The organism is Streptomyces sp. NPDC048825 (genome assembly GCF_043198355.1).
Lineage (GTDB): Bacteria > Actinomycetota > Actinomycetes > Streptomycetales > Streptomycetaceae > Streptomyces > Streptomyces xiangluensis.
This window is the reverse complement of record NZ_JBICUR010000002.1, coordinates 170,144-282,803: the sequence shown is the minus strand read 5'-3', so window position 1 is coordinate 282,803 and position 112,660 is coordinate 170,144. Positions and strand designations below refer to the sequence as shown.

Sequence of the window (112,660 nt, the reverse complement as noted above, 5' to 3'; positions counted from 1 at the left end):
TCAGCACGGCGAGATCGCGGCCCTTACGGCTGGTCAGCAGCCGGACGTTGGCCGCGGCGACGGCACGCGCGAGGGCCACGCAGATGAGCAGCGCGAGGACGGTCGCGACGACCCCGGTGACGAACGCGGCCACGCCGTGCGCCATCGCGATCACGGAACCGGCGAACATGCACAGCGTGAACAGCGGCCCGATACCGACCAGCGAGGCCACCAGCAGGGCACGCACGAGCGGGCGCGGGCGCAGCGGCAGCATCACCAGGCGGGTGGGGTCGAGCGTCTCGTCGCCGCTGGGGAAGAACAGGGGCATCACGGCCCAGCCGAGCGCCAGGATGGCGGTGAGCAGCACGGTGACGCTCGCCGCGTGCGTGTTGCCGCGCAGCGCGATCAGGCCGATGAGCTGGAGCGCGGCGAAAAGCAGAGTGAAGACGATCGACGCGACGTACGCGGCCCGCCGTCCGGCCGACTGCCGCAGACCGTTGCGCAGCAGGGACAGCTTCAGGCGTACGAAGACGGGGGTGACCGATTCGACGAAAGTGGCCGTGGTCATCGGGCGCCGCCGCCCAGCCAGTCGAGGTCGGAACCGGTGTCGCGGCCGTTCGCCCCGACGAGTTCGAGGAACGCCTGCTGGAGCGAGCGCTCCGTGCCGCGCACCTCGGCGAGCGTGCCGTGGGCGCGGATGCGGCCCGCGGCCATCACGGCGACCCAGTCGCACAGCGACTCGACCAGCTCCATGACGTGGGAGGAGAAAACGACGGTGGCGCCGGAGGCGGTGTAACGCTCCAGGACGCCACGGATGGTCTGCGCGGAGACGGGGTCGACGCCCTCGAACGGCTCGTCCAGGAAGAGGACTTCGGGGTTGTGGAGGAGTGCGGAGGCGAGGGCGATCTTCTTCCGCATCCCGGTCGAGTAGTCGACGACGAGCTTGTGTTGGGCACCGGCCAGGTCGAGTACGTCCAAGAGCTGGGTGGCCCGCTTGTCGACCTCGGCACCGGGCAGCCCCCGCAACCGCCCGGTGTACGCGAGGAGTTCCCGCCCCGACAGCCGCTCGAACAGCCGCAGCCCTTCGGGCAGAACCCCGATACGGGCCTTGACCTGAGCCGGATCCCGCCACACGTCGTGCCCGACCACCTCGACGGACCCCTGGTCGGGCCGCAACAGTCCGGTCACCATCGACAACGTGGTGGTCTTCCCGGCCCCGTTGGGTCCGACCAGCCCGATGAACCGCCCCGCGGGCAACTCCAGATCAACCCCCGCAACAGCAACCTGCTCCCCGAACCGCTTCCACAACCCCTGCACCCGCACGGCGACTTCGCCCACCCTGGTTCCCTCGGTCATGGGGTGCACGATACGGGCCGACCATGGCCCGCAGGCAGGTATGCGAGGGACGGGGCAGCGCCCCTCAAGGGGCGCAGGGCTGTTGTCGATCTGCGGCTCCGCCGTACCACCTAGCCGCGAAGCGAACGCCGTACATCCCGCCCACACGCGTAAGCGATCGGCGAGATCAACTCCTCCGCGTCGGGCAACCATCGGTTGGCGGGCGTGGGCCGGCAGGCCCACTGAACCCGCCCGTGCGCCCCGAACCGCGTAGGCGGCGCAGCCACATACGTCCCCTCCCCGAGCACATCCAGATCGAGCGAGGCGAGCGGCCACCCCAACTTCCGTACAAGATCAGGCATTTTCGCCGTGGCCCCCGGCAGCACGAAGAACTGCACCCGCCGATCCGGAGTACAGGTCACCGGCCCCAGCGACAGCTGCATCCGCTTCATCCGGGCCAGCGCAAGAAACCCCGCGGTCTCCGGAACGGAAATCGCGTCGAACGTACGCCCCGTGGGCAGCAGGATCGAAGCAGTCGGCTGCTTGGCCCACAGCCGCCGCGCAACGGTCGCACTGCCCGTCGCCTGCGTCGGCCAGTCTTCCCGCGCCGGATGCGCGCCGGGTGCGATGCAGGAGGACTCGCCGCACGAGCAGCGCTGCACCCCGTCGACGGCTTCCAGGCAAGTGCCGGGAAACACGTCCCAGTGGCGCTCTTCGGCATAGCGCACGGCGATGTCCTGCAGAGTCTCCCCGCGCTGCTTGGGGATCCGCGCGGTTTCGGTGCTCGTGATCGTCTCTTCCATGCTCAGCTCAACTCCCGCACCCACCTCGCGTTACGGCCCCGACGTGCGCGGTGGGGGAGCACCGTTTTCGCGTGTGGGGCGCATGGATGCATGGGTGGGGGCGCGCACGGGCAACGGCAGCGGGGGCTGGGTAGCCACGTGTGGGGGACGGCACCAGCCATTACCCCGGCAATCCTCATATGTCCCGCATGTTCGGTATGTCGGCGGGGCATTGATCTTCGAGGCCGGAACTTTTCGCTCCTCTCACGGAAGCCCGAAGTTGCGGCCGCTGAGGACACGTCTACTCGGTGCGTGGGCAGGCACCGCAGCCACAGGGGGTACGCCATGGCCGCAAGGCCGCTCGTCGCAAGGCAGCCGAACGAACGACTGCAGGCGCTCATCCAGGAAGCGGGCTGCTCGAACGCCGGGCTGGCCCGCCGGGTCAATATGTGCGGCGCGGAACACGGTCTCGATCTGCGCTACGACAAAACGTCCGTGGCGCGCTGGCTGCGCGGGCAGCAGCCACGCGGGCGGGCGCCGGCCATCATCGCCGAGGCGCTGGGCCGCAAGCTGGGCCGCACGGTCACGATCGACGAGATCGGGATGGCGAACGGCAAGAACCTCGCCTCCGGGGTGGGCCTGCAGTTCTCGCCGACCGTCCTCGGCGCCATAGAGCAGGTCTGTGAGCTGTGGCGCAGCGACGTGGGGCGGCGGGACTTCCTGTCCGGTTCGTCCGTCGCCGCCTCCGCGCTCGTCGAGCCGAGCCGCGACTGGCTGATCTCCTCGCCGGATGCCCAGGTGGCGCGCTCGGCGGGACCGCGGGTCGGGTCGGCGGACGTGGCGGCCGTGAAGGCGATGACACAGGCGCTGGTGGATCTGGACCACCAGCACGGCAGCGGGCACGTACGCCCGGTGGTCGTGCACTACCTGAACAGCGTCGTCTCCGGGCTGCTGGCGGGCTCGTACCGGGAAGCCGTCGGGCGTGAACTGTTCGCGGCGGTCGCGCGGTTGACGGAGCTGGCGGGCTATATGGCCGTCGACACCGGGCAGCCGGGGCTCGCGCAGCGCTACTACATCCAGGCGCTGCGGCTCGCGCAGGCGGCGGGCGACCGCGGGTACGGCGGGTACGTACTGGCCGCGTCCATGAGCCACCTGGCCGCGCAGCTCGGCAATCCGCGGGAGATCGCGCAGTTGGCGCGGGCGGCGCAGGAGGGCGCGCGCGGGCGTGTGACGCCGCGTGCGGAGGCGATGTTCCACGCCGCCGAGGCGCGTGGGCACGCGCTGATGGGCGACGCACGGGCGGCCCAGGTGGCGTCGGGGCGTGCGGTCAACGCCATGGAGGCGGCCGACGACGCGTCCGGGGACGATCCGCGGTGGATCGCGCACTTCGACGAGGCATATCTGGCCGATGAGTTGGCGCATTGTCATCGTGATCTCGGGCAGGCCCAAGCGGCCGCTCGGTGTGCGGAGGAGTCCCTCGCCGGGCATCCGGAGTCGCGCGCGCGGCGGCGCGCGATCGGCTTCGTCCTGCTGGCCACCGCGCAGTTGCAGCAGCGTGAGGTGGAACAGGCCTGCCATACGGGGATGAAGGCCGTCGAACTACTCGACACGCTCCGGTCCAACCGTGGCGCCGAGTACCTGGAGGACTTCCAGCAGCGGCTGGAGCCGTACCAGGACGAGCCTGCGGTACGGGAGTTCGGGGCGCGGATGGATCTGCAGGCGGCAGCGTGACGGGGGCATTATCGGCGTTCCGCGCGGAGATTCCGTTACGCGTGCGTGGTGGGGCGAGGGTCACGTTCTGAGCTGCGTGGCATCGGGTTGTGGGGACCCGGTAGCGTGAACCGACGATTCCGTAGATCCCCCATTCGTAGGAGTCCCGGTGACGCAGATCGGACAGGGCGAGGAGCCCTCGCCGCGCCCCGCGCGCGAAGGCATCGTGCTGCCGTCCGACGGCAGCGCCCCCCTGCTGCCAGGCGCCCCACCGGACCACACGACGCCGGCGGGCGGCCAGTCCTGGGACCAGCCCTGGGGCCCCGGCCGGCCACCACAGGCTCCGCCGGGTCAGGGCGCGGGGGAGGACCAGGGCCAGCGTCAGGGCGAGGGCCAGGGTTGGCCGGGCCCGGCACAGGACGGGCGTGCACCGGCTCCGGCCTGGGGTGCACCGTCCGACTCCGCGTCAGGCTGGGGTGGCGACCAGGGGCCGGGTTACGGAGCCCAGGGCCCCGACCAGACGTCGCAGTACGGAGCGCAGGGCTCCGCCCCGGCGCCGCAGTACGGGACGCAGGGCGCCGACGCCCCGCCCCAGTGGGGCGCCCCGGCGGCGCCGAGCGGAGGGGGGCACCAGCCTCCTCAGGCCAACGCACCGGTTCCCCTGACACAACAGTCGGCTGACACGAGAGGGCTCTCTCCGGAGAGTCCGACCCCGCCGCCACAGGGGGCGGAGGGGTACGGAGCACCCCAGCAGACGGACGGATTCGGGGCACCGGCGCCGGGCGGCTACGCCCACTCGTCCGACTTCTCCGGCCAATCGGGACCGCAGGGCGCCGGCAGGCACGGGGCCCCGAAGGGGTCCGCCGAGCCAGCCGCCGCGCAGACGCCTGGTGGCTACGGCGCCTCGCAGGCCCAGTCGGGCCAGGCGGCGCCGCTTCCCTCGGCTCAGCACCCGGCACCGCAGGGGCCCGGCGGCCCCACCGCTCAACAGGCGAACGGCGGTTATGGGGGCGCGCAGACGCCGGCTGCGTACGGCACGCCGCAGGCTCCCCATGGCCAGGCGGCGCCCCTGCCGCCTGCCGAGCACTCGGCACCGCAGATGCCGGGTGGGCCACAGGTTCAAAGCGGCCACGCCGCCCCGCAGGGGGCCGGTCCTCCCGCCGAGCACGCGGCGCAGCCGCAGTCGCAGGCCACCGGGCCGGGCAGGCACTCGGCGCCGCTGCCGCCCGCATCCGGTGCGGACGAAGGCGCCACCCAGTACCTGCCGCCCGTCGCGTCCGGGGCAGCGGGGGCGCCCGGCGATGAGGGTGCCACCCAGTACATCCCTCCCGTGAGCCCGGGTGCTCTGCCGCCGGAGGCCCCGGCACCCTCCGATGCCGAGGCGACGCGGTTCCTCGGCCGGGTTCGACAGGACGGCCCTGGGCCGATGCCCCCCGCGGGAGCCACGGCCGCAGGGGCGGGTGTCGGACCCATGCCGCCCGCCGCCGACCCGGACGCCCAGGCCACGCAGTACATCCCGCCGGTTCCCGCGCAGCCCGGAGGGGCAGACGCGGCGTATGGGATACGGCCGGGTGCGCCCGGCGACCGGCAGCCGCCGGCCGAGTTCGACAACCTCTTCCGGGAGTCGTCCGGCGGCCCGGACGCCACGCAGCAGCTGCCGCAGTTCGACCCGCAGGCGGCGCCCGGCGGACGCGCCGCCCGGCGCGAGCGCGGCTCGGCGGGCAGCGGCCGTGGCAACGGCAACGGTGGCAGCAGCCGCGGCCGCATACCCCTCATCGCCGCCATAGGCGTGGGCATCGCCTTGCTCGGTATCGGCGCGGGCGCCATGCTCAGCGGCGGAGGCGACGACGGCGGCGACGAGAACAAGACCGCGGCCGCCACGGCCCCCACCGAGAAGGAGTCCCCGTCCGTCTCCGCCGACCCGGCGAAGGCTCAGGCCGTGGCACTCGACAAGCTCCTGGCGGACAGCAACGATAGCCGTGACGCGGTGATCAAGGCCGTAGCCAACGTACGGGTGTGCACCAACCTCGGCCAGGCCGCCACCGATCTGCGTAACGCCGCCGAGCAGCGCAACGGACTGGTCACCCGTCTCGCGGGCCTCTCCGTCGACAAGCTGCCGAACCACGCCCAGCTGACCGCCGCGCTCAACAGCGCCTGGAAGGCCTCCGCCTCGGCGGACACCCACTACGCGGCCTGGGCCGACCAGGTAGCCGCCAAGAAGGGCTGCCCCAAGGGCAAGGCGCGCACCACACCCCAGACCCGGGCAGGCAACCGCGAAAGCGGCACGGCGACCACCCAGAAGGCCAAAGCCGCTCCGCTGTGGAACTCCATCGCCCAGACCTACGGCCTGACAGAACGCCAGCCCACCCAGCTTTGACCTCCGGCGGTTGGGCGGGGGCGCCTACGGGGGTGGTGGATTCGGTTCATGGGCGACTGCGGGTCCGTCGTGGCTTGTCGCGCAGTTCCCCGCGCCCCTAAAAGCAAAAGCCTGCGGCTCCCGGCGCCCAGGGCCAGCCCGCACCCCCAACTACCCGCAACTTCCCACCGGCGGGAGGGGACGTGGGCCGGTGCGTCGTATGCCCGTCGCGTAGGTTCTGTCTCAGGCCGCCTGCGCCCTGTGGAAGCCGGAGGGCCGTATGCCCACCCTGCGACGGGCTGACGCACCGGCCCACGGCCCCGACCCCCAACGAACCCAGGGGCGCGGGGCTGTGACATCAGCGGCTCCGCCGCGGGGCGCGACCAGCCACAACGCACCCGCACCCGAAAACGAACCCACCCGCACAACCAGCGGAGCTAACTCGCGTTCTCCAGAATCCCGGACACGTTGGTGAACCCCTTCCGAGCCGCCACCAGCCGACCCTCCCGCACCACCTGGAAGGTCACGTTCGAGTTGATGACCCGCGGAAACCCACTTGCCGCGATCAGATCCGAGAAGGCCCAGCTCAGCGTCGGCGTCAGCCCGCCCGTCTCGATCTTCAGTCCGTCGTCGAGTGCCCGCCGTACCGCGTGCGCGGTCACCTCACCGTCGCCCAGCGACTCGATGGTCCTCCTCAGGACCTCGTACGCGATCCAGGTGGTCTGCACGCCCGCGTCCGAGGCGTCGATCCGGTTGTCGCCGAAGGCTTCCTTCTGGATCACATCGCGCATCGCGTCCCAGCGCGCGTCGCTCGACGCGGGGTACCAGCCGGTGACGTACGACCCCTCGTACGTACGGCCCGTGGCGTTGATCACCGACTGGTCGACGCTGCCGAGCACGGTCGCGGTCCGCACCGACGGGTACTCGTCGGCGATGCGCCGGAAGGAGTCCATGAAGGTGTTGGTGCGGTCGCCGAGCGCGGGCACCACGCACCCCTTCTTGCCCGTGGGGTCGGACGTGGCCCGCTGGATGGCCCGCTCGGCGTGCCGCGAGTACTCCGTGGCGTCCTCGGCAGCCCGCTGATCGCCGGCCTCCGCGTGCCTTCCGGCGGAGAGCCCGGAGTCGAGCAGCACCGGCAGCTCGTCACCGGCGATCGTGTCCGGGCGTACGAGGGTGACGGGGCCGCAGTTCCTGGCGAGCTCCCGGCCGAGGCCGGCCAGCAGCGCGGGCTGGCCGCCGTTGACGGGATAGGAGAGCGGGCTGGTGAACTCGTCGTCGGTGAGGCCGTACCCGCCTATGTACGGGATGCCGGCCGCCTCCAGCGGGGAGAGGAAGGAACGGCCGTACTGGCTGTACGAGCCCACGACCGCGACGACGTCCTCCTTGACCGCGCGCCGGGCGCACTCGGCGGCGCTCACCGAGTCGTTGCGCTCGTTGCAGGTGATCACGTTCAGCTGGTGGCCGTTGATGCCGCCGCCCTTGTTGACCCAGCGCGCATAGGTCTTCGCCATGGCGGGCATGCCAGGCTTGTTCGTCGCCTTGGTGTTCTCCGGCGCCATGGTCATGACGGTCACGGTGTCGTCTCCGGAGCCCCCCGTGACCCCGGAGACCACCCCGCAACCAGCGGCGAGTGACGCACACGCCACCAAGGCGCCCGCGGACAGCACGCTGGCCCTGATGCGTCGGGGGCGGAGAGAGGTGGGGGTGCTGCGCCTGCCGGTCATGAACACGCACGATTCCGCCACATTCCAAATCCTCGCGTGATCTTGGCTCAACATTCGGTAACGCGAAGGTGAATAGCGGGGGTCCATGAGGACGGATTCGGGCAGGAACGTACGATCGGTGACCGTGCAAGGTTCGGAGAAGTCTTCCCGTCATGGCCGCCGCTCATCCACCATGGGCGGCATGCCACTCAACGACATGCCGTGGTGGCGCTGGCGCAGCAATGTGCGCTCCGCGCTGCACATGCTCTCCGACCCCGGCTTCCAGCAGAACGTCTGGCTCGCGGGCGTGGACGGGTACGGCGACGTCACTGACGCCGTGTACCGCCTCGTCGAGGACACCTGGCTGGACAACTGGTCCGCCGAGAAATACGTCGGCACGATCTTCAGGGACTCGCAGGAGGCGGCGCTCGTCGACACCGCCGTGCTGCGCGTGCTGCGGATCATGCACCAGGTGGGCCCGGACGCGCCCGTCTCCGCGTACCTCGACCACCAGGCGTGGCCGGAGGCCGTAAGGGCCGCCCGGGACGCACATGTGCGGATGGCGGCGAGCGACGGGGAGGACCCGGACACACCGCCGCGCACACTCGAGGTGCTCCGGATCATGACGCGGTCGGCCTGACCGTACGTACGACGGCACGTCCGCATGTCCGGCCGCATGTCCAGCTGTACGTCCGTGAAGTGGACCTGTGCTCACCGGGTCGTACCGATATGGGACCCTGGCCTGCATGACCGAGCAGTCCGTCCGCGGGGCCGAGCCCGCCGCCGACCAGTACGTCCTGACCCTTTCCTGCCCGGACAAGAAGGGGATCGTGCACGCCGTGTCGAGCTACCTCTTCATGACCGGGTGCAACATCGAGGACAGCCAGCAGTTCGGCGACCACGACACGGGACTGTTCTTCATGCGGGTCCACTTCTCCGCGGAACCGCCGGTCACCCTGGACAAGCTGCGCGCCAGCTTCGCCGCGATCGGTGACTCTTTCCAGATGGACTGGCAGCTGGGCCGTGCCGAGGACAAGATGCGCATCGTCCTCATGGTCAGCAAGTTCGGCCACTGCCTGAACGATCTGCTCTTCCGCACCCGGATCGGTGCGCTGCCCGTCGAGATCGCCGCTGTGGTGTCCAACCACACCGACTTCGCCGAACTCGTCGCCTCGTACGACATCCCCTTCCACCACATCCCGGTCACCAAGGAAACGAAGCAGCAGGCCGAGGCGCAGCTTGTGGAGCTGGTGCGCGAGGAGAAGGTCGAACTGGTCGTCCTCGCCCGCTATATGCAGGTGCTCTCCGACGATCTGTGCAAGCAGCTGAGCGGCCGGATCATCAACATCCACCACTCCTTCCTGCCGAGCTTCAAGGGCGCGAAGCCGTACCACCAGGCGCACGCGCGGGGCGTGAAGCTCATCGGCGCCACCGCGCACTATGTGACGGCCGAACTCGACGAGGGCCCGATCATCGAGCAGGAGGTCGAGCGCGTGGGCCACGAGGTCACACCGGAACAGCTCGTCGCCGTGGGCCGCGATGTGGAGTGCCAGGCGCTGGCACGGGCGGTCAAGTGGCACGCGGAGCGCCGGATCCTGCTGAACGGACGGCGGACGGTCGTTTTCGCCTGACCCGAACGCGCCCTGAGCCGGCTACATCCGGCTCAGCGAAGCCGCCGCGAACAGTACGTCCCTGATCGCCTCCCGGTCCCCGTTCTGCCCGGCCGCCGCCTCCAGGGGTGAGACATGGCCGGCCGCCAGGCGGCAGAACTCGACGCCGTCGAGCGCCACATGGGCCACTTCGAGGTCGGCGGACGCCAGCGCGCCGGGGGAGTCCAGCGGGATGAGCCACTCGCCGCCGCCGGAGCCCTCGATCTCCAGGCGCAGGCTGCGGCCCGGCGTACCGGCCGGGACGAGATGCCGAGCGCTGCCGGGCCCGGCCAGGCCCGCCTGGCGGCGGGCGGCCAGCGCGTGGGGCAGCTTGCGGGCGCCGAGTTCGATGATCCGGTGCAGCTGCCGCGGGGCGGGCGGCTCGTACGGATAGTCCACGGCGTCCGCGATGTCCCCGGCGTGCACCCAGGACTCGAAGGCCCGGTCCAGCATCGCATCCTGCAACGGCAGCTCGAAGTCGCCGTACGGCACGGACAGTTGCCCGGAACCTCCGGCCGCGAACGACACCGTACGTACGAGGTTGTGGCTCTGCTCGCGCCACGGTCCACGTACGGATCGGGTGTGCGGGAAGTGCGCCGCCTGCCAGAAGGCCTCGGTGCGGCCCGCCGGGGTCTGCGCGTCGGCGCCGATGTCGCCGAGCGGGTCGTCGAGGCCGAGGGCGAGGGCGACGAGGCCGTCGACGGCCAGCAGGTGGGCGATGACCTTGGCGACGGTCGTACGCCGGCTCATGGGTTTGTCGCCCTCGAACCAGTGCAGCCGTACGGGCGCGTGCCACTCGGCGTCGCCGAAGTCCTGGAGCAGCGCGTCGAGCCGGGCGGCCTCCGCGTCGTACGGGACCGCCCACTCGGGCACCGGGATACGGGGCGGGCGCCGCTCGAGGCAGCCCTCGAGGACCCGGGTGCGCAGCCGCGGATCCAGGTCGAGGCTCTCCGGCTTGTGCAGCAGCCCGACGGCCTCGCGCAGCCGCAGCGCCTCGTCCGCGCAGGCTCCGCAGAGGCCGAGGTGGTCCTCCACGGCCGCTGTCTCCTGAGGCGAGCATGCGGCCAGCGCCCAGGCGCCGAGCAGCGACTGGAGCACCCGGTGTTCGAGCAGAAGCGGCGCCGGCGGCGGATCGGGCAGCGGCAGCCCGGTGTCCTCCACGGAGGAACGTGGCATGGGGATACGCGGCGGCCCCTCGGGCTCCGGGCCGCTGCCGGGTCCCTTGGCACCGCCCGGCCCCTGCGGGCCGTCTCCGCCGTCCCGGCCCGGCGGGCCGTCGCCCTGGGCACTCACAGGGCCGTGGTGCTCCTCTTCCGATTTCGCGTGCTCCCCGTGCGGGTCGTGCTCCCCGTGCGCGGCCCGCGCGTCGTTGTCCTTCTCGTCCCCGTCGTACGCCCCGAAGTGGTCCGCGTCGTTCACCGTCCACCCCCGTCTTCGGGCGGTGCCCCGGACGGTCCGCTGTCGTGGGCGGTGGCCAGCAGCTGGAGGCCGAGACGCAGCCGGCGGCGGGCCTCGTCCTCGGTGACGTCCAGGTCGGCGGCGGCCTGGCGGTAGTCGCGGCGCTGTACGTAGGCCAGGTCCAGGGCGGCGCGCAGCGGGGCGGGCATGGCCGTGACGATGTAGTCGGCGCGGGCGGCCACCGAGGCGCGGCGCACCCTGCGCTCCAGCTCCTCCGTGCTGCCCGGGCCGCCCCCGGCGAGCGCGGCGGTCTCGGTCTCCCGCAGACGCTGCACGGCGAGACGGTGGGTCAGCGTGGCGATCCAGGAGCGGAGGGGGCCCTGCCTGGGGTCGTACGCGTCCGGGTTCTCCCAGGCGTGGGCGAACACCTCGCAGGTGATGCTGTCGGCGGCGTGTTCGTCTTTGAGTACGCGATGGGCAAGTGCGTGCACAAGTGAAGAGAAGCGGTCGTAAAGCTCACCGAGCGCGGCAGCCTCCCCCCGTATGAGCCGCTGCTGCATCTTGCGGTCCCAGCGGGGCGGAGCGTCCCTGTCGGCCATGCGGCCCCCTCACCCCCGGTCGTGCCCGGCACTTGTCCCTTGTCCACCGGATTCTCGTCCCCGGCATCTTCCCGAATGTAGTCGGCAGCCCTGACGGCGCACGCCCCTTTGCGGCAATGCGCGCCCCTGAGAGGGCCGCGGATGGTAGTGCCCTCCTCACGCTGTGCATGCGCCTACCCTTTCTCGTTCTGATCAGACAGGATCGAAGTAGACCGTGTACGACCGAAATGGGGTGCCCGGGACGCAATTCGTTTCGGGAACCGGGAGTTTCACGGTGTGAGGGCCGGGCAGCCGCGCACCCAGGGAAGTGTAGGAATCACTTCCGCTTCCGTTCCAGGGTCTTTGAGGACCTGTCGGGATCTACAGGGACCTTTCGAGGCTCGGTTCGGGCCTGATGCGAGGTCAGCAACGTCGAGGGAGAGGCAGGCGCGTGACGCTCAGGGTGACCGACGGCGAGCAGGGCGGCTGGTCCGTGCTCCAGGTGTCGGGCGAGATGGATCTGGTGACGTCACCGATACTGCGCCAGCGGGTGCACGACGCCGTGGCCGACGGGCGCCACAGCCTCGTACTCGACCTCTCCGAGGTGCTGTTCTGCGACTCCAGCGGCGTCGGCGTACTCATAGCCACCCGCCGGCTGATCCGCTCCTGCCAGGGAGAACTCCGCCTCATCCTCCCCGCCCAGGGAGCCGTGGACGGCTCGCACGTCAACCGCGTCCTCGGCGCCCTCGGCGTCCGCCGCCTCTTCGACGTCTACCCGGACGTCGGCGCGGCCGTGGACGAAGAGTCGAGCCCACTGTCGGCGTGATCTCTGTCACGTACACATGCTGATCGCCCTTGAGGCTTCGCGACGCCGTTGTCGCGGAATTCCCCCGGTCTTGGCACAAGCGTCGTTTTCCGCTCCCTGGGTGGCCCCGGCGTCGTACGCTCCCTGCCAGACGCACCCCATCTGATGTGTAAGGCGGCCTGAAAAGACATGGTCAGCACCGAGTACGAGCGACGGATCGCCGCCCGGTTCGCCACCTTCGACCAGGACGGCAACGGCTATATCGACCGCGAGGACTTCAGCGCGGCGGCCAAGGCGCTGCTCGCCGAGTTCGATACGACGGCCCGGTCCGACCGAGGACAGGCCCTCTACATCGGCGCGGAGGCCTTCTGGCAGGGCATGGCCGGGATAGCGGACCGGGACGGTGACCAGCGGATCACCCGCGAGGAGTTCGTGCACGGCGCCGTCAAGCGGCTGCGGGACAACCCGGACCGGTTCGCCGAGATCGCCCGCCCGTTCCTGGACGCGGTACTCGCCGTGGCCGACAGCGACCAGGACGGCGCGGTGACGGTCGATGAGACCGCGCGCGTCCTCAAGGTCCTGGGCGTCCCCGAGGGCATCGCCACCACCGCGGCCGGCGCGCTCGACACGGACGCCGACGGCCGCATCACCGAGCCGGAAGTCGTGACCGCCTTCGCCCGCTACTTCACGGTGCCGGAGTAGTCGACCCCGAAAAACGCTCCCTCAGCTTGTACTTGAGGACCTTCCGCAGCGTCTCGTTGCGCGGAAGGGCGTCCACCACCTCCAGCTGCTCCGGCAGCTTGTGCACGGACAGCCCTTCCGCGCGGAGATACGAAGTCACCGTCTCCAGCGTCAACGCCGAAGCCCCCGGCGGCTGTTCGACCACCGCGCAGACCCGCTCCCCGCGCTCGGCGTCCGGCAGCCCGATCACCGCGGCGTCGCCGACGTCCGGATGCCGGTGCAGCAGATCCTCGATCTCCTTGGCCGAGATGTTCTCGCCCTTGCGGATGATGACGTCCTTCAGGCGTCCGGTGAGGCACAGATGGCCGCTCTCCGTGAGATGCCCGAGGTCCCCGGTGATGAGAAAACCGTCCTCGTCGAAGGCCTCGGCGGTCTGCGCCGCGTCCAGATAGCCCTTGCAGACGGCTTCTCCGCGCAGCCGCACCTCGCCGTCCACGATCCGTATCTCCATGCCCTCCGGAGGCCGCCCCTCGGTCGTCGCGAGGTTCTCGGGAGTGTCGTCCGGCGACCCCATCGTGACCATCGGCACCTCGGTCATGCCGTACCCGTGCGTGAGCTGGACCCCCAACTCGCGTACGACGGCGTGGTGCACCTCGGGCGGCTTCGGCGCCCCGCCGCCCGCGAGCAGCCGCAGCGTCGGGATGATGGGAGTGCCGGGCTGCTTTCGCTGCTCGGCGAGGAACATCGAGTAGAACGCCGTCGACCCGCCCGCCACCGTCACCCCGTGCTTGCGATACCCCTCCAGAGACTCCGGCAGCGCGAATTTCTCGAAGAGCACCGCGGGGAACCCGTACAGCAGCAGCATCACCAGATAGTCCGGGCCGCCGATGTGCGCGAAGGGGAACGCGATCGAGCCGACGTCCTCGGCCGACAGATGCAGAGCGTGCGCGAGACACGACCCGCCCCCGATCAGTGACCGGTCCGTGTGCAGCACACCCTTGGGGTCGGAGGTCGTGCCCGAGGTCCAGTAGATCCAGCGCACGTCGGTGCCCGTGGAGGGCGGCGGGGGCAGTACGCCCGGATCGCCGTCGGGCAGAGAGTCGTACGCCTCGAAGACGCCCCGCGCCCCGAGGCGGTGTGCCATCGCCGTGTAGTCGAAGCCGCGCCACTCGCCCGGCACGGCGAAGTAAGCGGCCTCGGACTCACGCAGCGCGAAGGCGACTTCTCGGTCCCGGTAAAAGGGGATGACCGGAGACTGCACGGCCCCGAGCCGCGCCAGGGCCATGGTCAGCAGCACCGTCTCGATCCGCGTGGGCAGCTGCCAGGCGACGACCGTGCCGGGGCGCACACCCATGCCGTACAGGCCCGCAGCCGCCCGCTCCGCCCCCGAACGCAGCTCCTCGAAAGTGAGGGTGCGGTCGTCCTGGAGGACGACGGGACGGTCGGGCGTGAGCGCGGCACGACGTTCGACGAGCTCCCAGAAGGTGCGCGAGGTACCGAGGGCGTGCGCGGTATCAGTCACGACGGCTCCCCCAAGAGGCCTAAAACTGACGGCTAGTCAGATCGTAGGCAGGAGCGTAGGCCGCGCCGCCTTGTCGGTCCAGGGGTGCGGAGCTAGCCTATTTTCTGACGGCCCATCAGATACGGGCCTCGCACCCGCCCGCCGGAGGGGACTCAACCCATGACCGAACTGCCTCGGATCATCAGCGTCGACGACCACGTCATCGAGCCCGCGCACCTCTTCGAGACCTGGCTGCCAAAGAAGTACCAGGACCGCGGGCCGAAGCCGCTGACGGCGGGCATCGGGGAACTCGCGTACGTGGGTGGCAAGTACCAGATCACGATGGACCCGGACGGACCGCCGACCGACTGGTGGATCTACGAGGACCTGAAGTTCCCGTACAAGCGCAATATCGCCGCCGTCGGCTTCGACCGCGACGAGATGACGCTGGAGGGCATCACGCGCGCGGAGATGCGGCCGGGCTGCTGGGACCCGGTCGAGCGCCTCAAGGACATGGAGGCCAACCACGTCGAGGCCAGCCTGTGCTTCCCGACCTTCCCGCGCTTCTGCGGGCAGACCTTCGCCGAGGCGCACGACAAGGAAGTGGCTCTGGCCTGTGTGCGGGCGTACAACGACTTCATGGTCGAGGAGTGGTGCGGCGACAGCGGCGGCCGGCTCATCCCGCTGTGCATCATCCCCCTGTGGGACATCGACCTCGCGGTCGCCGAGATCAAGCGGAACGCGGCGCGTGGCGTCAAGGCGGTGACCTTCTCCGAGATCCCCACCCACCTGGGGCTGCCGTCCATCCACTCCGGCTACTGGGATCCCTTCTTCGCGATCTGCCAGGAGACCGGAACGGTCGTCAACATGCACATCGGCTCCAGCTCCCAGATGCCCGCCGCCTCCCCGGACGCGCCCCCCGCCGTCCAGGCCTCGCTCAGCTTCAACAATGCGATGGCCTCGATGATGGACTTCCTGTTCAGCGGCGTCCTGGTGAAGTTCCCGCAGCTCAAACTCGCCTACTCCGAAGGGCAGATGGGCTGGATTCCGTACGCCCTGGAACGAGCCGACGACGTCTGGGAGGAGCACCGCGCCTGGGGCGGCGTCCGGGACCTGATCCCCGAGCCCCCGTCGACGTACTACTACCGGCAGATCTTCTGCTGCTTCTTCCGCGACAAGCACGGCGTCGCCTCGCTGGACGTGGTCGGCCGCGACAACGCGACCTTCGAGACGGACTACCCGCACGTCGACTCGACCTTCCCGCACACCAAGGAGGTCGCCCTCGATCATGTGAAGGGCCTCGACGACGAGACGGTCTACAAGCTGATGCGCGGCAACGCGATCCGCATGCTGGACCTGGACTTCGACAAGTAGACGAGCGGACGCGTCATGGACCTCGCGTACACGCCCGAAGAGGAGGAGTTCCGCGCGCGGCTGCGTGAGTGGCTGGGCAAGGTGCTCCCCACACTGCCCCCGAAGCCGTCCCCCGACGACTGGCCGGCCCGGCGCGCGTACGACCTCGGCTGGCAGCGCATGCTCTACGACGCCGGGTACGCGGGCCTGCACTGGCCCGTCGACGCGGGCGGGCGCGGGGCGACTCCCACGCAGCATCTGATCTTCCTGGAGGAGACGGAGAAGGCGGGCGCCCCCTACGTAGGGGCCAATTTCGTCGGCCTGCTGCACGCCGGGCCGACGATCGCGGCCGAGGGCACCGAGGAGCAGCGGGCGCGCTGGCTGCCGCCCGTGCTGCGCGGCGAGGAGGTGTGGTGCCAGGGGTTCAGCGAGCCGGACGCCGGCTCGGACCTCGCGGCGTTGCGCACGCGCGCGTGGCGGGACGGCGACGACTACGTTGTGAGTGGGTCCAAGATCTGGACCTCCCACGCGGAAGTCGCCGACTGGTGCGAGCTGTTGGTGCGTACGGATCCGCAGGCGCCCAAACACCGCGGCATCTCCTGGCTCGCGATGCCGATGGATGCCCCGGGGGTCACGGTCCGCCCCTTGCGTACGCTCGCAGGCTCCACCGAGTTCGCGGAGGTCTTCCTCGACGAGGTGCGGGTGCCGGTGGCCAACCGGGTCGGCCCCGAGAACGACGGCTGGCGGGTGACCATGGTGACCCTCTCCTTCGAACGCGGCACCGCCTTCGTCGGCGAGGTCGTGGCCTGTCGTCGCGTACTCGGCGAACTGGCCCGCGAGGCGCGGAAGAACGGCCGTTGGCACGACCCTGTGCTGCGACGCCGGCTAGGCAGGCTGAACGCCGAGTTCCGCGCCCTGTGGCGGCTGACGCAGTGGAACGTCGCTGAGTCCGAACGGACCGGTGGCGTCCCGGGCATCGGAGGTTCGGTTTTCAAACTGAGGTACTCGCATGCGCGGCAGGCTCTGTACGACACCGCCGCCGACGTCCTCGGCCCCGAGTCCCTTGACCTGTCCGGAGAGTGGACCCTCGACCGACTGTCGTCCCTCTCGTACACCATCGCGGCCGGCACCTCACAGATCCAGCGGAACATCGTGGCCGAGCGAATCCTGGGCCTTCCGAAGGGGCGGTGACCTCCCGACATGCGCTTCCAGCTCACGGAGGACCAGCGGGCGTTGCAAGCAGGCGTACGCGAACTCCTCACCCGCCGCTTCGGACGCGAACAGCTCCGGGCCGCGCTGGACACCCCGGCCCTCGACCGCGAACTGTGGCGCGAACTGGGCGAGGCGGGCTTCTTCGCACTGCGGCTCCCCGAGGCGGACGGCGGTGTCGGACTCGGGCTGCCGGAGGCGGTCCTGGCCTTCGAGGAGGCGGGCCGCGCCCTGCTGCCCGGCCCTCTGGCGGCCACGTACCTGGCGGCCGGCGCGGTCCCCGGAGCAGCCACCGGCGAGCGTGTCGTCGCGGCCGTGGACGGCGCCCTCGTGGAGTGGCTGGACGAGGCCGACGTCGTACGCGGGGACGTGACGGGAGCGGTCGCGATGCGCTCGGCGGACCCGCTGACACCCCTCCACAGGCTGCCGCGGGCCGCCCCCGCCGACCCCGTGGCCGCCCTGCTCACCGCCGCCGAGCAACTCGGCTCGGCGGCCCGCACCTGCGAACTGGCCGTGCAACACGCCCGGACGCGCGAGCAGTTCGGGCAGCCGATCGGGGCCTTCCAGGCGGTCAAGCACGTGTGCGCGGAGATGCTGGTACGCGTGGAGGTGGCCCGCGTCGCGGTGTACGCGGCGGCCGTCACCGCCGACCCACTCGACATCGCGACGGCCGGACTGCTCGCCGACGAGGCGGCCGAGCAGGGCGCCCGCGACTGCCTCCAGGTGCACGGCGGCATGGGCTTCACATGGGAGTCCGACGTGCACCTTCATCTGAAACGGGCCTGGGTGCGGGCCCGCCGGGGCCGCAGCGCGGCGGATGCCGAGGAGGCACTCGCGGAGGAACTGCTGTCCCCGCCGGCACGGTAGGCGAGCCCCTTGAACGGCCCCCGCACGAACCTTTGTCACCGATCGTGGCACCCCGAAACGGACTGATGCCGCGGAATGTGGCATACCAGAATTACCGTGCGTCGATATGGGGTTGTGTCCGAGGTGTGACTCGTCACGGGCTGGAGTCGGCGGTGTGCTCCGGTACCTTGTGTGGGATGCGAGTGGTTCTGAGGCCGAGCCGTCCCGGTGTTGCCCCTGAGGCGGCTCCGGACCCGGCGATGCGCCGCCCTCGCAGGGCGGGATCAAGCCCCGGTCCAGCCCGTTCGACTCCCCGTGACGAGCGTCGCACAGTATGCCGTACGCATACTCCTTCGCGCTGGAATATGCCCGAAGCGCTTGTTGGGGTGACTGTACGTCAACCATGCTGTCACGCAAGGGAATCACGGTCCGTGATCCTTGTTTTGCCCATGATCGTGGCCCTCGGTCACGAGGCGATGTGTCCGCCGGTTCGGATGGTGTGAACGGTGCAGGTGCTTCAAGTGCAGCTGGAGATCCGGCCCGACCCCGCAGAGGTGGGGCGAGCCCGGAGATGGGTCCGGTCGCGGATTGCCGGGTCGGCCATAGGAATCGATGAGCCGCTGGCCGAGACGCTGGTCCTGCTCGTCTCCGAACTGGTCACCAACGCCGTGGTGCACACGGGCAGTCCGGCCGTACTGCGTCTGTCCCTGCCGGGTGCGGCGACCGACGCGGGGGCGGGGGGCGGCACTTCGGCGGAGGCCGCCAAAGCCGCCACCGTCCGCCTGGAGGTGGCCGACACCAGTGCCCGCCCGCCGCGCCCCCGCTGCGCGGACGGCGACGAGACCAACGGCCGCGGCCTGGCACTCGTCGACGGCCTCGCCGACCGCTGGGGCTGGAGCCCCGAGGGTGCGGGCAAGCGCATCTGGTGCGAGGTGGACCGCAGTTCCGCCTGTAGCGCGAACGCGGCGGCGTCCGACGCGACTCCAGCGGCGTACGAGGGCGGCACAGCCACGTACCGGGGTGGCGCGACGGCGTACGAGGACTTGGCGTACGAGGCGGTATGAGGGGCTTGTCGAGGTCTGCTGCGGTACCGCGACCCTGAGGAGGCCGCAGGCCTCTTAGGGTCGCGGGGCTGTGACAGATGCGGCTCCGCCGCGGGGCGCGACCAGCCACAACGAACCCGCAGCTTCGAAACGCGCACCAAGCGGAGCGCTAGCGCACGCGATCCGGAAACCGGAGGAACGGCCCAGCAGAGTGCGCCGGTCGATGCTTCCGTACGTGCGCTCACAAATCGGTGATAAGTGATGAATCCCCGAACAGGTGTTGACGTGGCGTGTCCGTTTGATCACGCTTGTGGTCAGCGATTCGCCGTGAGGGGACGACGAGGGGTTCGGTGACGGGGAGCCCTCGACGAGTGCGGGTCGCGATTCGGCGTCGGCCCCACAGGGCCACGGGGTGTCCTCGCTCGAGCGGGGTCGTCCGAAGGGCAGGGCGGGTACGCCGGAGCCGGATGGCGGCGCGCAGTGCCGTGCTCGGGGCAGCAGAGCGCGCCGCCAACCGATCAGTGCGACAGCGGATCGGTGCGAACTCAGAGAATGGCGACCGGCGCCACGGGGGTTCCCGTGCCGCCGACGAACGGTTCGGGCATCGCCGACAGCAGGAACGTATAGCGTGATTCTTGTCCACAGGCTGTGGACAACTCTTCGAGATTCCAGTTCTGACCTTGGAGCATGCCCATCTCGACGAGGTCGAGGGCATGGACGGGCAGCCACAACCCCTCTATTTCCGGCGGAAACATCTCAAAGGTGAGGGTGTCGTTCGCGACCGCCGCGACGTCGCGCGCGTGAAACCACTCCGGGGCACGGACGGACAGCCCGGGCGAGGGGTACGCGTACGCGTGCTTGTCGCCCGCCAGATAGAGCTGAATCTGTCCGGTGCGTACGAGAACGATGTCACCGGAGCGCACGCGGATGCCCGCGAACTCCTCGGCCGCCTCCAGGTCCTCCGGCGTCACCGCGTGATCGCCCGCCAGGCGATCCGCCCCGCGCGCACGAGCCACGTCCAGCAGGACACCCCGCGAGACGATGTGCCGGGGCTTGTCGATGCCGCTGAACTCCGCGCCGGCGTGCGCCGTGACGGTGTCGGCAGGACGGCCGTTGTAGATCATCCCCGAGTGCGAGACATGGGTGAGCGCATCCCAGTGGGTCGCCGCCTGCAACCCCATCGTCACGGCATCGTCGCTGCAGGCGACCGTGCCGGGACCGAAGATCTCCTGGTTGATCTGCACCATGGCGTGCAGGGGATTGACGCGCCCCGGGATCATTCCCGTCTGCACGCCGTCCTGCTGGAGCGGGAGCGCGAGCGGGATACGACGGCCGGTGCGGACGGTCGCGGCGGCCTCGCGTACGACCTCGTCGGTGATCAGGTTCAGCGTGCCGATCTCGTCGTCGGTGCCCCAACGCCCCCAGTTGTTCACGCGCTTGGCGATCTCATGGAACTCGGCCGGCAGTGACATCGGGCCTCCCCGGGGCTTGTCTCCAGGTATCTGACGGGTCGTAGAATCTCATTGAATCTAACGGTCCGTCAGAAACTGCGGGACGGGAAGGGGCCGGTGTGGGGAACTTCTTGGCAGACAAGGTCGTCGCCGTGACCGGAGCGGGGCGGGGCATCGGACGCGCCGTCGCGCTCGCGGCAGCCGCCGAGGGAGCGCGGGTCGTCGTCAACGACTACGGAGTCTCCGTGGACGGCGGTTCGCCGACGAGCGACGTCGCCGACGCCGTCGTGAAGGAGATCCTGGCGGCCGGAGGTGAGGCGGTCGCCGTCGCCGACGACATCTCGACGATGGCGGGCGGACAGCGCGTCGTCGACACCGCGCTGTCGTCGTACGGCCGGCTCGACGGAGTCGTCTGCGTGGCCGGGATCCTGCGCGAACGCATGCTGTTCAACATGTCCGAGGAGGAGTGGGACCCCGTCCTCGCCACCCACCTGAAGGGCACGTTCACGGTCTTCCGAGCGGCCTCGGCGGTGATGCGGAAACAGGGCTCGGGCGCGCTGATCGGCTTCACCAGCGGCAATCACCAGGGATCCGTGTCCCAGGCCAACTACAGCGCCGCGAAGGGCGGGATCATCTCGCTGGTCCGGAGCGCCGCACTCGGCCTGCACAAGTACGGGGTCACCGCCAACGCGGTGGCACCCGTCGCCCGTACGCGGATGTCGGCGAACGTACCCATGGAGCTCAAGGAGATCGGCGAACCGGAGGACGTGGCCGCACTGGTCGTCTACCTGCTGTCGGCCCGTGCCCGCGACGAGGGAATCACCGGGCAGGTCTACACGATCGCCGGACCCAAGATCGCGGTGTGGGCGCAGCCGAGGGAGCTACGGGCGGCGTATGCGGAGGGCGCGGGCTGGACTCCGGAGCGGATCGCGGACTTCCTGCCGGGGACGGTGGGGGTGGATCCGATGCCGATGCTGGAGCAGTTGGAGGCGATGGCCCGGGCGGCTTCGGAGAAGACACGGCCGAACGCGTAGGACGGCCGGGGTGGGAGGGAAGCATGGAGTTCGGGTTCGGCGCTGAGGACGAGGCCTTCCGGAGTGAGGTACGAGCCTGGCTGCGTACGCACCTTGCCGGCGACCCGCCCCGGCGGGAATGGGAGCGGGAGCTCGGACGGGCCGGCTGGATCGGGCTCGGATGGAGTGCCGACGGCTATGGCAACCGCACGGCGAGTCTCGTCCGACAGGTCGTCTGGGCCGAGGAGTACGCCCGCTCCGGCGCCCCCGCCCGGTCTGGTCACATAGGTGAGAACCTGCTGGCCCCGACGCTCCTCGCGCATGGCTCCGAGGAACAGAAGAGCCGCTTCCTGCCGCCGATCGCCCGCGGCGAGGAGCTGTGGTGCCAGGGGTACAGCGAGCCGGGGGCGGGGTCGGATCTCGCCGGGGTGCGCACCGCGGCCGTACGCGACGGGACTTCGTACCGGGTGACCGGCCAGAAGATCTGGACCTCTCTCGCCCATGAGGCGGACTGGTGCTTCGTGCTGGCCCGTACCGAGCCGGGGTCGCGGCGGCACCACGGGCTGAGCTTTCTGCTGGTTCCGATGGATCAGCCGGGGCGGATCGACGTGCGGCCGATCCGGCAGATGACGGGGACCAGTGAGTTCAACGAGGTCTTCTTCGACGGGGCGCACGCCCGCGTGGAGCATGTTGTCGGGGGCGAGGGGCAGGGCTGGCGGGTCGCGATGGGGCTGCTCGGCTTCGAGCGGGGGGTCTCGACGCTGGCCCAGCAGGTGGGCTTCGCACGGGAGCTGGGGCGGGTTCTGGAGACGGCCGTCGCCACGGGGGCGGCGGACGATCCCGTCGTACGTGATCGTCTGGTGCGGCAGTGGGCCGAGCTGCGGACCATGCGGTGGAACGCGCTTCGGACACTGGGCAGTTGGGGCAGTTCAGGGCCGGAGGCACCCGGGGACTCGGGGGCTCCCAGTGTCGCCAAGTTGCTGTGGGGTCGCTGGCATCAGCGGCTCGGGGAGCTGGCGATGCAGGTACGGGGCGCTCAGGCGACGGTCGGGCCGGTGGACTGGGCGCCTTCAGCACCGTACGAACTGGATGCCCTGCAACACCTGTTCCTGTTCAGCCGGGCCGACACCATCTACGGCGGCTCGGACGAGATCCAGCGCACCATCATCGCCGAGCGGGTGCTCGGTCTGCCGAGGGAACCGAAGGGCTGAGGTGGCCACATGCGGGGCGTGATCTTCGACGGGAAGCAGACCCAGGTCGCGGACGACCTGGAGATACGGGACGTGGGGCCGGGCGAGGTGCTGGTGGCGATCTCGGCGGCGGGGCTGTGCCACAGCGACCTCTCGGTGGTGGACGGGACCATTCCGTTTCCCGTTCCCGTGGTGCTCGGGCATGAGGGCGCTGGTGTGGTCGAGGCGGTGGGCGCGGGCGTCACGCATGTCCGGCCCGGCGACCATGTGTCGCTCTCCACGCTCGCGAACTGCGGTGCCTGCGCGGAGTGCGACCGGGGGCGGCCGACGATGTGCCGCAAGGCGATCGGGCGGCCGGGGCAGCCGTTCACGCGGGACGGCCGGCCGGTGTACCAGTTCGCGTCCAACTCGGCCTTCGCGGAACGCACGTTGGTGAAGGCCGTCCAGGCGGTCCGCATCCCCGAGGACATCCCGCTGTCCTCCGCCGCACTGATCGGCTGCGGGGTGCTCACGGGCGTGGGCGCGGTGCTGAACCGCGCGCGGGTGGACCACGGGGACAGCGTGGTGGTGATCGGTACGGGCGGGATCGGGCTGAACGTCATCCAGGGGGCCCGTATCGCGGGCGCGTCCACGATCGTCGCCGTGGACGCGAACCCGGCGAAGGAGGCGGCGGCGAGGCAGTTCGGCGCGACGCACTTCCTGACGTCGACGGAGGGCGTCCGGGACATCCTCCCGACCGGCGCGAACCACGCCTTCGAGTGCGTGGGCCGAGTCGAACTCATCCGCCAGGCCATCGACCTGCTCGACCGCCACGGCCAGGCAGTCCTGCTGGGCGTCCCCCCGGCCACCGCGGAGGCGTCCTTCCTCGTCTCCTCGATGTACCTGGACAAGTCGATCCTGGGCTGCCGCTACGGCTCCTCGCGCCCGCAGCGGGACATCGCCCTGTACGCCCAGCTGTACCGCGAAGGCCGCCTGCTGCTGGACGAGTTGGTGACGGCGACGTACCCGGTCGAGGACTTCGAGAAGGCGAAGGCGGACGCGGAGGCGGGGCGGGTGGCGCGGGGGGTGCTGATGTTCTGAGGGCCGAGCTGCGCGGTCTGGAGGCGCTTCGCCTGTGCGCCTCCTCTCATTCCGTGACGATGCGTCGCAGGGCCCCTGGTGGTCGTCCGGTTTCCTCTTTCATGACCCGGCTCAGATGTGCTTGATCTGCGAATCCCAGGTCTGCGGCGACTGCAGCGAGACCGTCGCCTGCCTCCAGCCGGTCGAGCGCGCGCGCCACCCGTACCCGGTTCCGGAAACGGCCGATCGTCATGCCCATGTGGTGGTGGAAGGTCCGGCTGAGGTGGGCGGGAGAAACCTTGAGGGACCGGGCCATCTCGACCAGGTGGACGGAAGCATCGGCGAGGAGGGCGTCGCGAGCGCGGTCGGCGAGTGCCTTGCGGCCCGGCCCGGCCGTCACCGGCAGAGGGTGGCTGCTGAGGGCCCGCCCGAGCAGGGAGGCGAGTTCGTCCACTCCGGTGAACTGGTCGCCGGCCCGAAGGAGCCGTCGATGGGCGACATCGAGCCGGCCATCGATATGGATCGCCGGAGGCAACGGATGCTCGTCGACCAGCTCTTGCCACAGCCCGCCCTGGATCGTGATCGCTGTACAGACGTCACCGCCTGTGGGGTGGGCGAACGATCGCTCCTGACCAGGCATCTCGATATACCCGGTGAAGCGATCAAGTGTGAAGCGGTGGCCTTGGCAGGAGATCCGGAACATCCCCTGGCGTACCAGCACGACCTGCACGTCATCGGAGACTTCCGGCTTCGACCATCCCGCGTGGTCGTCGGCGCACGTCACCTCGTGGACGGCCAGATGAGGGCCGGCCAGCACCTCTCTCGCCGAGCGCACGGATTCATCCTATGCGCAAGGATGTTCAAGATTTCCCGCCTGGCCCGCGACGACGCTCGGGGGATGACAACGACGACCGGCCGGCGTGCCGTCCTGCGCGGCAGCGGACTCGCGGTGCTGTTGACCGGCCAGACGATGGCGAGCATGGACGGTTCCATCGTGACCGTTGCCCTGCAGACCATCCGCGTCGAGCTCGGTGCGAACGACGCGGCGCTCCAACTGATCGTCTCCGGATACATCCTGACGATGGGGGTGCTGATCGTGACCTGTGCGCGCATCGGCGACCTCATCGGGCATCGGCGTGCGTTTCTGGCCGGCCTCGCCGGGTTTACCGTCGCCTCCCTGCTGTGCGGGCTGGCGCCCACACCCGCCGCTCTTGTCGGGGCCCGGATCCTCCAGGCGACCGGCGCCGCGGCCATGATCCCCCAGGTGTTCTCGCTCATCCAGCTCGGTTACGACGGCGAGGCCCGCAAGCGGGCGATCGGCGTCTACTCGATGGTGCTCGCCCTCGGCGTGGCACTCGGCCAGGTCATCGGCGGCCTGATCATCAGCGCCGACATCCTCGGGCTCGGCTGGCGTCCCGCGTTCTTGGTGAACGTCCCCGTCGGAGCAGTCCTCCTCGCCGCCGGAACCCGTCTGCTGCCCGCCGCAACTCGCAGCTCGGCGGCACGCCTGGATTTTCCGGGGGTGACCATCCTGACGCTCTCCATGAGCGCTCTCATCGCTCCGCTGATCTTCGGGCGCGAGTACGGATGGCAACCATGGATCTGGTTCAGCCTCCTCGCCGGACTGGCCGGCATCGCCCTCTTCGTCCCGGTCGAACGCCGCGTTCACAACCCCGTGCTCGACCTGGGCTCCCTACGCACCCCCGGCGTCAAACCCGGCCTCCTCGCCTGCTTTCTCATCATGGGCTGCTATACCGCCTTCCTCTTCGCCCTCACCCTGCATCTCCAGGACGCCCTTGGCTTCTCACCCCTCCAGGCAGGACTCGCCTTCGCCCCGTTCGCCCTCGGGTTCGGCGCACTCAGCCTGACCTGGTCACGGCTACCGCCACGGTTCCAGGCCATGTTGCCGACCATCGGCCCGCTGACCTTCGCGACCTGCGCCGTGCTCCTCGTCCATCTGTCCGCAGACCGCTGGCCGGCCCTCACCTCCATCCCCCTTCTGATGCTCGCCGGTGCCGGGCACGCCTCCGGCTACAGCCCCTTGATCGCACGACTGTCGAGCATCGTCGGGCCTTCGTACGCCTCCGCCCTCTCGGCGTTCAACTCAACCGGGACGATGCTGGCGAGCGTCATCGGGGTGGCGGCACTGGGCGGTCTGTTCGTCGCGGCCTCCACCACCTCCGCAGGGCTTTGGCTGACCATGCGCCTCACGGCTGGGCTACTGGTCGTCACCGCCGTCTGCGCCCGTAGAGTGCGGGTGCTCGCACCAGAGGCGTAGAACTCGGGATCTGTCACATCCGCGCGAGTCACCCCCGGGCGCCGGAGTGTTCTGGTGATTCCCGGTGGGCTCCGCCGAGGCGACGGTCTCCCCCGCACGCTCAACTGCCGCTGCCGACAGGGGCGTTACCGCTGCCGACGGCCCGGTCGTGGCCGCTCCAGGAACGGAACGTCCGCCGATACGCGGTCGGAGTGACTCCTAGTGCCACCTGAAGGTGCTGCCGCATCGACTGGGCCGTGCCGAAGCCGGCGTCGCGGGCCACCTGGTCGATGGAGAGGTCGGTGGACTCCAGGAGGTGGCGGGCGCGTTCGACGCGCTGCTGGGTGAGCCACTGGCCGGGGCTGATGCCGGCCTCCTCGCGGAAACGGCGCGTGAAGGTGCGTACGGACATGGACTCCTGCTCCGCCATGTCGCGCAACTGGATGGGTTCGTGGAGGCGGGCCAGCGCCCAGGCGCGGGCGGCGGTCGTGGTCGCCACCTGAGGCTCGGGCACCGGCCGCTGGATGTACTGCGCCTGCCCGCCGTCACGGAAGGGTGGGACGACGGTGCGGCGGGCCACGTCGTTGGCGACGGCGGTGCCGTGATCGCGGCGTACGAGATGGATGCACAGGTCGATCCCGGACGCGACACCGGCGGAGGTGAGGACGTCCCCGTCGTCGACGAAGAGCACGTCCGCGTCGACCTTGATCCTCGGGAAGAGCCGCTGGAAGTGCTCGGCGTGGGACCAGTGCGTGGTCGCCGGGCGGCCGTCGAGGTAGCCGGCGGCGGCCAGGACGTAACCACCGGTGCAGATGGAGACGAGGCGGGTGCCGGGCCGGATGCGGCCGAGGGCGGCGGCCAGTTCGTCGGTGAGTCGGCCTTCCTCGAAGACCGGGCCGAGCTCGTACGAGGCGGGGATCACGACGGTGTCGGCCGTGGCCAGCGCGTCGGGACCGTTCTCGACGAGCACGGCGAAGTCGGCGTCCGTCTCGACCCGGCCGGGCGGCCGGATCGAGCAGGTGACCACCTCGTACAAAGGCCGCCCCTCGGCGGTCCTGGCACGGCCGAAGATCCGCTGCGGGATGCCCAGTTCGAAGGGGAGGAGCCCGTCCAGGGCGAGGACGACGACGCGGTGCCGAGCCCGATAACCACTCATGGCCAGATCCTAACGAACACTGTCCTTCGGGCCACTCGATCGTGGTCATCGCAGCACAGAAGCTCTTTGACGTGACTCAGACGCCCCAAGCTTCAAAAGTCCAGGACCAGGTCCCCGAGAGCGAGAGAAGGCGGCGCCGCACGCGCCTGCATCGTGCGTGGTTCGTCGCCGCCGTCACCTTCGTGACGATCCTCGGCGCCGCGGCCTTCCGCTCCCTGCCGGGCCTGCTCATCGATCCGCTGCACCAGGAGTTCCACTGGTCGCGCGGCACGATCGGGCTCGCGGTGTCCGTCAATCTCGCGCTGTACGGGCTCACCGCGCCGTTCGCCGCCGCGCTGATGGACCGCTTCGGGATCCGCCGGGTGGTCGCGATCGCGCTGCTCGTGATCGCGATCGGCTCGGGCACGACCGTGTGGATGACGGCGGCGTGGCAGCTGATCCTGTGCTGGGGGCTGCTGGTCGGGCTGGGGTCTGGTTCCATGGCGTTGGCGTTCGCGGCGACGGTCACCAACCGGTGGTTCACCGAGCGGCGCGGACTGGTGACGGGGATCCTCACGGCGGCCTCGGCGTCAGGTCAGTTGATCTTCCTGCCGCTGCTGTCCTGGATCGTCTCGGAGCACAACTGGCGCCCCGCGGCCGTGACGGTGGCGCTGGCGGCCCTCGCCGTTGTCCCCTTCGTATGGCTGCTGCTGCGGGACCATCCGGCGGACGTGGGCCTGAAGCCGTACGGATCACCGGAGTTCGTGGAGAAGCCGCCTCCCGTGGCCGGCGCCGCCCGCCGCACGGTGAACGTCCTCTTCTCGGCGGCCCGCACCGGCCCCTTCTGGCTGCTGGCCGGTACCTTCGCGATCTGCGGCGCCTCGACGAACGGCCTGATCCAGACGCACTTCGTGCCCGCCGCCCACGACCATGGCATGCCGATCACGGCTGCGGCTTCGCTGCTCGCGGTCATCGGGGTCTTCGACGTCGTCGGCACGATCGCCTCCGGCTGGTTCACGGACCGCTTCGAGCCGCGGCGGCTGCTGGCCGTCTACTACGCCCTGCGCGGCGTATCGCTCTTGTTCCTGCCGATGCTGCTGGCGCCCTCGGTGCAGCTCCCGATGCTCTTCTTCATCGTCTTCTACGGCCTCGACTGGGTGGCCACCGTCCCGCCGACCCTCGCCCTGTGCCGCGAGCAGTACGGCGACGACAGCGCGATCGTCTTCGGCTGGGTCCTGGCCTCCCACCAGGTGGGCGCGGCCCTCGTCGCCTTCCTCGGCGGCGTCGCCCGCGACACCTTCGGCTCGTACGACGTGGTCTGGTACGCGTCTGGGGCGCTGTGCGCGGCGGCGGCGCTGATGGCGCTGGTGATACGGAGGAGGCCGGGGGTGAAGGTGGCTCTCGCCTGAGCCGGGAGGGCGGTTCAGCCTGAGGACAGGATTCAGCTCGCGCGGTCGAGCGGCTCGAAACCGACGCGCAGGCGCAGGCCGAGCGCCATGGCGAGGCGTTCGAGCAAAGGCAGCGTCGGCATGGTGCCTCCCGCCTCGAACCGGGCGACCGCAGGCTGCTGCAGCCCTGCCCGCTGCGCGAGCTGCGCCTGCGTCATTGCCAGGGCCTCACGGCGCTCCCGCACAGCTGCGCCCAGCTCGAAACGGATTCCGGCGGCGTCGTAAGCCTCCCGGGCCTCCGGCGAGGCAAGGGTTTCGTCTCGCAGCTCGTTCCAGCTTCTGCGTTCGCTCATGGTCTCACTCCTCGTCCGCGCTGTGCTGGCCGTCGGCGCACCGGGCGCGGGCCCTCCGGGCACGATCGACCTCGCCGAGCTCCCGCATTCGCTGCTTGCGGAATACGGTCAGCAGGATGATCCGGCGTCCTGACGCGATCCAGCAGGTGATCCGGACCGAGTCCGTGTTCCAGTGGAAACGCAGCTCCCGGAGCTTGCCGTCCAGCTGCCGCGTGTACGGTTCGCCGAGCAGCGGTCCGCGATTGGCCAGAAGGTCGGCGTAGAACGCGGCCGTACCGCGATGGTTGTCTGTCAGCCCGAGGAACCATCGCTCCACCTCCGGCTCGAGTTCTACTTCACCTCACGTCATAACAGCGACGTTATGAACAGCCTGGCCTGCGTGCTCGAAGATCACGAGAGGTGCACTCGATCGGGTGGCGGACGATGCTCGGTGTCAGAGCCTGAACTGCCCGAACTTCCCCCGATGGAACAGCAGCGGAGCGTCATCGCCCCCGGTCGCCCCCAGCGCCTCCACCCGCCCCACCACGATCAGATGGTCCCCGCCGGTGTGCACGGCGTGGATCGTGCAGTCGATCCACGCGAGCGCCCCCTCCAGTCGCGGCGACCCGGACGCCGGCGCGGCGTCGTAGGCGACCCCCGCGAACTTATCCGCCCCGCTCACCGCGAACCCGCGGCACAACTCGCCCTGGTGCGCCCCCAGTACGTTCACACAGAACACGCCCGCGCGAGCGATCCGCGGCCACGTCGTCGACGTACGACCGGCCATGAACACGACCAGCGGCGGATCGAGCGAGAGGGAGGAGAAGGACTGGCAGGCGAAGCCGGCGGGGCCGTCCTCGCCGTCGGCGGCGGGCGCGGTGACAACGGTCACCCCGGTCGCGAAGTTCCCCAGAACGCGCCGGAATTCGCCCTGGTCGACCGGCGCCCGCTCATCGTCTCCGACAGCCCGCAGATCCGGCCGCGGCAAGGCCTCCACGGGCCCCGCGACGGTGGCGGCCCCGGCCGACCTGAGGTAGCGGACGGCAGCGGCGGCCATCCCTGCGTGTCCCATCACACCCTCCATTGAACCTGACGGACCGTCAGATAGGAACCCTCCCAACCCTCCGGGAACCCTCCAAACCCTCAACGCCCGCTGAACTCGGCCCCTCGCCGCTCCACGAACGCCGCCACTCCTTCCTTCGCGTCCGCCGTCGTCATATTGATCTCCTGCGCGGCGGCCTCGGCGGCGAAAGCGGTGGCACGGTCGGTGTCCAGGGAGGCGTTCACGAGCTGCTTCGTGAGAGCGAGGGCCCGGGTCGGCCCGGCGGCGAGGCGTTCGGCCCACTCACGGGCCGTCTTCTCCAGCTCCTCGGCCGGTACGACGCGATTGACGAGCCCGAGGCGTTGCGCGTCCGCGGCGCTCAGTGCGTCGCCGAAGAACATCAGCTCCTTGGCCCGCTGCGGTCCGATCAGCCGGGGAAGGAGGTACGCGCCACCCCCGTCGGGGACCAGGCCGCGCCGTACGAACACCTCCACGAACCGGGCCGGCTCGGCGGCGATCACCAGGTCGCAGGCGAACGCGAGGTGCGCGCCGATTCCTGCCGCGGTGCCGTTCACCGCGGCGATCACCGGCTTCTCGCAGTCGAGGACCGCGGCGATGAGGCGCTGGGCGCCGAGACGGATGACTCGGGCAACGTCGCCGGCGACCCGTTCCGCGGCGAGCGGCCCGCCGCGCAGGTCGGCGCCCGCACAGAAACCGCGGCCCGTCGCGGTGAGGACGACGGCTCGTACGTGCGGGTCGGCGGAGGCTTCGGAAAAAAGTTGGATCAGGTGTTCTCGTTGGTCAGAGGTGATGGCGTTCATCGCCTCGGGCCGGTTGAGGGTGATCCACGCGACGTGATTGTCAGTGGCGTGCCGTACCAATGACTCGAGGGAAATTTCGGGGCCGGAGCGCTGGTCGGGACCGGCGCTCCGGGATGAGCGGGACGAGCGGGACGCGTCAGGGGATTCGCGGGAAGCACGGGGGGAGTCGGACATGGGGGTACTCCGTTTCGTACGGGGCGTGGAGGGAGCCGTACGCGAAATCGTCGGCGTCGTTCGCGGGGTCTTGGGCCTCGCCCGCGGGACGGTGGGCGCCGTTCGTGCGGTGGCATGGCGGTGGCGAGGGCCGCTTGCCTCAGCGGCACACCGCCATCGCGTCCAGCGCGACGGCCCCTTGCCCCCTGGGCAGCACCATCAGCGGGTTGATGTCGAGCTCCGCCAGTTCGCCGTCGAGTTCGAGCGCCATGCGCTGCACCCGGAGCACGACCTCGATCAGGGCGTCGAGGTCGGACGGGGGACGCCCGCGGACCCCGTCGAGCAGCGCACGCCCACGCAGTTCGCCCAGCATGGCCCGCGCCTGCTCCTCGCCGAAAGGAGGCACGCGTACGGCCGTGTCCCGCAGCACTTCCACGAGTACGCCGCCGAGCCCGACCGTCACGGTCGGGCCGAAGAGATCGTCCTGCGTGACGCCCACGACCATCTCGACTCCGGGATCGACCATCTGGCACACCAGGACCCCGTCGAGCGAGACACCTTCGTAGCGGGCGATGTCGGTCAGCTCCCGGTAGGCGTCGCGGACCTGACTGGCGGAGGTCAACCCGACCTTCACCAGGCCCAGTTCGGTCTTGTGGGCGAGCTGCGCACCGGAGGCCTTCATCACGACGGGGTAGCCGACGAGCCCGGCTGCCCGCACGGCCGCCGCCGCGCTGGTCACCAACTGCTCGCGCGGTACGCGGATTCCGTACGCCCGCAGAAGCTGCTTCGCCGCGTGCTCGCTCAGCTGCTGTCCCGGCCGCATCAGCGCCTGCGCCTTGCGGAAGGAGGGCGAGGGCGTGCGCGGCGCCTCGTCGAAGGGGGAGCGGTACGAAGCGGTGAAGCGGGCGTGGTCGAGGTGGGCGCGGACAGCCGTGATGCAGTTCGCGAAGGTGCGGAAGGTGGCGACGCGGGAGGACCCCAGCAGGGTGTCGCGGTACGCGGACTCGGTGCCGACCGGCGATCCCCACACCACGCACACCAGTTTGTCCGTCTGCTCCGCCGCCTCCACCAGGTCCTGCGCCAGCTGGTCGCTCATCGGCGGGAAGGGCCCGGTGATCGGGCAGATGAGCACGCCCACCGCCGGGTCGTCGAGGATCGCGTCGATGATTTTGCGGCCACGCCAGTCGCCCACGGGGTGGCCGCCGTTGTCGACGGGATTGGCGACGTCGAGGTACTCCGGTATCCACTGGTGCAGCTCGGTCTGCTTGGCGTCCGACAGCCGGGGCAGACGCAGTCCCGCCTCGGTCGCCAGATCCGAGAAGTGCGCGCCCGTGCCGCCCGAGATCGAATACACGACGACGCCGTCGGCGCTCAAGGGCCGGGCGCGGGCCAACAGGGCCGCGGTGTCCTGGAGTTCGTCGAGTCCGTCGACGCGGATCACGCCGTACTGCCGCATCGCCGCGTCCACCACCGTGTCGGCGCCGGTCAGCTTTCCGGTGTGTGAGGCGGCCGTGCGGGCCCCGGTCTCGGTGCGGCCGACCTTGACCGCGACGACGGGGACACCGCGCCGGGCCGCCCGGTCGGCGGCGAGCATGAAGGCGCGGCCGTCCTTCAGCCCCTCGACGTAGCAGGCGATGGCGCCGACCTCCGGCTGCTCGGCGAAGTAGGAGATGAAGTCGGCGGTCTCCAGGTCGGCCTCGTTGCCGGTGGGCGCCCAGTGCGAGAGTCGCACGCCCAGCTCCTGCATCGTGAAGACGGGACGCCCCTGGTGCCCGGACTGGGTGATCAGCGCGATCGCCGGCCCGTCCAGGTCGTCGCGGAACTTCTCGAAGGCGTTGAGGTTGGTGTTCGGCCCGAGCAGCCGCAGCCCGGAGCGCTCCACGGCGGCGGCGAGGCGGGCCTGCGCGGCGGCGCCCTCCGCTCCGGTCTCGGCGAACCCGGAGGCGAAGGCCACCGCGAACTTCACTTTGGCCTCGGCGAGTTCCTCGACCACAGGGAGGGGGTCGGAGACCAACAGCACGGCCAGGTCGACCTGTTCGGGCAGGTCTGCGACAGAAGGGACGCAGGATATGCCGAAGACGGACTGACGGGTGGGGTGCACCGGATGCAGCCGGGCACCGACACGCTCGGCCCAGGAGAGCAACTGCCTGGTGATGCCGGTGTTCGGCCGCCCCTCGGCATCCGAGGCGCCGACGACGGCCACGGACTCGGGGCGGAAGAAGCGGTCGAGGTCGGGTACGCCGGCGTACAGCGGCCGGCCGCTGACGTCGAGGTCGTCGGTGTCGGCGGGCCTGCCGTGCACGGCAGGCGCCGGTTGCTCGCCGCAGGCGATGACCCGGGCCCGGCGGGAGTCGGTGGTGAAGGTGCCGTGGGTTGATCCAAGCATCGGTCCGCCCGCTCCTGTGTGACTGCCAATAACTGACGCAGTGTCAGATTACTTAACTGACGCCGTGTCAGGAACCGGCCTGCATGCAAAGAACTTGTGGCGGACACATGGTTGGTACCCGCCACGGTCGTCAGGGGAACGTGGCTGGACGGCATCCGGGTGCGCCGGACGGCCTCCGCGGCCACACACTCTCCGGAGCGGAGGGCGCCGTCTGTGTAGCCGTTCCGGAAGCCGGAGGTTTCCGTGCAGGACTGGTGGATGCCGTCGGCGGGCTTGCGACGGGCTTGCGGAGGGCGGGGCCGTGGGCGACGGGCCGCCCTGCCCCGAGGCGTGGTGCACCCGGCAGCGCGCCAGGCGCGGGTGGGCGGCGCCGCGCACGGCGATGCCCGACTGGCCGGCCGCCACGACCGCTGCCCGCTCGCCGTGCCCGCGGCAGCTCGCGGTGCGGCTGCCGCCCGCACCGCCGCGCCCTCTGCCGTACGCCTTGGCCGCTGGCCGCTGGCCGCTGGCCGCGCTGCGCCCACGACCGATGTGCCCGGTCACTGCGCCATGAGGCCGTCGGCCGCACCGGCGTGCCCGAGACCACCTGCCGGTGCGGGCCGTCGCCCGCACCGGCGTGCCCAGCGACCGCCCTTCGCGCCCGCGCCCTTGTTCCTGCGACCGCCCGCCGACGTGGGTATCGACCACTGTGCGGCCGACGGCACGCGCCCGCGCGCTGGTGCGGGCCGTCGCCCGCACCGGCGTGCCCAGCGACCGCTTGCCGCGCCCGCGCCCTTCGTTCCCGCGACCGCCCGCCGACGTGGGTATCGACCACTGTGCGGCCGACGGCACGCGCCCGCGCGCTGGTGCGGGCCGCCGCCCGCACCGGCGTGCCCAGCGACCGCTTGCCGCGCCCGCGCCCTTCGTTCCCGCGACCGCCCGCCGGCGCGGGCTATCGACCCCGTGCGCCGGTGCGGGCTGTCGCCCGTGCCGACGGACCCGCTATCCCCGCTCGCCCGCCTTCACCTTCGCCAGCGCCTTCGCGATTCTCTGGGCGTCCAGGGCGAGTTCGCGGAGCATGCCGCTGATGGGGTTGGTGAAGCCGGTGAAGTAGAGGCCGGGGGCGTTCTTCGGGGTGCGGCCGCCGTGGACAACCGGGCGGCCGCGTTCGGACAGGACGCCGAGGTGGCCGACGAGGTCCTCCAGGGCGCGGCGGTAGCCGGTCGCGGCGATGACGACGTCAGGGCCGATCCGGTCGCCGTTCGCGAGGACGACCTTGCCGTCCTCGAAACCGTCGACGGCGGCCACGATCTCGACCTTCCCTTGGCGTACGGCGTCGATCAGGCCGACGTCCTGCACCGGGACCGAGCCTTCGTTGACGCGGGAGTAGAGCCCGGTGTCAGGCCGGGGCAGGCCGTGGGCCGACAGATCCGGCACGCTGATCTTCCCCACCGGCCCGGCCAGCCGGTCCACCCAGGCGACCGGCAGCCGGCGTACGAGAATCCCGGTGCGCTGGGCGGGCCACCCGGCCGTGGACCGGCGCAGGATGTGCGGCGCGGTCCGCACCGAGAGCCGTACGCGCGAGGCCCCGCCCTCGACGAGGTCGACGGCGATCTCGGCACCCGTGTTGCCGATGCCGACGACGAGGACGTCGCGGCCGGCGTAGGGGGCGGCGTTGCGGTACTGGCCGGCATGCAGCAGCTCGCCGCTGTACGCGTCGCGGCCCGGCCAGTCGGGCACGTGGGGCGTGTGGTTGTAGCCGGTGGCGACCACGACCGCGCTACCGGTCAACTCGCGCCCGCCGGTGGCCCGCAACAGCCAGCCGGTGCCGTCCGCGGCGGGCTCCACGCGGGAAACCTCGACGCCGGTTACGACCTCGAGCTCGTGGTGCTCCGCGTACTTCTCCAGATACCGCACCACGTTGTCCCGCGAGACCCAGCGCCCGAACGAGCGCGGCATCGCCAGGCCCGGCAGGGACGACAACCGCCGGGTCGTATGCAGATGCAGCCGGTCGTAATGCCGCCGCCAGGACGCCCCGACGTGCTCGGATCTCTCCAGCACGACGGCTCGTACGCCCTGGGCGCGCAGGGCGTACGCCGCCGAGAGTCCGCCCGGGCCGCCGCCGATGACGTACACGGGTCGGTCTTCGTGGGACGGCACCGCGTGGTGTGTCGGAGGACGCGTCGCGTCGGAAGAGTCGGCCATGGGCCAGAGCGTATTCACCACGTCACTTGATGGGTATCGGTCAAGCCCGGAATCGATTGCGAATCGATCACGGCTGTGTGGAGATTGGGTGGGATTCGTGGCGCGGGCGCCTCGGAGTGGGGGGCCGATGAGGCGCGTGAAGAGTCACGAGGCCGGGTCCGCCACTGCGCGGGCCCTCCCGCTCATGCACTCGAAGCCGTGCGCTCCTCCTGTGGCACGGCATAGCCGGGAACGGACGGCCACCGCACGGTCAGCACCACCGATTCCTCCTCCGCGGCCCAGGAGTGGTCCACTCCGTGGCCCCATACGACGTAATCGCCCTGGCGTTCCAGCAGAACGCTGCGGCCGGGCAGCTCGACCCGGAAGCGACCGCTGATCAGCACCAGCAGGGCCGTGCGTTCCTCGCCCCGCACCCACTGTGCTCGCTTGTCGCCCCTGGGGTGGACGCCCCACTTGATCTCCACCGCGTCGCTCCGACGAGGATCACCCTCGTCCTTGAAGTGCCCGAGCAGCCACCCGCGGTCCAGCGCCGCGTCCCTGCCCGCGTTGCCCACGTACACGCCGTCGCCCATGTGGCCGAACGCTAACACCGGCCGACTCGGCCCCTGCCGCGGCCGCCCCTGGGAAGAGTCTCGCCTCCTCACGGTCTTGCGTGACTGCCGCACATCCGCTGAACTGACGTATCGTCAGATTCCTTCGACCGCAGGGAAGTCCATGGACACGATCTGGCTCACCGGTGCGGAATGGGTCGCCGTGCTGCGTATCGGGCTCGGGCTGTGGTGGCTGGAGAGCTGGCGGCACAAGGACAAGAAGGGGTGGTTCGAGCGGGGGACGGGGATCGCCTGGGCGGCGGATGTCGCGGCGAAGCATCGTTGGACCGCGGTGCGCAGCGGCTTCGACGTCGTCGTCGCGCCGCGTCCGCGGGCCATGGCGTACGTCGTCGTGTACGCGGAACTCGCCCTGGGACTGGGACTGATCGCCGGATTCCTGACCCCGATCGCCCTGGTCGGGGGCCTCCTCCTCAACCTCCTCTACCTCGTTCTCATGATCCACGACTGGGCCGAGCAGGGGCAGAACTCGATGATGGCCCTGATCTCCCTGGTGGCCCTGTTCGGGATGTCGTGGCAGACGTGGTCGCTGGACAGTGTGCTGGGGCTCTTCTGATGGGGGCGCCGCGGTTCGATGTGCCGGAGGTGGATGCCTTCACCCGTGCCTACTGGGAGGCGGCCGGCCGGGGGGAGTTGCTGCTACGGCGGTGCGGTGGGTGCGGGCGGGCCCATCACTACCCGCGCGAGTTCTGCCCGTACTGCTGGAGCGAGGACGTGGCCTGGGAGCGGGCGAGCGGGCGCGCCACGCTCTACACCTGGTCCGTCGTACACCGCAATGATCTCCCGCCCTTCGGGGGTCGTACGCCGTACGTCGCTGCTGTCGTCGATCTCGCCGAAGGGCCGCGGATGATGACCGAGGTGGTGGAGTGCGGGGAGAGCGCGCTGCGGGCCGGGATGGGTCTTGAGGTGACGTTTCGGGAGATGGGAGAGGGCGCGGGGGAGGTCGTCGTGCCGGTGTTCCGACCCCGGGTGTGAGGCGTGGAGACGTACGGGTTTCAATGGAGCGATGGCCCGGTTTCGCACGCGGTTCCTCGTCAATCCGTTCCCCGAACTACGCGGCCACGGACTGCGGTTGTGCTCCTGGGACCCGGAGTCCGACCGTGATGTCGAAGCGTGGCTGCGCGGCAGGACCGACCCGGAGTTCCAGCGCTGGAACTCGCCACTCCAGGAGGTCACCGACATCGACGGCGCCCGGGACGCGCTCCGCTCGCGGACCGAGAGCGCGGCGGACGGCAGCGCCGCCTCCTTCCGCGTCACGGACGCGGACACCGGGGCGACACTCGGCCACATCGGCGTCAACGAGATCGACACCGTCACACGCTGCGCCCGCGTCGGCTACTGGGTCCTGCCCCAGGCCCGCGGACACCGAGTCGCCACCCGGGCGCTGGCGCTCGCCTCCCGCTGGGCCCTCACCGAACTCGGCCTTCATCGCCTGGAGTTGGGCCACGCCCTCGGCCACGACGCCTCCTGTCACATCGCGAACCGCTGCGGCTTCCTTCCCGAGGGCACCCTGCGCGACGCGATGTTCGAAGCGGGCCACCGTGACGCGTTCCGGGACGTGCACCTGCACGCCCGGCTCGCCACAGATCCGGAACCCGGCGCTCCGTGATGAGCCGCCCTCACGGCCACAGCAGCTGTCTGGCCCAATCCCCGTCCGTACGGAGATAGTCGAGGCGTACGTGACGTCGCTGGGCGTCCCCCTGGAAGAACTCCACCTCGTCCGGTTGGACGCGGTACAAGGTCCATGAGGGGGCCTGGGCGTCGGGCTCCCGTTGCGCCCGTGCCCAGGCGGACTCCGATGTGCGGGCCAACTCCCCGACAGAATCCAGTACTTCGCTCTGGTGGCCGACCAGAGCCGCTGCCAGGGCACCGGTCGATCGGGCGTGCAGGTCTGCCTGGGATTCCTCCGGTGGGGCGAGCGTCACCGGGCCGCGTACGCGAACCTGGCGGCCCTGCGCCGGCCAGTAGAAGCCGAGGGCCGCGTAGGGGCGGGTGGCCAGGTGGCGGCCCTTGCGGCTGGTGGCGTGGGTGGCGAAGGACCAGCCGTTCGCGTCGGCGCCGTGCAGCATCACCGTGCGGACGTCGGGCAGACCGTCCTCGTCCGACGTCGCGAGCGACATGGTGTGCGGCTCGGCCTGACCGGCCGCCACGGCTTCCGCGAGCCAGCGCGCGAAGAGAGGCAACGGCTCGTCGGGCGCCTCGGCCGGGTCGAAGACGGGCAACTCGGTGTCCCACACGCGCAGGGAACGCAGCAGCTCGTGAAGATCCGTTTCCATAGGGGGAGTATCGCCCTATGGAGCGTCCCGCCGGTCGGCAACGGCCGCATACCAGGCAAGCGGCGCCGGGCACCCGGCGTAAATCGCGCGCGTCGCGGGGCAGCCCACGGGACCATTGGGTATGGCTTCCGTTGCGCCCGACTGGCACCTCACCCGTGACCTCGAGATCTTCCTCGACCGTGCCGGAAGCTTCCTGAGCTCGCAACCCGCCCTGCACACCGTGCAGTTGACGGTCACCGACGCACTGGGCAGATCGGGCTCGGCCGCCTTCGGGCCGGAGCCGCCACACTTCGCGTGGCTCGCGGACCGGGACGGTGCCGTGCGGGCCACCGCCCTGCGGACACCTCCGTACGACCTGAACATGACCGCCACCACCCCCGAGCTTGCCGACGCGCTCGCCGCGCGGCTGTCGGAGGCAGGTCACGCGCTCCCCGGTGTCCACGGTCCCGCGGACACGGCCGCGGGCTTCGCCGGAGCCTGGGAACGCCGCAGCGGAGCCACCGCCCAGCTCACGACGAACCAGCGGCTCTACCGGCTCGGCACGCTCACACCACCCGACCCGGCCCCGCCCGGCAGGGCGAGGCCCGCCACCCGGGACGACCACGGGCTGGTCGCGCGGTGGTACGCCGAGTTCTGCACGGCGGCCGGCGGGAGAGCCCACCACGACCCGGACCGCTGGGCCGAGGGGCGCCTCGCCCGCGGGGGCATCACGTTCTGGGAGACGCCGGACGGCACGCCCGTCGCGATGGCGGGCGCCATCCCCAAGGTCGCCGGGCAGATCCGCGTCGCGCCCGTCTACACCCCGCCCGCTCTACGGGGCCGCGGTTACGCGAGTGCCGCCACCGCCGCGGTCAGCCGCGCGGCGCTCACCGCGGGCGCCGACGAGGTGCTGCTCTTCACCGACCTCGCCAATCCGACCAGTAACGCGCTGTATCAGCGGATCGGCTATCGGCCGGTACGGGACTTCGCCGTGCACACGTTCCGTGCGTGACGTTCCGTGCGTGACGTCCCGTACGTGGTGCGCCTCAGACCGAACCGAGGTCCGACGACAGCCAGTGCTCGGGGCGCATACGGACGATCACCTGCTCGCCGTGTTCCTTCCAGGCGTAGTCGACATAGCCGTCGACCTTGTCGGCCGGGAGGTAGCGGGCGGCGAGTTCCCGGAGGTGCTCGATGGTGGCGGGGGTCGTGTCGATCACCGGGCCCTCGATCGACACGTACCGGATCGTGGGTTCCAGCCGGTCGACCAGCAGGGAGAACCGGCCCGCCGCACCGAGCAGCCGGTTCTTGCGGGAATCGATCCCGATCAGGATCCATACGGTGCCGTCGGCCGCGTACTGGTACCAGACCGGCACAGTGACCGGACCCCGTCCCTCCCCGGCGTCCACCGCGAACGCGGCGACGTGGGGCTCGGCCAGGAACTGCTCACGCTCTTCTCGACTCAGGGCCATATCGGTCTCCTCCACCCTTCCGGGATGCGGACAGTGCGGACAGTGCTCCTCTGAGTCAGCGTGCCCCGTACTGCCCGGTATTCCGACAGTCCCTCGGTGACGGCCCGAGCCCGCCAGGACCGTGGCTCAGCCCCGGAGTGTGGATCACCGCTGGTTCACCCGAACGAGGAGTTCTCCCGACCTCACCCCCGCCCCAACACCACCGTCCCCGACGAGCAGAACCACCCCCCGGTCCCGGACGCGACGGCCAGCCGGGGCAACTCCCCATCCCTTCGCCGCACTTGTCGCGCACCCGCCTCCCCCCGCAACTGCCGTACCGCCTCCACGAGCAGGAACAGCCCCCGCATGCCCGGGTGCTGGGCCGACAGGCCGCCGCCGTCTGTGTTCACCGGCAGATCCCCGCCCACCAGCAGTCGGCCCTTCTCGGCGAACGCGCCGCCCTCGCCCTTCTTGCAGAAGCCCAGGTCCTCGAGGGTGACGAGCGTCATGTAGGTGAAGGCGTCGTAGAGCTGTGCCACGTCCACCTCCTCGGGGCGGACTCCCGCGCGGGCGAACGCCAGCTTCCCGCTCACCGCCGCCGGGGACACCGTGAAGTCGGGCCACTCGGACATGGTGGTGTGGGAGACGTGTTCGCCGGTGCCGAGGATCCAGACCGGTGGCGTACGGCAGTCGCGTACGTACTCCTCGGCCGCCAGCAGGACCGCCGCGCCGCCGTCGGAACGTATGCAGCAGTGCAGCTTGGTGAAGGGGTCCGCGATCATCGGGCCCGACAGCACGTCCTCGACCGTGATCGGATCGCGGAACATGGCGTCCGGGTTCAGCGCCGCGTTGGCGCGTGCCTGGACGGCGACGGAGGCCAGCTGCTCGATGGTGGTGCCGTATTCGATCATGTGGCGGCGGGCGGCCATGGCGTACTTGGCGATCAGGCTGTGCCCGTACGGGACCTCGAACTGCAGCGGACCCCGTGCGCCGAACGACAGGTTGCCGGTACGGCGGCCTGCCTTGATGTCCGCGCGGGCCGTGGACCCGTACACCAGCAGGACCGCGTTCGCGTGCCCGGCGGCGATCGCGTCCGCCGCGTGGGCCGCCATGACCTCCCAGGTCGAGCCGCCCACCGAGGTCGAGTCGACCCACGTCGGCTGCAGGCCCAGGTACTCCGCCACCTCGATGGGCGCGAGCGTGCCGAGGCCCGCCGACGCGAAACCGTCGACGACCTCGCGGGTCAGGCCCGAGTCGGCCAGGGCCCGGCGTGCCGCCTGCGCGTGCAGGGCGTACGGGGTCGCCTCGTCCACCCGGCCGCAGTCGGAGAGGGAGACGCCGACCACCGCCACCTTCCGCGCCTTCCGCTGAGGCTGAGTCATGAATCTGACGGTACATCAGGTAATGCCGACTCCGGCAGGGCGCCGCGGCTCTGCGCAAGCGCACCTCTGCGCACACCCATGCGGCACACCGTTCCTAAAGACTGAGCGGGAGTGAGTCCTGTTGCCAGAAATCATGCTCAGCCGAACGCCCCGGACGGTGTTGGGCGTTCTGGTTGCCCGCGTTCGCTCCGCGTCCGGCGCCGACGGATCGTGTCCGTGGTCCGGGAATGCGGGGGCGGGTTTCCTCACGCCCAAGGAGGCCCGGTCTGGCCTGGACGGTCCGATGCCCCGCACGATCACTCCGGTCGTGTGGGGGCGGTGCCGTCCGTCGCCGGATCGGGTGTCCCTGGGCGCGCCTTCCGATCGCCACGGCAGCAGCATCATGGCGAGTGGTTGTGCGAGTCGTCGCAGTGAGAGGTTTCTGCCAGTGCTGGGCACCCCACCGGCTGGTGTAGGCCGGATCAACGGCGATGACCGCGATACCCGTCTGATCCGCCATCGACGCCAGCCGGGCACGGAGCTTCCCGGTGGGCATACCGGAAATCAGCTGCCGGAACCGCTTACGTCGTCCGTGTCTCTCGCGGGTCTTCTCGGCGGCGAAGTCCAGGTCCTCCACCGCGATCGCCTTCACACCGCAGGTCTTCGCCCAGTGCAGGAGGCGGGTCAGGGCGTGGCGGACCTGGGCGTCACGATGCTCGGCGGTGCCGGTCAGGTCGCAGGAGAAGCGGCGCGGGCTGCCGGTGGGGTTGCCGTGGGTGTCGAGGCGCCAGGCGGCAAGGTGGTCGGCGTTCATGTCGACACCGATCACACCATGGGCGAGCGCCGCCTCGATGGGCAGGGTGGGGGTGGGCGGAATCTGCCAGGAGGCCGTCACATACCAGCGGTCCCGTCCGGCACCGAGGTGGATGCGGTAGGCGATCGCCCGGTCGGCCGCGACGCGATCCGCCCACTCGCTGCCCCGGTGCGGGAACACGATCCGGCAGGCCAGGATGTACCGGCCGTGCGGGGCGTTCGCCAGATGCGCGAGCGGTGCGGGGAGTTTGATGCTCACCTCGCCCTCGGGGCTGATACGGATGGTCTCGTTGCCGTAGCGCTTGCCGGACTCCCCGTCCGCCTGACAGAACCAGCGCTCCGCCTCCCAACGACCGCGCCATCCGGACTCCGTGAGCTGGGCCGCCTCCAGGTGATGGCGGGTGCGGGCCAGACGTTTGCCGCCGCGCACGACGTGCACGAGTCCGGCCTCGCGGTCGGCCCGCGCGGCAGCCAGCCGGTCCTGAAGCACCCGCAGCCGCCGCGACTTGGCATGCCATTCCCGCTGGGACCGGTAACCCCCCGGCGCCTTCTTCGTCCCTTTCTGACCGACCGGCAGCGACAGGCGGTCCTCGATGGTACGGACGCCCGCTTCCAGGTTCTGGATGTGTGCGAACTGGCAGCGGCGGGCCAGCGCCCACTGGTCATGCGACGCCTTGGTGATACTGCCCGCCCACCGCGACGACGACAGCGGCGTCAACTCCCGCTTACGCACCGCCCACGCCTCACCGGAATGCGAAAGGCCGTCCCGGCAACGCGCCTTGAGATCCTTGGAAGCCAGCGACCCCAGATGCGCCCCCACCAGGCGCAGCACCTTCTCATCGTCCGGCGTCAGGTGCTTGAGGCGGGTCCGGACGGCCACACCACTCGGACCGGACGCGACGAACGGCGCCGCGATGCTCCTCAGCTCACCCACCCCGTCACCCCCGCCCGGCCCCACCCGAAGATCCCGTCGCCCATGAGAAACGAGCGCCGCCCAGGAAGGTCACACATTCGATGCAAGAACGTCAGTCCCCCACCGAGAACCAGCCCCACGGCCGAGGCGCGCGACACGACACGGATCTCGCGCGCTCACTCCCGCTCACCAGAACGCTCTTGAACACACTCCAGCGGCAACAGCTCCGCACCCCTGTGCATCTGGAGACGCCCGCTCTACCATGACGCGCCGTCAGATTCCGAGGAGGAGGGGCCCATGGACGCCCGCTTCACCGCCGAACAGGACGAGATCCGCCGCACCCTGCGCGAGCTGCTCCTCAAACGCTGCGGCCCTGAGGAGGTCAGGGCCGCCGTGGGAACTGCGGACGGCCACGACCCCGCACTCTGGGAAGCCCTGGCCGGGCAGCTCGGACTGCCGGGTCTCGCGCTCCCCGAGGCGTACGGCGGTATCGGCTGCTCGGCCACCGAACTAGCCCTGGCAAGCGAAGAGTTGGGCCGCGCCCTGGCTCCCTCGCCCCTCCTGTCCACCGCCGTACTGAGCGGCCCCCTGCTCCTCGCCCTCGGCACCGACGAGCAGCGGAGCAAGCTTCTCCCGCGCCTCGCCTCCGGCGAACTGACCGCCGCCCTCGCCGTACCCGGCACGTGTCTCGCCACTGCCCTCGGCCTGACCGGTGACAACCGCGGTGACTGGGCGGGCGGTGGCCGAGCGGGAGGCGTACAGGCCAAGCGCCCGGAAGGCGGCGCCTGGCGGCTCTACGGGCAGGTCGATCAGGTGCTGGACGGGCACTGTGCGGGGCTGCTGGTCGTGGCCGCCCACACCGGTGGGTTCTCCCGTTCCCGCACGCTGCTGTTCCTCGTCCGGTCAGGGAGCGACGGGCTCGTACGCATACGGCAGACGTCCCTCGACGAGACCCGCCCGCAGGCGCGTATCCAGCTCCGGAATGTCGAGGCGGTGTTGATCGGCGAGGAGTCCGCCGATGTCACCGGCGCGCTGACCGCCGTCGGAGACGCCGCCGCCGCCACCCTCGCCGCCGAAGCCGTCGGTGCCGCCGATCGCGCACTGGAGCGGACCGTCGAGTACGTCAGGCAGCGGGAGCAGTTCGGGCGGGTGATCGGGTCGTTCCAGGCGGTCAAGCACCGGCTGGCCGATCTGTACGTACAGGTCCAGGCAGCCCGCTCGGCCGCCTATTATGCGGCCTGGGCGACGGCCGCGAGCGACGAGCGCGTGGGGGGGCTGGCGCTCGCGCAGGCACTGGAGGCCTTCCGCGTCACCGCGTCCGAGGGAGTGCAGTTGCACGGCGGGATCGGGTTCACCTGGGAACACGAGGCGCATCTGTACTTCAAGCGGGCGGCCGGCGACGAGCTGCTCTTCGGGCCGGTGCACCGGCTGCGCGCATACGCTGCGGAGCAAGCGCACCTCTTCGACAGTGGCGAGGTGGCGGTCTGATGCCCACTGGAGCACAGCACGGGCCGAACGCCCGGCGCGTACCGAAAGCGGTACAGAAGGCAGTACAGAGCGTGTCTTCGACCCGCGCATTCGCCCGCGTCGCCCCGCGCCTCGTCCCCGCGATGGACCGCGCCGTACACCGGCTCACCCGTGGGAAAGTCCTGCTCAGCGCCCAGCTGCTGCCCGGCGTGATCCTCACGGCGCGCGGGGCGAGGAGCGGGCTCCCCCGGCGTACGCCGCTCGCCTGCATGCCGGAGGAGAGCGGATCCTGGATTCTCATCGGGTCCAACTTCGGGCGTACGGACCACCCCGCCTGGACGGCCAACCTCCTCGCCCACCCCGACGCGGAGATCAATTGGAAGGGCAGGGACATCCCGGTCACCGCCCAGCTTCTGCACGGGGAGGAACGGGACACGGTGTGGAAGGCGCTGCTGGACTTCTGGCCGCCGTACGCGACGTACCAGGCCCGGGTCACTCGTGAGATACGGATCTTCCGGCTCGTACGACGCTGACTCGTGCGATGCCGACCAGCCCCCCAACGCGACAGACGGCAGCTCACCGGAGCGAACTCCGAAGTGAACTGCCGTCTGTCTGACAGGATTTGGGCCTACGAAAGCGTGGGGAGTGTGGGGGGTACCAAACCGTACTGACAACTACCGGGGTGAACTATCTTGTCGGCTTCTTGCCGGTCACGCCCATATGCACCAACAGGGCAAGATTCGGCTTGAGTTCAGCCTGTTTGACGCCCCAGGACTGGAAGCCCTTCTGGTGCGAGGCCACCGCCGCGAGCATCGCGACGAGCGAACCGGCCATCGCCGCCGGGCTCACGTCCTTGTCGACCTTGCCCTTGGCCTGAAGCTCCTTGACCGTGTTCGTAAGGGAGTTGTTCACGGAGTTCAGGATCTTCATACGGATCTTGTAGAACCGTTTGTCCCCCTCCGCGGCACCCAGGTCGACGACGCGCAGGATGGCATCGTTTTTGCGCCAGAAGTCGAGGAACCCGTCGACGAGTTCCTGAGCGGTCTGCCAGCCGGCCTTGCCGACCCAGGATCGCCCCTCGAGCAGTTCGGTCAACCCCGCACCCTCCGCGGCCATTTGCTCGGCGATCTCCAGGACAGCACCCTCGACATCTGGGAAGTACTGGTAGAAGGTCGCCGGTGACGTGCCCGCCTTCCGCGCGACGTCAATGACTTTGACGTCCCGGTAGGGCGACGAGCTGAGCATCTCGCTGAGGCAGTCGAGCAGCTTCTGCCGAGTCGCCTGCCCACGCCGTCCGGCCACTCGGCCGTCGACGGTACGCACTTGTCCTGTCATGCCGTCAGCTTACCGAGGGGTGATCGGGGCGCGATTCGGCCGACTGCAAATGGGGTGCGGCTGCCCTGCGAGATGCCGGGGAGGCGCTTAGCTTGGCAGTATGGCCGAATCGAAGCCTTCTGCCACAGACGCCGGTGACGCCGGTTTCGGGGAGGGCGTCCCGTGCTGGGTCGACGCCCAGCTCCCCGATGTGGAGGCGGGCAAGCGCTTCTACGGCGAGCTCTTCGGGTGGACCTTCGAGGCGGGGCGCGGGTCCTCCACCTGGGTGTACAGCGAGGGGCGGGCCGTCGCCGCGCTCACGCCCAAGCGGGACGGGCGGATGCCCACCGTGTGGACGGTGTACTTCGCGACTCCGGACGCCTTCGCCCTGGCCGGGCGGATCCGGGAAGCGGGCGGTCAGGTGATCACGGATCCGGTGCCGGTGGACACGTACGGCACGATGGCGCTGGCCGCCGACCCGGAGGGTGCCGTGTTCGGGCTGTGGGAGGGCGACGAGCACGCCGGTTTCGAACGGCGGCACGAGCCGGGCAGCTTCGCCTGGGTCGAGCTGTACGCCCGGGACACCAAGGTCGCCGACGACTTCTACGGCGAACTCTTCCACGACACCCTCCTGGGCCCCGATGCCGCGCCCGACTTCGGCCGTGTCGCCATCGGCGAAGTCTTCCCCGCGGAGATGCCGCCGCACTTCCTTGTCCACTTCCAGGTGGTGGACCCCGATGCCGTACTGGGTACGGTGATCCGACTGGGCGGCCGAATCCAGGTGCCTCCCTTCGAAGCGTCGTACGGGAGTGTGGCAGTCGTCACTGACAATCAAGGGGCGTCTTTCGCGGTGCTCCAGCGCTGAAGAGAGCCGAGAAGCGCTGAAAAAGTACTGAAAGGTACTGAGCGGAGAGAAAGACGTGACGTAATTGTCCCGGAACGCCCTGAGACATCCAGGTCCGGCCCCGGGTTCGCAACCGGTGCCCGGGCCAGGAAGAATCGGAGTGCGTGCCGCCGGAGCGGTTCGGTGGTGAGACGCTGCGCAGTGGCTGGAAACACAGCCGCGTACGGGGAGGTGGCAGGCAAGTGGTGGATCAGCTGACGCAGCACGATCCGCGGCGGATCGGGCCGTTCGAGGTGCTGGGACGGCTGGGTGCCGGCGGCATGGGGCTGGTCTATCTGGCGCGCTCGGCTTCGGGCCGGCGGGTGGCGATCAAGACGGTCCGTACGGAACTCGCCGAGGACCAGCTGTTCCGGGTCCGCTTCACCCGCGAGGTCGAGGCGGCCCGTGCCGTGTCGGGCTTCTACACGGCGGCCGTGGTCGACGCCGACCCGCGCGCGGCCGTGCCGTGGCTGGCCACCGCGTACGTCCCCGCGCCCTCCCTCGAAGAGATAGTGACCGAGTGCGGGCCGCTCCCGGCCCAGGCGGTGCGCTGGCTGGCGGCGGGCGTCGCGGAGGCGCTGCAGTCCATCCATGGCGCCGGACTCGTGCACCGGGACCTCAAGCCGTCCAATGTCCTCGTCGTCGAGGACGGACCGCGCGTGATCGACTTCGGTATCGCGTCCGGCGTCTCCAACACCCGGCTGACGATGACCAACGTCGCCGTCGGCACCCCCGCCTATATGTCGCCCGAGCAGGCCAAGGACTCACGCAGCGTGACCGGCGCGAGCGATGTCTTCTCGCTCGGCTCGATGCTTGTGTTCGCCGCCACCGGCCATGCGCCCTTCCACGGCGCGAACCCGGTCGAGACCGTCTTCATGCTGCTCCGGGAAGGCCCGGACCTCGAAGGCCTGCCGGAGGAACTGCGGCCGCTGATCGAGTCCTGTATGCAGATGGAGGCCACGGCCCGCCCCAATCCCGCCGACCTCCAGGCCCAGCTCGCACCGCATCTGTTCGGCTCGGGCTCCGACGACAGTGGTACGGCCTCCGCGTGGCTGCCCGAGCGTGCCGTGAGCCTGATCGAGACGCGGCGCGGGGGGCGTCCGGCGGCGAAGCCGTCGTCGTCCGGCGGCGGCCGCAGCGGCGGGCGGGGCGCTCCCGATGCCGGGGGCGCCGCCGGGCCCGCGGCGCCCGCCCTGCCGCCACCGCCGCCGCATGATCCGCCCGTCCCCGTCGGCGCGGGTACAGGCCGGCACGGTGGCGCCCCCGACAACGGGCCCGTACGTCTCGCAGGGGCCCCCGTGCCCATCGGGCCGGGCCCGCGCGTCTCCGACGCCCGCGCCGCCGCCGTGAAGGCACCTCCTCCGGACGCGGGACTCGCCGCTTCCTGGGCCCGCCCGCGCCCCGGCGTCAACGGCGCCGACCCCGTCGTACCCGCGCCCATGACGGCTCCCGCGCCGGACGGCGGCTCGTCCTGGCGGCCGTGGCGCTTCCGCATGTCGAACGACGTGTGGGGCACGCCCGCCGTCGCCGGCGATCTCGTCTACGTCACCTCCTTCGAAGTCCACGCCCTGGACGTGGCGACCGGCCGCCGCCGCTTCAAGACGCGGGACGTCGCCTGGTCGATGACGGTCTCGGACGGCCGTATCCACGCATCGGACGGGCCCACCCTCTTCGCCCTGGACGCCCGCGAGGGCGGCGACCTGTGGCGGCTGCCGACCGACGCCTGGGTGTACTCCCTCAAGGCCGATCGCGGCACCGTCGTCACCGGCACCCGCGGCGGCGGTGTACAGGCCTGGGAGGCGTCCAACGGCCAGAAGCTCTGGGAGCTCACCGGCGCCCAGGCCGACTTCGAGTCGCCCGAGGCCGGGCCCGTCGTCCACGAGGGAACGGTGTATGTGTGGAAGGACGCCCGTCTGCGCGCCCTCGAAGCGCGCACGGGCGACGAACGCTGGTCCTACCCCATCGGCGACGCGGCCTCCTGCGGTGGCGTCCCTCTCCGCCTCACCCATGGCGACGACGGATACGTGTACGTGTCCGCCGGCACCCGCGTCCTCGCCATCGACGTCGCCGGCGGCCACGTCCGCTGGCACTTCGAGGCGCCCGCCGTCTTCCTGAGCCCGCCCACGTTCGCGCCCGGCCCGGCGGTCACCGGCGGCGGGATCTATCTCGCCGACTACCTCGGCACGGTGTACGCCCTCGACGCCACGGACGGCCGTGACCGCTGGCGTATCGCCACCGAGTCCCGTGCCTCGATCGACCCCGTGCTCGTCGAGGCCGGGCACGTCCACGTGGGCAGCGGCAAGGGCCTCTACACCCTGGACGCCGTCACGGGCACCCCGAAGTGGCGCTTCCAGGCCGGCGGCGACCTCGTCGGCGCCCCCGCGGTCGCGGACGGCCGCATCCACTTCGGCTCCACGGACCATCTCCTCTACACCCTGAAGGCGGACGACGGGCGCCTGCGCTGGAAGCTCGCCACGGGCGGGGAGATCACGGGTGCTCCGGTCGTCAAGGACGGGGTGGTGTACGCGTGCAGCAAGGACCGGTGTGTGTATGCGCTGGATGCGGAGAAGGGGACGGGGACGGCGCGGACGGCTTGACGGGGGTTCGTTCCGCCCCCGCTGCCCCTGCCCGTCCCATCCTCGGGGCCGGCCCCGGAGCCCCGCTGGGCGGCTGCGCCCCCAGACCCTCTTCGGGGCTCCGCCCCGGAGCCCGTTTCGGGGGCCGGCCCCCGGGCCCCCGCTCCTCAATCGCCGGAAGGGCTGGATTTTGCGGGACTGGGCTGAATTCCGGGGGCTCTGCCCCAGGCCCCGCCAGGGGTTGCGCCTGTTGCGCCCCAGCGTTACGCCCCGTACGCGCTCATCACCACCCGGTGACATGTCCGTGACATGCGTTGCATAGAGTGACGCCATGCAACTACGGGGACGCAGGCTCAAGTTCACAGCGGTGGCGGCACTGGTGGTGCTCTCCCTCACCGGGTTCTCGACGGGACGCGGTCACCGCAGCGGCGGGGACGGCGGAGGTGGCGGCGGCTGCAGCAGCTCCAGCCAGTCTCACGACAGTTCGTCGTCGAGCGGCGGGACCTCGGGATCGGGGACGTACCGCGACTACGACGATGACGACGACTACACGGACGACACGTACGACGACAGCGGCTCCTCGGATGCGACCACGACGCTTCAGGACGCCACGGTGAAGCTGATCGACTGCGCGACGCCGACCGATGCGTACGCGACGGTCGAGGTCACCAACCCGAATGCCGAGGGCGCCTACTTCACCGTCACGGTCGACTTCCTCGACGCCGATTCCGACCGGGTGGAACTGGGGAGCGCGGACGAGTTCGTCGCCGCGAACGAGACGGCGACGGTACAGGTGGACCTGTCCAGTCCCGGCGTCGCGACGCAGGTCGACCGCTGCGTGGCCGAACGGGACGCACCCGCGAACTGACTGACACGCGTCTCCTCATCGGACGCGGTACCCACCGGCCCGCCGGGCGGTGAACAGCTCCGCCTGGCGGTCCGCGGGCAGGTTCCCGAGCGCGATGAGGTGCGGCGCGTGCGTGAGCGCCTGAGCGCGCGCCGCTTCCTTCGCCGCCCATACGGCTCGTACCGTGCCCTGCACAGCTTCGGTCGGGTAGGAGGCGATGACCTCGGCGCACCGTACGGCGGCCTGGAGTGCCTCGCCGGGGGCGGTGACCTCGGACACCAGCCCCACCTCGTACGCCCGCCCGGCTGAGATCCGCTCCGCCGTCCCCATCAACGCCATCCGCGCCACCTCCCCGAACGGCATCCTCTGCGCCATGTAGATCGACTCGCACGCGCTGACCATCCCGTAGGTCGTGTGCGGATCGAAGAAGGTGGCGTGCTCGTCGGCCACGATGAACTCGGCCTCGCCGAGCAGGTAGAAGGCGCCTCCGCAGGCCATCCCGTTCACGGCGGCGATCACGGGCTTCCACAGGTCGTTCGCCTTCGGCCCGGTCATGGTGAGCGGCTCGTCCACCGTGTACGGGGAGCCGGGCTGCGGCACCTCGACGTCACGATCGAGCCCCGAGCAGAACGCCCGCTCGCCCGCCCCCGTGACGACGACCGAGCGTACGGACTGGTCGAACCTGAACTCCTGCCAGGCGGCGGTGAGTTCGGCGGCCATGGCCAGGTCGATCGAGTTCAGCCGCTCGGGCCGGTCGAGGGTGACGACGGCGACGCCGGTGTCCTTGTCGGTGGTGAGGCGTACGGTCATGGGCGCTCCAGGATCCACTGGGGCAGGCGGGCCGTCCGCTCGAACACCACCTGCACCTTCGCCCCGATCCGAATCCGTTCCGGCGGGAGGGAGCCCAGGGGGGCGTCGGCGCCGCTGAGCAGATTCCCGACGAGCCGGATGTGCAGAGCCTCCGCGAGCTCGACGACGATCACGTTGTACGGGGCCAGCTCCGCGTATGCCGGAAGGAGCGGCGGATGCGGGACGACGTACGACCAGATCCGCCCCTTCCCGCTCATCAGCCGCCACTCGCTCGCGAAGGACTGGCAGTGGGGGCAGCAGGGCCGGGGCGGGAACCGGAGTTCGCCGCAGTCGGCGCAGGCCTGGACGCGGAGTTCGCCTTGGGCGGCGTACTCCCAGAAGGGGGCGCCGTCGTCGTCGAGGACGGGGGACAGGAGGGACAGGCGCTCTCCCGGCAATGGCATCGTCAACTCCCAACTCCTTAGTTCCGTAGGAGGATCGCGGAGGTGGGGACGCCTTCACCCGCCGTGACCAGGCAGGTCGAGGCGTCCGGGACCTGGGCGGTGCTCGTCCCGCGCAACTGCTTCACGCCCTCGTTGATGAGGTTGAAGCCATGGACGTACGCCTCGGAGAGCCCGCCCCCGCTCGTATTGACCGGCAGCCGTCCGCCGATTTCCAGCGCACCGCCCTCGGTGAAGGCCCCGCCCTCGCCGCGACCGCAGAAGCCGTAGCCCTCCAGGGAGAGCGGGATGAGTGCCGTGAAAGCGTCGTAGATCTGCGCGACGTCAACGTCATGGGGGCCGAAGTCCGCCTGCTTCCACAGGTGTCGGGCTGCGGTCCAGGCCGGCCCGGTGAGCGGGTCGTCGTTCCAGTAGTTGACCATGCCGTGGTGCTGGGCGGGCAGGCCCTGGGCGGCGGAGTGGACGTACACGGGTGTGTTCCGGCAGTCGCGGGCCCGTTCCTTCGACACGATCACGCAGGCCAACGCCCCATCCGTCTCAAGGCAGTTGTCGAAGAGGCAGAGGGGTTCGCTGATCCAGCGGGAGGTCATGTACATCTCGCGGGTCAGCGGGCGTTCGTACATCATCGCGGCGGGGTTCTGGTTGGCGCGGTTGCGGCAGGCGAGGGCGACGTTGAAGAAGTGGTCACGGGTCGCGCCGTACTCGTGCATATAGCGGCGCGCGAGCATGGCGATCTCGTCGGCCGGGCGGAGGAGGCCGAAGGGGCGGGTCCACTGGGCGGGGGTGGGGAGTTGGACGGCGGTGTTCTTCCAGGGCCGCGGCCCGGACCCCCGCTTCCGTGACCGCCAGGCGACCCCGACGGAGGCCTGCCCGGTGGCGATGGCGGCGGCGAGATGGGCGACGGTGGCACAGGAACCGCCCCCGCCGTAGCCCACTTTGCTGAAGAAGGTGAGATCACCGGCGCCGATCGCCTTCGCCAGCTCGACCTCGTCGGTCTCCTCCATCGTGTACGAGGCGAGCGCGTCGACCTCGCTCGGTGGGATCCCGGCGTCGTCGAGGGCGGCGAGAACGGCACGGCAGGCCAAGGTCCTCTCGGACTCCGGGAGTTGCTTGGCGAAGGCGGTCTGACCGATCCCGACGATGGCGGTCGCGTCCTTGAGCCCCGCCATGAGTCCTGTCATGGGCACGCACCTCCGCTGCTGGAGTCCGCACTGGTCCGGACTGCTGACAGTCCGTCAGGCTACAGCTAATCTGACGGGTAGTCAGCTAGTGGTACGTCAGTATGCCGGTACGCCTGTGGGTATTGGGGAGGCTTGCGATGCGCGGGGACTTGGTGCGCGGAGACTTGACGCGTGGGGCGTGGGGCAGCATCCCGGGGCTGGTCCGTGCGGCGGCCGACCGGTACGGCGACGCCGAGGCGGTCGTGGAGGGGCGTACGCGCATCTCGTACGCGGAACTGGGCGCGCGCGTGGAGCGAGCGGCTGCCGCCTGCGTCGCGAACGGTGTCCAGGCCGGCGACCGCGTCGCCATCTGGGCGCCGAACTCGCTGGACTGGATCGTCTCGGCGCTGGGCGCGGTGTCGGCCGGGGCAGTGCTCGTACCGCTGAACACGCGCTTCAAGGGGGCCGAGGCGGCGTATGTGCTGGCGCGCAGCCGGGCGCGGCTGCTCTTTGTGACGGGGACGTTCTTGGGGACGTCGTACGTGGCGTCGTTGCGGCGGGCGGCTTCGGAGGGGCCGGGTTCGGAGGGGCCGGGCAAAGGACCTCTCCCCGGACTGCCGCACCTGGAGCAGGTGGTGGTGCTGTCCGACGACGCACCCGCCGACTTCCGTACGTGGAAGGACTTCCTGGCGAGCGGAGACGGCGTCGGCGAGCCGGAGGTACGGGCACGCTCGGCGGCCCTGGCTCCCGACTCGCCCTCCGACATCATCTTCACCTCGGGTACGACGGGCCGTCCCAAGGGTGCGGTGATCACGCATGCGCAGACGCTGCGGGCGTACGAGGTGTGGAGCGAACTGGCCGGGCTCCGTGCGGGCGACCGCTACCTGATCGTGAACCCCTTCTTCCACACCTTCGGCTACAAGGCGGGCGTCATCGCCTGCCTGATGCGGGGCGCGACGATGATCCCGCAGCCGGTGTTCAACGTGGACACGGCGCTGGCGAACATCGCGTCGGAACGGATCTCGGTCCTCCCCGGCCCGCCGACGCTCCACCAGTCCCTCCTGGACCACCCGTCCCGCGACGCGTACGACCTCTCGGCCCTGCGCCTGGTGGTGACAGGCGCGGCTGTCGTGCCACTACGCCTGGTGGAACGCCTCCGTACGGAACTCGGCGTCGGGACGGTCCTGACCGCGTACGGACTCTCCGAAGCGAGCGGCATCGTCACGATGTGCCGCCGCGGGGACGAGCCGGCGGTGATCGCGTCCACGTCGGGGCGGGCGATCCCGGACACGGAGGTGAAGGTGGTGGGACCGACGGGAGCGGCCTCGCCGCCCGGCTCCCCGGGGGAGGTCCTGGTCCGCGGCTTCAACGTCATGCGGGGCTACTTCGAGGACCCGCAGTCCACGGCCGCCGTGCTGACGCCGGACGGCTGGCTGCGTACGGGGGATGTCGGCGTCCTGGATTCCGCGGGCAACCTCCGTATCACCGACCGCATCAAGGACATGTTCATCGTCGGCGGCTTCAACGCGTACCCGGCGGAGATCGAGCAACTCCTAGGCCTCCACCCGGACGTCGCGGACGTCGCGGTGATCGGCATCCCGGACGGACGGCTGGGCGAGGTGGGCAAGGCGTATGTCGTACGCCGCCCCGGGGCGACCCTGACCTCGGACGACCTGATCGCGTGGGCACGACGCGAGATGGCGAACTACAAGGTGCCGCGGGTGGTGGAGTTCGTGGGGGAGCTGCCTCGGAATGCGAGCGGGAAGGTGGTCAAGGGGGAGTTGCGGGGGCGGTGAGCGGGTTCAGGCAGGCCAGGCGGTGACCTGGGGTATGTACACGCACTCGTGGCGGGAGATGGTCATGCGCGAACGCTGTCGGTGGATTTCGCCAAGTACGGGGTGAGACCGTCGACCGGCGGTCCGGAGACGGAGGTCCCATGACAACGGGCCTGGACGACGAGGAGCTGCTGGGCCGTACGGCACGCGACCCGGCCTCCTTCGAGCCGCTGGTGGAGCGCCATTCGACAGCCCTGCACGGCTACTTCGCGCGCCGCGCGCCCGGAGCCGCCGACGATCTGCTCGCCGAGCTGTGGCTCCAGGCGTACGCGACGCGACGTGGGTTCGACCCGGCCCGCGGTTCCGTACGGGCCTGGCTGTTCGGCGTTGCCAGGAACGTGCTCTCCGCGCACTGGCGGCGAGTCTCGGCGGCCCGCCCGGACATCCCGCGGGCCACCGGCGACGACGACCCCTGGGAGGCCGTGGACGACCGGCTTGTCGCGGCCGCTGTGGCCCCCAGGCTGCGCGAGCTCCTCGCTCAGCTCCCCTCCGACGAACGGGAACTGCTGCTCCTGGTCGCCTGGGAGCAGCTGACGCCCAGCGAGGCTGCAGACGTGGTCGGCATTCCCGCCGCGACGGCCCGCACCCGTCTGCACCGCGCCCGCAACCGTATGCGCTCGGGCGCGCCCTTCGACCTGACCGGAGACCCGACATGACCGGCACGACCGAACGCGACGACTTTCTCGACTTCCCCGGCGCCGACGAACTGATCGCGGCCGGAACCGTGGCCCCGCCGTCGGCGGACAGCATCGCGGCCGTACGTGAGGGGCTGGTGCTCCTCGCGGACCGCGAGACCGAACAGGCACACACCGCCACCGCGCACGACAGTGTGGTACCCCTCGCCGCGGCCCGACGAGGAGTCCCCGCGGCCTCCCTCGCACCCCCGGAGGACCTGTCGGAGGACCCGCTGGTCGTCCTCGACCCCGACGAGCCGGGCACGCCCCCGCGACGGCGCCGCCTCCCGCTTCGTGCACGCGTCCTGGCCACTGCCGCGGCGGTGGCCGCCATCGCCGTGGGCGCGGCCGTCTACCCGGTGCTGGATGTAGGCGGCAAGCCTCCGTCGGCGGCCTCGGCGGCCTCGGAGTTCCTGAACGACATGGCGAAGGTCTCGGCAGAGGAACCGGCGACCCACGGAAAGTACTGGATGGTCCATTACTGGGCGAAGGACGGCCGGAGGACGGCGACGGTGACCGTCTACAGCGACCGGGCGGGCGCCACATGGATTCGGAACCCGAACGGCAAGGTGAGCAGGTCCGGCCACAACATCGCTGATTGGAACGTGGGCGACCGACGCCTGCCCTGGACCGAATTCGACCAGCTGCCCACCGAACCGGAGAAGCTGAAGGCCCGCTTCTCCAAGAACGCCGAGGCACGGTTCGAGCAGATCATGCCGTTGCTGGCGGAGTCACCCGCGAGCCCTGACCTGCGCTCCGCGCTCTTCCAGATCGTCGCGGAGACTCCGGGGGTGACCATGACCCCCGAGGTCAAGGACAGCCGGGGCCGTCCGGGCACTGAGATCGTCCTCCGCGACACCAGGCAGGTGGACAAGGTGGGCAAGCCGGGCGCCAAGCCCGTTTCCTTGCAGTACTCCCTCCGCTACGTCATCGACCCGGATACAAGCCGCGTTCTGGAAAGCGGCGGCGCCGGCGCCAACCCGCTGGTCCGCACGACCTACCTCGAAGTCGGCTGGACGAACCACATCAGCTGAAAAGCGGCTCCTGGCGGCGAGCCACGGTTCATTGGCTCCCGGCCGGGGTTCCGCGGCTGCTGACCGGGGCTTCGTCGCTGAGGAAGTCCAGGTAGCGGCGGCTCAAGTGACGGCGTCAGGGGGGCGATTGTTCGAGCGGGCCGAACGGTTCGCGCCACCGATTGACCTGAACCGGGCCCCGGACACGCCTCGGCCGCGACGGCTCCCCCTCCGCGCCGCCGCGGCCGATCCCCCGTCGGGAGGTGGGCTACTTGGAGTGTCAGCTCGGCGGCGTGTTGTCCTGGGGGGTGGCGTCCCCGTCTGACACCGGCTGGCTGGGCGGGGTGTTGTCCTGGGTGGTGGCGTCCCCGTCCGACACCGGCTCGCTCGGCGGGGTGTTGTCCAGCGTGGTGAAGGTCTCCTTGCCCACCGGCTGGCTGGGCGGGGTGTTGTCGTTGGGCTGGAGGTCCGTGTCCTTGGCCTTCTCGGTCATGTGTTCAATTTCCTCTTCTCTAGTGAGTGCGGAGTGAGGAACGCCCGCCCGGATGCTCCCCCGAGGGCCACCGGACGGGCGTCGCGGAGCCGTATCCCCCGATCGGGCTCCTGGTCAGACCGCCTGCCCCCCGACGCGACGGTGTGACGGATAAGACAGTGCCTTGCGGCGATAAACGAATGCTGAACGCCCGCAACACACTGGAGCGCCTCCTGTTGCTCAGGCATGCTCAGGCCGCCGCGGCAGGCATGAGCAACGCGCGTACCTCGTCGGCTTCCTCGGCGACGCCGTTCTTTTCGTAGAGGTTGAGAGCTTCCCGCCAGCATGCCTGCGCCCGGTCCGCCTGCCCCAGAGCGGAGAGTGCCCGCCCGAGGAGGGTCAGGACATTGCCCCGCATCCAGTCGCCGCCGATGCAGCCCAGCGCGAGCGCCTGTTCAGCCCCTTGGGCCGCTCGTGCGGGGTGACGGAGGGCGAGGTGTACTTCGGCGATCCGGAAGTGGGTGGTTCCCTCCCAGAGCCGCTGGCGATGATCGGCGAAGTTGCTCAGGGCGTCGGAGAACTCGCTCAGCGCCTCGGCGTGACGTCCGGCCCCGGTCAGAGCCATGCCCAGGTTGTAATGCCCGTTGCCGAGGCGCATCGGCCTTCCCAACTCGACGTGGGCCGCGAGCGCGCGCTGTGCGATCTCGACCGCCTTCGCGACATTGCCCATCCCCAGGTTGGCTCGGGAGAGGTTGACCAGGGCGACTGCTTCGTTGAGCCTGTTACCGACCGCCTGGTAGCCCTTTATCGCCTGGTCGAAGGATTTCTTGGCGTCCACGTACCGCTTCTGTCGCAGGAAGATGTAACCCCGGTCGTTGGCCGCCCAGCTCCGCGCGGTGATGTCCTCGGCGGAGGCCGCGAGTTCCATGGCGAGCTCGGCCTGTTCCGCCGCCTGCTCGATACGTCCGGAGACCAGGAGGACTTGGGAAAGGGTCGTACGTGCTCTGCCCTCCGCACGTACGTCTCCCGCGGCCCGAGTGGCCTCGCACGCCGCTCTGGCCGTTGTCTCGTACTGGTGGGAGTTCGCGCCCGACTCGGTCAGATCCTTGGCCATCCACAGGAGGTCGACCGCGCGCCGCAGCCTGTCCGTGCCCGCGGACTGCTGTACGCAGGCCAACAGGGAAGCCGCCTCGGTGTACAGCCAGTCCAGGGCGGCGGCGCCCTCGGTGAACTGCAGCCCCGCGTACTCCGTCGCCTCCAGGTGATCCACCAGCCGGTCCCCCGGCCGCTCGATCGCATAAACCCCCGCCGCCGTGGCCAGGTAGAAGTCCAGCAACCGAGACATCGCCGCCTCCCGCTCACTGGGCGGCTGCTCATCCCTCTCCGCACATGCACGCGCGTAGAGACGCACCAAGTCGTGGTACCGATACCGCCCAGGAGCCGCAGACTCGAGCAGCGACGTATCGACGAGCGACTCCAGCAAGTCCTCCGTCTCCTCGACGGGGAGGTCCAGGACCGCCGCAGCCGCGGCCAGCGAGATGTCCGGCCCGTCCGCCAGCCCCAGCAACCGGAACGCCCGGGCCTGCGCCGGCTCCAACTGCCCGTACCCCAGCTCGAAGGTGGCCGCGACCGCCAGATCTCCGGCCTGCAGCTCATCAAGACGCCGCCGTTCATCGCCCAGCTTCGCCGCCAGCACCGACACCGTCCACGTACGACGGGCAGCCAGTCGCGACGCCGCGATCCGGATGGCGAGAGGCAGGAAACCGCACGCCGCCACCACGTCCAGCGCGGCCTCCCGCTCCGACGCCACCCGTTCCTCGCCCACGATCTTCGTGAAGAGCAGGAGCGCTTCCTCGGGAGACATCACGTCCAGGTCCACCAGGTGCGCGCCCGCCAGGTCCACCATCCGTACGCGCGAAGTGACCAGCGCCGCGCAGCCCTCCGTACCGGGCAGGAGCGGACGCACCTGGGCGGCGTCCCGCGCGTTGTCCAGCAGCACCAGCACTCGCCGCCCGTCCAGGACCGACCGGTACAGAGCCGCACGCTCCTCCAGCGAGTCCGGGATGGCGGAGTCGGCAGTCCCCAAAGCCCGTAGAAAAGCCCCCAGCACCGTCTCCGGCTCGGCCGCCCGCGCCCCCGCCCCCTGGAGGTCCACGTACAACTGACCGTCGGGGAACGAGGACCGCGCCTGGTGCGCCACATGCACGGCGAGGGTCGTCTTCCCCACGCCCCCGATGCCGGCCAGTGCCGACACCGCCATCACCCGGCCCTCGGCCGCGGACGCCGCCGACAGCACCTCGCTCAGCTCGGCCACAAAGGACGCTCGGCCGGTGAAGTCCGAGACGGTGGCAGGCAGTTGCGCCGGCTTCACCGGCGCCGCCGCGGGCTCCTCCACCGGCGCCGACGGTTCCGCCAGGGCCGGGTCCGCCTGCAGGATCCGTTGCTGCAAGTCCTTCAACCCCGGCCGCGGGTCGACGCCCAGCTCGTCCGCCAGCAGGCGCCGCGTGTCCGCGTACACCGCCAGCGCCTCCGCCTGCCGCCCGCTGCGGTACAGCGCCAGCATCAGCAGCTCCCGCAGGCGCTCGCGCAGCGGATGGGCCGCCGTCAGGGCCGTCAACTCGGAGACGGCCTCCGCGTGGCAGCCCTGCTCGAGGTCCATGTCGAGGCGGGTCTCGGCGAGTTGGAGCCGCCATTCCTCCAGCCGAGTCCGCTGCGTGTCCGCGTACGGACCCGGAACGCCCGCCAGGACCTCCCCGTCCCACAGGCTCAGTGCCTTGTTCAGCAGGACGCGCGCATGGCACAGATCCCCGGCGGTACGGGCCTTCTCGGCGTCCGCCGCCAGCTCCTGGGCCAGGGCCAGATCCAGGGCCCCCTCGCCGAGCGAGCGGATCGCGTACCCGCCCGACTCGCTGACCAGGACTCCGGAGCCGAGGACCTTCCGGAGGCGGGAGGCGTACGTACGGACCGCCGCCAGCGCCTGGGAGGGGGGTTCCTCGCCCCAGAGGGCGTCGATCAGTTCGGACGCCGTGGCCGTACGGCCCTCGCGCAGGAGCAGTGCCGCGAGCAGCGCGCGCTGCTGTGGTGAACCGGTGGGCAGGGACTCCGCGCCGTGCCAGGCGCGTACCGGGCCGAGCAGGCTGAAGCGGAGCGGCGCGGCCGATTCCTCGGGGCGCCCCCGCTCCAGCGGCTCTACTCGCGGTACACCGTCCATCGCTGTCCCCCTGCCGAACCCCTGTCGAACTGTCATGACAACCAGGCCAGTTTGCCTTGTGAACGCCGCATACGTCAGCCGTGGGAGACGCCGATCACAGGCCGACGTGCCGTGAACTGAAACGTCTCACACGGCCCTCACATGGTCCTCTCAACCTAGAGACCGCTCACCGCGGACGGATACAGGGGTGGAGACAGGGGCGGCCGTCAAGAGGAGCCGACGAGAGCCCGACCAGAGAGCCCCGATCCGCATAGCTGACGCCCCGTCAGATCAGCGCTACCGTAAGACCTCATGGAGACCATGGAGACCTTCCCGAAGATCATCTCGGTGGACGACCACACAGTGGAGCCCCCCAACGTCTGGCGGGACCGGCTCCCGTCGAAGTACCAGGACCGAGGACCCCGGATCGTCCGCGCACCGCTCAAGGAAATGACCTTTCTGGGCGGCAAGTTCGCCCCCGTCATGGGCAATCCCGGCGACGACGGCCCCATCGGCGACTGGTGGGTCTACGAGGGCCTGCACCGTCCCCTCACCCGTCTCGACACCGCCGTGGGGTACGACAGGGACGAGATCAAGCTGGAGATCATCACGTACGAGCAGATGCGCCCGGGTTCGTACGACGTCCCGCAGCGCCTGGCCGACATGGACGTCAACCACGTCCAGAGCGCCGTCTGCTTCCCCACCTTCCCCCGCTTCTGCGGCCAGACCTTCACGGAGGCGAAGGATCACGAGCTCGGTCTGCTGGGGGTGCGCGCGTACAACGACTGGATGGTCGAGGAGTGGTGTGGCCCCGAGGCACAGGGACGGCTGATACCGCTCACGCTCATCCCCCTCTGGGACGCCGAGCTGGCGGCGCAGGAGGTGCGCCGCAATGCCGCTCGCGGCGTACGCGCCGTCGCCTTCTCCGAGATACCCCCGCACCTGGGACTGCCGTCCGTCCACACGGACGAATGGGACCCGTTCCTCGCCGCCTGCGACGAGACCGGCACCGTCATCGCCATGCACATCGGGTCCAGCAGCAAGATGCCCTCCACCTCCGCGGACGCACCGCCCGCCGTCGGCTCCACCATCACCTTCGCCAACTGCTGCTTCTCGATGGTCGACTGGCTGATGAGCGGAAAGTTCGAACGCTTCCCGAACCTCAAGGTCATGTACGCGGAGGGCCAGATCGGCTGGATCCCGTACATCCTGGAGCGCGCGGACGTCGTCTGGGAGGAGAACCGCGGCTGGGGCGGAGTCGCCGACAAGGTCCACCGCCCGCCCTCCGAACTCTTCGCCGAGCACGTCTACGGCTGCTTCTTCGACGACGCCTTCGGCCTGAAGAACCTCGACGCGATCGGCGTCCCGAACGTGCTCTACGAGACCGACTACCCCCACTCCGACTCCACCTGGCCCAAGTCCCGCGAGGTCGGCGAGGCGCAGATGGGGCACCTGGACGCGGACGTCGTCGACCGGATCGTACGGCGGAACGCGATCGAGCTGCTGGGGCTGACTCAGGACGGGCTCTGGGCCGGACCGGGCGGTGCCCGTTGAGCAGCCCGCTGCTGTACGGGATGCAGCTCCCGGTCCAGTCACAGAGCACGATCTACGCCGAGGCCTGGGAGGCGGCGGCCGGCCCCGACGACCTTCTGGAGATCGCCCGCGCGGCCGACCACTCCGGCTTCGCGTACCTCGCGAGCTGCGACCATGTCGCCATCCCACGCCGCCTCGCGGCCGCGATGAGCACCGTCTGGTACGACCCGGTCGCCACCCTCGCGTTCCTGGCCTCGGCCACCGAGCGCGTACGGCTGCTCAGCCATGTCGCCGTCGTCGGACTCCGCCACCCGCTCATCACCGCCAAGCAGTACGCGACCCTCGACCACCTTTCTGGCGGCCGTCTGATCCTCGGAGTCGGCGCCGGCCACGTACAGGAGGAGTTCGAGGCGCTGGGCGTCGACTTCGAGCGGCGCGGATCCGTGCTCGACGAGACCATCGACGCGCTCCGGTCCGCCCTCGGCCGCGATGAATTCCCCGAGCACCACGGCAAGTTGTACGACTTCGAAGGCCTCGGTCAGCGGCCCCGCCCGACGCAGGCCCACGTACCCCTCTGGGTCGGCGGCTCCTCGCCCGCCGCCGTACGCCGAGCCGCGGTCAAGGGGGACGGCTGGCTGCCGCAGGGCGACCCCCGGGACCGCCTGCCGGACCAGATCGCCCGGCTGAAGCGCATACGGGAGGAGGCGGGCGTCACCGAGCCCGTAGTCGTCGGTGCCATCACCGAGCCGCTGTACGTAGGGGACCCGGCCTGGGACGTGGGCCGCCGCACCCTCTCCGGCCACCCCGAAGCACTGGCCGAGTCACTGCGGGCCTACCAGGCGATGGGCGTACACCAGATCCAGATCCGCTTCCGCTCCCGAAGCCGAAGCGAACTCACGGACCAGATGGGGATGTTCGGGTCGGAGGTAGCTCCGCATCTCCAGCCCTGAAAAGCCTGTACCCCAACTACCCGCGCTCTCCCACCGGCGGGAGGGGACGTGGGCCGGTGCGTCGTATGCCCGTCGCGTAGGTTCTGTCTCAGGTCACCTTCGCTGTGTACCGACACCGGGCCGTATGCCCACCCTGCGACGGGCTGACGCACCGGCCCACGGCCCCGACCCACCACCCACCCAGGGGCGCGGGGCTGTGACATCAGCGGCTCCGCCGCGGGGCGCGACCAGCCACAGACAGCCTGCAGTCAAAGAACCACCTGCAGTCGCCCTGCTCCTCCCAGCGGAAAGCGACCTGTCTGACAGCATGACAGCGATTTCTTTGAATATTTGAACAGGCCCGCCCCGAGTCCCGTACGTAAAGAGGTCATGACTTCGGCGGAAGGATCCGCGAAATGCGATCTTCCAGGCACGTCAGCGCGGCGAATCACGCGTCCTACCCCCCTGCGCCTGCCGATTCGCTCTGGAGGCTGACCGTCGTCCTGGCCTGCGCCGAGGACGCCTGGCCGCATGACGACTGGCCGGCCCCGGACGATCCGTACGTGGGCCGGGTGCTGCACTCCCCGGCCCCCCACCATTTCCTGCGCGACCGTGCCCGTGACGGGGACAACGAGGCCGTGGACGTCGTGGTGCTGCCCTGCGAGGACCCTGCGGAAGCCTTTCCGAGGCTGCTCGGCGCTATGGGTGACATGAACGCGTCAGTAATCGTCATCAGTCCCGAGCGCGACCCCGACGTGATCGTCGACGTCTTCCGCGGCGGAGCCGGCTACCTGGCGGAGGGCGACTACTGCACCTGCATGCTCTCCGCGGCGGTCGTGGCTGCCACGACCGGGCACACCTATCTCTCGCCCGTGGCGTGCGCGGCCCTCAGGGAGTGCGCCCAGCGCATGGCGGTGCCGCGTGACGACGCGTTACAACGGCTGCGGGCCCTGCTCTCGCCCCGTGAGCGACAGATCATGGAGTTGCTGTCGACCGGCCTGGGCGCGCAGGAGATCGGGGTACGGCTGAGGCTGACGGAGAAGACCGTCCGCAACAACCTCAGCAACATCTACGCCAAGCTGGATGCCCGGGGGAGTACGGACGCGGTCCTGCGCTGGCTGGGCGCCAGGAACGGCGACAGCCTGGGGTCCGCGGCCCACTGACGCCGCCGTCGACGTGACGGGCACGGAAGAAGCCCCCGCGCGAGAAGCGGGGGCTTGGTGCCGGACGTGATGCCGGCACCGTCGGCTACGGCCGTCCTCCCGAAGAGTTACGGCGCCGGAATCTCGGACAGCGGGATCTCGACATCCGTGATATTCGCGCCGCCCTGGCCGAATCCGGGCTGCTGCGACTCGGCACGGATCTCGGCGCTCTGCGGGCTGCTGCCGCCCTGGACTTCCTCGGCCTGCGGCGTACCGCACTTCACGTTCCGCAGCCAGAGGCGGCCGTCAGGGGTGCCGTTCTTCAGGATCTGCGGATAGAAGACATGCACGGTCCTGGCGCCCTCGCTGGGGGAGAAGAACACCTTCTGGCCGTCCTGCTCCTCCTTGTACGTGGCCTTGAGGTACCCGCTCACGTCGGTGCGCTTCTCCGACCACATGAAGAAGCCGATGTGGTCGGGCTGCACCTTGTCGGTCCTGGAGAAGTCGAAGCCGGTGCCGGTGTCGTCACGCTCGAGGCTGAATTCCGTCGTGTTGAACTTGGCGCCGATCTCGAAGAACGAGTTGCCCAGCTTGGAATCGGCGGAGGCGACGAACCCGTCTTCGAGTGTGATGGACCTGACCACCGACGTGGCCACTGCGAAGCTCTTCTCGAGAGCAGTCGTGGCTCCGCAGTTGTTGGAGGGGGTGGAAATGCGCTTGTTGGGCCCCAGGTTGTTCCTCTTGAACTGGACGTCGACGAATTCGCAGTTCTCCAGTGTGGCGGCGTCCTCCGCGCAGTCCTTGGACACTTCGGAGGGGGTGGCGGCACCCGCCGAGTACATCAGCGGAACGGCCACCCCGGCTGCCACCACTGGAGCCAGCATGAAGGTGATGCGCTTCTTCCTGCTCCGGTGATTTCCCTTGCGGCTGATGCGTGTCATGGTGCGTCTCCTTGAGGGGGGAAGTGTGAGGGGTTGGGTTACGGGCGTCCGTCAGCAATCGGTCAGGACGTCATCGGGCTCCCCGTCCGCGATTCCGGGAGCGCCGGCGGCTCGGGGCAGGGTGACGGGACCCTCGACGACTTCCTCCACCTCGTAGGTCTGCGCTTGGGTGTCCGGGACGATGCTGCCGTTGTCCTTCGCCTCGATCTTCACCCGCCACACGCCCGTCATGCGCTGCATCTTCGGCGTGAACTCCATGTGGAGAACCTTGCCGACCGGAACTTCCCTCTTTTCCGTGTCGCTGGCGGTCACCGTCTCGAGGGTCAGGTCGGTCGTTCCCTTGTGCTTGAGCCAGGACCCGCTCAGGGCGCCGAAGAGCCCTCCACTGGCGCCCTGTTGAGTCGCGGTGTACTTGCCCTCGCCCTGACCCACGGTCGCCTTCCAAGTGGCGTCGACCTTCGCGGGCTCGGTGGCGTTCGGCTCGCAGTTCGGGAAGTCAACCGTGACCTTCTGCTTGGGGCCGTCGAAGAACTCCATGCTCTTTGTCTCGACGAAATCGCAGGTGTCGGACTCGAAACCGGGGCCGGCGATCCCATGGCCGCCAAAGTCTTCGAGGGACTGCTTCTTGCCGTTGAGGACCTTGGTCCTTTCGCACATCTTGAGGATCTGCTCCGTGGTCTTCTCCTCGGCGGCGTTGGCCGACGGCAGGAGAACGGTGGCAACGGCGGCACCCGTCGTGATCGCCGCGCCGATCGCCACATAGCGGACCTTCTTGTTCTTGAATCGCCTCTTGGCCACGTTCTGGCCTCTCCTTGATGGGGGGTTTATTGGGAGTTCTTTTGCCTTCCCGTTGGGAAATATTGGCGTTCGCTTCGTGGCCCCGACAGAGTCAAATGTCCCTACCGGCCGGTCACTTGGCGTGTCCATTGCCACACGGCCAGAACGCCGCCACCCCTTGCCCTCTATGGGCGCTGTGCTGTCCCCACCGAAGCCGCCAACCCTTGCCTGACGGCCCATCAGCTAAGACCATGAGGGTCACCACGTGTGTGACGAAGCGTCAGGAACGCAGTCAACGCGCGTCCTCCACCGCTGAAGGAGAAACCCATGGGCAAGCTCGACGGACGCGTCGTCCTCATCACCGGTGCCGCACGCGGGCAGGGTGAGCAGGAGGCGCGGCTCTTCGTCGCGGAGGGCGCCGAGGTCGTCATCGGGGACGTACTTGACGATCAAGGGGAGGCGCTGGCCAAGGAGTTGGGCGCGCGGTACGTGCACCTCGACGTGAGCCAGGAAGCCGACTGGCAGTCCGCGGTGGCCGTGACCAAGGAGGCGTACGGGCGGATCGACGGGCTGGTCAACAACGCCGGGATCCTGCGCTTCAACGAGCTGGTCAGTACGCCGCTGGAGGAGTTCCAGCAGATCGTGCAGGTCAACCAGGTCGGGGTCTTCCTCGGCATCAAGACGGTCGCGCCCGAGATGGAGGCGGCGGGCGGCGGCACGATCGTGAACACCGCCTCGTACGCGGGGATGACGGGCATGGCCTGGGTCGGTGCGTACGCGGCGACCAAGCACGCGATCGTCGGGCTGACCCGCGTGGCCGCGCTGGAGCTGGCCGGGAAGGGGATCCGCGTCAATGCCGTCTGCCCGGGCGCGATCGACACCGCCATGAGCAATCCCGCCCAGCTCGATCCCGGCGCGGACACGGAGAAGGCCGCCGAAGGTATCGACCGGCTGTACCGCAAGCTCGTGCCGCTCGGGCGGGTCGGGCAGCCGGAGGAGGTGGCACGGCTGGTGCTCTTCCTCTCCGGTGACGACTCCTCGTACATCACAGGGCAGCCGTTCGTGATCGACGGAGGCTGGCTGGCGGGGGTCAGCGTTCTCTGACGCCCTGACGTCCCGTCAGCTATTGACCCTTCGCGGGTGCGGTGCGACAGTCGGCGAAGCAGATCTGACGTTCCGTCAGATACCGATGTTGGGGACGGTGAACCTCCTTGGAATTCGGGCTCTTTGTACAGGGATACGTGGGCAAGCGGGCCGAGACCGATCCGCTCGCCGAGCACAAGGCGCTGATGGAGGAGACCGAGTACGTCATCCAGGCGGACAAGTCCGGCTTCAAGTACGCCTGGGCGTCCGAGCACCACTTCCTGGAGGAGTACTCGCACCTCTCGGCGAACGACGTCTTCCTCGGGTATCTGGCGCATGCCACCGAGCGGATTCATCTGGGGTCGGGGATCTTCAATCCCCTCGCCCAGGTCAACCACCCCGTGAAGGTCGCCGAGAAGGTCGCGATGCTCGACCATCTCTCCGAGGGCCGCTTCGAGTTCGGCAGCGGGCGGGGCGCGGGTTCGCACGAGATCCTCGGCTTCATCCCCGGCGTCACCGACATGAACTACACCAAGGAGATCTGGGAAGAGACCATCGCCGAGTTCCCGAAGATGTGGCTCCAGGAGGAGTACGTCGGGTTCCAGGGCAAGCACTGGTCGCTGCCGCCGCGCAAGGTCCTGCCCAAGCCGTACGGGAAGGCGCACCCTGCCATGTGGTACGCGGCCGGGTCCCCGCCCTCGTACGCCATGGCCGCCCGTAAGGGCCTGGGCGTGCTCGGCTTCAGCGTGCAGAAGGTCTCCGACATGGAGTGGGTGCTGGAGCAGTACAAGACGGCGATCGTCGAGGCGGAGCCGGTCGGGGGCTTCGTCAACGACAACGTGATGGTGACTTCGACGGCGATCTGCGCGCCGACGCACGAGGAGGCGGTACGGATCGCCGCGGGCGGCAGCCTCCACTACCTGCAGTCGCTCGTCTTCCGCTACCACGACACGTTTCCGCGGCCCGAGGGCTTCCCGGTGTGGCCGGAGACGCTGCCCGAGTTCAACGAGGAGATCATCGAGCACCTCATCGCCGAGGAGCTGTTGATCTGCGGTGATCCGGACGAGGTGCTCACGCAGTGCAAGCGGTGGGAGCAGGCCGGGGCCGATCAGCTGTCCTTCGGCATGCCGATCGGGATCTCTCGTGAGGACACGCTGCAGACGATCCGGCTTGTCGGTGAGCACGTGATTCCGAAGATCGATACGGATCCGGTGCATCGGACGTCACGGTTCCGTCAGGCTTCCTAGGGGGTTTTCCGCGATGCTCGACCATCTGATCAAGGGCGCGACCGTCGTGGACGGGACGGGAGCGCCCGCGTACACCGCAGACGTGGGGATACGCGGCGGCCGTATCGCCGTCATAGCGGAACCCGGCAAGGTTGCCGAGGAAGCCAGGACCAGCGAGGACGCGAGCGGGCTCGTCCTCGCCCCCGGCTTTGTCGATCCCCACACCCACTACGACGCCCAGCTCTTCTGGGACCCGTATGCGACGCCCTCCCTCAACCACGGTGTGACGACCGTCGCGGGCGGCAACTGCGGATTCACCCTCGCCCCCTTGAACCCCTCCCGACCCGAAGACGCCGACTACACACGGCGGATGATGTCCAAGGTCGAGGGCATGTCGCTGGTCGCGCTCGAGGAGGGGGCGCCGTGGAGCTGGCATACGTTCGGGGAGTATCTCGATGCTCTCGAGGGGCGGATCGCCGTCAACGCGGGGTTCATGGTGGGGCATTGCGCGCTGCGGCGGTATGCGATGGGGCCGGACGCGGTGGGCGGGCAGCCTTCCGAGGCGCAACTGGCGGAGATGCTGCGGCTGTTCCATGAGTCGATGGATGCGGGTGCCTGGGGGCTGTCGACCACCCAGTCGTCCACGCACTCCGACGGCGACGGGAAACCCGTCGCCTCGCGGCATGCGCAACCGGCCGAACTGCTTGCTCTGTCCCGTGCCGTCGCGGAACACGAGGGCACACAGATAGAGGCCATCGTGGCCGGCTGCCTCGACCAGTTCAGCGACGACGAGATCGACCTCTTCGTGGAGATGAGCGCGTCGGCGGGGCGCCCCCTGAACTGGAACGTCCTGACCATCGACGCGGCCGTCCCCGACCGCGTACCGAGGCAACTGGCGGCAAGTGAGCGCGCCCGTAAGGCCGGTGGCCGGATCATCGCGCTGACGATGCCGATCCTCACCCCGATGAACATGTCGCTCGGCACCTTCTGCGCGCTCAATCTGATCCCCGGATGGGGCGAGATCCTCGGCCTGCCGGTGCCCGAGCGGATCGCGAAACTCCGCGACCGGGACGTACGGGCCGAGATGCTGCGTCGTGCGGACAGCAAGGAGGCGGGGGTCTTCCGCCGGCTCGCCCACTTCGGGCGGTATGTCATCGGGGACACGTACAGCCCCGAGAACGAGGGGCTGTCCGGCCGCGTCGTACGGGACATCGCGGCCGAACGCGGCCAGGAACCCTTCGAGTGCATCGTCGAGATCTGCGCCAACGACCAGATGCGTACGGTCCTTTGGCCCATGCCGACCGACAACGACCCCGACTCCTGGGCGCTGCGCGCCGAGACCTGGCAGCACGAGGACGTCATGCTGGGCGGGTCCGACGCGGGGGCGCATCTGGACCGGATGTGCGGGGCGCCGTACACGACGCGGTTCATAGGGGACTGTCTGCGCGGGCGGAAGCTCGCGACGCTGGAGCAGGCGGTGAAGATGCTCACCGACGATCCCGCCCAGCTCTTCGGCCTGCGGGAACGCGGGCGGATCGCCGAGGGATGGCATGCCGACCTCGTCCTGTTCGACCCGGAACGCATCGACGCCGGTACGGCCACGCTGGTGCACGACCTGCCGGGAGACAGCCCGCGGCTGGACTCCAAGGCGATCGGCATCACGGCGGTCTGGGTGAACGGGGTCGAGTCGATTCGCGGGGACCAGGTGACGGGTGCGGTGCCGGGGAAGGTGCTGCGCTCCGGGAGGGACACCCGGACGGTGAGCACCAAGTGACCGCGGTGAATACCGCGGTGAGACCGAGGTGAGTACGGAGTGACGGACGAGCAGCGGCTGTTCATCGGGGGCTCGTGGGTCATGCCCGATGACGGTTTCTACGAGGTGATCGACCCGGCGACCGAGGGGGGCGTCGGGTTGGCGCCGGAGGCCTCGCGGGATCAGGTGCACGCGGCGGCAGCCGCGGCTCGCGAGGCCTTCGGGCCCTGGTCGCGTACGTCCCCTTCCGAGCGCGCGACGATCCTGGACCGGGCGGCGGACATCATCCAGCGCAACCTCGTCCCGTACGCCGAACTCGCCCAGGCGGAGAGCGGCGCCACGACCGGGACGGCGCGCGGGATGCAGGTGGGGGTGGGCGCGGCCCGTTTCCGGCGGTACGCGAAGGGCGCGCTGGAGCCGGTCGAGGAGGCGCTGGTCCCGCAGATCAACGAGGCGGGCCCGTTCGGCAAGGCGGCCGTCATGGGCGCACTGGCCGTACGCCAGCCGGTGGGCGTGGTCACCTGCATCACCTCGTACAACAACCCCTGGGCGAACCCGGCCGGCAAGATCGCCCCCGCCCTGGCGATGGGCAACACGGTGGTGGTGAAGCCCGCGCCCCAGGACCCGCTGTCGGTCTACCGGATGGCTCAGGCGCTGGAGGCGGCGGGCGCGCCGCCCGGTGTGGTGAACGTCGTCTCGGGCTCGCGGGCAGAGGCCGGTGAGGCGGCGGTCGACTCGCCCGACGTCGACATGGTGAGCTTCACAGGCTCGACGGGGGTGGGGCAGCGCATCGCCGAGGTGTGCGGACGCGACATGAAACGCCAGCTGATGGAGCTGGGCGGCAAGGGCGCGGCGATCGTCTTCGACGACGCGGACGTGGCGTCGGCGGTACGGGGGATCGGGACGACCTTCTCCTTCTACAGCGGCCAGATCTGTACGGCACCGACGCGGGTCCTGGCGCAGCGGGCGGTGTACGACCGCGTAGTCGACCAACTCGCCGCATACGCGGGCTACTTGAAGGTCGGTGACCCGCGCGCCGAGGGCACGGTCGTGGGCCCGGTGATCTCGGCGGCGCACCGGGACAGGGTCGAGTCGTACGTCGAGCTGGGCCGCAAGGAGGGCGCGCGGGTCGTCGCGGGCGGCGAGCGCCCCGCGTACGACACGGGCTTCTACGTCGCCCCGACCCTCCTCGCGGACTGCACGAACGACATGCGGGTCGCCCGCGAGGAGATCTTCGGCCCGGTCGTGGTCGTCATCCCCTTCGACGAGGAGGAAGAGGGCGTCGCCCTCGCCAACGACTCCGACTACGGCCTGATCGACTACGTCTGGTCGGGGGACGTGGCGCGAGCGTTCCGCGTGGCCCGTCGCCTGCGCGCGGGCGGCGTCGGCGTCAACACGGTCGGCCGGAACATGGAGGCCCCATTCGGGGGCTTCAAGAAGAGCGGGGTGGGCAGGGACGTGGGGTCGTACGCGTTGCATGCGTACAGCGAGGTGCAGGCGATCGTGTGGCCGGGGTGAGACGCCGCATACGGGGCCGGGTCACCGCGCCGCACCCACCAGCCAGTCGCGCAGTTCCGCATCGTCGCTCAGGGCGATCAGCTGCACCAGGCCCCAGTTCTCCTCGTGGTTGGGTGCGGTGCGCAGCCGGTCCTGCCAGTCCTTGGCGTACTCGCGCAGGGCCTGGACCATCTCCTCCATGGCTTCGTCGAAGGTCCCCCCGTCGGCGGCCAGAGGAAGGCCGGGCAGGAAAACCGACCAGCCGGCCGCCTCGGCGACCACCTCTGCCTTCGAGGGGCACCCCAGCGACAGGTGGCGGCGCAGCCGCTCCACATCCACGACCGCGGCGCGGCCCGAATTGCGGCGTACGGTCGCCCCCCGTCCCTCATCGGCCGCGTCGAGGAGATCCTTCAGGTGCGCACGCGCCTGGGTGTAGCTCTCGTAGTGCACCGCCGACACGATCCGCCCTACTCCTTTCGCCCCGTCGCGGCGACCGTGACGCCGAGGCCCACCATGGTGAGCCCGCCCACCCCGCCGACCAGGGACAGCCGCCGCGGTGACCGGGCGAACCAGCCCCGGGCGGTGGCGGCGACCAGCCCCCACACGCTGTCGGACGCCAGCGCGATGACATTGAAGACCAGGCCGAGCAGCAGCATCTGGGCCACGACGTTCCCTTGGGCGCGGTCGACGAACTGTGGCAGTACGGCGGCGAAGAACACGATGGTCTTGGGGTTGGCGATCCCCACCGCGAACCCCTCCCACAGCGTGCGCCGACCGCCGGCCGTGGCCGCGTCACCGCCGAACGCGGCCTGCAACGAACCCCGTTGCCGCCACGCCTTCACCCCCAGGTACACGAGGTAGGCGCCACCCGCCAGTTTCAGCGCGGTGAAGACCAGGACGGAGCGCTCCACGAGGGAACCGATACCCAGCGCCACGGCCACGACGAGCACGTACGCGCCAATCGTGTTCCCCACGACGGTGGTCAACGCGGCGCGACGCCCCTGCGCCAGCGCCCGCCCGATCACGAACAGCACGCTCGGACCGGGGACCACGATCAGCAGGAAGGACATGGCCGCGAAGGCGAGCAGTCGGTCGGTGGACACCATGGGGCCATGCAACACAGGGAGGGCGTACCGGTGCATCCCCTTTTCTCAGGGGACAGAGCCACGGCCGACGCGGCTGGCGCCGTTCGTCATACTGCGCGCATGCACTTCGGGGTGGTCGTAGCGGTCCTTTACTGCGTGCAGTTCAGCCGGGAACTGGGCGAGAGCGAAGTCGAGCGCATCGCTCGCATGATCCTGGAGCAGCCGTTTTACGACCTCACCACGGAGGAGGAGTACGCCTCGATCGAGGCGGCGCTCGTCGAGGACTCCTGGGAGCGGGACCTGTCCTGGCAGCCGCACGACGAGCCGTCCGTACGGGACTTCCTGCGGCGCCTGCTGGAACATCTGGACGCGCTGAGGCCGTGGCAGGAGCCGCCGTTCCGCGCTCTCGGGCTGGACCGCTGGGAGGAGTACAAACGCGGAACCCTGCTGGCTCACGTACGGCTGGACCTGCCGGGGAGGGACCCGATGCACGGGCGCCTGCGCTCTGTGCCCGGGGATGAGCACGAGCTGCGGGCGCTGGTGCTGCGTCTGAGGTCCGGGGACGAAGTCGCCTTGGTGGCACCGCCGTTGCCGGGCGGATACGACGCGGTACTGATGGCGGTGCGGCCGCACCGGCCCGCGGCGACGGTGATCGAGGCGTTCCTGACCCATACGGCATACCCGCGCGAGCGGGTGTCCCCGGCAGCCCGGCGCTGGTGGGAGGGACGGAGCGGCGGAACGCTGCCTCCGGGGGTGCACCCGCTGCGGGACTGAACGGGAGCGGCCCCTGGTGGGCCCTCCAGGGGCGGCCGTCCAGGCGTGCTTCAGCCGTGGTTCGGGCTCGCCTTCAGAGCGCGGAGGAGGGCGCTGAAGGCGGTGGGGGTGGCGGAGAGGATGGCTTGGGTGGGGTCGGCGCTTTCGGTTAGGTGGATGGTCTCGGGGGCGGCGGATATGTGGACGCAGGCTTCGCCCTGTGCGCAGTGGGACGACTTCTGCCAGGTGCTGGCTACGTGCAGGCAGGCTTCGCCTTCCTGACAGTAGGACGACTTCTGCCATTCGGATGCGGGCATGGGGTCCTTTCAAAGTTGTTGGACGAGATGGTGGATGAAGTCCCGTGACTTCTCCGGGGGCAAGGCGGCTGCCTCCACGACGTCGAGCAGCCGCCGGTATTTGTCCAGATGCGCTTCGGCGTCCAGGAGCACGGGTCCGTGGAACTGGTCCAGTTGCACGGTGTCCAACTGAGGGACCAGCCCATACGCGTAGTTGATCGACTGGCCTGAGCCGGGGAAGGCGCCGACATCGAATGGAAGGGCGCGGATCGTGATGTGGTCTCGTTCGCTCATGTCGAGTAGGTGCCGGAGCTGGGCGCCAGTCACCTCGGGGCCGCCGATCTTCATGCGCAGGGCTGCCTCGTGGATCACGGTCCGGTACGGGACGGGATTTGCCCGGTACAGGACGTCCTGCCGCTTGATCCGATACGAGACACGGTGCTCGACCTCGGGAGGAGTCGGCGCGGGGATCACATGGCGGAAGATCTCCCGCGCGTGATCGCTGGTCTGGAGCAACCCGGGGACGTGTGAGGTGAACGCAGTGCGCAAAGCTGTCGCATGATGCTCCAACTCGGCGAGGTCCAATAGTCCGGACGGGAGGATTCCGCGGTACTGCTCCCACCAGCCGCGTGTTCGGTCGCTCGCCAGGCTGACCAGAGCGTCAACGAAGGCCTGGTCGGAGCAGTCATACGTAGAGGCCATGGCGCGGATGCGCTCGGCGCTCACCCCGAACCGGGCTGTCTCGACGTTACTGAGCTGTCCAGAGCTGGTGCCCAACTGACGTGCGGCCTCGGTTGACGTCATCCCCGCGCGCTCGCGGAGCTTGCGCAACTCGGTGGCGACGCGAATGCGGCGAGCCGTCGGTGCCGGCCTGTCCGCCATGCAACTCCTCCTGAAACGAACCACGTTGGCGGGTGTCACCCACATGAGGGATTCTGCACTGATTCTCTTGGATTCTCGCAAGGGTGCTTTGCGGCTGCCCTATTGTCTAGGTAGGCGCCCCGCCCAGAAGTGCCCCGCTCGACGGAGCGGCGAGGTCACTGGGCAACCCATGCACGCAGACAACGCAGACCAACCGTCCAACTCCCCTCTGTAACCGGAGACTTCCATGGCAACCGTATCCCCGTCCGTGAACTACACCCTGCACCTTCCCCGAGACCCAAGAGCTCCCGGCATCGCCCGAGGAACCCTCAGGCTCGTTCTTGCCGCGCATGGCCTGTCCGAACTCACGCCCACCGCCGAGCTGTTGGCCTCGGAGCTGCTCACCAACGCCCACACCCACACCACCGGCCCGTACGCCCTGCGCATCCGCTCCATGGAGCCCGACCGCCTCATGGTCGCCGTGTGGGACACCGACCCGAGGGTGCCGGACGCCTTCAAGGAGGGTGCCCCCGTCGTCGTACCGCCGGAAGACGGCGAGCACGGGCGCGGGCTGCATCTCGTACGGGCGTGTGCGGACTCGTTGGGAGTTTCCGTGCTGCGGGAGTGGGGTGCCTCGAAGGGCGGGAAGCTGTTGTGGGCCGAGTGCGGGGAGGCGCGGTGAGTGGGACGGTGGGGGTCGAAGGCAACGGTGTGCCATGCCGGTCGTGGGCGCACGGCGCGATACTGAGAGGTGGAGTCATGCCCGTCCACCAGGAGCACGGGCTTGGGACTGGTGAGGTCGCATGTTGAGGGGTCGCGTATTCGCGGCTGAAGCCCGCAGCTCGATGACGCTGAGTGAGCGGTCAGGGGGGTGACCTGATCATCCCCGTCGAATGGCGCAAGGGCCAGGCGCCCAATGTCGCCAGCATCTACCGCGCACTAGGCCGCACCCCTGGCCGTGGGACCGCCGGCCTCCCCACCAGGCCGACGTCACTGGTCGCCGGAGCGGCGCGGTGCTGTCATGAATAGGGAAGACGGCGTGGACGAGCCGGCAGGGGCGCGGAGGCCGGCGCGCCGCGCGTGGTCTGCCCGGGCGGTCCGGCCGCGGCCGCCCCGTCGCATAGCGGAGGAGGCCGATGCCATGCTGTACCGCCGCACGGTCGGTGACGTGATGACCGAGGAAGTCGTCACCTTCCGCCCCAGCACACCGTTCCAGGAGGTCGCCGCCCTGCTGGACGCGAACGACATCGTCGCGGCCCCGGTCGTCGACGACGACGGCGCTCCCGTCGGCGTCGTGTCCGCGTCCGACGTGCTGCGGCACGAGACCGGCATGCCCGATCCGCAGGGTCAGGACGGGAACGACGAGCGCTCCTGGGGCAAGGCCCGGGCCCGAACCGCGGGCGCGCTCATGAGCAGCCCCGTGTTCACCGCCCGCGCCGACTGGACGATCCCCCGGGCCGCGCGGGAACTCCGCAGGCGGCACGTCAAGCAGCTGCCGGTGGTCGGCGACGACGGGCTCCTCACCGGCATCGTCACCCGCAGCGACCTGCTCGATGCCTTCATCCGCTCCGACGCCGAGGTCCGCAGCGAGGTTGAGCAGGACGTCCTGGGGCGCATCCTCGGCCTCGACGAGGGCACCATCGCGGTCGAGGTCCGGGACGGGGTCGTCACCCTTCGGGGACACGTCCCGGAACCGCGTCTCGTCCCGGTCGTCGTGGGCCTCTGCCAGGGCGTCGACGGTGTCGTCGCCGTGGACGCCCACCTCGCCGCCGCCCGGGCGGGCTGAGTGTTCTGCCCCCGGGAGGGCCGACCACCAGGTGCAGTCGAGCAGATACCGGCACGAGACCGCCCCCCCCCACCCACGATCACTCTCCGTCTATCGCATCTGATGCGTGAATTTCGGATCAGATGCGACCCGGGGGCACCTTCGCAGCTCAATCGCCCGACGGAGTGACGCACCAGCAAAGGCGCCGCCGCGACGCCTACCGTGGTTCCGCGCGCCGCGGAGGTAACGTCCCTGGTGGGACCGCTCGCCCGCGGTTCAGGGGTGACCTCTAGGTCGGGTGTCGCCTATTCGCAGCCGATGCAATTGGCGTCGGTAGGAACATCGGTACAGCGGTTGGCGCTGAGAACGATCATGAGCAGTGAGCGGTGAACTTCTAGCACGAGTGGTCTGCTTCCTGGGGCCCTTCGGCCAAAGATCCACGTTCTGTAGCGGCGGGTGGTTGGCTCCGCCGCATGCCGGTGGAATTTCTGACGGATGACCAGGCCGAGGCGTACGGGAAGTTCGTCGAGGAGCCGACGCGCCCGGAGTTGGAGCGCTTCTTCTTCCTGGCCGACGTGGACCGCGATCTGATCGCGCTGCGGCGTACGCAATACCACCAACTGGGCTTCGCACTACGGATGTACACGGTGCGCTACATCGGCAGGTTCCTCCCCGACGATCCACTATGCAGTGGGCTGGCTGCGGAAGCACCGGGTGCTGCTGCCCGGGGTGTCGGTGCTGGCGCGGCAGGTGTCCGAGGTCCGCGAGATCGCGGACAAGCGACTGCACACCACGGTCGCCAGGGCGGCCTGGCGGGCGGACCGGTCGCTGCCCACCGACCTGGTGGCGCTGCTGGAGACGCCGGAGGGCAGGCGGTACTCGTACCTGGAGGCCTTCCGCCGGCCGCCGACGAAGACCACCGGTACGGCGATGAAGCGAGCACTGGAGCGGGTGGACGAGAGCGCCGTGTACCGGCTGGGGCGGGTGAAGCTGGACAAGCTCCCACCGAACCGGCTCGCCGCGCTGGCCCGTTACGGCCTGGGGTCGAAGGTGACGAGCCTGGAGCGGGCCCCAGAGCCGAAGAGCACCACGATGCTGACCGCGGTGATGCAGCACCTGGAGGCCAAGGCGATCGACGACGCGCTGGAGCTGTTCACGGTGCTGATGTCGACCAAGCTGCTCAGCACCGCGAAGCGGCTCACGAACAAGGACCGCGTCTCCACACTGCCGCAGCTGGAGAAGGCGTCCCGCATCACGGCCCGCATCTCGAAGGTGTTCATGGAAGAGCTGGAGCACATCGAGGAGAGCGGCAAGTCGGTGGATGCGGCCGCGATGTGGAAGGCCCCGGAGGAGGTCGCGCCGAGGGCCCAGCTGTGGAGCGCGGCCGCCGCGGTGGCGAGCCTGGTCCCGGAGGACGACGACTCGGCGGAGATCGCGATCCGCGAGGCGCTGGCCAACCGCTACAACACGGTGCGCCCGTTCCTGTCGCTGCTCGGCGACACCAAAATGCTCGGCGCGGCCCCGGCCGGGGAGCGGGTCCTGGCCGCAGTCAAGGGCCTGCCCGCGCTCAGCCGTCGCCAGGTGACCAAGAAGCCGCTGCTGAGCGGGAGGTCGACGACAAGGTGGTGCCGCCGTACTGGCGCAAGGCGGTGTACGCGAACAAGGATCTGCCGCAGGGCGCGGTGGACCGCGACGCCTACGTGGTGTGCGTGCTGGAGCAGCTGTACCGGGCGCTGGTCAGCCGCGCCATCTTCGCGTCCCCCTCGCACCGCTTCCTGTGCTTCCTGTGCGGCTTCAGCCGCTCGGCCAGCGCGGGGCGGTGTGCGGCCGGAAGCATGTGATGGTTCGCGCCGTCGAGGTGGAAAGGGAGCCCGGGCGTGTCACCGGGGCACCGGGTCACGGGGTCACGGGGTCACGGGGTCACCGGGTCACCGGGTCCGGTGAGACGGTGCGACTGCGTCGCGGCGAAAAACGCTTGAGATGGCAACCTTTCTGCTCTGACTGGCCACTTAGGGGTGTACCGACGAGGGCGAGCCGTGGTCAGCGGCGCTACGCCTTCTGTGTCAACACCCGATCGGAGCCCCACGTGTCACCAGACGACCCGAGACCCGCCGAACAGCCGATGCCTTGGGGTCGCACCCCCCGCCGTAGCCGGATGCGCCGGCGCTTTGTCGCGGGGGCGGTGGCGGTGCTCGCCGCCTCGGTCGGCGTCGGCGCCCTGGCGCCCAGCGCGGGCGCCGAGCCGACCGTCGACATCAGTGTGAATGCCGGTACCTCCCTGGGCACGGTGCCCAGCAGTGGTGTCGGCCTCAACACGGGCTTCGGCGACGAGCACATGGGGGACCCCAAGGTGACATCGCTGATGAAGGCCGCGGGAGTTCGGCAGCTGCGCTATCCCGGCGGCTCCGGCGCGGACGACTACCACTGGAAGACCCACACCTCCGGCGACGGCAGCGGCTGGATCCCCTCCAACACCGACTTCGACCACTTCATGGCCACCGCGAAGAAGGTCGGCGCCCAGCCGATCGTGACCGCGAACTACGGTTCCGGTACCCCCCAGGAGGCCGCCGACTGGGTCAAGTACGCCAACGTCGACAAGGGTTACGGCGTGAAGTACTGGGAGATCGGCAACGAGGTCTACGGCAACGGGCACTACGGCGACGGCAAGGGCTGGGAAACCGACAACCACGCCGACAAGAGCCCGACGGCGTACGGGAAGAACCTGGTCGCCTACGCGAAGGCGATGAAGGCCGTGGACCCGAAGGTGAAGATCGGAGCGGTGCTCACCACCCCCGGCGGCTGGCCGGATGCGGAGAAGGCTCCCGGTGACACCGCCGACTGGAACAACACGGTGCTCTCCATCGCGGGAAGCTCGATCGACTTCGTCATCGTCCACTGGTATCCGGGCGGCACCACCACTGCCGACCTGCTGAACACCCCCTCCCGGATCGCCGGTGTCAGGTCCTCGCTGCGCTCGCTGATCGCCAAGTACACGGGCTCGCGCGCCGCTTCGGTGGAGATCGCGGTCACCGAGACCGACGCCGTCGGCTCGCCCGCCTTGACCAGCCAGGCCGCAGCCCTGTTCGCGCCGGACACCTACATGACCTGGTTCGAGCAGGGTGCCACCCACGTGGACTGGTGGAACCTGCACAACGGCTCGGGCGAAGCACCCACCACCGTCCACGGCGAGACCGACTACCAGGACGGGGGCATTCTCTCCGCCGGAACCTGCGCCGGGGGGAAGTGCGAACCGCCGCGCGACACGCCCTTCCCCACCTACTGGGGCATCCGCTCGCTGACCGCACTGGCGAAGCCTGGCGACACCATGGTCAAGTCGTCCTCGCGCAACTCGTCGGTTGCCGTGCACGCGGTGCGGAGCAGCAACGGCGGTCTGAACGTCATGCTGATCAACAAGAGCCCGAAGAACGCGGCGCAGGTGTCGCTCTCGTACGCCGGATTCACCCCGGCCGCAGGGGCGGTCACGACCGTTTCGTATGCCAAGGGAGACACCGGCCTGACGACGGCGAAGCGGGGCACGGCGGGCGCACAGAAGCTGCCGCCGTACTCGATCACGACTCTTCAGCTGAAGCCCGCGTCGGGGACTGCCGGCGCTGACAAGCCGTCGCCCGCCCCCACACCGACCGCCGCCGCGCCGGTTGTCTCCGCCGCCGGCACGACCGGCACCCGTGCGCAGGCGGAGAACGGCGCACCCGTCAGCCGGCCGACCCCGAGCAGCAGCACGTCCGGCCCCCTGGCTTCCACCGGGGTGAGCAACGCTGTCACGTACAGCGCCCTCGGTGGCCTGCTGGTCATCGCTGCCGGCGGCGTGCTGGTGCTTCGCGGACGTCGCCGCAGGGCTTTGCACGGGAAGTGAGACCGCGTGAGTGACTGACGGCCCGGCAGCAACGCCACCCACCCGTGGCGTGCGCGCCGGGCCGTCGGCCTCCGCGCCGGCGGTCAGGAAACAAACAAGGCCCGGGTCGTAGACCTGGACCTGGCCTGCCTCGGCACCGGTCCCGACCCGTGGGGCGGCCCACGGGCCGCGTTCCGGGCCACCGTGGAACTGCCGCGCGAGGACTTCGCGATGAACTGACTTTCGTGATCCACAGGTGGTAGATCCGTAGGCCCGTGGTTCAATAGCCCCTCAATCCTGCAGATCCACCCGCACCGTCAGCAGATTCGTGCCGACCGCCCGCACCGCTGCGCTGTTCATCCGCGGCAGGGACCTGAGACGGGCACGCGCGTCGTCCTCGGGCAGCAGATGCGCGGTTCCGTGGTGCCAGCGTCCCTTGATGCGGACCCGGACTCTCGGGTTCGCCTGGATGTTGCGTACGTACTGCGACTTCTCGCCGTACTCGGAGACGATCCAGAACTTGTCCCCGACCCGGCTTCCGCCGAGCGGGGTCCGGCGCGGTTGCCCCGACTTCCGCCCCGTGGTCTCGAGGAGCGTCTGAAAGGGCAGTTGTCTGGACAGCGGGTTGGCGACCCATCGCTGGAGCGATGTGACGGCGCGGAACTTGAGTTCGTTGTAGCGCGACATAAGGCCCTGGTCCTCCTCGTCGGTGACCCGAGAAGTCTCTCAGGAGACCCCTACCGCCCCAAGAAGATCGGGTTCGTGAACGCCGCCAGCGCCCCCGGAAGCGGTGCCACCGCCGCCTCGTGACGCAGTTCCGCCCGTACGTACGCCGCGTACTGGGCCGTCGTACGCCACTCCACCGTGCCGGAGCCCGAGACCGGCAGGACGGGGCTGGTGTGCAGGACGCCCTGGTCCGTGACGAAGCGGGCCGTGCAGCGGGGGGCGCCGGTGACGTCCAGGCGGACTGTGACCGGGTCGTCGCGGTCCACCTTCAAACGGCCGCCGATTCCCGCGTGTTCGCCCTTCGGGCCGTACGCGGTGAAGTCGAGCGAGACCGACTTGGACTCGGCGATGTAGGAGCGGCCCGCCTTCAGGCCCTCCTGGATGGACTCGCGGGTGAGGTCGTCGGCGAGGACGACCGTCTGGGGGGTGCCGACGGGGTCGGGGTGGCGGTGGGCGTCGCTGTTGCCCATCGCCGGGATCCAGCCGCGGCCCTCGCGGACCGAGGCGACCAGCATGCCGTCCCAGTCGGCCAGGGAGACCTCGTCGTCGGGGCCGTACGGGCCGTTCCACACCTCGACCACGTCCGCCTCGCCGAAGCCGAACTTCCAGTTGCAGCCGATGCACGTGGCGTGCGGGTGGGCGGGGACGACCAGGCCTCCGGAGCGGCGGATCTCTCGCGCGTACTTGCTGAAACGGTTGTCGCGGGCGCGGTAGCGCCAGTCGACGAACGTCCCGGGGTCCGTGCCGAGCGCGACGACATGGCCGTTACGCGTCGTGACCTCCTCGCCCAGCAGGATCAGCAGGTCGTCGCCCGCCACGTCGGCCCAATGGGCGTGCGCGGCATGGGTGTTGTGCTCGGAGGTGTTGATGAAGTCCAGGCCGGCCTCGCGGGCGAGGGCCGCGATCTCCGCGGGGGTGCGGCGGCCGTCGGAGTACCAGGAGTGCAGGTGGCAGTCGCCGCGGTACCAGGCGCGACCGCGGCCCTTGGCACGGTTGGGCGGGTACTTCGGCTTCACGGCGGCGCCGGGTTCGCCGTAGGTGAGCGTGATGGTGATCTCGTACGGGAGACCCTGCGGGGCCACGGTGTAGGGACCCAGCGCGATGTACCAGGTGCCCTCGCGGACCGGGCCCGGGATATAGCCGGGCGTGGCGTCGTCGGCGCGGATGAAGAACTCCGTGCGCGCCCCGCCCGACCAGCCGCGGAAACCCCTGCCGCCCAGTTCCGTGCCGCGCTGGTCGAAGATGCCGATGTCGAGCGCGTTGCCCACGGTGCCGGCCGGGACGGAAGGCTTCTCGTAGGTGTACGCGACCTTGATCTCCCGTACGCCGTCGGGGACTTCGACCGGCAGGTACACGAAGTCGGGTGAGCCGGTGGGCAGTGTGCCGCGCACCGTCCTCGTCTCGTGGTCCGCTGCTGCGTCGGCAGCCTCGCTCGGAAAACTCACGCTTCCCAACGTAAGCGTGGCGGCGGCTCCCGTCACGAACAGGGCGCGTCTGCCGATTCCGTGGTCGTCCTCGCACATGCTGCTGCTCCCAAGGTGTGGGTGTGGCAGGGGATGGCACGTACCAGCTTCGTATTGAGCCGTGAACTCCTGTGCAAGGGAAGGGAATCGGCAGCTTTCATCGGAGCTTCCACGGAGCGCTTCCCATGGCTTCCGAGACGTTTCCGAGGTGCTTTGGAGGCACGCGTCGCAGGCACGTCCGACCGGTCGGTATGGACTCCGGGCGTTTGTCACGCTAGGAAGGCCTCATGCGGATCTCCACCACGATCTTCCTCACCGACGAGACCATCAGCCCGACCCTGCTCGCCCGCGAGCTGGAGCAGCGCGGTTTCGCCGGGCTCTACCTCCCCGAGCACACGCACATCCCGGTCGAGCGGACGTCGCCGTACCCCGCGGGCGGTGAGCTGCCGCCCGAGTACGGCCGCACCCTCGACCCCTTCGTCGCGCTCGGTCAGGCGGCGGCTGTCACCACGGGACTCGGTCTCGGCACCGGCATCACCCTCGTCGCCCAGCACGATCCCATCGACCTCGCCAAGCAGATCGCGACGCTCGACCACCTCTCCGGCGGCCGTTTCACGCTCGGTGTCGGCTTCGGCTGGAACGTGGAGGAGGCCGCCGACCACGGCGTCGACTGGCGTACGCGGCGGGAGCTGGGCCGGGACCGGATGGCGCTGATGCGGGCGCTGTGGTCGCCGGAACCGACGGCGTACGAGGGCGACTTCGGGTCCGTGCGCGCCAGTTACGCCTACCCCAAACCCGTACAGAAGCCGCGCGGGCCGGTCGTCGGGCCGCGGACGCTGATCGGGGGAGCGGCCGGGCCGAAGCTCTTCTCCCACATCAGTGAGTACGCGGACGGCTGGCTGCCGATCGGTGGCCGCGGGCTGACCGAGTCGATGCCGGTCCTGCGGTCCGCCTGGGCCGAGGCGGGCCGCGACCCCGAGGCGCTCCAGGTCGTGCCGTACGCCGTGCTGCCCAGCTCCGGCAAGCTCGCGCACTACGCGGACCTCGGCATCGAGGAGGTCGTGCTGCAACTGCCGCCGGCCGGCGAGGCGGAGGTACTGCGCGTGCTGGACGACTACGCGAAGTACGTGTAGTGGGGCATGGGGCCGGGCCGCGCTACTTGTGACACGGCCCCAGGAGTGCCTGATCGATGCGACCGTATGCTCGAAGGATGACGACTTCCGCGAGCTCCGGAACCGGGCCCACCGCGAACGCCATGCGGCGGGCCCTCAAACGCGCCCGCGACGGCGTCGCGCTCGATGTCACCGAGGCGGCCGTGCTGCTTCAGGCGCGGGGCGAGGACCTGGACGACCTGGCGGCGTCGGCCGGGCGGGTGCGGGACGCGGGCCTGGAGGCCGCGGGACGTGCCGGCGTCATCACGTACTCGAAGAGCGTCTTCGTCCCGCTCACCCGGCTGTGCCGCGACAAGTGCCATTACTGCACCTTCGTCACCGTTCCCGGCAAGCTGCGGCGGGCCGGGCACGGGATGTTCATGTCGCCGGACGAGGTGCTCGACATCGCGCGGCGCGGCGCCGAACTCGGCTGCAAGGAAGCCCTGATCACCCTCGGCGACAAGCCAGAGGAGCGGTGGCCCGAGGCGCGGGAGTGGCTGGACGCGCACGGGTACGACGACACCATCGCGTACGTCCGCGCCATCTCCATCCGGATCCTGGAGGAGACGGGGCTGCTGCCGCACCTCAACCCCGGCGTCATGTCGTGGACCGACTTCCAGCGGCTCAAGCCCGTCGCGCCCAGCATGGGCATGATGCTGGAGACGACCGCCACCCGGCTGTGGTCCGAGCCGGGCGGCCCGCACTACGGCTCGCCCGACAAGGAACCGGCGGTGCGGCTGCGGGTGCTGGAGGATGCGGGGCGGTCGTCCGTGCCGTTCACCAGCGGTCTGCTGATCGGGATCGGGGAGACGTACGAGGAACGCGCCGAGTCGCTGTTCGCGCTGCGCAAGGTCTCGCGGGCCTACCACGGCATCCAGGAGCTGATCATCCAGAACTTCCGCGCCAAGCCGGACACGGCGATGCGCGGGATGCCGGACGCCGAGCTGGACGATCTCGTCGCCACGGTGGCTGTCGCGCGGCACATCATGGGTCCTTCCGCCTGCCTCCAGGCGCCGCCCAATCTCGTGGACTTCGAGTACGGGCGGCTCATCGGCGCCGGTATCGACGACTGGGGTGGTGTCTCGCCGCTCACCATCGACCACGTCAATCCGGAGCGGCCCTGGCCGCAGATCGACCAACTCGCCGAGCAGTCGGCGGCGGCCGGCTTCGAACTGCGTGAACGGCTGTGTGTGTACCCGGAGTTCGTACAGCGCGGCGAGCCCTGGCTGGATCCCCGGCTGCTGCCGCACGTACGGGCCCTGGCCGACCCGGAGACCGGCCTGGCGAACCCCGACGCTGTCGTCCAGGGCCACCCGTGGCAGGAGCCGGACGAGGCGTTCACCGCGTCGGGCCGTACGGATCTGCACCGCACCATCGACACCGAGGGACGTACGGGCGACCGCCGGAACGACTTCGACGAGGTGTACGGAGACTGGGAGGCGCTGCGGGAGGCGGCGGCGCCCGGGATGGTGCCGTCGCGGATCGACACGGACGTACGGGCGGCGCTCGCGACGGCGGCCAACGACCCGACGCGCCTGACCGACGACGAGGCGCTGGCACTGCTGCACGCCGACGGCCCGGCGCTGGACGCCCTCACCCGGATCGCGGACGACGTCCGCAAGTCGGTGGTCGGCGACGACGTCACGTACATCGTGACGAGGAACATCAACTTCACCAACGTCTGCTACACCGGCTGCCGTTTCTGCGCCTTCGCCCAGCGCCGCACGGACGCCGACGCCTACACGCTGTCCATGGACCAGGTCGCCGACCGCGCCCAACAGGCCTGGGACGTCGGGGCAGTCGAGGTCTGTATGCAGGGCGGGATCCACCCCGACCTGCCCGGCACCGCGTACTTCGACATCGCGCGGGCGGTGAAGGAGCGCGTCCCGGGGATGCATGTCCACGCCTTCTCGCCGATGGAGGTGGTGAACGGTGCTACCCGCACCGGGATGTCGATCCGCGAATGGCTGACGGCCGCCAAGGAAGCGGGCCTCGGCTCCATCCCCGGCACGGCCGCCGAGATCCTCGACGACGAGGTCCGCTGGATCCTGACCAAGGGCAAGCTGCCCACGGCGACCTGGATCGAGGTCGTGACGACCGCGCACGAGCTGGGCATCCGCTCCTCGTCCACGATGATGTACGGGCATGTGGACCAGCCCCGCCACTGGCTCGGCCATTTCCGGACGCTGTCGCGGATCCAGCAACAGACGGGCGGTTTCACGGAGTTCGTGACGTTGCCGTTCATCCACACCAACGCGCCCGTGTACCTGGCGGGCATCGCGCGCCCCGGCCCGACCACGCGCGACAACCGCGCGGTGACGGCCATGGCCCGGCTCCTCCTCCACCCGCACATCCCCAACATCCAGACGAGTTGGGTGAAGCTGGGGACGGAAGGGGCGGCTGAAATGCTCCGCTCGGGCGCGAACGACCTCGGCGGCACGCTGATGGAGGAGACGATCTCCCGTATGGCGGGCTCGTCGTACGGCTCGTACAAGTCCATCAAGGACCTGATCGCGGTGGCGGAGGCGGCGGGCCGTCCCGCCAGGCCGCGGACGACGCTGTACGGGGAGGTCCCGGAGGAACGGCAGCGGGCCGCGTCGGCATCGGACGGGCATCTGCCGGAGCTGCTGCCGGTGTTGGACTGAGACTGGACTGAGCTGTCCCATCGAGCAGGGGGAGGAGGTGCGTGCCCGTGCCCACCCGACGAAGGCTGCCCCGACGACGGCTGTCCCCTTGGGTCTGGGTCACCGGGCTGACCCTCGGCGCCGTCGTGGTGGTCGCCGCCCTGGCCGTACGCGCCGAGCAGGCGGCCCAGCCGAAGCCGACCGCCTCCGCGAGCCCCTCCGCCTCGGCGAGCCCGTCCGCGCCGGTGGCGGTACCGGACGACTCGGGCACGGGGCGGCGCGTCGTCTACTCCCTCGGCCAGCGGCGGGTGTGGCTGGTCGACTCCGGCAAGGACGCCCGCCGTACGTTCACGGTGTGGCCGGGCTCGGTGAGCCCACTGCCCGGCACGTACACGGTCACATTCCGCAATGCCTCCGCGACCGGCTACGACGGGGTGCCGATCGAGAACGTCGTCTACTTCTCCACCCGCTCCGGCGTCTCGATCGCCTTCTCCAACGCCGAGGACGGCTCGTCGCCCCCGCCCGCCCCCGGAGTCGAGACGGGCGGAATCCGCGTGCGCGCCGCCGACGGGGACGCGATCTGGGATTTCGGTACGACGGGGACGACGGTTTCAGTGGTCGAGTAGGCGTCCGGCAGAAGAGCAGTTCCGGTTATCGCTCGGTGTCCTTGACCGCCCCCGGCAGATGCACCACGAGCAGCACCACCCCGCTCAGTACGAAGACCCGGAGAGCCGCGTCCAGGCCGTTCCAGTCCTCCGACTGCCACATGGAGAACCACTCGCCGCCGATGGCGATGAAACCGGCGCCGAAGAGGAGCATCGTCATGAGCAGGCCGGCCGTGCTCGCGCGGCGGGCGCGTGTGAGGTCCATGCTGCGCAGGCCCTTGCCGTAGAGGGCTGTGGCCGTGATGAGGACGAGGGCGGCCAGGGTCTCCCAGGCGATGATCGCGATGTAGGCGATGTCCTGGAGGGTGCGGGACTCGATCGCGCGCCACATCAGGTCGTCGTCCTTGAAGGTGGTGTCCATGGCCAGGACATGGCGTACGAACTGCTGGTTCGTGCCGTAGTCGGTGATGTTGCCGAACGCGACCAGCGCCATATAGAGGGCGACCGTGCCGGTGAGCAGGGCCGCCGTGACGGGGAGTGCCCGTCCGCCTCCGGTCTTTGTCATGAAAGTCCCCCTGAAGTCTCCACTGATATCCCCCTGAAAGTCCGGCTGTGATGGGTCAAGTCCCTTAAGAGGCAAGGGCGTTGGCCTCTCGTCTATTCCCCGCTTCCGCCGTCTTCCCACTTGATTACGCACACCTCGCACTGCTGCACGTTCCCGCCCAGAATTCGTAAACCGTTCCGGCCCTCAACCGACTGTTCCCATTCGATTACAGTGCTGAGCTGTCAGCCGTACGGGACGGTAGCCGTACGGGACGGGATCTTCAGGAGGCCTCGGTGGGTGCGACGTCCGGTGCCGTCTGGGGGCGTGCCGAACAGCAGGACTTCCGTAGCCGGGTGCGAGGCACACTGCTGGGCGCGGCCCTCGGTGATGCGCTGGGCTCGCCGGTCGGGGACCTCTCGGTGGACGAGCTCCGCGTGGAGTACGGCCCGGAGGGCGTCATCGACCTGCCCTTCGGCCACGGCAGCCGTGGCGCCGTCTCGCATCTGACCCAGCTCACCCTCTTCAGCCTCGACGGGCTCATCCGTGCCCAGGTCCGCCGGGACACGGGCGCCTGGCACCCGCCGACGGACCTGCACCGCGCGTACCTGAGATGGGCGGCCACGCAGCACGACTGGGGTCCCGACGAGCGCCGCAAGGAGGACGGCTGGCTGGCCCGCGAGGAGTGGCTGTACGCACGCCGCAACCCCGCCCGCGCCTGCCTGACCGGCCTCGCCGACGACATGATGGGCACTCTGGACGCCCCCAAGAACCTGGAGGAGATGGGCGCCGAGGCCGCAGCCCGATCCGCGCCCTTCGGACTGCTCGTCGGCTGGGAGCCGCAGCTGGTGATGCAGCTCGCCGTCGAGTGCGCGGCGCAGACCCACGGCCACCCCACCGCCTACCTGTCGGCAGGCGCGTACGCCCTGATCGTGCACGGACTGGCCCGCGGCGAGAGCCTCGACGCCGCCGTACAGCGCTCGCTCCAGCTGCTCGCCGACTGGCCGGGGCAGCAGCCGGTGACCGACGCTCTGCAGTACGCGCTGGGGGCCGTACGACAGGGCATGCCCACGCCGGCCCGGATCGAGGAGCTGGCCGGGGCGGGTACGGCGGAGGGGCTGCTGTCGGTCGCTGTGTACTGCGCGCTGGTCGGCGAGGACACCCGGCACGGGTTGTGCCTCTCGGTGAACCACGGCGGCCCCTCGGGCGCCGCCGGAGCGCTCACGGGTGCCCTGCTCGGCGCTCTGCACGGTGAGACGGCCCTCCCGCCGGCCTGGCTCGCCGAACTGGAGGGCCGTCCCACGATGCTCGTCCTCGCCGACGACTTCGCGATGGAGATGACCCAGGGGCCCGCGCTGCACGGACCGGCCGGGTCGTCGCCGGGCTGGCTGGCCCGGTATCCGCGGGCCTAGGGGACTTCTCAGTCCTTGACCGGCGCCCCCACCACACCGTCCGCCGCCCCCGCCGGAGTCGGGATCGCCGCAGCCGCCGAACCCGAGCCGTCGTCATCGTTGTTGATCTTCGCGAGTACGGCGTCGCGCTCCGGGGTGTCCTCCGGCTTCACGTATCCGATGAGGATGTAGAGGACCAGCGAGACGGCGAGCGGAACCGAGACCTGGTACTGGAGCGGGACGCCGCCGTCGACGTTCCAGTGGATCGGGTAGTTGACCAGCCAGAAGGTGACGAGGCCGACGCCCCAGCTGATCAGCGCGGCCGTCGGGCCGCTCTTGCGGAACCAGGGCAGCAGGCCCAGCATCAGCGGGATCGCGATCGGGCCCATCAGACCGGCGACCCACTTGATGACGACCGTGATGATGTCGCCGAAGAAGTCGGAGTTGACCTGCGTCGCGATGGCCATCGACAGGCCGAGGAAAAGCAGCGTGGCCCAGCGCGCGGCCAGCAGCCCCGTCCGGGTGTCCCACTCGCGCACCTTCCGGGAGACGGCGGGCATGATGTCGCGCGTGACGACGGCGGCGATCGCGTTGGCGTCCGACGAACACATCGCCATCGTGTGCGAGAAGAAGCCCACGATCACCAGGCCCAACAGACCGTGCGGCAGCAGCTGTTCAGCCATCAGCGCGTACGAGTCGGCCGGTACGTCCGTCTGGATGATCAGCGGCGCCACCCACATCGGGAAGAACAGCACCAGCGGCCAGACCAGCCAGAGCACGGCGGACAGCGAGGCCGAGCGCGTGGCGGACTTCGCGGAGTCCGTGGCCATGTAGCGCTGGGCCTGGTTCCACATGCCGCCGTTGTACTCGAAGGTCTTGATGAAGAGGTACGCGATCAGGAAGACCATCATGTACGGGCCGGCCAGCGGCTTGGTGTGCCCGTCCAGCGCGGGCTCGTCCCAGACGCTCCACAGCGTGCTGAAGCCGCTCAACTCGACCATGACGGCGATCAGCATCGCGATACCGGCGACGAACTGGATGATGAACTGCCCGAGTTCGGTCAGCGCGTCCGCCCACAGGCCGCCGACGGTGCAATAGACGGCCGTCACCGCACCGGTGATGAGGATGCCCATGTTGAGCGAGACCCCGGTGAACACCGACAACAGCGTGGCGATCGCCGCCCACTTGGCACCCACGTCCACGATCTTCAGCAGGACGCCGGACCAGGCGAGAGCCTGCTGCGTGGGCAGGTTGTAACGGTTCTTCAGATACTCCAGCGGCGACGACACATGCAGCCGTGCGCGCACCCGGTTGAGCCGGGGCGCGAAGAGGCGGGCGCCGATGGCGATGCCGATGGCGATGGGGAAGGACCAGGTGACGTACGAAGTGACGCCGTACGTATAGGCGATGGCCGCGTAGCCCGTGAACATCACCGCGCTGTAGCCGGACATGTGGTGCGAGATGCCGGACAGCCACCACGGCATCTTGCCGCCGGCGGTGAAGAAGTCGCTGACGTTGTCGACGCGCTTGTGGGACCAGACGCCGATCGCGACCATCACACCGAAGTAGCCGATCAGCACGGTCCAGTCGAGACCGTTCATATGCCCCCCTCTTAGGGTCGTGAAGCGCCCGCTCATCGTCAGTTCGCTGACATGGCGGCGACAACGGCCCGTATCGTCAAGAGGAGGTAAAATAGTTCTGCTTACTGACCTCGGTTCATGTTCCTGAACACTCCCGAAAAGGGGCTAGCGCATCAACTCCCCCGCGTTGACCAGCAGAGACTGTCCGGTGATCGCCCGCGCCCGGTCCGACGCCAGGAACGCCGCGGCGTCGGCCACGTCTGAGTCCGTGGCCAGCTCCGGGAGCGCCATGCGAGAGGTCAGCCGGTCCAGCACCTCAGCCTCCGGCACTCCCTCGGTATGCGCCGAGAACTGGACATACGCCTCGACCGGCGGCCCCCACATCCACCCCGGCAGCACGGTGTTCACCCGGATCCGGTGCGGCCCCAACTCCCTTGCCAGGGAGTACATCGCGGACGTCAGCGCGCCCTTCGAGGCCGCGTACGCCATCTGCCGCACCTGTGTGGGAGCGGCGACAGCCGACTGCGTCCCGATGAAGACCACGGACCCGCCGCGGTCCTTCAGTGAGGGCAGGCAGGCGCGGGTCATCCGCAGCGAGCCGAGCAGGTTCACATCGATGACGGACTGCCAGGTGGCGAAGTCCGCGTCCTCGAGACCGCCGAAGTAGCTGTCCCAGGCGGCGACATGGACCACGGCGTCGAGCCGCCCGAATCGCTCGACCGCGAGCGCGGCCAGCGCCTCGCACTGCTCCTCGTCGGTGATGTCGGCCGGGCGGTAGGCGGTGTGCGTACCTTCGGGGTCGATCTCCGCCGCCGACTTGGCGAGATTCGCCTCCGTACGCGCCCCGAGCACGGCGTTGCCCCCGTCCCGTACGACCGCTGCCGCGACCTGATGCCCGAGTCCGGCGCCGACTCCCGAGACGATCACGGTCCTGCCCGCGAGCAATGACATGCCGAGGCCTCCCTGACTCTGGCGGATTGTCTGACGGAGCGTCAGAGTATGGGCGTCCGCCGGAGGAAGGAAGGGGAGCGACATGAGTGAGGAGACCCGCAGCGAGGTGTACGCGGAGCTGGCCGCGGTGGGCCCGTACGGCGTTCACCCGGGCCATGCCCTGATCACCATGGTCGAGCCGCATCCGGGCCATGAGTACGCGTACAACCGCTGGTACGAGGATGATCACTTCATCTCTGGAGCGATGGCGATGCCCTGGATGTACGCGGGCCGCCGCTGGGTCGCCACCCGCGACCTCCAACTCCTGCGCTACCCCGAGAAATCGGCGGTCGCCCAGCCGGTCACCGCCGGCTGCTACATCTCCACGTACTGGGTCACGGACGGCCGCTACGACGACCACATGAAGTGGACCGTCGGCATCAACAAGCGGCTCAATCGCGACGGCCGCGTCTATCAGGACCGTACGCACGTCTTCACGGCGTTCCAGGACCACGAGGCGACGGTGTACCGGGACGGGGCGGCGGGTCCGCGCGACTTCCACGCGCTGGACCATCCGTATGCGGGGCTGGTCGTGGAGGTCATCGATGCGGAAGGGCAGGAACAGCGGGCCGAGTTGCTGGAGTGGCTGCGCGCCAAGCACCTGCCGAAGCGGCTCGCCGGCTCTCCGTCCGCGATGGTCACGATCTTCCGGCCGACTCCGCTTCCCGGTGACCGTATGTCGTACGTGAAGCAGGTCGAAGGGGTCGATACGCGGCTGACGTTGCTGTGGTTCCTGGAGGCGGACCCCAGGGAGTGCTGGGAGGAGTACTTCACGGGGCTGGAGGAGCCGGTGGCGGAGGCGGGGCTGGGGAGGGTGGAGTTGGTGGCTCCGTTCATTCCCACGGTGCCGGGGACGGATCGGTACGTGGATCGCCTTCGGTGAACGGCCGGGCGTACCGGCAAAAATGCGGCCCCCTCGGCTGGTGACGGCGGCCAGTCGAGAGGGCTCTTGCTGTGGTTCCTTATGGAGTTGGTTCGGCCAGTGAGCGGCCGAGAGTCAGGGACCCTCGGGTCTCAATGCTTGACCGATGTCACGAAGACACTCCACGCCTCGGCCGGGAAGGCCAGGGTCGGGCCCTCGGGAGCCTTGGAGTCGCGGACGGCGAGGGCCGAGGTGGTGGGTGACTTGACCTCGACGCACGCGCTGTTCGGGGAGGAGTACGAGGACTTCGTCCATGTCTTCGTGGCGCCTTGCAGAATTGCCATGTTCGCTCCGATGGTGAATCGCTGGCCGAGGTCACCGGGCCATTGGGGCCACAGCGCAGTTCGCGCCAACTTTGTTGATCGAGTGGCGTGATCGACGCTACTCGCCAACTTCCTCGCCCGGAGGAGCCGTTCACTCGTCTGGGTGGCATATTCCATCCGAACCTTCTGGTTGGGCGCGCTTTGGTATACCCTGCGCCCTTCAGTTCAGGCCGCTGCCGCGGGCGTACTCCTTCGCGATGTCGGCGATGATCTGCCGCGACTGCTCGGGGTTGAGCGCCTGGGCCCGCAGATGCTCGTACATGAGGCTGTACTTCTGCACGTCCGGCGCCTTCTCCAGATACAGGTCACTGGTGACACCCTCGATGTACACCACGCTCGAATCGGCCGCGTCGGCGAACTCCAGGATCGCGTACTGCCCGGCCAGACCGGAGTGCGCACCGACGTCGAACGGCAGTATCTGCACGGTGATATGGGGGAGTTGGGCCATCTCGTTGAGGTGCTCCAACTGTTCGCGCATCACGTTGTTGTCGCCGACCACGCGGCGCAGCGACGCCTCGTCCAGCACCACCCACAGGCGCAGCGGATCCTTGTCGGCGTTGATGCGCTCCTGCCGCCGCAGCCGGACCTGGACGCGCTTTTCGATCTCGGCGTCCGAGGACTCGGGGGATCCGCCGCGGACGATGGCCTCGGCGTAGGTGGGGGTCTGGAGCAGTCCGGTGACGATCTGGGGCTCGTAGACCCGCAGTGACTCGGCATCGGTCTCCAGGCCGATGTAGACGCTGTACGGGATGTCCCCGAACGCGTGCCACCAGCCCTGCTGGCGCGAGGCCTTGGCCATTTCCATCAGGCCGTCGACCATTCGCTGGTCCTCGACCTCGTACACCCCGCACAGGTCACGGACGTCGCGCGGGCTGATGCTGCGCCGGCCGTTCTCCAGGCGGCTGATCTTCGACTGCGAGACGAGCAGGCGCTCGGCGACCTCCTCGGCGGTCATGCCCTTGAGCTCGCGGAGCCGGCGCAGCTCCTGGCCCAGCCGGCGTCGCCTGACGGTGGGATTGACATTGGACGCCACGGGACGTGCACCTCCGGCTGCGTGCGGCCTGTACTTTGCGTGTCTGCTGTTGAGCAGATTGCCACCAAGGTGCTTGCCAGCGCTGGGAAACAGCGGATATGCGGGTGCGCTCCTCTGAGGGGCCGACAAGTTACCTGCGGGTGCGTCGTGGCTGGGCGCACCCACGCGGCGGAGCCGCATATGTCACAGCCCCGCGCCTTTTAGGGTGCGCTCGTGCGCGCGGACATGGCCGCGCGGGGCGGCGGGCCGTGTCGTCGTCCGGACGTACGGCCTGCCACCCCGCGCGGCTCAGCGGCTCCCGAACCGGGTCTTGGGGACTTGCGGTGCGGCGCTGACGGTGGTGGTGCTGTGCTGTTTTTGTTGCCCTGTCCTGCCTTGCGTTGCGTTGCCTTGCTGTGCCGTGGAACAGCGGTCAGTGGGCCACGGCGCGCGCCATGGATCCTCGGCGCGGTTGCATCGGAACGCCCCGTGTGGGTTCCGATGCGGGCCTGGCTCCGGCGGCGGCCTGGCGGCCGGGCGATGGGGCCGGGCTACGGCGTGGCTGTGCGGCCACACCGTTCTGGACGTCCATCACGGCGTGTGCCACGAGGCCGCCCATGGGGTCGTGCCTGATCAGGTCCCGGAGGCGGGAGCGCGACGAGCGCCCTTCGTTCCCCGGGTAGAGGTGCTTGCCCAGGCCGACGGCGTGCGCCAGCGCGGCCAGTGCGGCGGTCCGCGGGTCCGGCGGTACGCCGGTGCGGATCGCATTGTCCAGCCGGGCCTTGATCTCCCGGCTGATCTCCGTGTCCGTCGCTTGGTAGCGAGTCGTCGGAAGCACCCCGCACATCTGTCCCGCGACGGCATGCACCATGCCGCAGCGCTCCAGATGCGAGAGATATGTCTGGCGCAGCCCCAGTCGGGGCCCGCCGATCCAGTGGACGGCACGCACGGGAGCACCACGCCTTCGCAGCAACTCCAACGCGCAGTCCAAAGTCGGATCTCCGGTCGGCCGTGGTGCTACCACGGCGATACGATCCCCGTCTGGGGCTATCCGTCCGGCCAGCGCCAGCTCCACTAGCTGTGCTCCGGCCAGACCAAGGTCGAGCGACTGCGGCTGTGCGGTGGTACCCGTGGTCGGGTCCAGCGCCAGCAGCAGAAGCTCCTCCGGAATCGTTCTGCGGCTCCTGCCCATCCATGCCTCCCCGCGTGGATGAATGACAGGGTGACCCCTCTCACATCGGTCTGTCGAGGGTGCGTGACCGGAATGTAGTGGAACCGATAGGTATGTCGTTCTCGTCTACCGCAGGGGTTAAGCCCGCACACAGGACACTGGTACATGGTTCGGACATCGATTCCGAGCGTCTGTTGGCGGCTCTTCAACGGTTCATGGTTCGGTTGGGCGCACGGTGAGTGGCGCATGGAGGAGGCATCGGTGACGGGCGAGTCCCCCGACAGGTCGAAGCAGCACGAGTCGTCGGCAGAACCGACGTCGGGGAGCAAGGCTCCGGTTCCCGGTCCTGCCTCCTCGGGTGGGGGTGGCTCCGATGCGCGTCCCGCGCCGGGTACGGATCCGCGGCTCGCGGTGGCCCGCGAGGCGGTGGCCGTGGCGAGGGTGGACACGGCCACGGCGGTGTTCTCCACGCGTGGGGTTGCGAAGGTGTCGGCCACCGGTGCCTCGGGTACGGACGCTTCAGGGTCGGTTGCGTCGGATACGGCAGGGGCGGAGGTCTTGACTGCTGAGGGTTCTCCCGGGCGGGAGGACTCTGTGGCTGCTTCGGAAGCGGAGGACGCCGCGGAGTCCGCTGCGAAGGGCTCCCAGCCGGGTGACACCCGGCTGCGGGACGCTGTGGCGGCTTGGGTAGCGGGGGCGGATGCCGAGGCTGAGGGATCGGACTCGGAGTCGGACTCGGGTTCCGGTTCGGGCGCGGGTGACCGTGAGTCGCGGGCCGGGGCGGAGAGTGACGGCGACGTCGAGAGTGACGCCGAAGTCGAGAGCGACGGGGACGCGGCGGCTTCGGGCGATGACGGTACGGCTCCGGAGGCGGAGGTCGGCGCCGAGGAGGCGCGTACGGACTCCGAGGAGCGTGCGGACTCCGAGGCAGGTTCGGACTCCGAGCCGGAGGAAGCTGTCGCGGAGGACGGCGCCTCCGGCGAAGCGTCCTCGGCCACCGCGGCCCCGGATGCTGACGCGGAGCCTGCCTCCGGCACGGCAGTCGACGGTGACGCCGAGGAGGACCGCCGCGCCGACGGCTCCGGTACCCGGCGCGCGGAGGATGCCGAGCGGCCGGAGGGTGAGGCGGCGGACGGTGCCGACGCGCGGTCGGGCGCCGAGCCCGCGGACGAGGACGCCCCGGCGGGCGGCCGCGGCTCTGATGCGGACGAGCCGGCGACGGATGCCGCCTCCGGCGAGGGCGCGTCTGGTGACGCGGAGGGCGCCGAGCGGCCGGAGGGTGAGGCGGCGGACGGTGCCGACGCGCGGTCGGGCGCCGAGCCCGCGGACGAGGACGCCCCGGCGGGCGGCAGCCGCACCGGTGCGGGTGAGGTGGAGCCGGAGGCGGACGCCGCCTCTGGCGGCGACGGCGAAGCCGTCTCGGCCGCCCCTCAGGACGTTGACGCGGAGGCTGTCTCCGGCGCCGCTGCGGACGGTGTCGCCGGTGACGTGGAGGACGAGCGCCCTGCGGGTGGCTCCGACGCCGAGCGCGTAGAGGACGCCGAGCCCTCGGCCGAAGACACCCCGGCCGGTGGCCGTGGCGTCGACGCGGCAGAGGCGGAGGCGGAGGCGGACGCCGCCCCCGCCGACGAAGCCACCCCCACCCCCGCCGGCGCCGACGACGCGGAGCCCGACTCCGCGCCCGCCCAGGACGCCCAGGACGCCCAGGCGAAGCGTGACCCCCGCGCCGACGGCGGAAACGTCCCGGCTGCCCATCGGGACGACGACGGCGAGCCCGGCACAGGGCCTGATGAGGACGAGCCCAAGCGTCCCGTCGACCAGCCCACCGCCGCCTTCAAGGTGCGGGCGCCCGCTGTCGATCAGCCCACCACCACCCTCAAGGTGGGCGATGCCAAGCCGGACGAGAAGCCCGCCGACGCCGCCCCCGAGCCCGACGACAAGCCGGACGAGAAGCCCGCTGCCGCCGAGCGTGAGTCCGAGCGCACCAGCAAGTTCGTGGCGCTCAAGCCGCTTGATGAACCGGCTCCTCCCAAGGAGAAGCCGGCCGTTGCACCTGAAGAGAAGCCCGCCGTTCCGCCTGCCGCCGAGACTGCCGCCATCGCGCAGGTCGGGCCGGAGCGGACCGCGCAGCAGCCTCTGCCGCCCAAGCCGCCGCTCGATCTGCTGGCGGAGCTGACGAACACGCCGCCGCCTCGGGAGACTCCGGTGCGGACGATCGTGCGGCGGGTCAAGATCTGGACGCCGCTGGTCATCCTGCTGGCCGTGGTGTTCGCGGTGGTGCAGGCGGTACGGCCACTGCCGACGCCCGCCCTCGCGCTGACGGCCGACAAGTCGTACACCTTCGCGGGCGACAAGGTCACCCTGCCGTGGCCCCAGGAGGGCCAGGGCTGGATGGACGTCAACGGCATCGGCACGGTCGACAACTTCGGCGAGCAGAAGCCCGTGGCCATCGGCTCCGTCGCCAAGGCCATGGTCGCGTACGTGATCCTCAAGGATCACCCGCTGAAGCCCGGCGAGGAGGGCAAGAACATCCCCGTCGACGCGAAGGCCGAGACCGAGGGCGGTTACGACAAGGACGGCGAGTCCACGCTCAACACCATCAAGGAGGGCGACACCCTCACCCAGCGGCAGGCGCTCGCGGCCATCATGATTCCGTCCGCGAACAACGTGGCGCGGCTGCTGGCCCGTTGGGGCACGAACGGTTCCGAGGCCGCGTTCGTCAAGAAGATGAACGACGCCGCCGCGGACCTCGGGATGAAGAACACGAAGTACACCGACCCCTCCGGCCTGAAGGAGTCCACCGTCTCCACCGCCGAGGACCAGGTGAAGCTCGGCAACGAACTGGTCCAGATGAAGGCGCTGACGGACATCACCAAGCTGCCCACCTGGAAGGACCCCTCGGGCCGGGAGTGGCAGAACTACAACCGCCTCGTCCCGTACGACAACGCCATCGGCATCAAGACCGGCTCCACAACCAAGGCCGGCGGCAACCTGCTGTTCGCCGCGACCGAGGACGTGGACGGCGAGATCGTCACCGTCGTCGGCGCGATCCTCGGCCAGCACCAGCCGCCGATCATCGACACCGTCAACACGGTCAGCAAGACGGCGATGCTCGCCGCCCAGGACGCGCTGACCTCGTCGAAGATCCTGAAGAAGGGCGACGTCGTCGGGTACGTGGACGACGGGCTCGGCGGCCGGACCCGGGTCGTCGTCACGCAGGACGTCTCCGCGGTGGGCTGGGCCGGCAAGACCGTCGAGCTGGACCTGAGCGACGACGGTACGGAGATCCCGCACGAGGCGAAGGCGGGAACCAAGGTCGGCGCGCTGAGCGTCGGTGACGGCACGGGCGACGCCGTCGAGGTCCCGGTGGCCCTCCAGTCGGACCTCACCGAACCGGATTACGGCTCCAAGCTCACCCGCGTGAGCTGACGGCCGGAGGGGCAGCAGGACGGGCGGCCGGCCGGGCAGTCGGCGCGCCCCATGGGTGAGTTGACGGCACGTGCGTCCCGGTGACACAGCGCGACGTACGTGCCGTATCCCGCCCGGGCGACCCGCGGCGGGGTGCGTGCTAGCGTCGCAAGGATCGGGGCAGCTCGCCGGTCGCGGGGTCCGGCCGAGAGCGAACAATGGGACACGGGGAGTGCCTTTTACGTGGCGACAGCGGAGCCGACGCACGCCGAAGACGCCGAGCCGAGCCGAGTAGGACCCGGCTCGCGAATAGACGAGCGTGCGCGGGAGGCGGACGGCCGCGACGAGACCCACGACGGCGGCGATGACGCGCGCGACGGCGACCGTGACGCGCGTCGAGAGGCCCGCGACGACGGCAGCGACGAGGCCCACGACGGCACCCGCGAAGCCCGTCAAGAGGCCCGCGACGAGTCCCATGACGACAGCCGTGCAGCACAACACAGTCGTGAGGCGGACGAGACCCTCGCGCCCCCCACCTCCTTCGTACGCTTCCTCCGCCACCCCGCCACCCTCGCCACCGCCCTCGCCGGTGTGCTGCACGTCGTCTGGTTCTTCACGTTCGCCAACAGCGGTGGCGACCTCGCGGCGCAGGACGCCTGGGCGGAGTTCGTCGGGAGGCACCCGGGCTCGGCGTACAACCTCGCCTGGTACGGGGGCATGCACCCCGTCTCGTACAGCGTCGTGTCCCCGTATCTGATGTCGGTGCTCGGTGTGCGGCCGACGATGATGATCGCGGGGACGGTCTCCGCGGGCCTGCTCACGCTGATCCTCATGCGCAGCAGGGCCGTACGGGATCTGCGAGGGCCCGTGCTCATCGGAGTGTTCGCGCTCTTCTGCAACGCCGTGTCCGGCCGCGTGACCTTCGGTCTCGGCATGGTCTTCGCGCTGGGCGCGACCGCCGTCGTCTTCTGCTGGCCCCACCGCTGGCGCTACAAACGCTGGGCCAAGGCCCTGTGCGCCGCTCCGCTCGCCGCGATCGCGACCGCCGCGTCGCCCGTGGCGGGGCTCTTCGTGGGGCTGGTCGCCGTGGCGCTGTTCCTGCAGAAGCGGCGCCCGGGCGCGTACGCGCTGGGCCTCGCCCCCGCCGCCGTCGTGGGCGTCTCGGCGTGGCTGTTCCCGTTCTCCGGTACGCAGCCGATGCTGTTCGGGTCGGTCGTCCTGCCCTTCCTGTTCTCGGGCTTCGTCTACTTCCTCGTGCCCAGGGAGTGGAAGACGGTCCGGATCACGGCCGGGGTGTACGGGCTCTCCGTCGTCCTCGTCTGGTTGATCAGCTCGCAGATCGGGTCCAACATCACGCGGCTTGCGATGCTGTTCGCGGGTGTCGTACTGCTGGCGGCGCTGCCGTTCACGATGCCGCGCTCGCGCAGGTGGTACGCGCTTGTCGTGGCCTCCGCGGGGTTCGTCGCGTGGATCGGCTTCAAAGCGGTGGACGACACCGTCAACGCGACGCCCGCCGCATCCTGGGCGCGTGAGCTCGCCCCCATCGTCGACCGGCTGCAGGAGGTCAACGCCGAGAAGGGCCGCGTGGAGGTCGTACCGGCCCGCTCGCACCGTGAGGCGTCCGCGCTCGCGCCGTATGTGAACCTCGCCCGCGGCTGGAACCGGCAGGCAGACATGGAGCGCAACCCGCTCTTCTACGACGACACCCTGAACTCCGCCAACTACCACGAGTGGCTCAAGCGCTGGGCCGTCCACTACGTCGTCCTGCCCAAGGACGAGCCCGACGGGGACGGCGGCGAGCGCGAACGCGAGCTTGTGCAGCGCGGTCAGCCCTATCTGACGCAGGTCTGGGGCGACGCGAACTGGCAGCTCTTCAAGGTCACCGATCCCACGCCGCTCGCCGACCCGCCCGCCGTCGTCGAGCGGGCCGGGCAGGACGAGATGACGATCAAGGTGAGGGAGGCGGGGCGGGTTCTGATACGCGTGCCCTACTCGCCGTGGCTCGGTCTCGTCGACGCCGAGGGCAAGAGCGTCACGCCCCCGCAGGAGACGGAGGAGTCCGAGCGGCTGCGGGAGGTCGACGAGGACGCTCCGAAGACGTTTGAGAACGTCGCGGGGTGTCTGATGGAGGCGGAGGAGGACGCGAAGGGGGACGAGTGGACGGAGCTGGTGGCTCCGCGGGCCGGTACCTATCGCCTGGCGGCGCGGTACCAGCTGCCTCGGGGCACGGGGTGCCCCGAGGAGCTGCGGGAATCGCTCCTCGGGGTTGGGGGTATTGCTCCGCAGTTCCGGTGAATGTGTGCGGGTCCGGTGTGGGCCGGTCGCACCCACGCGGCGGAGCCGCACAACGTCACCGCCCCGCGCCCTGAGGGGCGCGCCCGTGAGCCCGTGCTCCTAGGGCGCGCCCGTGCGGCGGAGCCGCAGGCGGGGTCGGTCAAGCGGCGTTACGCGACAGCCTTCTCCACTGCCGCCACGACCTCCGCGGACTCCGGCTCCGTCTGAGGCGAGAAGCGGGCGAGGACCGTGCCGTCGCGGCCGAGGAGGAACTTCTCGAAGTTCCAGCGGATGTCGCCGCTGTGGCCCTCGGCGTCCTCGGTCGGCACGAGCCGCTCGTACAGCGCGTGCCTGCCCTCCCCGTTCACCTCGACCTTCTCGGTCATCGGGAACGTCACGCCGTACGTCGCGGAGCAGAACTCCGCGATCTCCTCGGACGTGCCGGGCTCCTGGCCCATGAACTGGTTGCAGGGCACCCCGAGCACGGTGAAGCCCTGCGCGGCGTACCGCTCGTGCAACTGCTCAAGGCCCGCGTACTGCGGAGTGAGGCCGCACCTGGAGGCCACGTTCACGATGAGTACGGCCTTGCCCTTGTACTGGCCCAGATCGGCGGAGCCGCCCTGGAGGGACGCGATGTCGACGTCGTACACGGAATTGGAATTCGTCTGGTCCGACTCGTTATTGGTCATGTCCGGATGCTAACGGCGCTGGGTAAGGTCGCCCGCGTGACGAGAGTGAATGGGATCTACGAGACACTCGACGACCGCTTCCGCACCGGCCGCTGCACGCTCGGGGACGTGCGCCTGGAGCGCCTGTACGACGACTGCCGCTGGGCCGAGGGCCCGCTGTACCTCCCCGCCTGGCGCCAGCTGATCTGGAGCGACATCCCCAACGACCGCCTCCTGCGCTGGGACGAGACGACGGGCACGGTCGGCGTCTTCCGCACACCGGCCGGCAACAGCAACGGCAACACCGTCGACCGCCAGGGCCGCCTCGTCTCGTGCGAGCAGGGCAACCGGCGGGTGACGCGCACCGAGCACGACGGGCGGGTGACGGTCCTGGCCGACCGTTACGACGGCAAGCGGCTCAACAGCCCGAACGACGCCGTCGTACGGTCCGACGGCACGATCTACTTCTCCGACCCCGACTTCGGGATCGTCAGCGACTACGAGGGACACCGGGCGGAGAGCGAGATCGGCGCCTGCAACGTCTACCGCCTCGACCCCGCCACAGGCTCCGTGACCCTGGCCGCCGACGGCTTCCGCGGCCCGAACGGGCTCGTACTCTCCCCTGACGAACGGCAGCTGTACGTCTCCGACACCCGCCTCAACCAGGTCCGGGTCTTCGACGTCCACGACAACGGCACGCTCGGCGAGGGCAAGGTCTTCGCCGAGTGCCGCCCCGGCGGCGGGGTCTTCGACAACATCCGCTTCGACGACGAGGGCCGCCTGTGGGTGGCCGCCTGCGACGACGGCGTCCACTGCTACGACCCCGACGGCACCCTCATCGGCCGCCTGCTGATCCCCGAGACGGTCTCCAACATCGCGTTCGGCGGCCCGAAGAACAACCGCATGTTCATCACGGCCACGACGTCGCTGTACTCGCTGGTGATGTCGGTGACGGGTGCTGCGCGGCTTTGACGGGAGGTCGAAGCCGAGCGGGCTCACGGAGAGCTCGGGCCCGCGGCGGTTTCGAGGGCTGGATCACGACGGGGCGAGGCGGTGGCGGAGGCCGGCTGTGAGCTGGGCGACCGTGTGGGTATAGAGACCGGTCTGCAGGTCCTGGGGGGTGTTGCGGCGGGTGCGGAAGTGCAGGGAGGAGAAGAACCGCTCGTACACCTCCCACGCGGCGCGGCGCGTCTCAAGACTGTCCAGCGTCTCGTCGCAGGCGTCGGGGGCGTGCCGCAGATAGCTCTCCAGTAACCGGCGGATCCTTGTACGGTCCAGCGGCAGGTACCACGGCGGAGCCGGTACGTAGCCACCGATGTAAGCCAGGTCCTTTGCCGGGTCGCCGATCTCGACCCATTCCCAGTCCACGTAACGTGGCGTGCCTGCGTCGTCGACCAGGATGTTGGGAACCACGAGGTCGCCGTGGATGAGGGTGAACCGCTCCAGGCGCCGGAAGGCGGGTTCCGCCGACGCCACGAAGGCTTCCACGCCGGGGATCAGCCGGCTGACCTCCGGGTCGTCGACCACGTGCGGGAATGTCTCGCACCACCAGGCGAGGCTGGTGGTGAACAGGTGGGTCAGTGACAGATGCGTGGCCTGTTCCTCCGCCGGTGCGCCGACGTCACCGCACCGGTCGAAGGTCCTGGCGTGGAGCCTGCTCATCTGGCGGGCGTGTGCGGCCAGAAGGCCGTCGTTCCACTCTGCGGGCTGGAGCACCCGGCCGGCAACGTAACCGCACACCATGTAGGGAGACCCCAGAGGGTTGTCGCGTGCCTGTTCCAGGAGCACGGCCGAGGGGCCGATGCCGTCGGGAAGGAAGGGGAGAGCGGCGAATTCCTTGCTCATCGGCCTGGGCAGATCCTCGGGAGCCCGGCGTGCGACCCGGACGACCAGAGGAGGATGTCCGTCGGCGTCGAGGCGCCAGGCCGTATAGCTCTCTCCCTGCCCCAGTAACCGAACCCTGGCATCCGGTGGTGAAGGTGCCGGCGTCTGCTCGGGCAGGCCCAAGCACCCGGGCTCAGTCTGCGCCAGGCGCGCTATTCGAGCGGCCATGTCGTGCGCGGACTGCTCGCAGCTCACTGCGTCGGCTTCCTCGTCGACCTCGGTTCCCCTCCCCGGCCCGTCAGGCGCGCTCGGACATCACGCCGGCGTAGGACTCAAGGCTAATCAGAGCCGGGGATCAGAAGCAGGTGCTCAACTTCGAAGACCCGCTTTGACGAGAACCTCGCCCGCCGGTGTCCGGTAGTAGAGCACCGACCGTCCCGCCCGCCGCCGTTGGACGAGCCCGGAATCGAGCAGGATCTTCAGGTGGCGGCCGACGGAGCCGAGTCCGTGCCCCGTGACGGCCACCAACTGGCTCGTACTCAAGGGTGACTTGAGTAGCGCGAGTACGCCCGCCCGTGCGGGCCCGAGCAGCCTGTTGAGGCTCTCGGGCGCGGCGGCCGGCTCGCCCCCGGCCAGCGCGCCCGAGCACGGGTACACGACCGCGTACCGGTGTGGCTCCTCCCAGGACACCCAGCCGTGCCGCTGGGGCGTGACCGGCACGAAGAAGAGTTCGGCACCGGAGATCTCGCGCGGCGGGTATTCGTGCAGGTTGACCTGGAGCCGGTTCTGGCCGAGCCAGCGCATGCCCGGCCGCATGGCGTCCAGCGCGGCGGCCCAGCCGCCCTGGCTCAACTGGGCGGTGCGGGCGACGACATCGGCTTCGAGTACGCGTCGCCGCCGGTCCCAGTAGGGGCGTACGGCTTCGGCCCAGATGTACTGGAGCAGGTCGGCGGCACGGGCCTGCAGGTCGTCGCGGTCTTCGAGGATGCGCGGCAGCGGGCCGCCGCCCAAGGCCACGGCGACGTGGGCGTGGGCGGCTTCGGGGGACGCCTCCCGTACGCGCGACTTCCGTGTCAAAGTCCTCCGGCTCTCCGGTCGGGGTCGGCGTGAGGAAGTCGGCGATCCACGCCTTGCCGAGACCGGCCCGGACGACGGCGGCGGTGACGGGATCCGCGGCCGGCCGCCCCCTGTACCCGACGAGATGGGCATCGAGCCAGGAGGGCCGACCTTAGGTGCAGAAAGCGTAAAGGGTGCAACTGTTGCGCTGCCGTATCGCTCTACCCGTACGTGAACATGCGCATGCTCAAGGTCAACATGGCGCTCGCCGCGATGCTGCTCCTGTTCGTCACCGTGGCAGGCCTTCGCGCCGTGATCGACTCCGGTATGGCCTGGAAGTACGACAAGGTCTTCGAAGAGACGGGCGAGCTGAACGACGTGATGGCGACCGCCGCCGACGACATCTGGGTGGCGGGCGACAGCTTCCTCCTGCACGACGACGGCACCGGATGGCAGCGGCGTCCCATGCCGGCGTCGTTCGGCAGCAGCCTCTTCGAGCATGTGCGCCTCGACGCTGTGGGCGCCAGCGGCATCCTGCTCACGGTGAGCATGGAGGAGGGGGGAGCGCCGCACATGGCCCGCTGGGACGGCACGCGTTGGACGGCGCTGCCCGAGCTGCCCGACGGCCACCCGGTGGCTGATGTGCGGGCTTTCGCAGCGGACGACATCTGGGTCCTCGATGGCGAGGCCGGCGCGTCCCACTGGGACGGCGCCCGCTGGACTGCCATGGACCTGCCCGTCTCCGTCACCTCACTCGACGGCGTCGCCTCCGACGACCTGTGGGCGGTCGGCTACCACTACCCGCACGGTCCCGACGAGGGCCTGGGGTCGCCGGGCGCCCAGCCCGCCACCGTGCACTGGGACGGCCGCGCCTGGAAGCCCGTACCGACGCCGGAGTACCACTACTCGGTCCCGGCGCCCGAGCAGCTGGCCTACTTCACCGAGGTCGTCGCGCTGGCGAAGGACGACATACGTGTCTACGGCGACCTCACCTCCATCCCCGAGGACGACGAAGGCGACCCCCTACCGGAGGCCATCCGGTCGCGCTGGAACGGCACCGGCTGGATCAAGCTGCCGAACTCGAAGGGGGCGTGTTCCGATCGCGGCCGCTGGGTCCGCGACGGTGAGCACGGGGTGGTCCTCAGTGCCGGCCGGTACCTCACCGGGGGCGGCAACTGCGAAGGGATCTCGCTGTCAGAGCTGCCGAGCGCCGACTGGATCGAGGCCGGCTCACAGCAGTCGCTCCGGCTGAACGCCATCGCGGCGGTCCCTGGGACCGACAAGATCCTCGGCGTCGGTTCCGCCGAAGCTGCCCATGACGGCAGTGCCACGAGCAGATCGGTGATCGTCAGCCTGAAGCGCAGCCCTTAGCGCGCCACGAACTGCGTGAGGATCGCCTGGACTTCGTAGATGTCGACGCCCTTGGTGAAGGTCTTCTCGATCGGCGCCGGGGTGCCGGAGATCCAGATCTTCAGCTCGGCGTCGAGGTCGAAGTGGCCGGCGGTCTCGACGGAGAAGTGGGTGATGCTGCGGTACGGGACGGAGTGGTACTCCGTCTTCTTGCCGGTGATGCCCTGCTTGTCGATGAGGATGAGGCGGCGGTCGGTGAAGAGGATGGTGTCGCGGATCAGCAGGTACGCGGCGTACACCTGCTCGTCCTGCCCGAGCAGCCGCGCGTAGTCGTGCTGGGCCTTCCCCGGATCGACGGTGTGGGCGTTTCCGAACAGTGCCATGTTGAAGTCCCCCAGTGGATGGTGAAGTCGGCGGCTCGCGTACCGCCGGTTCGCTCTTCAGTGTCGCAGTCGGCCGACGGGCCTCGGTCAGGTGTCTTCCGGGACGTCCATCTCCATGAGCCGCTCCGCGATGTCGTCCGCCCACTCCTGAGCCCACCGGCGCAGGTCTGTGATCGCCCGGCCGTCGAGTCCGTAGGCGGCGAACTCCCTGTCGTCGATCAACTCCGCGCCGACCAGGCGGGTCTGGAGATCGGTGAGGTCGAAGGTGTCGGGGGCGTGGCGGCGGCCCAGTTCCTCGAGTTCGGGGCGGCTCCAGCGGTCCGTGGCGGCGCGTACGTCGACGAGGTCACGGGCGAGGCCGCGGTCGGCCAGGGCGCGGACCTTGGTTCCGACGACGTCTTCGAGGGAGAGGGTCAGTCCGTACTCGGTCTGTACGGGCGGATGCCAGAGGGCTTCCTTGTACAGGTCGACCTCGCACTCCTCGCCCGCGCCCGGCTCGGCGACCATCAGCCGTGCGGCGAGCGGTTCCGCCTCCAATGCCCTTACCTCCCAGCCCCGTTCCTCCAGCGCCGAGCCCACATCGGCGGCGATCTTCTCCAAGGCCTCGGGGCTCTCGGTGGCGAACTCCAGGTCCTGGCTGAGCCGCTCGACCAGCCCGTGCGCCTGCACGGCGTACCCGCCGGTGAGTGCGAGCGGATAGGGGGCGCCCGCGGCGAGCACATCGGCGAGCAGGCGGCGGTACGGGGGTGCCATGCACCGATTATCGACCGGGGGGTTCGGGTGTGCGCTCGGCGGCATGCGCGAGAGTGATCGCACCGTCACCTTCCGTTCAGTATTTCTTCCGTACGTTCGGGACCCCTCCCCAGCCACCTGCGGGAACATGGGGGACCTGTAAATGAGCAAGATGTCCTGTCCGTACGGCAGTTGGGGGAGTGAGTCGGTATGAGTGGGTCCGAAGAGCCGTCGGGTATCGGAGGCACGGGAGAGCCGTCGGGCAGCGGGCCGGAGCCGGGGTCCACGCCGCCGCCTTCGTCGCCTCCGCCGTCCGCGCCGCCTCTGCCGGACGTACCTCCGTCACCGCCCGAACCTCCGTCGTCCTCCGCACCTGACGTACGTCCGTCGTCGCCCGAGTCCGCGCCGTCCGCGCCGCCTCCGCCGGACGTACCTCCGCCACCGCCCGAGCCCCCGTCGTCACCCCCGCCCCCGCCCCCGCTCCCCGACAGCCCACCGCCCGTCCCGCCGACCTCCGAGTGGTTGACCTACACGCTGCCGGAGGACGAGCCCGAGGACGCCGCGCCCCCGGACCCCTGGCGGGCCGCAGCGGCCGGGCTGTTCAACCTCTCCGGGCTCGGGCTCGGGTATGTGCTCCTGCAGCGCTGGCCGCAGGCCGCCCTGTGCTGGATCGCGACCGGCTGGCTGCTGGTGGCCGCGCTGCCCGCCGACCCGGACGGGGTGCCGGGCGGGGTGGTGTGGGGGTACGGCCTCGTACTGGTGCTGGCCGCGGCCCACGGGGCGTGGCTGGCGCGCCGTACGCGGGTGACGTTGCCATGGCGGTCGACGGTCGCCGCCGGGCTCGGGCTCGTGCTGCTCGCCGTGCCGGCCGGGAGCGCGGTGGGGTACGAGGCGGCGCGGGAAGAGGCGTACCAGCAGATGCTCCTCGACCGGCTCGCGAAGACGGACCGGCTGGTCACCGCCGCCTCCCAGCGGGACGGCGGCTTCGCCGAGGCCAAGCAGGACTACGAGCGGGCGCTGAAGGCCTACCGTGCGCTCGGCGACGACCATCCCGGCACCCGCGCGGCACAGCGCATCCCCGACAGCCTCGACCGGTACTACGACACCGTCGCCGCGCCCTACCGGGAGAAGGAGTACTGCGAGGCGCTGGAACCTCTGCGGTATCTGTGGAAGCTGCCCGACACGATGGGCAAGCAGCGGCTCGGCTCGCTCGCCGACTGGCCCGAGGAGCCCCTCGCCACCTCGCTCTACGAGTGCGGCGTCACGAACCTCGGCGCCGACGCCGTGACCCAAGCGAAGGCGAACGGCGGCGCACTGGCCGACCTCCTGCGTACGTTCCCCGACTCGCCGCAGGCCGCCAAGGTCGAACCGGCCGTCAGCGCGGAGATCGCGAACCAGTCCAAGGCGCTGAAGGGCAACGACCCGTGCCCGGCCAGCAAGGAGTTGCAGGCCATCAGCCAGACCATGGTCGACCTGCCCGCGGGCAGCCCCGGCGACGGGCTGCGCACGGACGCCGTCAACGCGGTGGAGTCCGGCGCCTACGCCTGCGGGGTCGACGAGTTCGAGGACGACAAGTTCGGCGCGGCGGCCGTGACGCTCAACGCCTTCGCCGACAAGTACGAGGACAACAAGAACGCGAAGCGTGCCCGGCAGATCGCCATCGCCGCGGAGATCGCCGAGGAGCGGCCCGAGGCGGGCCGGAAGCTTCCGCCGTCCCGCAGTCCGGGCGGCGCCAAGATGCCCCTGGAGATCAGCAACGACGCCCCGACGGCGGTCGAGTTCCTGTACACCGGCCCGGTCACCGGCCGCATCACCCTCGCGGCCTGCGGCGACTGCACCGAGTACTCCAGCTATTCGGAGGCCCAGAGCGACGCCTGCTCGAACAGCAGCATCGCCTACCCGACCGACTACCTCAACCTGCCCGCCGGCAACTACCACACCCTCATCAAGTACGCCGACGCGGACGCGGGGGACGTGACGAACGAGGCCGACGGCATGAGCATCGATCCCGGCTACACGTACACCAACTGCACGTACGTCGTGAGCGAGAGCAGCTACCCGGGATACCCCGACATTCCGACCCTGCCGGACCTCCCGGAGCTCAAGCCGATCGAGCCCCTCGAGCCGACCGTGTGACTTCCTCGACCGTCTGACTCACGCTCACTGGAACCGCCGCAGGACCATCCTGACCGTCCCGTCCCGCTCCACCGTCTCCTCGGCCATGCTGAAGCCCTGGGCCTCCAGGGTGCTGGCCGTGAGGTGGTAGGCGTGGCGGGCGGTCACCTTTCCCAGCCAGGTTTCGTCGTGCTTGCGGCGGTCGTATTCGCTGATCACCGCCAGGTAGCGGCCGTCCTCCTGGTGCCGGAAGCCGATGTCGTTGGAGGACCCGCCGATGTGTGCGCGGCGGACGATGACATGGGCGCGGTCGGCGCGCTGGTCGCCCTGGTAGCCGTACAGCGGCTGGGGGGCGTCGTGGACTTCCACGTTCCCGTAGCCGACGTCCGCGAGCGCGGCACGCAGGGCTTCCGGGTCGGTGATCTGGGTGGTCATGGTGGTGAAGTGCGACATGGGGGCCTCCGGGAAGTGAACATCGGCAGGTGGTCGGGGAGTTGGCCGCCCTTCAGGGGACCCAGGGGTTGCCTCAGGGACCCAGCGGTTCGAGCGGGACCACGAACTGCCGTTCCGCCTCGACCGCTTCGTCAAACGACGCCGACTGTGCGCGCCCCTCCCGCATCCAGGCCCGCAGCGCCCCGATGGTCTCCCGCTGGGACACCGACAGCGGCACCTGGCGGGCGAGCGCGGCGAGGATGTCGTCAGTGGTGAACTCGCGGTCCTGGTGGAAGCCGACGTACATCGCGTCCACGATCGTCTGCTCGATCTCGGCGCCCACGTACCCCTCGGACCGCGCGGCCAGCGTCGCGATGTCGAAGTCGCTGGGCAGCCGGCGCCGCTTGCGCAGGTGTACGGAGAAGATCTCGGCGCGTTCCTCGGCGGTGGGCAGCTCGAGGAAGAAGATCTCGTCGAAACGGCCCTTGCGGAGCACCTCCGGCGGCAGGCTGGAGACGTCGTTCGCGGTGCCGACCACGAAGCAGGGCGCCGTCTTCTCCTGCATCCACGTCAGGATCGTGCCGAACACACGGGTGCTGGTGCCCGAGTCGCCGCCGCCGTGCGCGAGCGCCTTCTCCATCTCGTCGATCCACACCACGCACGGCGCCACCGTCTCGGCAAGGCGCAGTGCCCGGCGGGTGCGTTCCTCCGCCTCGCCGACCAGCGAGCCGAACAGGGCGCCGACGTCCAGACGCAGCAGCGGCAGCCGCCACAGTCCGCCGATCATCTTGGCGGTCAGACTCTTGCCGGTGCCCGGGATGCCGATCAGCGCCATGCCCTTGGGCGCCGGCAGTCCGTAGTCCCGGGCCTCCTGGGTGAAGGCGCGCTCCCGCAGCCGCAGCCACTGCTTGAGCACGTCGAGACCGCCCACGTCGTCCGGGGTCTCATGCACCGGATAGAACTCCAGCGCCTCGCTCTCCCGGATGACCTCCTTCTTCTCCCGTACGACGGCCTCGATGTGCCGGTCGTCCAGCGCGCCGTCACGGACGATGGACTTGGCGTACGCGCGCCCGGCCTGCGCGGCGGTCATGCCCAGGGCCGCCTGCCCCAGCTTCTCCCGCCCGCCCGGCGTCAGATCGACCTTGATGCCAGGGGTCTTGGTGAGCCCGCCGAGCACGCCGTCCAGCTGTCGGCTGTCGGGCAGCGGGAGTTCCAGGACCTCCGTCTCGTTCTTGAGCTCCTCGGGGACCGTGCGGGTCGGCGAGATGACGACGATGGACTTACGGGTGAACTTCAGCCGCTGCGCCGTGTTGCGCAACTTCCGCTTCACCTGGGCGTTGGACCAGCAGTCGTGGAAATCCTTCAGTACGAAGGTGATGTCGCCGTCGGCCTTCTCCACCTGCTCGATCACGCTCAGCGGATCCTTCGCGGTGGGCAGGTTGCCGGGCTTGCCGCTGAGCACCTCGAATCCGTCCGCCAGATCCCAGGCGAGGCAGGGACGCCGTCCGCGTTCGCAGACCTCGGCGATCGCCTGGAGCGCGCGCTCCTCTTCGAGCGTGACGACCACCACGAGCGTGTAGCGGGCCCGCAGGAACAGGTCGAGTTCCGCCTCGAAGGTCAACTGGCCGTGCGCGGCGGCACTTTGGCGGCCGTTCTTGTCAAAACTCATGCGGCCATGGTCGTTCTTCACTCGCCTACCTCGATGTCGAATGCCTGATGTCGATCTCTCGGACCTGGCGGACCAGCCGGACCTGACGGGGCCGGGGGAGTGGTGAGCGGGTCGATGCCGGTGAAGGTGAGCCGCCCGTCGGGGTGGATGACCACCTCCGCGTCCGGTACCGCCTCGAGATCGTGCAGTGCGTACCGGTCGCCGAACAGATGCACCGTCTTGTTGGCGGAGCCCCGAAGGCCCCGGGCGATGCGCTGCCCGGGCTCGTACCGTCCGGCGAGCAGCACGTCGACGCTGCCCAACAGGGCCTCCGCGTCCGGCATACGGGTCACCTCCGACCAGCGGTATCCGGTGAACAGGACGGCCGACAGGGCGGTTTCGGCGCGGATGCGGGCCAGCAGCCGCAGTACCGGCTCGCGCTGCTGGAGCGGTTCGCCGCCGCTGATCGTCACCCCCTCGATACGGTCACCGAGGCCCCGGATGCGCTCGAACAGCTCGTCCACGGGCGTCTCTTGGCCGCCTCGTTCATGGGTCCCGGGGTTGAAGCACCCGGGGCAGCCGAGAGTGCAGCCCTGCACCCAGATCACCGCCCGGGTGCCGGGACCGTTGGCGGCGCTGTACGGCTCGAAGCCGTGCAGCCGCAGGCCCCGCTGTGGCTGCCCCCGTTGCGGTCGGCTCATGAACCCGGCCCGCGCCGCAGCCGCTCGTCGATCCGCTTCTGGAGCAACTCCTGGGCCTCGGCGGTGATTTCGCGTTCCACGACCTGTCCGCCGAGTGCCTTCTCCAGGTCCTCGGTGAGGTCGAGGCAGCCCGCCCCGGCGACTCCGCGCACCTCGATCCTGGTGGTGCCGTCCGGTGCGATGAACACCTCGACTTCCTGCAACTCCATGTGCCCTCTCCCTGTCCCTGATCCCTACGTCAGCTTGACCACGGGGTAGTCCCGGTGGGTGACCCGCCCACTGACCAGATCGTGCGCGGTCAGCAGCAGCCGCTTGTTGGCATCGATGCCGAACTCCACGCGAAACCGTGCCTGCCCGGCGGACGCGGGCGGCTTGGCGTGCAGGAACATCGGGCTCTGTTCGTTGAGCCAGAACCGGTTACGGGTGTCGTCGTCCTCGGCCGAGATCTCCCGGACCCGCCAGGCGCCCGAGGGGTCGCACACCAGCTCCGTACCGCCGCCCCCACCGGTGGTGCCGTCGTGGCGCCGGCCGGCGAGTTCGTAGATGGCGAGGCCGAGTTCACGCTGCCCGTCCTGGGTCGCGCGCACCGTCATCGTGTGCACCGGCTCGGTGGTCGGGTAGGCCGTACCGGCCTTCACGCAGGTCCGGTACTCGTAGCGCCCGCTCTTCCGGTCGAACCAGCGCACCGCGTAGTCGTGCTGGATGTGGTCGTAGAAGTCCGTCCCCGCCGCGAAGGCCGCCGCGCCACGCGCCACCGCGTCCAACGGCTGGTCGCTGAGCACCCGTTCACGACCGAAGATACGCTCAAGGGTCCGGCGTACGGACGGGATCAGGCTGCTGCCACCGACCATCAGCACCGCGGCCAGGTCGTCCTCGTCGTAGCCGCGGGTGGCCGCCGCGCGCAGTGCGCGGCGTACGACGCGGTCGATACGGGCGTACAGATCCCGCCGGTCCAGCAAGTCCTCGAACGACACCACACGCTCGCCCGCGGGTTCCGCGCCGCTGCGGATCAGCTCGATGCCGAGTACGGCGCCGGTGTCCGGGTTCATGACGCTGATCTCGGCCCGTTCGCGGCCCGGCTCCGACAGCGCCTCCTTGGCACGCTCGCACTCCACCAGCAGGGCCCGGCTGAGGCGGCGTACGTCCTCGTCGCTGTCGTGGCGTTCGCAGCGGGCGAGGAGTTCCTCGTAGATCCACTGGTCGATGGTGGACCCGCCGATGTCGTCGCCCGCCTTGCCCAGGACCCGGCACTGGCGGCCGGAGCTCGCCCGGTCGTCCTCGTCCTGTACACGTACGACGGCCGCCTGGACCGTGCCGCCGCCGAAGTCGAACATCAGGTACGCATGGCCGGGCCGGATGTGCGCGCCATAGCCGAGCACGGCCGCGGAGGGCTCGTCGATCAGCCGGAAGCGGGGCATGCCCGCCGTCTCGGCCGCCTCGGCGAGCCAGTCCTCGTAGTGCTCGAACGACTCGACCGGCGCGGTCAGCGCGATCTCCTCGCCCTGGGTGCCCGCCTCGACGGCCGCGAAGGCCAGCACCGTGGACAGGAAGTCGCGGCCGGCTTCGTCATGCGACACCTTCCGCCCGCCCACGGCTATCTTCTGCGGGCTGCGGTTGGAGATGTAGCGCTTCATCCAGCGGAAGGTGCCCGCCGCGTGGTACTTGCCGGCCGACAGCACCTGGTCGCCCAGCAACTGCCGCCCGTCCTCGGCGTAGTGGATCACCGACGGCACCACCGGCACCCGGTGGGCGCCATGGCCGAGCAGCCGCCCGTAGTCGGGAATGCGGACGGTCACGCTCTCGCCTGACGCCTCGTCCCAGACGGCGGCGACGGTGTTGCTCGTACCGAAGTCGATACCCAGCCGGCCCGCCATCAGCGCCCCTCTCTCTCGCCTGCGGCTTCTGTCTCGTCCTTCCCGCTTCTCCCGTCGGGGATGTCGACACCCGCCTTGCGTACGGTCCGGCCCTCCAGGGACAGGCCGACCACCCGGATCAGCACCGGCTCTCCGGGCACGGGCGCCGCTGTCGCACTCAGTGACTCGTGCCGGTCCGGGTCGAACGGCTGCGTCTCGCCCACCTCGCCGATGGTGTCGACGCCCTCGTCACGCAGCAGTCGCAGCAGCCGGGTGCCGACCTCGACGACGTCGCCCGTACGCACCTGAGCGCTGCCCGAGCGGTGCAGATGCGCCTGCGTCGACAACTGCACGAGGGGTGAGCCGATCGTCGTGACCAGCTGCTCCAGATCGGCCCGGGTCCGCTGCCGGGCGCCCTCTTCCGCGCCGTCGCGGGCCCGCGCGAGCTCGGCCCGCAGCCGCTCGACGGTCCTGTCGCGCTCTGCGACTTCGAGGCGGGCTTCCCTCAACTGACGCTGGAGGCGCAGGGTTTGCTCCGTCCGTCCCGGGAGCAGCCTGCGCAGCACCTGGGCGGCCCTGGCCATGATGCTCATCGCCTCCCCTTCCCCTTGCGCTTCCGTTTGCGCCCCGGCCGGCCGGAACTCCGGCCGGGGCCTTGGGGGGTCTCGTCGTCGGCCAGCTCCACGTCGTGAGGTGCGGCCTGGTCGTCGTACGACGCGTCGAGGAGTTCGACGTCGTGCCGGTGACGCCACCGCACGATGGCGGCGATCAGATCGAACCACGCGCGCTCGGCCTGGGTGAA

General features: G+C 70.0%; 100 protein-coding genes and 2 pseudogenes (2 of these 102 cut by a window edge). 49 read left to right on the top strand and 53 right to left on the bottom strand.

Translation table 11 applies throughout. The annotated features are described in order from the left end of the window. The 3 genes from ACGFNK_RS06630 to ACGFNK_RS06620 form a co-directional block, all read right to left on the bottom strand. On the bottom strand, window positions 1-547 hold the 5' portion of the coding sequence (locus tag ACGFNK_RS06630; protein ID WP_393412602.1) for a transporter. It extends 1,061 nt beyond the left edge of the window; the window shows 547 of its 1,608 coding nt (coding positions 1-547); its start codon is at window positions 545-547; its stop codon lies off the left edge, out of view. After that, window positions 544-1,335, bottom strand: a complete 792-nt coding sequence (locus ACGFNK_RS06625; RefSeq protein WP_393412600.1) for an ABC transporter ATP-binding protein — start codon at window positions 1,333-1,335, stop codon at window positions 544-546. The genes ACGFNK_RS06630 and ACGFNK_RS06625 overlap by 4 nt, the downstream gene beginning before the upstream one ends. A 110-nt stretch (window positions 1,336-1,445) precedes the next feature. Next, window positions 1,446-2,117 (bottom strand): bifunctional DNA primase/polymerase, encoded by a 672-nt coding sequence (locus ACGFNK_RS06620; RefSeq protein WP_393412598.1) that lies wholly within the window; start codon window positions 2,115-2,117, stop codon window positions 1,446-1,448. A 324-nt stretch (window positions 2,118-2,441) separates the two neighbouring features. Here ACGFNK_RS06620 and ACGFNK_RS06615 point away from each other — a divergent pair, with 324 nt between their 5' ends. Beyond that, window positions 2,442-3,827: a transcriptional regulator gene (locus ACGFNK_RS06615; RefSeq protein ID WP_393412596.1), complete on the top strand. Its 1,386-nt coding sequence runs from the start codon at window positions 2,442-2,444 to the stop codon at window positions 3,825-3,827. A 148-nt stretch (window positions 3,828-3,975) separates the two neighbouring features. Beyond that, a complete protein-coding gene (locus tag ACGFNK_RS06610) occupies window positions 3,976-6,183 on the top strand; it encodes a hypothetical protein (protein WP_393412594.1) in 2,208 nt (735 codons plus the stop codon). Window positions 6,184-6,599: 416 nt separating this feature from the next. On the opposite strand, the gene ACGFNK_RS06605 is transcribed toward ACGFNK_RS06610, so the two are convergent. Then, the gene (locus tag ACGFNK_RS06605) at window positions 6,600-7,886 is read right to left on the bottom strand and encodes an ABC transporter substrate-binding protein (RefSeq protein ID WP_393412592.1); all 1,287 of its coding nucleotides are present in this window, start codon (window positions 7,884-7,886) and stop codon (window positions 6,600-6,602) included. Window positions 7,887-8,004: 118 nt separating this feature from the next. On the opposite strand from ACGFNK_RS06605, the gene ACGFNK_RS06600 reads away from it, so the two are divergent. Together ACGFNK_RS06600 and purU are read left to right on the top strand one after the other, a co-directional pair. Further along, complete coding sequence (locus ACGFNK_RS06600; RefSeq protein ID WP_393412590.1) at window positions 8,005-8,505, top strand: hypothetical protein; 501 nt, start codon at window positions 8,005-8,007, stop codon at window positions 8,503-8,505. Window positions 8,506-8,611: 106 nt separating this feature from the next. Further along, window positions 8,612-9,496, top strand: coding sequence for a formyltetrahydrofolate deformylase (gene purU, locus ACGFNK_RS06595; protein WP_393412588.1), 885 nt, complete (start codon window positions 8,612-8,614; stop codon window positions 9,494-9,496). 21 nt (window positions 9,497-9,517) lie between these two features. Here purU and ACGFNK_RS06590 read toward each other — a convergent pair whose 3' ends face one another. Further along, window positions 9,518-10,807: an MDMPI N domain containing protein gene (locus tag ACGFNK_RS06590; RefSeq protein WP_393413263.1), complete on the bottom strand. Its 1,290-nt coding sequence runs from the start codon at window positions 10,805-10,807 to the stop codon at window positions 9,518-9,520. Between the two features lie 122 nt (window positions 10,808-10,929). Further along, window positions 10,930-11,511: an RNA polymerase sigma factor gene (locus ACGFNK_RS06585; protein WP_393412586.1), complete on the bottom strand. Its 582-nt coding sequence runs from the start codon at window positions 11,509-11,511 to the stop codon at window positions 10,930-10,932. Window positions 11,512-11,905: 394 nt separating this feature from the next. Here ACGFNK_RS06585 and ACGFNK_RS06580 point away from each other — a divergent pair, with 394 nt between their 5' ends. Together ACGFNK_RS06580 and ACGFNK_RS06575 are read left to right on the top strand one after the other, a co-directional pair. Further along, window positions 11,906-12,316, top strand: coding sequence for an STAS domain-containing protein (locus ACGFNK_RS06580; protein WP_386354896.1), 411 nt, complete (start codon window positions 11,906-11,908; stop codon window positions 12,314-12,316). A 168-nt stretch (window positions 12,317-12,484) separates the two neighbouring features. Then, window positions 12,485-12,997, top strand: coding sequence for an EF-hand domain-containing protein (locus ACGFNK_RS06575; protein WP_393412584.1), 513 nt, complete (start codon window positions 12,485-12,487; stop codon window positions 12,995-12,997). On the opposite strand, the gene ACGFNK_RS06570 is transcribed toward ACGFNK_RS06575, so the two are convergent. Beyond that, window positions 12,981-14,498, bottom strand: coding sequence for a class I adenylate-forming enzyme family protein (locus ACGFNK_RS06570; RefSeq protein WP_393412582.1), 1,518 nt, complete (start codon window positions 14,496-14,498; stop codon window positions 12,981-12,983). The two genes, ACGFNK_RS06575 and ACGFNK_RS06570, sit on opposite strands and share 17 nt — an antisense overlap. A gap of 159 nt (window positions 14,499-14,657) precedes the next feature. Here ACGFNK_RS06570 and ACGFNK_RS06565 point away from each other — a divergent pair, with 159 nt between their 5' ends. The 4 genes from ACGFNK_RS06565 (at window position 14,658) to ACGFNK_RS06550 (ending at window position 18,949) form a co-directional block, all read left to right on the top strand. Continuing rightward, window positions 14,658-15,851 (top strand): amidohydrolase family protein, encoded by a 1,194-nt coding sequence (locus ACGFNK_RS06565; protein WP_189322981.1) that lies wholly within the window; start codon window positions 14,658-14,660, stop codon window positions 15,849-15,851. Window positions 15,852-15,866: 15 nt separating this feature from the next. Then, the gene (locus ACGFNK_RS06560; protein WP_393412580.1) at window positions 15,867-17,021 is read left to right on the top strand and encodes an acyl-CoA dehydrogenase; all 1,155 of its coding nucleotides are present in this window, start codon (window positions 15,867-15,869) and stop codon (window positions 17,019-17,021) included. Window positions 17,022-17,030: 9 nt separating this feature from the next. Beyond that, window positions 17,031-17,906 (top strand): acyl-CoA dehydrogenase family protein, encoded by an 876-nt coding sequence (locus ACGFNK_RS06555; protein WP_393412578.1) that lies wholly within the window; start codon window positions 17,031-17,033, stop codon window positions 17,904-17,906. 485 nt (window positions 17,907-18,391) lie between these two features. Further along, window positions 18,392-18,949 carry an ATP-binding protein gene (locus ACGFNK_RS06550; RefSeq protein ID WP_393412577.1) on the top strand — a complete coding sequence of 186 codons (558 nt, stop codon included), beginning with the start codon at window positions 18,392-18,394 and terminating at the stop codon, window positions 18,947-18,949. A 524-nt stretch (window positions 18,950-19,473) separates the two neighbouring features. Here the strand turns inward: ACGFNK_RS06550 and ACGFNK_RS06545 are convergent. Then, window positions 19,474-20,400, bottom strand: a complete 927-nt coding sequence (locus ACGFNK_RS06545) for a cyclase family protein (RefSeq protein WP_386354913.1) — start codon at window positions 20,398-20,400, stop codon at window positions 19,474-19,476. A gap of 98 nt (window positions 20,401-20,498) precedes the next feature. Between ACGFNK_RS06545 and ACGFNK_RS06540 the strand changes: the two genes are divergently transcribed. The 3 genes from ACGFNK_RS06540 to ACGFNK_RS06530 are packed head-to-tail and all read left to right on the top strand — an operon-like array spanning window position 20,499 to window position 23,662. Next, window positions 20,499-21,413 carry an SDR family oxidoreductase gene (locus ACGFNK_RS06540; RefSeq protein ID WP_393412575.1) on the top strand — a complete coding sequence of 305 codons (915 nt, stop codon included), beginning with the start codon at window positions 20,499-20,501 and terminating at the stop codon, window positions 21,411-21,413. Window positions 21,414-21,436: 23 nt separating this feature from the next. After that, window positions 21,437-22,603, top strand: coding sequence for an acyl-CoA dehydrogenase family protein (locus tag ACGFNK_RS06535; protein ID WP_393412573.1), 1,167 nt, complete (start codon window positions 21,437-21,439; stop codon window positions 22,601-22,603). A 9-nt stretch (window positions 22,604-22,612) separates the two neighbouring features. Beyond that, a complete protein-coding gene (locus tag ACGFNK_RS06530) occupies window positions 22,613-23,662 on the top strand; it encodes a Zn-dependent alcohol dehydrogenase (RefSeq protein WP_393412571.1) in 1,050 nt (349 codons plus the stop codon). 46 nt (window positions 23,663-23,708) lie between these two features. Here ACGFNK_RS06530 and ACGFNK_RS06525 read toward each other — a convergent pair whose 3' ends face one another. Next, window positions 23,709-24,476 carry a helix-turn-helix domain-containing protein gene (locus tag ACGFNK_RS06525; protein WP_393412569.1) on the bottom strand — a complete coding sequence of 256 codons (768 nt, stop codon included), beginning with the start codon at window positions 24,474-24,476 and terminating at the stop codon, window positions 23,709-23,711. Between the two features lie 63 nt (window positions 24,477-24,539). Between ACGFNK_RS06525 and ACGFNK_RS06520 the strand changes: the two genes are divergently transcribed. Beyond that, the gene (locus tag ACGFNK_RS06520) at window positions 24,540-25,919 is read left to right on the top strand and encodes an MFS transporter (protein ID WP_393412567.1); all 1,380 of its coding nucleotides are present in this window, start codon (window positions 24,540-24,542) and stop codon (window positions 25,917-25,919) included. Window positions 25,920-26,019: 100 nt separating this feature from the next. Here ACGFNK_RS06520 and ACGFNK_RS06515 read toward each other — a convergent pair whose 3' ends face one another. Beyond that, entirely contained in the window at window positions 26,020-27,054 is a 1,035-nt protein-coding gene (locus ACGFNK_RS06515; protein ID WP_393412565.1) for a GlxA family transcriptional regulator, read from the bottom strand. 71 nt (window positions 27,055-27,125) lie between these two features. On the opposite strand from ACGFNK_RS06515, the gene ACGFNK_RS06510 reads away from it, so the two are divergent. After that, window positions 27,126-28,442, top strand: a complete 1,317-nt coding sequence (locus ACGFNK_RS06510; protein ID WP_393412563.1) for an MFS transporter — start codon at window positions 27,126-27,128, stop codon at window positions 28,440-28,442. Window positions 28,443-28,474: 32 nt separating this feature from the next. Here ACGFNK_RS06510 and ACGFNK_RS06505 read toward each other — a convergent pair whose 3' ends face one another. From ACGFNK_RS06505 to ACGFNK_RS06475, 7 genes are all read right to left on the bottom strand, one after another. Further along, window positions 28,475-28,774, bottom strand: coding sequence for a helix-turn-helix domain-containing protein (locus ACGFNK_RS06505; RefSeq protein ID WP_393412561.1), 300 nt, complete (start codon window positions 28,772-28,774; stop codon window positions 28,475-28,477). A gap of 4 nt (window positions 28,775-28,778) precedes the next feature. Continuing rightward, entirely contained in the window at window positions 28,779-29,090 is a 312-nt protein-coding gene (locus ACGFNK_RS06500; RefSeq protein WP_393412559.1) for a type II toxin-antitoxin system RelE/ParE family toxin, read from the bottom strand. Window positions 29,091-29,207: 117 nt separating this feature from the next. Then, entirely contained in the window at window positions 29,208-29,825 is a 618-nt protein-coding gene (locus tag ACGFNK_RS06495) for a flavin reductase family protein (protein ID WP_393412557.1), read from the bottom strand. Window positions 29,826-29,896: 71 nt separating this feature from the next. After that, window positions 29,897-30,790: an enoyl-CoA hydratase/isomerase family protein gene (locus ACGFNK_RS06490; protein ID WP_393412555.1), complete on the bottom strand. Its 894-nt coding sequence runs from the start codon at window positions 30,788-30,790 to the stop codon at window positions 29,897-29,899. 139 nt (window positions 30,791-30,929) lie between these two features. Beyond that, window positions 30,930-33,155, bottom strand: a complete 2,226-nt coding sequence (locus ACGFNK_RS06485; RefSeq protein WP_393412553.1) for an acetate--CoA ligase family protein — start codon at window positions 33,153-33,155, stop codon at window positions 30,930-30,932. Window positions 33,156-34,136: 981 nt separating this feature from the next. Continuing rightward, window positions 34,137-35,339: a flavin-containing monooxygenase gene (locus ACGFNK_RS06480; RefSeq protein ID WP_393412551.1), complete on the bottom strand. Its 1,203-nt coding sequence runs from the start codon at window positions 35,337-35,339 to the stop codon at window positions 34,137-34,139. A gap of 182 nt (window positions 35,340-35,521) precedes the next feature. Further along, window positions 35,522-35,911 carry a signal peptidase I gene (locus ACGFNK_RS06475; protein ID WP_393412549.1) on the bottom strand — a complete coding sequence of 130 codons (390 nt, stop codon included), beginning with the start codon at window positions 35,909-35,911 and terminating at the stop codon, window positions 35,522-35,524. 142 nt (window positions 35,912-36,053) lie between these two features. Here ACGFNK_RS06475 and ACGFNK_RS06470 point away from each other — a divergent pair, with 142 nt between their 5' ends. From ACGFNK_RS06470 to ACGFNK_RS06460, 3 genes are read left to right on the top strand one after another with little or no spacing between them, the layout of a single operon-like run. Further along, complete coding sequence (locus tag ACGFNK_RS06470) at window positions 36,054-36,503, top strand: DoxX family protein (RefSeq protein WP_393412547.1); 450 nt, start codon at window positions 36,054-36,056, stop codon at window positions 36,501-36,503. Then, entirely contained in the window at window positions 36,503-36,922 is a 420-nt protein-coding gene (locus ACGFNK_RS06465; RefSeq protein WP_393412545.1) for a Zn-ribbon domain-containing OB-fold protein, read from the top strand. The genes ACGFNK_RS06470 and ACGFNK_RS06465 overlap by 1 nt, the downstream gene beginning before the upstream one ends. Window positions 36,923-36,953: 31 nt before the next feature. Continuing rightward, window positions 36,954-37,556, top strand: a complete 603-nt coding sequence (locus tag ACGFNK_RS06460; protein ID WP_393412543.1) for a GNAT family N-acetyltransferase — start codon at window positions 36,954-36,956, stop codon at window positions 37,554-37,556. Window positions 37,557-37,566: 10 nt separating this feature from the next. On the opposite strand, the gene ACGFNK_RS06455 is transcribed toward ACGFNK_RS06460, so the two are convergent. Continuing rightward, window positions 37,567-38,223 carry a pyridoxal 5'-phosphate synthase gene (locus tag ACGFNK_RS06455; protein WP_393412541.1) on the bottom strand — a complete coding sequence of 219 codons (657 nt, stop codon included), beginning with the start codon at window positions 38,221-38,223 and terminating at the stop codon, window positions 37,567-37,569. Window positions 38,224-38,344: 121 nt separating this feature from the next. Here ACGFNK_RS06455 and ACGFNK_RS06450 point away from each other — a divergent pair, with 121 nt between their 5' ends. After that, window positions 38,345-39,214, top strand: coding sequence for a GNAT family N-acetyltransferase (locus ACGFNK_RS06450; protein WP_393412539.1), 870 nt, complete (start codon window positions 38,345-38,347; stop codon window positions 39,212-39,214). Window positions 39,215-39,248: 34 nt separating this feature from the next. Here ACGFNK_RS06450 and ACGFNK_RS06445 read toward each other — a convergent pair whose 3' ends face one another. The 3 genes from ACGFNK_RS06445 to ACGFNK_RS06435 form a co-directional block, all read right to left on the bottom strand. Then, window positions 39,249-39,674 (bottom strand): pyridoxamine 5'-phosphate oxidase family protein, encoded by a 426-nt coding sequence (locus tag ACGFNK_RS06445; RefSeq protein WP_393412537.1) that lies wholly within the window; start codon window positions 39,672-39,674, stop codon window positions 39,249-39,251. 182 nt (window positions 39,675-39,856) lie between these two features. Beyond that, entirely contained in the window at window positions 39,857-41,035 is a 1,179-nt protein-coding gene (locus ACGFNK_RS06440; protein ID WP_393412535.1) for an acetyl-CoA acetyltransferase, read from the bottom strand. A gap of 94 nt (window positions 41,036-41,129) precedes the next feature. Beyond that, window positions 41,130-42,761, bottom strand: a complete 1,632-nt coding sequence (locus tag ACGFNK_RS06435) for an IS200/IS605 family accessory protein TnpB-related protein (RefSeq protein WP_393412533.1) — start codon at window positions 42,759-42,761, stop codon at window positions 41,130-41,132. Window positions 42,762-43,037: 276 nt separating this feature from the next. On the opposite strand from ACGFNK_RS06435, the gene ACGFNK_RS06430 reads away from it, so the two are divergent. Together ACGFNK_RS06430 and ACGFNK_RS06425 are read left to right on the top strand one after the other, a co-directional pair. Beyond that, window positions 43,038-44,228 (top strand): acyl-CoA dehydrogenase family protein, encoded by a 1,191-nt coding sequence (locus ACGFNK_RS06430; protein ID WP_393412531.1) that lies wholly within the window; start codon window positions 43,038-43,040, stop codon window positions 44,226-44,228. Then, window positions 44,228-44,740 carry a nitroreductase family deazaflavin-dependent oxidoreductase gene (locus ACGFNK_RS06425; protein ID WP_393412529.1) on the top strand — a complete coding sequence of 171 codons (513 nt, stop codon included), beginning with the start codon at window positions 44,228-44,230 and terminating at the stop codon, window positions 44,738-44,740. The genes ACGFNK_RS06430 and ACGFNK_RS06425 overlap by 1 nt, the downstream gene beginning before the upstream one ends. A gap of 154 nt (window positions 44,741-44,894) precedes the next feature. Here ACGFNK_RS06425 and ACGFNK_RS06420 read toward each other — a convergent pair whose 3' ends face one another. Continuing rightward, on the bottom strand, window positions 44,895-45,542 hold the full coding sequence (locus tag ACGFNK_RS06420; RefSeq protein WP_344394320.1) for a TetR family transcriptional regulator: 648 nt from the start codon (window positions 45,540-45,542) through the stop codon (window positions 44,895-44,897). Window positions 45,543-45,642: 100 nt separating this feature from the next. On the opposite strand from ACGFNK_RS06420, the gene ACGFNK_RS06415 reads away from it, so the two are divergent. From ACGFNK_RS06415 to ACGFNK_RS06405, 3 genes are all read left to right on the top strand, one after another. Next, window positions 45,643-46,386, top strand: a complete 744-nt coding sequence (locus ACGFNK_RS06415) for a VOC family protein (protein WP_393412527.1) — start codon at window positions 45,643-45,645, stop codon at window positions 46,384-46,386. 221 nt (window positions 46,387-46,607) lie between these two features. Further along, window positions 46,608-49,001 (top strand): PQQ-binding-like beta-propeller repeat protein, encoded by a 2,394-nt coding sequence (locus tag ACGFNK_RS06410; protein WP_393412525.1) that lies wholly within the window; start codon window positions 46,608-46,610, stop codon window positions 48,999-49,001. A 310-nt stretch (window positions 49,002-49,311) separates the two neighbouring features. Then, a complete protein-coding gene (locus ACGFNK_RS06405) occupies window positions 49,312-49,848 on the top strand; it encodes a hypothetical protein (protein WP_393412523.1) in 537 nt (178 codons plus the stop codon). A gap of 15 nt (window positions 49,849-49,863) precedes the next feature. On the opposite strand, the gene ACGFNK_RS06400 is transcribed toward ACGFNK_RS06405, so the two are convergent. Genes ACGFNK_RS06400 through ACGFNK_RS06390 form a run of 3 tightly spaced genes read right to left on the bottom strand, consistent with a single transcriptional unit; the run spans window position 49,864 to window position 52,246 of the window. Next, window positions 49,864-50,637 (bottom strand): enoyl-CoA hydratase/isomerase family protein, encoded by a 774-nt coding sequence (locus ACGFNK_RS06400; RefSeq protein ID WP_393412522.1) that lies wholly within the window; start codon window positions 50,635-50,637, stop codon window positions 49,864-49,866. Further along, window positions 50,634-51,080 (bottom strand): Zn-ribbon domain-containing OB-fold protein, encoded by a 447-nt coding sequence (locus tag ACGFNK_RS06395; protein ID WP_393412520.1) that lies wholly within the window; start codon window positions 51,078-51,080, stop codon window positions 50,634-50,636. The genes ACGFNK_RS06400 and ACGFNK_RS06395 overlap by 4 nt, the downstream gene beginning before the upstream one ends. A 17-nt stretch (window positions 51,081-51,097) precedes the next feature. Further along, window positions 51,098-52,246 carry a lipid-transfer protein gene (locus tag ACGFNK_RS06390; RefSeq protein ID WP_393413261.1) on the bottom strand — a complete coding sequence of 383 codons (1,149 nt, stop codon included), beginning with the start codon at window positions 52,244-52,246 and terminating at the stop codon, window positions 51,098-51,100. Between the two features lie 149 nt (window positions 52,247-52,395). Between ACGFNK_RS06390 and ACGFNK_RS06385 the strand changes: the two genes are divergently transcribed. The 3 genes from ACGFNK_RS06385 to ACGFNK_RS06375 all read left to right on the top strand — a co-directional run bounded on the left by ACGFNK_RS06385 (window position 52,396) and on the right by ACGFNK_RS06375 (window position 55,780). Continuing rightward, entirely contained in the window at window positions 52,396-54,033 is a 1,638-nt protein-coding gene (locus ACGFNK_RS06385; RefSeq protein WP_393412518.1) for a FadD3 family acyl-CoA ligase, read from the top strand. Window positions 54,034-54,173: 140 nt separating this feature from the next. Beyond that, entirely contained in the window at window positions 54,174-54,728 is a 555-nt protein-coding gene (locus ACGFNK_RS06380) for an RNA polymerase sigma factor (RefSeq protein WP_393412516.1), read from the top strand. Beyond that, on the top strand, window positions 54,725-55,780 hold the full coding sequence (locus ACGFNK_RS06375; protein ID WP_393412514.1) for a hypothetical protein: 1,056 nt from the start codon (window positions 54,725-54,727) through the stop codon (window positions 55,778-55,780). The genes ACGFNK_RS06380 and ACGFNK_RS06375 overlap by 4 nt, the downstream gene beginning before the upstream one ends. A gap of 259 nt (window positions 55,781-56,039) precedes the next feature. Here the strand turns inward: ACGFNK_RS06375 and ACGFNK_RS06370 are convergent, their stop codons facing one another. Then, window positions 56,040-56,252 (bottom strand): hypothetical protein, encoded by a 213-nt coding sequence (locus ACGFNK_RS06370; RefSeq protein ID WP_386336713.1) that lies wholly within the window; start codon window positions 56,250-56,252, stop codon window positions 56,040-56,042. Between the two features lie 229 nt (window positions 56,253-56,481). Next, the gene (locus tag ACGFNK_RS06365) at window positions 56,482-59,442 is read right to left on the bottom strand and encodes a BTAD domain-containing putative transcriptional regulator (RefSeq protein ID WP_393412512.1); all 2,961 of its coding nucleotides are present in this window, start codon (window positions 59,440-59,442) and stop codon (window positions 56,482-56,484) included. A 300-nt stretch (window positions 59,443-59,742) separates the two neighbouring features. Between ACGFNK_RS06365 and ACGFNK_RS06360 the strand changes: the two genes are divergently transcribed. The 3 genes from ACGFNK_RS06360 (at window position 59,743) to ACGFNK_RS06350 (ending at window position 63,046) form a co-directional block, all read left to right on the top strand. Next, window positions 59,743-60,975 carry an amidohydrolase family protein gene (locus ACGFNK_RS06360; RefSeq protein ID WP_393413259.1) on the top strand — a complete coding sequence of 411 codons (1,233 nt, stop codon included), beginning with the start codon at window positions 59,743-59,745 and terminating at the stop codon, window positions 60,973-60,975. A 20-nt stretch (window positions 60,976-60,995) separates the two neighbouring features. Continuing rightward, window positions 60,996-61,904 carry an LLM class F420-dependent oxidoreductase gene (locus tag ACGFNK_RS06355; RefSeq protein ID WP_393413257.1) on the top strand — a complete coding sequence of 303 codons (909 nt, stop codon included), beginning with the start codon at window positions 60,996-60,998 and terminating at the stop codon, window positions 61,902-61,904. Window positions 61,905-62,299: 395 nt separating this feature from the next. Next, window positions 62,300-63,046, top strand: coding sequence for a response regulator transcription factor (locus ACGFNK_RS06350; protein WP_393412510.1), 747 nt, complete (start codon window positions 62,300-62,302; stop codon window positions 63,044-63,046). A 107-nt stretch (window positions 63,047-63,153) separates the two neighbouring features. Here ACGFNK_RS06350 and ACGFNK_RS06345 read toward each other — a convergent pair whose 3' ends face one another. Continuing rightward, window positions 63,154-63,966, bottom strand: coding sequence for a hypothetical protein (locus tag ACGFNK_RS06345; RefSeq protein WP_393412508.1), 813 nt, complete (start codon window positions 63,964-63,966; stop codon window positions 63,154-63,156). 51 nt (window positions 63,967-64,017) lie between these two features. Further along, on the bottom strand, window positions 64,018-64,764 hold the full coding sequence (locus ACGFNK_RS06340; RefSeq protein WP_393412506.1) for a hypothetical protein: 747 nt from the start codon (window positions 64,762-64,764) through the stop codon (window positions 64,018-64,020). A 306-nt stretch (window positions 64,765-65,070) separates the two neighbouring features. Here ACGFNK_RS06340 and ACGFNK_RS06335 point away from each other — a divergent pair, with 306 nt between their 5' ends. The 4 genes from ACGFNK_RS06335 (at window position 65,071) to ACGFNK_RS06320 (ending at window position 70,323) form a co-directional block, all read left to right on the top strand. After that, complete coding sequence (locus tag ACGFNK_RS06335) at window positions 65,071-65,847, top strand: SDR family NAD(P)-dependent oxidoreductase (RefSeq protein ID WP_393412504.1); 777 nt, start codon at window positions 65,071-65,073, stop codon at window positions 65,845-65,847. Between the two features lie 107 nt (window positions 65,848-65,954). Beyond that, the gene (locus tag ACGFNK_RS06330; protein WP_386336725.1) at window positions 65,955-67,073 is read left to right on the top strand and encodes an LLM class flavin-dependent oxidoreductase; all 1,119 of its coding nucleotides are present in this window, start codon (window positions 65,955-65,957) and stop codon (window positions 67,071-67,073) included. 13 nt (window positions 67,074-67,086) lie between these two features. Then, complete coding sequence (locus ACGFNK_RS06325; protein ID WP_393412502.1) at window positions 67,087-68,826, top strand: amidohydrolase family protein; 1,740 nt, start codon at window positions 67,087-67,089, stop codon at window positions 68,824-68,826. An 81-nt stretch (window positions 68,827-68,907) separates the two neighbouring features. Further along, entirely contained in the window at window positions 68,908-70,323 is a 1,416-nt protein-coding gene (locus ACGFNK_RS06320) for an aldehyde dehydrogenase family protein (protein ID WP_393413255.1), read from the top strand. A 21-nt stretch (window positions 70,324-70,344) separates the two neighbouring features. Here ACGFNK_RS06320 and ACGFNK_RS06315 read toward each other — a convergent pair whose 3' ends face one another. Beyond that, on the bottom strand, window positions 70,345-70,761 hold the full coding sequence (locus ACGFNK_RS06315) for a prevent-host-death protein (protein WP_393412500.1): 417 nt from the start codon (window positions 70,759-70,761) through the stop codon (window positions 70,345-70,347). Between the two features lie 8 nt (window positions 70,762-70,769). Continuing rightward, complete coding sequence (locus ACGFNK_RS06310) at window positions 70,770-71,408, bottom strand: LysE family translocator (protein ID WP_393412498.1); 639 nt, start codon at window positions 71,406-71,408, stop codon at window positions 70,770-70,772. A gap of 99 nt (window positions 71,409-71,507) precedes the next feature. On the opposite strand from ACGFNK_RS06310, the gene ACGFNK_RS06305 reads away from it, so the two are divergent. After that, a complete protein-coding gene (locus tag ACGFNK_RS06305; RefSeq protein ID WP_393412496.1) occupies window positions 71,508-72,161 on the top strand; it encodes a hypothetical protein in 654 nt (217 codons plus the stop codon). Between the two features lie 50 nt (window positions 72,162-72,211). Here ACGFNK_RS06305 and ACGFNK_RS06300 read toward each other — a convergent pair whose 3' ends face one another. Together ACGFNK_RS06300 and ACGFNK_RS06295 are read right to left on the bottom strand one after the other, a co-directional pair. Continuing rightward, entirely contained in the window at window positions 72,212-72,457 is a 246-nt protein-coding gene (locus tag ACGFNK_RS06300; protein WP_393412494.1) for a DUF397 domain-containing protein, read from the bottom strand. Window positions 72,458-72,466: 9 nt separating this feature from the next. Next, window positions 72,467-73,318, bottom strand: a complete 852-nt coding sequence (locus ACGFNK_RS06295) for a helix-turn-helix domain-containing protein (protein ID WP_393412493.1) — start codon at window positions 73,316-73,318, stop codon at window positions 72,467-72,469. Window positions 73,319-73,544: 226 nt separating this feature from the next. Here ACGFNK_RS06295 and ACGFNK_RS06290 point away from each other — a divergent pair, with 226 nt between their 5' ends. The 4 genes and pseudogenes from ACGFNK_RS06290 to ACGFNK_RS06275 all read left to right on the top strand — a co-directional run bounded on the left by ACGFNK_RS06290 (window position 73,545) and on the right by ACGFNK_RS06275 (window position 78,936). Beyond that, complete coding sequence (locus ACGFNK_RS06290) at window positions 73,545-73,979, top strand: ATP-binding protein (RefSeq protein WP_393412492.1); 435 nt, start codon at window positions 73,545-73,547, stop codon at window positions 73,977-73,979. 459 nt (window positions 73,980-74,438) lie between these two features. Next, complete coding sequence (locus ACGFNK_RS06285) at window positions 74,439-75,083, top strand: CBS domain-containing protein (protein WP_393412491.1); 645 nt, start codon at window positions 74,439-74,441, stop codon at window positions 75,081-75,083. 452 nt (window positions 75,084-75,535) lie between these two features. Beyond that, window positions 75,536-76,837: pseudogene (locus ACGFNK_RS06280) on the top strand (DUF4158 domain-containing protein); the annotation flags it as partial. Between the two features lie 380 nt (window positions 76,838-77,217). Continuing rightward, window positions 77,218-78,936, top strand: a complete 1,719-nt coding sequence (locus ACGFNK_RS06275; RefSeq protein WP_393412489.1) for an LPXTG cell wall anchor domain-containing protein — start codon at window positions 77,218-77,220, stop codon at window positions 78,934-78,936. A gap of 270 nt (window positions 78,937-79,206) precedes the next feature. Here the strand turns inward: ACGFNK_RS06275 and ACGFNK_RS06270 are convergent, their stop codons facing one another. Then, window positions 79,207-79,602 (bottom strand): nitroreductase family deazaflavin-dependent oxidoreductase, encoded by a 396-nt coding sequence (locus ACGFNK_RS06270; protein ID WP_393412487.1) that lies wholly within the window; start codon window positions 79,600-79,602, stop codon window positions 79,207-79,209. A 50-nt stretch (window positions 79,603-79,652) separates the two neighbouring features. After that, entirely contained in the window at window positions 79,653-81,164 is a 1,512-nt protein-coding gene (locus ACGFNK_RS06265) for a CehA/McbA family metallohydrolase (protein ID WP_393412485.1), read from the bottom strand. A 227-nt stretch (window positions 81,165-81,391) separates the two neighbouring features. Here ACGFNK_RS06265 and ACGFNK_RS06260 point away from each other — a divergent pair, with 227 nt between their 5' ends. The 3 genes from ACGFNK_RS06260 (at window position 81,392) to ACGFNK_RS06250 (ending at window position 85,505) form a co-directional block, all read left to right on the top strand. After that, the gene (locus ACGFNK_RS06260) at window positions 81,392-82,237 is read left to right on the top strand and encodes an LLM class F420-dependent oxidoreductase (RefSeq protein WP_393412483.1); all 846 of its coding nucleotides are present in this window, start codon (window positions 81,392-81,394) and stop codon (window positions 82,235-82,237) included. Between the two features lie 77 nt (window positions 82,238-82,314). Next, a complete protein-coding gene (locus ACGFNK_RS06255; RefSeq protein WP_393412481.1) occupies window positions 82,315-84,900 on the top strand; it encodes a bifunctional FO biosynthesis protein CofGH in 2,586 nt (861 codons plus the stop codon). A gap of 41 nt (window positions 84,901-84,941) precedes the next feature. Next, window positions 84,942-85,505 (top strand): hypothetical protein, encoded by a 564-nt coding sequence (locus ACGFNK_RS06250; protein WP_393412479.1) that lies wholly within the window; start codon window positions 84,942-84,944, stop codon window positions 85,503-85,505. A 25-nt stretch (window positions 85,506-85,530) separates the two neighbouring features. On the opposite strand, the gene ACGFNK_RS06245 is transcribed toward ACGFNK_RS06250, so the two are convergent. Further along, complete coding sequence (locus ACGFNK_RS06245; RefSeq protein WP_393412477.1) at window positions 85,531-86,049, bottom strand: DUF2165 domain-containing protein; 519 nt, start codon at window positions 86,047-86,049, stop codon at window positions 85,531-85,533. A 272-nt stretch (window positions 86,050-86,321) separates the two neighbouring features. Here ACGFNK_RS06245 and ACGFNK_RS06240 point away from each other — a divergent pair, with 272 nt between their 5' ends. Continuing rightward, window positions 86,322-87,437 (top strand): ADP-ribosylglycohydrolase family protein, encoded by a 1,116-nt coding sequence (locus tag ACGFNK_RS06240; protein WP_393412475.1) that lies wholly within the window; start codon window positions 86,322-86,324, stop codon window positions 87,435-87,437. A gap of 8 nt (window positions 87,438-87,445) precedes the next feature. On the opposite strand, the gene ACGFNK_RS06235 is transcribed toward ACGFNK_RS06240, so the two are convergent. Together ACGFNK_RS06235 and ACGFNK_RS06230 are read right to left on the bottom strand one after the other, a co-directional pair. Next, on the bottom strand, window positions 87,446-89,017 hold the full coding sequence (locus tag ACGFNK_RS06235) for a sodium:solute symporter family protein (RefSeq protein ID WP_393412473.1): 1,572 nt from the start codon (window positions 89,015-89,017) through the stop codon (window positions 87,446-87,448). Between the two features lie 144 nt (window positions 89,018-89,161). Then, the gene (locus ACGFNK_RS06230; protein WP_393412471.1) at window positions 89,162-89,947 is read right to left on the bottom strand and encodes an SDR family oxidoreductase; all 786 of its coding nucleotides are present in this window, start codon (window positions 89,945-89,947) and stop codon (window positions 89,162-89,164) included. Window positions 89,948-90,029: 82 nt separating this feature from the next. On the opposite strand from ACGFNK_RS06230, the gene ACGFNK_RS06225 reads away from it, so the two are divergent. Beyond that, window positions 90,030-90,869, top strand: a complete 840-nt coding sequence (locus tag ACGFNK_RS06225) for a hypothetical protein (protein WP_388679670.1) — start codon at window positions 90,030-90,032, stop codon at window positions 90,867-90,869. Window positions 90,870-91,000: 131 nt separating this feature from the next. Here ACGFNK_RS06225 and ACGFNK_RS06220 read toward each other — a convergent pair whose 3' ends face one another. From ACGFNK_RS06220 to ACGFNK_RS06210, 3 genes are all read right to left on the bottom strand, one after another. Continuing rightward, window positions 91,001-91,192 carry a DUF397 domain-containing protein gene (locus ACGFNK_RS06220; protein ID WP_386336753.1) on the bottom strand — a complete coding sequence of 64 codons (192 nt, stop codon included), beginning with the start codon at window positions 91,190-91,192 and terminating at the stop codon, window positions 91,001-91,003. Between the two features lie 199 nt (window positions 91,193-91,391). Next, the gene (locus ACGFNK_RS06215) at window positions 91,392-92,264 is read right to left on the bottom strand and encodes a helix-turn-helix domain-containing protein (RefSeq protein WP_388679667.1); all 873 of its coding nucleotides are present in this window, start codon (window positions 92,262-92,264) and stop codon (window positions 91,392-91,394) included. Between the two features lie 412 nt (window positions 92,265-92,676). Next, window positions 92,677-93,435 carry a GPP34 family phosphoprotein gene (locus tag ACGFNK_RS06210; protein WP_393412468.1) on the bottom strand — a complete coding sequence of 253 codons (759 nt, stop codon included), beginning with the start codon at window positions 93,433-93,435 and terminating at the stop codon, window positions 92,677-92,679. A gap of 225 nt (window positions 93,436-93,660) precedes the next feature. Here ACGFNK_RS06210 and ACGFNK_RS06205 point away from each other — a divergent pair, with 225 nt between their 5' ends. After that, the gene (locus ACGFNK_RS06205) at window positions 93,661-96,843 is read left to right on the top strand and encodes a D-alanyl-D-alanine carboxypeptidase (protein ID WP_393412466.1); all 3,183 of its coding nucleotides are present in this window, start codon (window positions 93,661-93,663) and stop codon (window positions 96,841-96,843) included. Window positions 96,844-97,065: 222 nt separating this feature from the next. After that, a complete protein-coding gene (locus ACGFNK_RS06200; protein ID WP_393412464.1) occupies window positions 97,066-99,117 on the top strand; it encodes an MFS transporter in 2,052 nt (683 codons plus the stop codon). Between the two features lie 149 nt (window positions 99,118-99,266). Here ACGFNK_RS06200 and ACGFNK_RS06195 read toward each other — a convergent pair whose 3' ends face one another. Continuing rightward, window positions 99,267-99,785 carry a glutathione peroxidase gene (locus tag ACGFNK_RS06195; protein WP_386336764.1) on the bottom strand — a complete coding sequence of 173 codons (519 nt, stop codon included), beginning with the start codon at window positions 99,783-99,785 and terminating at the stop codon, window positions 99,267-99,269. Window positions 99,786-99,821: 36 nt separating this feature from the next. Between ACGFNK_RS06195 and ACGFNK_RS06190 the strand changes: the two genes are divergently transcribed. After that, complete coding sequence (locus ACGFNK_RS06190; RefSeq protein ID WP_393412462.1) at window positions 99,822-100,736, top strand: SMP-30/gluconolactonase/LRE family protein; 915 nt, start codon at window positions 99,822-99,824, stop codon at window positions 100,734-100,736. Between the two features lie 63 nt (window positions 100,737-100,799). Here ACGFNK_RS06190 and ACGFNK_RS06185 read toward each other — a convergent pair whose 3' ends face one another. Together ACGFNK_RS06185 and ACGFNK_RS06180 are read right to left on the bottom strand one after the other, a co-directional pair. Continuing rightward, window positions 100,800-101,816: a phosphotransferase family protein gene (locus ACGFNK_RS06185; protein ID WP_393413253.1), complete on the bottom strand. Its 1,017-nt coding sequence runs from the start codon at window positions 101,814-101,816 to the stop codon at window positions 100,800-100,802. Window positions 101,817-101,957: 141 nt separating this feature from the next. Then, a pseudogene (locus ACGFNK_RS06180) lies at window positions 101,958-102,816 on the bottom strand (ArsR/SmtB family transcription factor); the annotation flags it as partial. A 71-nt stretch (window positions 102,817-102,887) separates the two neighbouring features. Here ACGFNK_RS06180 and ACGFNK_RS06175 point away from each other — a divergent pair. Next, a complete protein-coding gene (locus ACGFNK_RS06175) occupies window positions 102,888-104,015 on the top strand; it encodes a hypothetical protein (RefSeq protein ID WP_393412460.1) in 1,128 nt (375 codons plus the stop codon). Here the strand turns inward: ACGFNK_RS06175 and ACGFNK_RS06170 are convergent. Both ACGFNK_RS06170 and ACGFNK_RS06165 read right to left on the bottom strand, forming a co-directional pair. Beyond that, the gene (locus tag ACGFNK_RS06170) at window positions 104,012-104,377 is read right to left on the bottom strand and encodes a PH domain-containing protein (RefSeq protein WP_393412458.1); all 366 of its coding nucleotides are present in this window, start codon (window positions 104,375-104,377) and stop codon (window positions 104,012-104,014) included. The genes ACGFNK_RS06175 and ACGFNK_RS06170 overlap by 4 nt on opposite strands. Before the next feature lie 87 nt (window positions 104,378-104,464). Continuing rightward, complete coding sequence (locus ACGFNK_RS06165) at window positions 104,465-105,130, bottom strand: nucleotidyl transferase AbiEii/AbiGii toxin family protein (RefSeq protein WP_393412456.1); 666 nt, start codon at window positions 105,128-105,130, stop codon at window positions 104,465-104,467. Window positions 105,131-105,631: 501 nt separating this feature from the next. On the opposite strand from ACGFNK_RS06165, the gene ACGFNK_RS06160 reads away from it, so the two are divergent. Continuing rightward, complete coding sequence (locus tag ACGFNK_RS06160) at window positions 105,632-107,245, top strand: hypothetical protein (RefSeq protein WP_393412454.1); 1,614 nt, start codon at window positions 105,632-105,634, stop codon at window positions 107,243-107,245. A gap of 24 nt (window positions 107,246-107,269) precedes the next feature. On the opposite strand, the gene ACGFNK_RS06155 is transcribed toward ACGFNK_RS06160, so the two are convergent. From ACGFNK_RS06155 to ACGFNK_RS06125, 7 genes are all read right to left on the bottom strand, one after another. Further along, window positions 107,270-107,677: a DUF1257 domain-containing protein gene (locus ACGFNK_RS06155; protein ID WP_393412452.1), complete on the bottom strand. Its 408-nt coding sequence runs from the start codon at window positions 107,675-107,677 to the stop codon at window positions 107,270-107,272. 73 nt (window positions 107,678-107,750) lie between these two features. Continuing rightward, the gene (locus ACGFNK_RS06150; RefSeq protein WP_393412450.1) at window positions 107,751-109,325 is read right to left on the bottom strand and encodes an AAA family ATPase; all 1,575 of its coding nucleotides are present in this window, start codon (window positions 109,323-109,325) and stop codon (window positions 107,751-107,753) included. Window positions 109,326-109,342: 17 nt separating this feature from the next. After that, window positions 109,343-110,005 carry a 4Fe-4S single cluster domain-containing protein gene (locus ACGFNK_RS06145; RefSeq protein ID WP_393412448.1) on the bottom strand — a complete coding sequence of 221 codons (663 nt, stop codon included), beginning with the start codon at window positions 110,003-110,005 and terminating at the stop codon, window positions 109,343-109,345. Further along, complete coding sequence (locus tag ACGFNK_RS06140) at window positions 110,002-110,214, bottom strand: DUF2997 domain-containing protein (RefSeq protein WP_393412446.1); 213 nt, start codon at window positions 110,212-110,214, stop codon at window positions 110,002-110,004. The genes ACGFNK_RS06145 and ACGFNK_RS06140 overlap by 4 nt, the downstream gene beginning before the upstream one ends. A gap of 24 nt (window positions 110,215-110,238) precedes the next feature. Beyond that, window positions 110,239-111,879: an Hsp70 family protein gene (locus tag ACGFNK_RS06135; protein ID WP_393412444.1), complete on the bottom strand. Its 1,641-nt coding sequence runs from the start codon at window positions 111,877-111,879 to the stop codon at window positions 110,239-110,241. After that, window positions 111,879-112,451 carry a hypothetical protein gene (locus tag ACGFNK_RS06130; protein ID WP_393412442.1) on the bottom strand — a complete coding sequence of 191 codons (573 nt, stop codon included), beginning with the start codon at window positions 112,449-112,451 and terminating at the stop codon, window positions 111,879-111,881. Before ACGFNK_RS06130 ends, ACGFNK_RS06135 begins: the two co-directional genes overlap by 1 nt. Then, window positions 112,448-112,660: the final stretch of a WD40 repeat domain-containing protein gene (locus ACGFNK_RS06125; protein WP_393412440.1), read on the bottom strand. It continues 1,731 nt past the right edge of the window; the window shows 213 of its 1,944 coding nt (coding positions 1,732-1,944); the start codon falls outside the window, past its right edge — the gene reads right to left on this strand; the stop codon is at window positions 112,448-112,450. Before ACGFNK_RS06125 ends, ACGFNK_RS06130 begins: the two co-directional genes overlap by 4 nt.

Coding starts and splice junctions, on each gene's coding strand:
- ACGFNK_RS06225 (WP_388679670.1), top strand. CDS start 90,030: ATGAGTGAGGAGACCCGCAGCGAGGTGTACGCGGAGCTGGCCGCGGTG.
- ACGFNK_RS06375 (WP_393412514.1), top strand. CDS start 54,725: ATGACCGGCACGACCGAACGCGACGACTTTCTCGACTTCCCCGGCGCC.
- ACGFNK_RS06490 (WP_393412555.1), bottom strand. CDS start 30,790: ATGTCCGACTCCCCCCGTGCTTCCCGCGAATCCCCTGACGCGTCCCGC.
- ACGFNK_RS06400 (WP_393412522.1), bottom strand. CDS start 50,637: ATGACCGTACGCCTCACCACCGACAAGGACACCGGCGTCGCCGTCGTC.
- ACGFNK_RS06335 (WP_393412504.1), top strand. CDS start 65,071: ATGGGCAAGCTCGACGGACGCGTCGTCCTCATCACCGGTGCCGCACGC.
- ACGFNK_RS06505 (WP_393412561.1), bottom strand. CDS start 28,774: ATGAGCGAACGCAGAAGCTGGAACGAGCTGCGAGACGAAACCCTTGCC.
- ACGFNK_RS06440 (WP_393412535.1), bottom strand. CDS start 41,035: ATGACTCAGCCTCAGCGGAAGGCGCGGAAGGTGGCGGTGGTCGGCGTC.
- ACGFNK_RS06140 (WP_393412446.1), bottom strand. CDS start 110,214: ATGGAGTTGCAGGAAGTCGAGGTGTTCATCGCACCGGACGGCACCACC.
- ACGFNK_RS06575 (WP_393412584.1), top strand. CDS start 12,485: ATGGTCAGCACCGAGTACGAGCGACGGATCGCCGCCCGGTTCGCCACC.
- ACGFNK_RS06445 (WP_393412537.1), bottom strand. CDS start 39,674: ATGGCCCTGAGTCGAGAAGAGCGTGAGCAGTTCCTGGCCGAGCCCCAC.
- ACGFNK_RS06460 (WP_393412543.1), top strand. CDS start 36,954: ATGGCCCGGTTTCGCACGCGGTTCCTCGTCAATCCGTTCCCCGAACTA.
- ACGFNK_RS06515 (WP_393412565.1), bottom strand. CDS start 27,054: ATGAGTGGTTATCGGGCTCGGCACCGCGTCGTCGTCCTCGCCCTGGAC.
- ACGFNK_RS06425 (WP_393412529.1), top strand. CDS start 44,228: ATGCCCACTGGAGCACAGCACGGGCCGAACGCCCGGCGCGTACCGAAA.
- ACGFNK_RS06165 (WP_393412456.1), bottom strand. CDS start 105,130: ATGGCACCCCCGTACCGCCGCCTGCTCGCCGATGTGCTCGCCGCGGGC.
- ACGFNK_RS06185 (WP_393413253.1), bottom strand. CDS start 101,816: ATGGCCGCTCGAATAGCGCGCCTGGCGCAGACTGAGCCCGGGTGCTTG.
- ACGFNK_RS06470 (WP_393412547.1), top strand. CDS start 36,054: ATGGACACGATCTGGCTCACCGGTGCGGAATGGGTCGCCGTGCTGCGT.
- ACGFNK_RS06275 (WP_393412489.1), top strand. CDS start 77,218: ATGCGCCGGCGCTTTGTCGCGGGGGCGGTGGCGGTGCTCGCCGCCTCG.
- ACGFNK_RS06620 (WP_393412598.1), bottom strand. CDS start 2,117: ATGGAAGAGACGATCACGAGCACCGAAACCGCGCGGATCCCCAAGCAG.
- ACGFNK_RS06365 (WP_393412512.1), bottom strand. CDS start 59,442: ATGGACGGTGTACCGCGAGTAGAGCCGCTGGAGCGGGGGCGCCCCGAG.
- ACGFNK_RS06370 (WP_386336713.1), bottom strand. CDS start 56,252: ATGACCGAGAAGGCCAAGGACACGGACCTCCAGCCCAACGACAACACC.
- ACGFNK_RS06480 (WP_393412551.1), bottom strand. CDS start 35,339: ATGGCCGACTCTTCCGACGCGACGCGTCCTCCGACACACCACGCGGTG.
- ACGFNK_RS06175 (WP_393412460.1), top strand. CDS start 102,888: ATGCTCAAGGTCAACATGGCGCTCGCCGCGATGCTGCTCCTGTTCGTC.
- ACGFNK_RS06520 (WP_393412567.1), top strand. CDS start 24,540: ATGACAACGACGACCGGCCGGCGTGCCGTCCTGCGCGGCAGCGGACTC.
- ACGFNK_RS06150 (WP_393412450.1), bottom strand. CDS start 109,325: ATGAGTTTTGACAAGAACGGCCGCCAAAGTGCCGCCGCGCACGGCCAG.
- ACGFNK_RS06580 (WP_386354896.1), top strand. CDS start 11,906: ATGCGAGGTCAGCAACGTCGAGGGAGAGGCAGGCGCGTGACGCTCAGG.
- ACGFNK_RS06220 (WP_386336753.1), bottom strand. CDS start 91,192: ATGGCAATTCTGCAAGGCGCCACGAAGACATGGACGAAGTCCTCGTAC.
- ACGFNK_RS06560 (WP_393412580.1), top strand. CDS start 15,867: ATGGACCTCGCGTACACGCCCGAAGAGGAGGAGTTCCGCGCGCGGCTG.
- ACGFNK_RS06235 (WP_393412473.1), bottom strand. CDS start 89,017: ATGAACGGTCTCGACTGGACCGTGCTGATCGGCTACTTCGGTGTGATG.
- ACGFNK_RS06585 (WP_393412586.1), bottom strand. CDS start 11,511: ATGGCCGACAGGGACGCTCCGCCCCGCTGGGACCGCAAGATGCAGCAG.
- ACGFNK_RS06565 (WP_189322981.1), top strand. CDS start 14,658: ATGACCGAACTGCCTCGGATCATCAGCGTCGACGACCACGTCATCGAG.
- ACGFNK_RS06245 (WP_393412477.1), bottom strand. CDS start 86,049: ATGACAAAGACCGGAGGCGGACGGGCACTCCCCGTCACGGCGGCCCTG.
- ACGFNK_RS06285 (WP_393412491.1), top strand. CDS start 74,439: ATGCTGTACCGCCGCACGGTCGGTGACGTGATGACCGAGGAAGTCGTC.
- ACGFNK_RS06290 (WP_393412492.1), top strand. CDS start 73,545: ATGGCAACCGTATCCCCGTCCGTGAACTACACCCTGCACCTTCCCCGA.
- ACGFNK_RS06350 (WP_393412510.1), top strand. CDS start 62,300: ATGCGATCTTCCAGGCACGTCAGCGCGGCGAATCACGCGTCCTACCCC.
- ACGFNK_RS06210 (WP_393412468.1), bottom strand. CDS start 93,435: ATGGGCAGGAGCCGCAGAACGATTCCGGAGGAGCTTCTGCTGCTGGCG.
- ACGFNK_RS06135 (WP_393412444.1), bottom strand. CDS start 111,879: ATGGCGGGCCGGCTGGGTATCGACTTCGGTACGAGCAACACCGTCGCC.
- ACGFNK_RS06270 (WP_393412487.1), bottom strand. CDS start 79,602: ATGTCGCGCTACAACGAACTCAAGTTCCGCGCCGTCACATCGCTCCAG.
- purU (WP_393412588.1), top strand. CDS start 8,612: ATGACCGAGCAGTCCGTCCGCGGGGCCGAGCCCGCCGCCGACCAGTAC.
- ACGFNK_RS06405 (WP_393412523.1), top strand. CDS start 49,312: ATGCAACTACGGGGACGCAGGCTCAAGTTCACAGCGGTGGCGGCACTG.
- ACGFNK_RS06455 (WP_393412541.1), bottom strand. CDS start 38,223: ATGGAAACGGATCTTCACGAGCTGCTGCGTTCCCTGCGCGTGTGGGAC.
- ACGFNK_RS06485 (WP_393412553.1), bottom strand. CDS start 33,155: ATGCTTGGATCAACCCACGGCACCTTCACCACCGACTCCCGCCGGGCC.
- ACGFNK_RS06205 (WP_393412466.1), top strand. CDS start 93,661: ATGGAGGAGGCATCGGTGACGGGCGAGTCCCCCGACAGGTCGAAGCAG.
- ACGFNK_RS06305 (WP_393412496.1), top strand. CDS start 71,508: ATGCACTTCGGGGTGGTCGTAGCGGTCCTTTACTGCGTGCAGTTCAGC.
- ACGFNK_RS06145 (WP_393412448.1), bottom strand. CDS start 110,005: ATGAGCCGACCGCAACGGGGGCAGCCACAGCGGGGCCTGCGGCTGCAC.
- ACGFNK_RS06300 (WP_393412494.1), bottom strand. CDS start 72,457: ATGCCCGCATCCGAATGGCAGAAGTCGTCCTACTGTCAGGAAGGCGAA.
- ACGFNK_RS06495 (WP_393412557.1), bottom strand. CDS start 29,825: ATGGGACACGCAGGGATGGCCGCCGCTGCCGTCCGCTACCTCAGGTCG.
- ACGFNK_RS06170 (WP_393412458.1), bottom strand. CDS start 104,377: ATGGCACTGTTCGGAAACGCCCACACCGTCGATCCGGGGAAGGCCCAG.
- ACGFNK_RS06395 (WP_393412520.1), bottom strand. CDS start 51,080: ATGCCATTGCCGGGAGAGCGCCTGTCCCTCCTGTCCCCCGTCCTCGAC.
- ACGFNK_RS06260 (WP_393412483.1), top strand. CDS start 81,392: ATGCGGATCTCCACCACGATCTTCCTCACCGACGAGACCATCAGCCCG.
- ACGFNK_RS06545 (WP_386354913.1), bottom strand. CDS start 20,400: ATGTCACTGCCGGCCGAGTTCCATGAGATCGCCAAGCGCGTGAACAAC.
- ACGFNK_RS06415 (WP_393412527.1), top strand. CDS start 45,643: ATGGCCGAATCGAAGCCTTCTGCCACAGACGCCGGTGACGCCGGTTTC.
- ACGFNK_RS06230 (WP_393412471.1), bottom strand. CDS start 89,947: ATGTCATTGCTCGCGGGCAGGACCGTGATCGTCTCGGGAGTCGGCGCC.
- ACGFNK_RS06390 (WP_393413261.1), bottom strand. CDS start 52,246: ATGGCGGGGCTCAAGGACGCGACCGCCATCGTCGGGATCGGTCAGACC.
- ACGFNK_RS06605 (WP_393412592.1), bottom strand. CDS start 7,886: ATGACCGGCAGGCGCAGCACCCCCACCTCTCTCCGCCCCCGACGCATC.
- ACGFNK_RS06360 (WP_393413259.1), top strand. CDS start 59,743: ATGGAGACCTTCCCGAAGATCATCTCGGTGGACGACCACACAGTGGAG.
- ACGFNK_RS06380 (WP_393412516.1), top strand. CDS start 54,174: ATGACAACGGGCCTGGACGACGAGGAGCTGCTGGGCCGTACGGCACGC.
- ACGFNK_RS06325 (WP_393412502.1), top strand. CDS start 67,087: ATGCTCGACCATCTGATCAAGGGCGCGACCGTCGTGGACGGGACGGGA.
- ACGFNK_RS06195 (WP_386336764.1), bottom strand. CDS start 99,785: ATGACCAATAACGAGTCGGACCAGACGAATTCCAATTCCGTGTACGAC.
- ACGFNK_RS06475 (WP_393412549.1), bottom strand. CDS start 35,911: ATGGGCGACGGCGTGTACGTGGGCAACGCGGGCAGGGACGCGGCGCTG.
- ACGFNK_RS06265 (WP_393412485.1), bottom strand. CDS start 81,164: ATGTGCGAGGACGACCACGGAATCGGCAGACGCGCCCTGTTCGTGACG.
- ACGFNK_RS06535 (WP_393412573.1), top strand. CDS start 21,437: ATGGAGTTCGGGTTCGGCGCTGAGGACGAGGCCTTCCGGAGTGAGGTA.
- ACGFNK_RS06310 (WP_393412498.1), bottom strand. CDS start 71,408: ATGGTGTCCACCGACCGACTGCTCGCCTTCGCGGCCATGTCCTTCCTG.
- ACGFNK_RS06345 (WP_393412508.1), bottom strand. CDS start 63,966: ATGACACGCATCAGCCGCAAGGGAAATCACCGGAGCAGGAAGAAGCGC.
- ACGFNK_RS06615 (WP_393412596.1), top strand. CDS start 2,442: ATGGCCGCAAGGCCGCTCGTCGCAAGGCAGCCGAACGAACGACTGCAG.
- ACGFNK_RS06130 (WP_393412442.1), bottom strand. CDS start 112,451: ATGAGCATCATGGCCAGGGCCGCCCAGGTGCTGCGCAGGCTGCTCCCG.
- ACGFNK_RS06450 (WP_393412539.1), top strand. CDS start 38,345: ATGGCTTCCGTTGCGCCCGACTGGCACCTCACCCGTGACCTCGAGATC.
- ACGFNK_RS06155 (WP_393412452.1), bottom strand. CDS start 107,677: ATGTCGCACTTCACCACCATGACCACCCAGATCACCGACCCGGAAGCC.
- ACGFNK_RS06430 (WP_393412531.1), top strand. CDS start 43,038: ATGGACGCCCGCTTCACCGCCGAACAGGACGAGATCCGCCGCACCCTG.
- ACGFNK_RS06320 (WP_393413255.1), top strand. CDS start 68,908: ATGCCCGATGACGGTTTCTACGAGGTGATCGACCCGGCGACCGAGGGG.
- ACGFNK_RS06255 (WP_393412481.1), top strand. CDS start 82,315: ATGACGACTTCCGCGAGCTCCGGAACCGGGCCCACCGCGAACGCCATG.
- ACGFNK_RS06465 (WP_393412545.1), top strand. CDS start 36,503: ATGGGGGCGCCGCGGTTCGATGTGCCGGAGGTGGATGCCTTCACCCGT.
- ACGFNK_RS06555 (WP_393412578.1), top strand. CDS start 17,031: ATGCGCTTCCAGCTCACGGAGGACCAGCGGGCGTTGCAAGCAGGCGTA.
- ACGFNK_RS06420 (WP_344394320.1), bottom strand. CDS start 45,542: ATGACAGGACAAGTGCGTACCGTCGACGGCCGAGTGGCCGGACGGCGT.
- ACGFNK_RS06295 (WP_393412493.1), bottom strand. CDS start 73,318: ATGGCGGACAGGCCGGCACCGACGGCTCGCCGCATTCGCGTCGCCACC.
- ACGFNK_RS06355 (WP_393413257.1), top strand. CDS start 60,996: ATGCAGCTCCCGGTCCAGTCACAGAGCACGATCTACGCCGAGGCCTGG.
- ACGFNK_RS06385 (WP_393412518.1), top strand. CDS start 52,396: ATGCGCGGGGACTTGGTGCGCGGAGACTTGACGCGTGGGGCGTGGGGC.
- ACGFNK_RS06530 (WP_393412571.1), top strand. CDS start 22,613: ATGCGGGGCGTGATCTTCGACGGGAAGCAGACCCAGGTCGCGGACGAC.
- ACGFNK_RS06625 (WP_393412600.1), bottom strand. CDS start 1,335: ATGACCGAGGGAACCAGGGTGGGCGAAGTCGCCGTGCGGGTGCAGGGG.